Source organism: Microbacterium sp. NPDC056234, from assembly GCF_042267585.1.
Lineage (GTDB): Bacteria > Actinomycetota > Actinomycetes > Actinomycetales > Microbacteriaceae > Microbacterium.
This window is the reverse complement of sequence record NZ_JBHJTE010000003.1, coordinates 339653-420823: the sequence shown is the minus strand read 5'-3', so window position 1 is coordinate 420823 and position 81171 is coordinate 339653. Positions and strand designations below refer to the sequence as shown.

The following is an 81171-nucleotide window of genomic DNA, read 5'->3' as shown; positions in this document are numbered from 1 at the left end:
TTTGGCCCGCGGTGGGGGCTCAAAAACTGCTGGTTTTTGGGGGTCCCCGTCTAGGTCTTGGGTGGGGGGGCCCCGCGGGGCGCCCCCGCACCGGGGTCAAGCGGCGATCACCAGCCGTCGAGTCCGAGCTGCTGGGCCTGCTTCTTCACGTCTTCGTCGTAGAGCGCGGCGCCATCGTCGGCGGGGCGGATGCCGCTGCCGACCTCGACCGTGATGTTCTCGAGGTTCGGTCCCTTGATGGGCGACAGGAACTCGAGCGCCGGGTTGGTGTTTCCCTCGTCGAAGTACGGCTGCATGTCCGTGAGCAGGCCGGGAACATCATCCGGAAGCTCGCAGGCGCTGGTCGCGAACGGGCCACTGGGCACCATCGCGGTGGTCTGGACCTCGCAGCCCCCGGGAGAGTTGATGAACGCGATGAGCTTCTTCGCCGCCTCGAGCTTGTCGCCCTCCGTCGTCTTCGGGATGTACACGGCGTTCGGCAGCCACACCGTCAGTTTCGTGTCCTCGGCGCTCTGCGCCGGCAGCGGGAAGACGCCGATGTTCTCCAGCTCGTCCGGGAAGTTCTGCTGGAACGTCGAGACGATGCCGGTGAGGATCGGGTAGTGCGCGCCCTCTCCTGTGGCGACCATGCGGGCTCCGTCGTCGTACACGGCGGACGCGTAGTCCTCGTTCCACCAGCCGGCCTCGAAGCCGGCCTGCTGGTTGGCGAAACCCTGCAGAGCGGGCTCGTCCGCGTACTTCCGCTTGCCCGCGGTGTACTCGTCGGCCCAGTCCTCGTCCTGGGCGAGCACGTTCCCGAAGTCGCCGAGGATGAACAGCTGGCTCGTCCAGGTGTCGCCGTAGGTCTGGATGACCGGAGTGATGCCCGCGGCCTTGATCGCCTCGTTGTTCGCGGCGAACTCGTCCCAGCTGGTCGGGACCTCAAGACCGAGATCCGCGTAGACCTTCTTGTTGTAGACGACGGCTCCCGCCTGGGTCGCGCCGAACGGGGCGCCGTAGATGGCGTTTTCGGTCGAGACGACGGCGGTCATCGTGTCGATGAGGTCGCCGACCCACGGCTGGTCATCCAGCGGCACGAGGTTCTGATCCGGGTTGAGCGCCTGGAACAGCGAACCCGAGTTGTAGTAGAAGACGTCCTCCATCTCGCCGGTGGAGAGCTTGGTCTTCATGAGGTTGTCGCCCTCGGTGCCCGCCGGCTGGGACTCCAGCTTGACCGTGATGTCGGGGTTCTCGGCCTCGAACGCATCGATGAGCGCCTCGGCGATCTCGATGTTCGTCCCCGTGTTCTGCGTGAGGAACGAGATCTCGACCTTGCCGTCGGCGCTGCCGCCGCCACCGGTGCTGCAGGCGGCGAGCGGAACTGCGAGGGCTGCGACGCCGACTGCGGCGAGGAGAACCCTTCGGGTACGGGTGCTGTCCATCCTTCTACCTCCATGTAAAAGCTGACTCTGGGTTGCGGTCTCGACGTCGAGGCCGTCATGCTGTTGAATGGGATGCGTTGAAACCATTCAACTCCCCGTAAGGTACGACGATCCGAGGCGAGAGTCAACGGTCGTTTCCGAATTGAGTCGTGCGCGATGACGCGCACAGTGGAAGGACGAACGCCATGGCGGCCACCCCACCCCTCACGCAGTCCGACGCGTCTGCCCGCGTGGTCTCGCTGCGCTCGCAGCACGGCGCAGGTCTGCTCGGGATCCCGTCCCGAGGGCTGCGCCTGACCTGGCGCAGCGAGAGTTCCACTCCGGGCGCCGGCCAGCTCGCCTACCAGCTCGCGACGGGCCCTGCAGGTGGTGAGCGCACGCCGGGAGACGTGGTCGCCTCCGTCGATTCGGTGGCGATCCCGGTGGGCGACCTCGCATCGGGAGAGCGGCGCGGATACGCGGTGCGCATCGCGACCGCCGAGGGCTGGACACCCTGGAGCGACGAGCTCGTCGTCGAGGCAGGAGCGGACGTCGCCGACCTCGCCGCCGCCGTCATCGGCATCCCGAGCGAGGTCGAAGGTCCGGCCGCACTGCTTCGCACGACGTTCGTCGTGGACGCGATGCCGGAGCGCGCTCGACTCCGGCTGAGCGCGCTCGGACTCGTGGACGCCTGGATCAACGGCGAGCGAGCCGGCGACGCCAGGCTCACGCCAGGGTGGACCTCGTACGGCACGCGTGTGCTGATGGATACGATCGACGTCACCGGCCTGCTGCGCGAGGGCGACAACGTCATCGTGCTGGAGGTCGGTGACGGCTGGTACCGCGGGCGGATGGGGTTCGCGAACCGCACCGGGATCTACGGCGACCGCTCCGGCGCGATCGCGCAGATCGATACGGAGGACGGCGTGCTCGTCGCCACCGATGAGACGTGGCGCGGCGGTTTCGGCGCGGTGCGATCCGCGAGCATCTACGACGGAACGGTCACCGACCTGCGCCAGCGTGCAGAGGGCGTGCACGAGGCATCCTTCGACGACTCCGGCTGGACCGCGGCATCCGTGATCCCCACCGACCTGGCCCGGTTCGAACCGCGTTCCGCGCCGCCGATCCGCGTCGTGGCGGAGCGCGAGATGACGCGCACGGACCGCGACGGCGCCGTGCAGTTCGACAGCGGACAGAACGTGTCCGGCTGGGTGCGGCTGGTGGTGCGCGGCCGCGCGGGCGACGTCGTCACCGTCCGGCACGCCGAGATCCTCGAGCCGTCCGGCGACCTGCACACCGCCGCGCTGCGCAGTGCGAAGGCGACGGATTCCTACACGCTCGACCGCGACGGCGAGCACGTGCTGGAGCCGCAGTTCACGTTCCACGGCTTCCAGCACGCCGAGGTCACCGGGCCCGTCGAGGTGGTTTCGGCCACCGCCGTCGCGATCTCGAGCGACCTCCCGGCGCGTTCCGCATTCCGCTCGGCATCCGACGCGCTGGACCGATTCCACTCGAACGTGATCTGGTCGCAGCGCGACAACTTCGTGTCGGTTCCGACCGACTGCCCGCAGCGCGACGAGCGACTGGGTTGGACGGGCGACGCGCAGGCCTTCGCCGCGACGGCCAGCACCCTGATGGATGCCGAGGCCTTCTGGCGGAACTGGCTACTCGATCTCGAGGCGGACCAGACCGACGAGGGCGGCGTCGCCTCCGTGGTGCCCGACATCATCCGCTTCGAGGACATGCGCATGGGTGAGGGGCCGGTCGACAACATGGGCCGCGCCGGCTGGGCGGATGCCGCGACGATCGTCCCGCTCGCGGTCTACGAGGCCTCCGGCAGCGATGAGGTGCTCCGGCAGCAGCTGCGCAGTATGCGTCGGTGGGTCGACCACCTGCGGCGCAGGGCGGGCGAGGGCATCGTGCTGCCGACCGAGCCCTTCCAGTACGGCGACTGGCTCGATCCGGATGCCCCCGGCGAGCGTCCGTGGGAGGCGAAGGTCTCCAGCGACTACGTCGCGAATGCCTTCTACGTGCAGTCCGCGCGTCTTCTGGCCCGCGCCGAGCGGCTCGTCGGCGACACGACTCGCGGCGACGAGTACGACGCGCTGGCCGATCGTGTCGCTGCGGCGACGTGGAAGCGCTGGGGCGGCGAGGCCGTGACGACGCAGACCGGCGCGGCGCTCGCGCTCGAGTTCGCGATCGCACCGGACGCCGAGCGCGCCGCGGTCGCCGACGGCCTCGCCGCGAACGTCCGCGCCGAGAACGGACGCATCTCCACGGGCTTCCTCGGCACGCCTCTCGTGCTGTTCGCGCTGTCGAACAACGGGCATCTCGACGAGGCCTACCTCATGCTGCTGCGCCGCGAAGCGCCGAGCTGGCTCTACCAGGTCGACCGCGGAGCGACGACGGTGTGGGAGCGCTGGGATGCGATCCGGCCCGATGGGAGCATCCACTCCGGCGACATGGATGCCGGCTCGCATGATGAAGGCGGCAGCATGCTCTCGTTCAACCACTACGCGTACGGCGCCATGATCGACTGGGTCTACCGGACGGTCGCCGGACTGGCTCCGGCCGAGCCTGGCTATCGCCGCGCGCGGATCGCACCGCGTCCCGCCGTCGCGCTCGATCACGCCGCGGCGACCATCGACACCGCGTACGGCCGGCTCGCGATCGACTGGCGACTGGACGGCGACGAGCTCAGGGCGACGGTGGAGGTGCCGTTCGGCGTCACCGCTGAACTGGACCTTCCGGTGACCGCGGCGTCGAGGGTCACAGTCGACGGGGCAGCGGCATCCGGCGTCCTTGCCAGCGGAATCCACGAGATCACGGTGACGGCCCCGGCCGTCGCCGGAGGCGAGGGGCGATCATGAGCATCAGGATCGTACGCATCGACGTCGATGCACCGCACGGCAGCGACCTCGTCGCCACCCCCGGCCCCGCCATCGGGTGGGTCACCGAGGCGGATGCCGAGGGCTGGCATCAGGCGAGTGCCGAGCTCTCGCTGACCACGGCCGAGGGCACGCAGCAGCACGTCGTCGAGGGGCGCCGGTCCGTGCGGGTGGCGTGGCCGTTCCGTCCTCTGGCTCCTCGTGAAGAGGTGTCGCTGCGCGTGCGCGTCACCGGTGTCGACGGCGAGACATCGGAGTGGAGCGCTGCGCGCCGGATCGTCGCCGGGTTCCTCGCAGAGGAGGAATGGCGGGCCCGCACGATCGCGGCGGCCGCGCCCTCAGTGCCGGCGGAGCCCGCGGTGCTGCGCCGCGCGATCTCGGTCTCGTCCGACGTCCGTCGCGCGACGCTCTATGCGACCGCGGTCGGTGTGTACCAGGCGGCCGTCAACGGCACGGACGTCGATGACCAGGTGCTCAAGCCGGGATGGACGCCGTTCCAGGCCAGGACGGTGCACGAGACCACCGACGTGACGGCACTGCTGCGCTCGGGCGCGAACGAGATCACGGTGCGTCTTGCCGGCGCGTGGGCGACCGAGCGGTACGGATTCCGCGACAACGCCCGGCCGATGTACGCGGATCAGCCGCGCTTCGCGGCGCAGCTGCTGATCGAGTACTCCGACGGTCGCTCGGAGCTGGTCGTCACCGACGGCACCTGGGAGAGCGCCCCGGGCCCGATCACCGCCAGCGGACTGTACGCGGGTGAGGATCACGACGCCCGCCGGACGCCGCAGGAGTGGACGGCGGTCGCCGTCGTCGACGACCTGCCGGTCCCCGAAGCGCGCGTCTCGCCGTTCGTCCGACGGATCGAAGAACGACAGGCCGTCGAGGTCATCACGACGCCCGGTGGGAAGACCGTGCTGGACTTCGGTCAGAATCTCGTCGGTCGGCTGCGCATCCGCGTCGCCGGCCCCGCCGGCACCGTCGTGACGCTGCGGCACGCCGAGGTGCTCGAGCACGGCGAGCTGGGCACCCGGCCGCTTCGAGCCGCCGCGGCGACCGACACGTACACGCTGGCGGGTGCAGGGGACGAGGAGTGGGAGCCGGAGTTCACCTTCCACGGATTCCGGTACGCCGAGATCGACGGGTGGCCGGGCGAGTTCGACCCCGCCGATGTCACAGCCGTCGTGATCCACAGTGACATGGAGCGCACGGGATGGTTCGACACCTCCCACGCGCTCGTGCGGCAGCTGCACGAGAACGTCGTGTGGGGCCTGCGCGGCAACTTCCTCTCGGTCCCCACCGACTGCCCTCAGCGCGACGAGCGGCTCGGCTGGACCGGGGACATCCAGGTCTTCGCCCCGACGGCGAGCTTCCTGTACGACGTCCGAGGCTTCCTGGAATCGTGGCTGCGCGACCTCGAGATCGAGCAGATCGACGGCGTCGTGCCGTTCGTCGTGCCGAACGTGCTCGGTCCGGCGCGTCCGGCGGCCGCATGGGGAGACGCGGCGACGGTCGTGCCCTGGGTGCTGCACGAGCGCTTCGCCGATCTCGACACGCTCGAGCGCCAGTACGACAGCATGCGCTCATGGACCGATGCGATCGTCGCGCTCGCCGGAGAGCGGCGGCTCTGGGAGGGCATGTTCCAGTTCGGGGACTGGCTCGACCCCGACGCGCCGCCGAACCAGCCGGCCAAGGCGAAGACCTCGACCGACATCGTCGCGAGCGCCTACGTCTTCCGTTCTGCCGATCTGACAGCTCGATCGGCTGCGCTGCTGGGGCGGACATCGGATGCCGAGACGTACGCGCGCATCGCCGAGGAGGTGCGACAGGCGTTCCTCGCCGAGTACGTCACCACGGCGGGACGGATGATGTCGGACGCGCAGACGGCGTACGCCCTCGCGATCGTCTTCGACATCGTCGAGCCGGAGCGGCGCCAGGCGCTCGGCGACCGGCTGGCCGAGCTGACCAGACTCGGCGGCTACCGGATCGGAACGGGGTTCGTCGGCACACCGATCATTCAGGACGCACTCACCCGCACCGGGCACCTGGACGTGGCACGGCGCCTGCTGACGGCGACCGAGAATCCGTCCTGGCTGTACCCGGTCACGATGGGGGCGACCACGATCTGGGAGCGCTGGGATTCCATGCTCCCCGACGGCACGATCAACCCGGGCGAGATGACCTCGTTCAACCACTACGCTCTCGGCGCGATCGCGGACTGGCTGCACCGTTCGCTGGCCGGGCTCGCTCCCGCGGAACCGGGGTACGCGCGTCTGCACATCGAGCCGCGGCCGCTGCAGGGGTTCGACTTCGCCGAGGCGGCGCACCTCACGCCGTACGGACGAGCACGGGTGCGCTGGGATCGCGACGGCGACGACATCGTGGTGCAGCTGACCGTGCCGGCGAACACCGACGCCGATGTGGTGCTGCCCGACGGGCAGCGGCACACGGTCGGCTCGGGGACGCACCGGTTCTCCTGTGCCGCCCCGCCGGTCGTCGATGTGCCCTCAGCGGTGGGGCTCTCCTCGAGTCTCGCCGCGATCATCGATGACGCCGAAGCATACGAGGAGATCGTCGACGCTCTGACGCAGTGGCGTCCGTCCGCGGCGGAGGACTTCCGCAACGCGACGCAGTGGGGAGCCCGGCTCGCACTGGAGGACCGGCTCGCGCACCTCGCAGGTCCCGACGTGCGCGACACGATCGCGCGACGGCTGACGGAGCTCAGCACCCGGAGGATCGCCGGCGCATAAGCGGCGTTGCGGATGCCGTACACTCGCGGACAGCGCGACAGGAAGAGGCGGACAGTGGCAGTGAGTGTACGCGACGTGGCGGCGATCGCCGGGGTCTCGGTCGGCACCGTCTCGAACGTGCTCAATCGGCCGGACAAGGTCGCGGCCGGCACCGTGGAACGGGTGCAGGCCGCGATCGAGGAGCTCGGTTTCGTGCGCAACGACGCCGCTCGTCAACTGCGCGCCGGTCGCAGCCGGAGCATCGGTCTCGTCGTCCTCGATGCCGGCAACCCGTTCTTCTCCGACGTCGCACGCGGCGCGGAGGTGCGAGCTGAGGAGGACCGGCTCTCGGTGCTGCTGGGCAACAGCGACGAGGACGCGTCGCGCGAGGACGGCTATCTCGACCTGTTCCGTGAGCAGCGCGTCAACGGCGTGCTGATCACCCCGGCATCCGACGACGCGGCGAAGCTGCGCCGCCTGCAGGATTCCGGAACGCCGGTCGTCCTCGTCGATCACGAGATCCCGGGGAGCGGATTCAGCTCGGTGTCGGTCGACGACGTCGAGGGCGGCTACCTGGCGGCGAAGCACCTGCTGGAGGTCGGGCGGCGACGGCTGGTGTTCGTCGGCGGGCCGGCGACGATCGCGCAGGTCGCGCACCGCCTGACCGGCGCGCGGCGCGCGGTCGCGGAGGTCGCCGATGCCGCCCTCGAGGTCGTCGAGATGCCGGCGCTGACGGTGCTGCACGGACGCGACGCGGGGGAGGATCTCGTCCGTCGCAGCGCCGCCGATCGGCCGGACGCGATCTTCGCCGCGAATGACCTGCTGGCCGTCGGCGTCCTGCAGGCACTGACGATGTTCAGCGATGTGCGGGTGCCCTCGGACATCGCGCTGATCGGCTACGACGACATCGACTTCGCGGCCGCGACCGTCGTGCCGCTGAGCTCGATCCGCCAGCCGGCGCAGCTCATCGGTCATACCGCCGTCGACCTGCTGCTGCGCTCCATCGACGATCCGGACGGCGACTACGAGCGCAACGTGCGCTTCCGTCCCGAACTGGTCGTCCGCGCCTCGACCGTCGGCTGAGGTCCCCTCGTCGCGCGTCGGGCACCGGGCTCTCAGCGGACGAGCCGACCTCAGACCGCGCTGCGGCGGACGGCGATCAGGGCGATCCCGGCGGCGATGAGCAGGAATGCCGCCAGCGACACGAGCGGCGGTACTCCCTCGCCGCCGGTCTTCGGAAGCTCGCCGCTATCTCTGCCGCCGCTGTCTGCACCAGCGCCGCTATCGCTGTTCGCGCCCGTGTCACTGTCGGCGTCCGCGCCACTGTCGCTGTCGGCACCGCTGTCCGCGTCTGCACCGGTGTCACTGTCACCGTCCGGCACATCGGCGTGATTCACGACCGAGAAAGCGAGCGATTCGCCGCCGACCAGGTCGACGCTCGCCCAGCCGTCGGCATCCGTCGTCAGGGACTGGCCGTCGACCGCCCAGGTCGCGGCCTCCCAGGTCACGCCGTCGACCGCAGGCGGCGCGACCTCGCGGATCCTCAGCGACGCTCCGGCCGGGAGTTCCGTCACGGTGATGCTCTCCCCGGCGGCCAGGCTCGCGGTCTCGACCGCGCCGCCGTCGAGGGAGTATTCGATCGTGTAGACCGTGTCGTCCGGCACGCGGGAAGCGCCATCGCCGTCGACCGTCTTAACCACCGAGAACGCGGACGTCGGGGTGCTGTTCGCCGTGTTCGTCATCGTGAGCGCGATCGGATCGGGTGCGTCGCCACCGGCAAGGCGCAGGGTGACCGCGCCGCCGGGTGCGGTGACGAGCTCCTCACCGTTCGCACTCCAGCTGACCGGTCCCCAGCTGACCCCGTCGATCACGGGCAGTTCGCCCTCGCGCAGTTCGACGATGGTTCCGACCGGCAGGTAGGGCGACACGGCAGGCGCGTCGATAGCCGCTTCGAGCGGGGTCTGGACGTCGAGCCCCTCAGCCCACAGCACCGGGAACAGGGTGTCCGCGGGCACGAGATCCGCGGCATCCCCGACGATCTGCTTCTCGACCGAGAAGCGGGTCATCTCCACAGCCGTGTTCGTGACCTCAAGCTCGGACGTCCCGCCCCGGACGACGAAGGAGTCGGACGGACTCCAGATGGTGCCGCCCCAGACGTACTCGGGCGGCAGTGCTGAGGCATCGGGGGCGACCTCGGCCAGGTGCACGACCGTGCCGATCGGGAACACGACGGGCTGGCCCTGATCATCGACGGGCCCGGCCTGCGTGCCGTCCGCCGGCAGCGGGAAGCTGCCGGTCTCGACGGTGCCGAGGGGGAGGCGGGCTTCGTAGTCGACCGTGAACGAGTCGACCAGCAGATCCTCCGGCGCGATACCGGCCAGATCCTTACTGACGACGAACGTGCCCACGCGCACAGAGTGATAGTTGGTGATCGTGCCGGACACGGTGCCCTGATCATCCGTGCCGATCACGAGCTCACCGGCTGCGCTCCCGACCGGCGTCTCCCATCGGATCGACTCCGGCGTCGGCGCGCGCAGCTCGCCGTAGGTGATCACGGTCCCGTATGGGAACAGGAGCGGCTCGCCCGCGGCATCCACAGGCCCCACCGGCGTGCCGTCGCCGGGCAGGCGCAGGACGCCGTCGGTGGTGACGCCGCCGGGGGTCGTGGCGGTCCAGGACACGCTGAACTCCAGTCCCGACGGGAGATGGATGCCGGAGGCGAACTGCTTGTCCAGCTGGAAGGTGCCCTGCTTCATCTCGTTGACGACCTCGATGACGATGTCACCGGTGCCGGGCAGCGGGATCGAGGCGATCTCGTCGAAACCGCCGGGAGCGTACTCCTGGGTCTCGCCGTCGGCCGTCACGAGGAACACCGGATCCTGCCATTCGGCCGGATCCGTGGGGTCGCCGTCGAGCGTCGGGACGGCTTCCGCGAGATCGAGCGTCTCTGCGCCCGTCTCGATGTCGTCGAGCAGCTCGGGGTCGCCGAGCGGCAGCACCCGATCGGTGCGGGCCGGCGCCGGGACGGTGTTGTAGCTGACGGTGTACTCGTAGTCCGCGTCCGTTCCGACCGCGGATTTCACGATCGAGATCGTGCGTTCGGCGTCATCAGGCGCCAGTGTGTTGGTGAGGGCGACCGCGACCGTGGTGTCGTCGCCGATCAGGAACGTGCGGCCCGGATCCCACGACGAGCTCACCCAGCGGTAGCCGTCGGGGGGCGTGACGCCGGAGCGGTCCTCAGTGAGCACGATGCGCGTGCCGGTCGGGAAGTCCTGGCCGACCTCGATCGTCGTGCCGTCGAGCGGTGCGGCCAGCGTGCCGGAGCCGATCCGCTCACCGCCGTCGAACGCGGTCCAGTGCACGGGGACGGTTCCGGTCGGGCTCACCGTGCCGCCCTCAGGGTCGAGCACCTCGACGTTCTTCGTCACGCTGAACGTGCCCGTCTGTGCTGCGGCGACGTTCGTCACGACGACGTCGGCCGTGCCGGTGCCGATCGTGAGCTGCTCCGGCGTGATCGTCGCATCGGTCCACTCGTACCCGGGAACGGATTCCGGATCGATCTCTTCGAACGTGATCACCGTGCCGGTGGGGAATGATTCGCCCGCGGCGACCCAGCCGCCGTCGGCCGGAACCTCGAGGGTGCCCGTCGACGGCGTGCCGCCCGGCTCGGTCGCGGTGAAGTTCACGGTGAAGGTCGTGCCGGCGGGCAGCTGCTCGGGGTCGATGCCTTCGAGCTCCTTGTGGATGCGGAAGGTGCCGTTCTCGGCGTTGCAGGCGATCTGACCGGCGAACAGGTACGAGTGCACCTCGCCGCCGAGAAGAGTGACGTTGTCGCCGATCACCTGACCGTCCAGCGGAGAGGCATTGACGGACACGTCCGCGTCCGGAGCGTAGATCGAGCCGTCCATGCGACCGCCGCCGGCGTCGATCGAGACGTCGCCCGTGACGGCGGAGAGATCCCACAGCGTGTACGGCGAATACGCGCCCTGGGGGTCGATGCGCGCGCCGGTGACGGAGGTCGTGCCGGCCGGCACCTGAATCACCAGCGGGTTCTCGATTCCGGGGGTGGGGCCGTCCGAGAACTGGATCAGTGCGGTGCCGGCGATCTCGGCGTAGTCGACGACGTTCACCTGGTCGGGGCTGAGGGGTGCGAGAACGGCGCGGTCGCCGGTGTTCTCCTCCACGGAGACCTGGTGCGCGGACTCCGGCAGTCCGGCCAGACACGCCGCCGCATCGTCGTAGGAGGCCTCGGCGTTCGCCTCGACGTAGTCGGCGACCGCCGTCGCGGAGGTGTCGGCCGTGTAGATGCTGCTGTCGCCCGTCGTGGATGCCGGGGGCGCGGCGTCTTCCGGATACGTCTGCGCGGTGGCGTCGATGATCGGTGCCTGATCGGGCGACGACGCATTCAGATTGAGGCGCAGCCAGTCGGCACGAGCGGAGGCCTCCCAGGGGCCGTCGCGTTCGACCATCTTCAGGTCGCCCTGCAACGTCGGATCCGACGTGCCGGCACTGGTGATCGCCGTGATGCCGCCACTGGACGGCGAGTACGAGTCGACCAGCAGACGGGTCGGGTCGCCGTCGATCGACGGGATCGTGTAGTCCGCGGTGCCGGCCGCGACGTGGATGATCGCGTACTGCGAATCGCCGGGCTTCGTCGCGATGCCGCCGGCGGCGATGCTGCCCTCGGTCTCCTGGTTGCCGAGCGTGATGTCGTCGCGCGCGTATACCGTGAACCCGCCGGTCATCGCCAGCGGGTTGAACGTGTCCGGGTATGCGGCCTGTGCCGGGGCGGAGGCCGCGATCGGAGCGACGACGGCCGCGGTCAGGGCGAGGGCACCGACCGTGACGGCGGACACGAGGCGGCGAGCACGGCGAACGGTGTGGTGCGGCATCTGACTGGTCTCTCGATGTCTTCGGGTGCGCCCATTTCGGGTGATCGGCGTTGCTCCGAGCGTAACCGAACGTCGGCATTGGGACCGATTCCACGGTCAGCACGGTGAGATGGATCAGAACGTCCTGGACAGCGCAGGACGCCTCAAGTAGATTTGATTCAGAACCGAATGGATATGCAATGACGTCGATCGACCGGTACTGGGAGAGCACACGACCCGGGGAGGGACGCCGTGCGCCGCGCGCGGACGCCGTCACCGACGCGCCGGTGCTGGAGCTGAACGGCACGTGGCGCTTCCGGCTCAGCCCGACGGCAGCGGGCTCCGGTGCCGACTTCGTCCGCGAGGACTTCGACGACTCCGCCTGGGATCCGATGGCGGTGCCGTCGCACTGGGTGCTCGAGGAGTTCACCCCTCTCGCCGGCGGCCCGCGGCGGCGGATGCTCGGGACCGAAGAGGGACCCCTGTACACGAACACGGCATACCCCATCCCCCTCGACCCGCCACGGGTGTCGACCGAGAACCCGACCGGCGACTACCGTCTCGCGTTCGAGGTCCCCGCTGACTTCGGACCTGCCGTCCTCCGCTTCCAGGGCGTCGATTCGTGCGCCAAGGTCTGGCTGAACGGCGAGGAGCTCGGCTGGTCCACGGGCTCGCGGCTGCCGTTCGAGTTCGACGCCCCGGTCCGCGCCGGTCGCAACGTACTGGCAGTTCGCGTGCACCGCTGGTCGGCCGGTACGTACCTCGAGGATCAGGACATGTGGTGGCTGCCCGGCATCTTCCGTGACGTCGAGCTGATCGCGCGCCCGCAGGGAGCGATCGACGATCACTTCGTGCACGCCGATTACGACCACGCCACTGGTCTCGGGACCCTGCGCGTGGATGCCTCCGTGAACGCCGCGGTGGAGATCCCCGAGCTCGGCATCCTGATGTCCGCAGGCGAGACGGCCACCGTTCCGGTGGAGCCGTGGAGCGCAGAGAGTCCGCGGTTGTATCGCGGCATCCTGCGCTCGGCGGGGGAGCAGGCGGAGCTGGCCGTCGGGTTCCGTCGCGTCGAGATCATCGACGGCGTCTTCACGGTCAACGGGCGTCCGGTGACGTTCCGCGGCGTGAACCGGCACGAGCACCACCCCGACACAGGGCGGACGCTGGATCGCGACACGATGATCCGTGACATCGTGCTCATGAAGCAGGCGAACATCGACGCTGTTCGCACGAGTCACTATCCGCCCCATCCGGAGTTCGTGCGGCTGTGCGACGAATACGGGCTGTGGGTCGTCGTCGAGGTCGACCTGGAGACGCACGGCTTCATCTACGAGGGCTGGGAGCACAACCCGCCCGCGCTGCCGGAATGGCGCGACGCAGTCATGGATCGTCTGATGCGCACGGTCGAGCGCGACAAGAACCGGCCGAGCGTCGTCGTCTGGTCGCTCGCGAACGAGAGCATGACCGGCGACGGGTTCACCGAGATGCGCCGTTGGCTCGACGAGCGCGACCCGTCGCGCGCCGTGCTGTACGAGCGCGACCCCCGCTATCGCGACTCGGACTTCTACTCGCTGATGTATCCGTCCCTGGAACTGCTCGAGCAGATCGGACGGCGCGAGGAGCCGCGCGGCGGACGCCTGAGCATGCACGGGATGGTGTTCGACGCCGAGGGTGACGCGCCGGATGGGATCTCCGACGCCGACGACCAGCGCCGCCGCGGGCTGCCGTTCCTGCTGGTCGAGTACGCGCACGCGATGGGCAACGGTCCTGGCGGGCTGCAGGACTACTGGAAGGTCATCCGCGCGCACGACCGGCTGTGCGGTGCGTTCGTGTGGGAGTGGATCGACCACGGCTTCACCGCGCACACCGACGACGGCGCCGCATATACGATGCACGGCGACGACATCGACTACGAGCCGCGCGGGGGGCGGTTCAGCCTGCACGGTCTGGTGTTCAGCGATCGCACGCCGACGCCGGGTCTGGTCGAGCTCGCCAAGGCCCATGAGACGGTCCCGATCACGATCGGTGCGGGCCGGGTGGTGATCGCGAACGAGCGGCACAGCACCTCGACGGCGGACCTCGAATTCCGTTGGGCTGTCACGCGCGATGGCGAGCCGGTGGTCGACGGCGTGCTCGATGTGCCGACTCTGGAGCCGGGGGAGCAGTGCGAGATCGTCACGCCGGATGCCGCGGCCTCCGCGCTGCGGAGGGGGACACCGGGCGGCGACCTCGTCCTGACCATCGAGGCCGTGCTCGCCGTCGACACCGTCTGGGCGCAGGCGGGGCATGTGGTGTCGTGGGGACAGTGGGTGAACCGCGGGGAGGTTCCCCTGCCATCCGCGCTGTCGCCGCGCGCGGCGAAGACCACTGCCTCTGCGGCACGCGGGGCGGAAACTCCGTCCGCGGACGTGCACCGCGTCGGCCCCGGCGTCTTCGACGCACGCGACGGCCGGCTGCTGCGGATCGGCGATCTGGAGATCGACGGTCCCGTGCTCGACCTCTATCGCGCGCCGACCGAGAACGACCGCGGGCAGGGGGACACGAACAATCTCGCGGCCGTGTGGCGCAAGACGATGTTGAATCGCCTGCTTCACCGTGTGGATTCCATCGCGGCCGAGGGCGGCCGCCTCACGGTGCGCGGTCGCACTGCGCCGCGGACGCACCCTCATGGTGCCGCGTGGACGATGACGTGGACTGCCGACGGTGACGGGATCCGCCTGAACGCGGACGTCGATTTCGTCGGCCCCTGGACCGATACGCCCTACATGAACCGCGACATCCCTGTCCCGCGGTTGGGTCTGCTGTTCGGGCTGCCCGGTGCCGCTGAGCGCGTGACCTGGTTCGGTCGCGGTCCGGGCGAGACGTATGCGGATTCGTTCGAGGCGTCGCGCGTCGGCCGGTTCGCCGCCTCGATCGATGAGCTGCAGGTGCCGTACCCGGTGCCGCAGGAGAACGGTAACCACACGCAGACGCGCTGGCTCGAAGTCGGCGGCCGAGACCTGCCGACGCTCCGGGTCGAGGGTGAACTGGAGTTCGACTTCACCGCGCGCCGATGGACTTCGCACGATCTGGAGCGCGCCGAGAAGCCGCACGAGCTGGTCGATTCGGGACGCGTGTGGCTGAACATCGATCACGCGCAGCAGGGTCTCGGCTCCGCTTCGGTGGGACCGGCGCTTCCCGAGCGCTACCGGATACCGCGTGAGCGGACCGCGTGGAGCGTGCGGCTGTCGGCGGACTGACGGGATGATCCGCGTCCTGACCGGACGCGGATCATCGTCGCCTACCGAGCGGCGCTGAGGGCCGCGACGTCGACGAACAGGTCGTCGTCGCCGACCTGGCCGCCCTTCAGGAGCAGTTCGACGCCGTCGATCGCATCATCCGTGCTGTGCGCGCGCAGGATGACGACATTGCCCCACGGGTTCGCGACGATGGACAGGGACTCGACGCCGAGCAGCCGCGTCACGCGGCTGGATGTGTCCCCGCCGCACACGATGACGCGTCGCGTCGCGTGGGCGGCGACGGCCGTTGAGACGACGGATGCCGCGGCATCAGCGATCGCCTCGAGAACGGGACGGTCGATCACCGCTGCGGTGTCGGCATCATCCGAGGTGAGCACGACGTCGCGCCCGGCGTGCAGCGCGTCGATCACGTTCACGACGGCGGAGGCGTCGTCGTCGAGGGGCAGAGGCAGCACGAGCCAGCCCGCGGCGGCCGCGGCATCCGCCTGGCGGCGGGTCTGCGCGGAGCGGCTTCCCGAGACGACCAGGACGGGGCCGGTTTCAACGGTCTGCGAGGTCGGTGCGGGGGCGGTGCCGGCCGCTGCCGCGGCGATGCCGTGCGAGAGTCCGCCGGAGCCGATCGCGAACACGGGGGAGGTCAGTTCCTGCAGTGCCAGGCCGATCGCTTCGAGGTGCTCGTCCGTGAGCGCATCCAGCACCACGGCCGCCTCCGCGGCCTCGCGCAGGCGAGCGGGGAGCCGATCCATCTCGAGCAGTGAGGAGGCACCTATCGCGGCATCCGTCTGGTGAGAGATGTGCACGGCGAGGTCGGCCTCGGTCATCGGCGTCGACGGATGCCGGGACATCGTCGGCTGTCGATCGAGCCGGTGGATCGTGCCGCGTTCGGCGGCGAAGTGCTGACCGAACACGGTGTAGCGGCCGAAGTCGGGCTGGGCGAACAGCATCGGCACTGCGCGGTCGCCGAAGGCCTCCCGGCCGAGCTCGATCACCCGCCCGAGGCTTCCCACGGCAGCGGACGAGTCCGCAGTCGAGCATGCCTTGTACTGCACCAGTCGCGGATCCAGCCCGGCGAACGCGGCGAACACCGGTCGCAACTCGGCTGTCATGGCGGCGGGATCGAGCGAACGCGAGATGCCGGCCACGCCCACCACGTCGACTTCGGATGCGGCGCGACGCAGCGTCGCGGCATCCGGGAGCGCCGTGAAGAGGCGGCCCGTCCAGCCGCGCCGCGCGAACTGCAGCAGCGCGTCGACGCTGCCGGTGAAGTCGTCGCCGTAGAACGCGACGACCCCGCGTGAGGAGCTAGACACGGACGGGCCCGAACCGTTCGGCCGCGCGACGGATCGCGTCGGATGCCGAGAACGCATCGTCGGCGCTCTCGCCCCGCGCCGCGGATGCCCACGCCTCGCGCATGCTGGCGACGCCGGCCGCAGCCCCGTCCGGATGGCCGTGGATGCCTCCGCCGGCGAGCACCAGCAGATCGGTCGTGCCGACGGCCGCGTACGTCGCGTGGGCGAGCCCCGCCCACTGCCCGGAGGACAGCACCGGCACCGTCGGCGCGAGACTCAGGAGCGGTTCGCGCACCGCCGCGATGGAATCGAGCACCTGGTCGTCCGTCTCGTAGAACTTGTTGCTGATGCCGTTGGTGTGCAGGTGGTCGGCGCCGGCGAGCCGGGCCAGCTTCTGCCACGCCCGGAATCCTATCCCCACCTGATCCGAGCGCCCGAACGACCCGAACATCGCACGATGCCCGTGGATGGGGACCTCGCTGTGGCGACGCAGGAATTCGAGCCCCGGGATGCCGAGGAGATTGATGCAGGCCATGACGGCCGTGCCGCCGGCCGCGACGACCAGGTCGTGGTTCGCCTCGAGGCGACCGATGTCGTCTGTGATGTTGAAGGCGTACATCGGCTTGCGGCCGGTGCGGTCCGCGTACCGCTCCAGGACGGGCATGACAGCCCGTACCCGCTCGGCGAGCGGAGCGGACGGCCCGTTGCCCTGCAGCTCGTCGTCCTTGATGAAATCGATCCCCGCCTCGGCGAGCTGACCGACCACCTCGGCGAGATCGGCCGGCGACAGTCCGATGCTCGGCTTGACGATCGTGCCGATCATGGTGCCGTGCGGTCGGCCCATGAGGCGCCGTGTCCCCTCGATCCCGAAGGCGGGACCGGGATAGCGCTCGGCGAACGCGGAAGGCAGGTCGAGGTCGATGAGCCGGATGGCCGCGAGCTCCTTGATCTCGAACAGGTTGCCGGCCACGGCGGCGAGGAGGTTCGGCAGCGAGGGTCCGAAGTTGCCGAGCGGGAAGCGCAGCCGGAGGACGGCTCTCCGCCGCAGCGACGGATCGCCGATCGCCCCGGGCAGAGGGGCGGACCCCGTCAGCGGCACCTCCCGGATCGACTCGACCTGAGCGGCGAACCGTGCGCGCAGGTCGTCGGATTCGCGCTCCACCCGGACGAACGTCCCCGTCGACTGCTCGCCGGCGAGTACCTCGGCGGCGTGCTGAAGCGGCAGCGAGGTCTCGATGATGTACGTCGCGATGACGTGCTGTGGTTCCATGCGCGTCACCAGACCAGGGGGAGCCACACGGACATCTCGCCGGCGCCGCGGTTGCCCCACGCGTAATACGGCACGAGCCGCACGACGGCGGATGACGGCTCGACATCGGCGAGGTCGGCGTAGAGCGCATCCTCGTCGGTCGGCGGGAGCACGGCGATCTCGGTCTCCAGCGCCATGACCGTATGCCCGGCGATGTCGGCCTCGACAGGCGCGAACACGCCACCGCGTCGGAGTGCCGCCTGCTCGAGCGTCACTCCTGCCGGCAGGTCGGCGCTCTCCAGGCAGTACACGACGGGTCCGCGGCGCACCGCGACCTGGTTGGTCGTCTCCTCGGCGAGCCGGTGACCGCGCAGCACGCGCACCGGCATCGGGAGGGTCAGCTCGACCACGTCGCCGGTCGTCCATTCGCGCTCGATGCGCGTGTAGGACCCCGCGGCGGTGACGGCCACCGGCTCGCCGTTCACGGTGAGGACGGCATCCGATGACCAGCCGGGGATGCGCAGGTGCAGCGGGACTCGTCCTTCCGCTGCGGTCACCGTGAAGCGGACGGTCTCGCTCCACGGGTAGCCGCCGTCCTCGTGCAGGGCGAGCCGGCCGTGTTCGGTCGTGGCATCGATCGTGCTGCCGCCGTACAGGTGCACGAAGACACCGGCATCGCCGATCGATGCCGCGCGCTCATGGAACCTGGCCAGCGTGCGTGCGATGTTCGGCGGGCAGCAGAAGCAGCTGAGGTACGACTCCCGCAGTCGCTCGTCCGAGGGCGGCGGCGGAGGCGTCGGGTGCAGGGCGGTATCGCCCGGGCGGCGCAGCGGGAAGGGCAGGTCGCGCACCTGGCGCAGCGGGTTCGTGTAGAAGTACTCCGAGCCGGCCAGGCTGATGCTGGAGAGCAGGCTGTTGAACGCGACCTGCTCGATGACGTCCGCGTACTGCGCCTCGCCGGTGAGCGACAGCATCCGCTCCGCCCAGAAGATGAGGCCGATGTTGGCGCACGACTCGTTGTGGGCCGTCGTGTGCGGCAGCTGGTAGGCACGACCGTACGACTGGTGCACCCGGCTGATCTGCCCCTGCCACGGCGAGCCGTCGGGTGATGCGCCGTCGTACAGCGCTCCGGCGCCACCGGTGATGTAGAGCTTGGTGTCCACGACGTCGCGCCACAGCCGCGCGAGCACCGCCTGCAGCTCGGCGTCCCCGGTTTCGGCGACGAGGTCGGCCAGTCCGGCGTAGAGATAGTTCGCTCGGACGGCATGGCCGGCGACCACGGTCTGCTCGCGGACCGGGAGGCGGTCCTGGTTGTCGTCGCCGCCTTCGAAGTCGTCGCGGACGCGCACGAAAGCCTCGGACAGGCGCAGGTAGCGCTCCTCTCCGGTCGCACGGTACAGGTCGATCACGGCCATGTAGTGGGACGGGCAGATCGCGCTGCGGGCGAGTTCGACCGGCTTGTTCGTGGCGAGATCCTCCAGGAAGGATGCCGCCTTGCGCGCCGCATCCAGCAGCGTCGTCGAGCCGGTGACCTCGTAGTGCCTGACGCCGGCCGTGATGAGGTGGCCGAGGTTGTAGGTCTCGAAGTTGAAGCGGTCGGCGAGTTCGATCGCCTCCTGCCGATTACGGCTGGAGATGACCGTCGGGGTGTGCAGGTAGCCGTCGTCGCGCTGCACGGAGGCGATGAGCGAGGCGATCTCCTCGATGCGGGCGGCGAGCTCGGCATCCGGATCCGTCTCGAGGCGGGCGATCGCGGCCTCCAGCCACTTGTAGAAGTCGCCGTCCATGAAAGGCGGCCCGGAGTGCTCACCCTCTTCCAGTCCAGCGGCGATGCGGAAGTTCGTCAGTCCGGGGCTCACACTCGGATCGCTCAGCGAGGACCAGATCTGGGGGATGGTCACGTCGCGGGTGCGGTCGTGCACCTCGCCCCAGAAGCCGCTGGTCCAGCGTGCTCCGGTGGCGTCGAGCGGACGCAGACGAGCGTGTTCTCGCAGCGGAGTCGTCGCGGTCATTGGTGCCCCTTCCAGGTGGCGTTCACGTCACTGTAGTCATGATTCGATCACGAAGTGAATAGAATTTCAACCCTGACTGTTGACACACTTCGGATTTTTTCCTACTGTCATGGATGTACCTTTCGCACCCGTCAAGGAGGACGCCCCCATGGACTCACGCAGCAACCGTCGCCGGCTCGCGACGCTCGGCCTCGCACTCGCAGCGGTTGTCCCGCTCGCGGCGTGCGCCGGCGGCACCGGCGATACCGGATCCGAAGGCGGATCCGGCGCCGACCCCGAAACGTTCACCGTCATGACGGCGAACGAGAACCCCGTCCTGGAGGAGCAGCTCACCGCGCTCGCCGAGGGCGCATGCACCGCCGAGAACGAGGCGCTTCCGCTCGAGCACCAGAAGGTCGCACAGGCCGACACGGTGCAGAAGGTCACGCTGCTCGCGAGCCAGGACGCCCTGCCGACGCACACGATCGCCGGCACCGCTCTGATCCGCCCGGACGGCGACCTGGGCGCGGCAGGACTCGTCGGCGACCTCAAGGCCGCACTGGAAGAGGCCGGCACCTGGGACAACGTGCTCCCCGCCGCCGAATCCACGGTCGAGCAGGTCTACGGCGGCTTCGTCTCGATGCCGTATCAGTACAACATCGAGGGCATCTTCTACAACAAGCAGATCTTCGCCGACAACGGCGTCGAGGAACCGCAGACGTGGGACGACCTGCTCACGGCATCCGCGACCCTGCAGGACGCCGGCGTCGTCCCGATGACCGAGGCCGGCGCGAACGGCTGGCCGCTGACGCGCATCATGGGCCTGTACATCTACCGCAACGTCGGCCCAGAGGCCATGACCGCGATCCAGGACGGTTCGGCGAAGCTGACCGATCCGGAGTACGTCGCCGGGGCGCAGGCGCTGGCCGACTACGCGGATGCGGGATACTTCGGTGAGGGCTTCACCACCCGTGACGGCGACACGTCGTCGAACATGTTCCTCACCGGCAAGGCGGCGATGACCTACGACGGCACCTGGCTCCTCAGCGCCATCAACGACCCGGAGCGCAACCAGATCGGCGGTGAGAACGTCGGCTTCATGCCGTTCCCGGCCGTCGAGGGCGGCGAGGGCTCGATCGACCAGTACCCGGCCAACGCCGGTGCCCCGATGATCGTCAACGCCAAGCAGTTCGGACCGAAGGTCCAGGACTGGATCAGCTGCATCGCGGAGAACTACGGACAGCAGGCGCTGCAGGATGCCGGTGTCATCTCCGGCTTCGCGGTGAACGGCGAGGTCACCGACATCTCCGAGAACACCGCCGAGATCCAGGAGCGCATCGCCGGCATCGATGAGACCGTGCTGTGGTTCGAAGCGCTGTTCGACCCGAAGAGCAACTCGCTGGCTTCGACGAACGCGACGCTGCTGACCACGGGTCAGATGACGGCCGAGGACTACATGAAAGAGCTCCAGGCGAGCATCGACGCCAACAGCTGACCTTCGCCGACCTCCCGGAGACTCTCACCTCCGGGAGGTCGGTTCCTCCCCTGAGAGAAAGCAGTTTCGAGGATGAACTCGATCTTCGGAGATCGCAAGACGATCTTCATCCTGCTGGCCCCGGCACTCCTGCTGTACACGCTGCTCAAGATCGTACCGGTGCTCTGGTCGTTCGGTCTGTCCTTCTTCGAGGGGAACACGCTGCGCGGCTTCGAGTGGGTCGGCATCCAGAACTTCGCGACGTTCTTCACCGATGGCGCAGCTCTGCAGTCCATGTGGGTCAGCGTCTTCTTCGCGATCGTCGCGACGGTCGGGCAGGTCGCGCTGGGCTACGGCCTCGCTCTGCTCTACGTGTTCGTGCTGCGCAAGGGCTCGTCGTTCGTCCGCACCATCGTGTTCTTCCCCACCGTGCTGCCCACCGTCGCCGTCGCGCTGCTCTTCAAGAGCTTCGTGGCCGTCGGCGACAACCAGGGCCCGGTCAACGACATCATCAACTTCTTCGGCGGTGAGAGCGTCGAAGTGCTCGCGTCGACCGTCGGAACCATGTCGACCGCGATCGTCATGACGCTGTGGGGCTCGATGGGCTTCTACGCCGTGCTGCTGTACGCGGGCCTTCTCGACATCCCCGAGGAGGTCATCGAGTCGGCGCGTCTGGACGGCGCGAACGGACTGAAGCTCGTCCGCCACATCATCGTGCCGCTGTCGCTTCCGATCCTGATGTCCTCGATCATCTTCAGCCTCAACTCCACGCTCAAGGTCTTCGACAGCCTGCTCGCCCTGAACGGCGGCGGCCCAGGCACATCCACCGCGCCGCTCACGCTGTACATGTACCGCACGGCGTTCGAGTACGCGGAGTACGGCTACGGCTCGACGATCGCGATGGTGCTCACCCTGCTCTGCCTCGTGTTCACCCTGGCGATCTTCCGATCCTCTCGACGCAAGGCGGAGGCCTGACATGACGATCACTCACACGGACACCGCGGCGACCGTCGCCGTCCCCACGCGTCGCCGCCCCAGCCAGACCCGCCGCACGGCGGTGCGCCTGATCCGGCGCGTGCCGGTGTGGCTCATCGTGGCGCTGCTCATGATCGTGGTGCTCTACCCGCAGTTGTGGATGGTGCTCGGCTCGTTCAAGACGCAGGCCGAGTTCCTCTCGAACCCCGCACTGTCCCTGCCGGAGACCTGGCAGTTCGACAACTACATCCAGGCGCTCACGAACGGCAACGTCGGGCAGAACTACCTCAACAGCATCATCGTCACGATCCCGTCGGTGCTGCTGATCGTCTTCATCGGCGTCGCCGCCGGCTACGCGCTCGAGGTCATGATCTGGAAGGGTCGCGGCGGGGTGCTCCTGTACGTGCTCGCGGGCATCATGGTCCCTGGGCAGATGATCCTCGTTCCGCTGTTCATCGTGTACTTCCGGATGGGGATCACCGACACTCTGCTGCCGTTGATCATCACCTACACCGTGATGGGGCTTCCGTTGACGACGTTCCTCATGGCCACCTACTTCCGCTCGGTCCCGCGGGAGATCTTCGAGGCGGCCACGGTCGACGGCTCCGGGCCGCTGCGGTCGTTCTTCGTGATCGGCATCCCGATGATGAAGAACGCCATCCTCACGGTGGGTCTCGTGCAGTTCTTCAGCGTCTGGAACGACCTGCTCATCGCGCTGACGTTCACGACGCGTCCCGAGCTGGCGACGATCCAGGTGGGGCTGCTGAGCCTGAGCGACGAATACGGATCGACCCAGTACGGTCCGCTGTTCGCGGCGGTGAGCATCAACATCGTCGTCCTGCTGATCGTGTTCCTGGCGCTCAACAAGAAGATCATGGCCGGCATGTCCGGCGGCGCCCTCAAGGGCTGACAGTTGGGAGACTGGAAGACATGACCGCACCCCGCATCGCTTTTCTGCACACCGGAGCCGTGAACATCGCCCCGTTCGGCGCGCTCGCGGCCGAATTCCTCCCGGGCGCGACGGTCGTGAACTATCTCGACGACCGGATCGTGGCCGACCTCGGCGACGAGGCGAGGGCCGCCTCGGTGCCGGAGCGCATCGAGGATCTCGTGCGCGCAGCGGCCGCCGGTGGAGCGGATGCCGTGATGTTCACGTGCTCGTCGATCTCCGAGCTCGCAGCCCCCGCCGCTGCGGCTGCCGGCGTCAGTGTGCTGCGGGTCGACGAGGCCATGGCGGATGCCGCGGTCGCCGCCGGGCGCCGTATCCGCGTGCTGGCGACGCTGCCGACGACCTGTCGTCCGACGATCGGGCTGATCCAGGAGCGGGCGGTTCTCGCAGGCGCGGAGCCGGAACTGACCAGCGAGGTGATCGAGGGAGCTTTCGAGGCCATCGTCGGCGGCGATCGGGAGACGCACGACCGGCTGGTCGGCGCGGCGATCGAGCGCGGCGCTGCGGAGGCCGACGTGGTGGTGCTCGCGCAGGCCTCGATGGCGACCGCCGCGGAGGCCGTGTCCGTCGATGTGCCGGTGCTCACGAGTCCGCGTCTGGGCGTCGAGCGGCTGGCGGCTTCGCTGAGCGGGCACTGAGCGGACCGGCATTCCGCCCGGCTGCCGCAGCGTGCTGCTATGCCCGCAGCTGCTGGAGCGCGGCCGTCAGACGCTCGCCCATCAGCCGGTAGCCTGCGGCATCGGGATGGACGCCATCCGACAGCAGATGCGCCTCATCGAAGCCGAGGATGCTCGGACCGTCGATGAGATGCAGCAGGTCATCGTCCGTCCCTGAGACGACCTCGATGATGGCTTCGCGAACCCCGTCCAGCGTCATACCGACCGCATTCGGCGAGTGTTCCAGTCCCGGTGCGACGATCGGCGTGATCACGGCGATCGGCGCCGACGGGTGCGCGGCGCGCACCTGGTCGATCAGGCCTGCGACCTGCGGGGCGAAGGCGCGCGGCGACATCGACGCGTTGCCCATCACGTTGATCCCCAGGCACAGGCTGATGATGTCGGCCGGCACCGTTGCGATCGTGCGGGTCGAGACCGGGTCGAGATGGCACTGCCCGCCGAATCCGAGACAGGTCAGGTCCCAGTCGAGAGCACGCGCGACGAGCGCAGGCCACGTCTCGCTCGGCCCGCTGGCGGCGTTGCACTGCGAGATCGACGATCCGTAGGTCGTCCATCGGGTGGGTGCGGCCGCGCGGGGGGTGGCCGGCCCGCTCAGCTGCACCGAACGGATCCACGTCTCGCCGACCTGCGGCAGCCATGCCTGCACCCGATGCGTCCCCGCCGGGAGGGAGACGTCGAAAACGAACGCTCCGGCGACGAGGTCGATGCGGCGATGCAATTCGCCGTCGACGAGGACATCGATGCGCGCATCGCGCGGGATGTCGAGCAGAAGATCCCCGCCGAGTGCGATGCTCTCGGCGTCGGTGTCGACGTCCAGCCGGACCCCGACCGACTGGCGCGCGTTCGTGATCAGGTCCGGAGCGAACGCCCGATCCAGGAGGTCCGGGAGCAGCCGCCAGGAGCGCACCGCACCGTCGCGCTCTTCCCAGCCCACCGCTCCGCGCCAGGCGTCGGGTCTGATGTTCGGTCGAAGATCATGGGCCACGTCTGATGAGCGTAGTCGATGCGACACCGACTGAACAATCGTTATACGTACGGACTGGCCGATTGTTTCAGAACAGAGCTTCCGAAGGGGCGACTGAACGGTGAATCGTTTGTGCCGACGTCTGCTGGACCATTACGATCTGAGGATGGTTACTCTGCGGGATGTCGCCGGCCACGCCGGGGTCTCGGTGTCGGTGGTTTCGCGCGTGCTCAATTCCGATCCGTCCGTCAGGATCCGGCCGGAGACGCGGCAGCGCATCCTCGATTCCGCGCAATTGCTCAGGTACTCGCCGAACTCGGCAGGGCGAGCGCTGCGTCGCTCGCGCACCCACATGCTCGCCTTCGTGGTCCCGGATGTCACCAACGCCACTTTCACGGATCTCGTGAACGGCGTCGAATCGCGCGCGCTGGATCATGACTACTCGGTCGTGCTGGCGTCGAGCCCGAGGATGCAACCCGGCAGCGACGGGTTCGCCCGCCTGCTGAATGAGCGCCTGGTGGACGGGGTGCTGCTGCAGAAGGGCGATGAAGCGCCTCTCGACCTCGTCGCGCGAGCTCTCTCGCATCCGGAGCGGACCGTCCTGATCAACTCCGGCCCGGTCGACGGCGTGACCACCCTCGCGATCAACGACGTCACCGCCGGTGCGCTCGCCACGCGGCATCTGATCGAACTCGGACACACCCGTATCGGCTACGTCGGCGGCGTTGCGACCTCCGACACCAGTGACCGACGGCGCGCGGGGGTCGAGCAGGCGCTCACTGAGGCCGGACTGGCTCTGGCGCCCGAGCACACCACCACTCTGGGCTACACCTACCGATCGGCGCGGGATGCCGCGCGGCTGCTGCTCGGTCGTCCTCCCGCACCGACAGCCGTCGTCGTCGGAAACGTGAACGCCGGAATCGGTGTGCTGACCGAGGCGGCTCAGATGGGCATCCGCGTGCCGGACGACCTGTCCGTCGTCGCGATCCACGACATCTGGCCGGCGATCACCTGTGCGCCGGCATTGACCACCATCCGCCTGCCCATGGCGAACCTCGGAGCCGCCGCGGTGGACCTGCTGCTCGCCGGGCTCGAGAAAGCCGCGAGCCCAGCAGGACCGACCAGCGGAATCGTCGATGATCCCGCCCCGGAATTGGTGCTGCGCGCATCGACGGCGCCGCCGCCGACGGTGTGACACAGGGAGCCGGCATCAGGGCTCCGGAATCGGATGACCGCCGGATCGACTCGCCTCGTGCGCCGCTTCCAGCACGGCCATCGTGCGCAGCACGTCTTCCGCGGAGGTCGGCAGCGAACTCGATTCGCCGGTGACGTAGCGCTGAAGCGCGCCCATGGTCCCGATGAACGCGTCGGGGAACCATGTTCCCTCGACGGCGACGTCCCGCCAGCCGTCGCCGGTGCTGAGCTCGAGCCGATCCGCACCGCCGTGCGGGTAGTCCAGCAGCAGCCCCAGCTGGGCGCGGATGGCGCCGTCCGTGCCGTGCCAGAGGACGGCGGACTCCTGATGCTCCGGACCGAACGCGTGGTCGTGGTTGGTGCTGATCGTGACACGCAACGGCCGGTCGGCGTAGTGGAGCAGATACCCCGTCCGCGTGCTGGCCAGCGGTTTGCCGGGGTGGGCCACTGTGACAGCGCTGACCCCGCTCGGATCCCCGACGAAGGAGCGCACGAGGTCCACGTAGTGCACCGAATGCATCGGCATCTCCATGCGCTCGAGCCCGAACACGCGCGGGAACAGCTCCCACCGCGTCTCGACTCTCACCAGGACCTCGATGTCGATGAGCTCCCCGATGGTGCCCCCGGCGATCAGAGCGCGCGCCGCCGCGACGTGCGGAGCAAACCGCAGCTGCGTGTTCACCGAAGCCGTGAGCCTCTTGCGGCGGATGATCTCGACCAGGTCGCGCGCCTGCGCAAGCGTGTATCCCAGGGGCTTCTGCAGTTGCACGGCAGCGCCGTCGGGGAGCGCGTGCAGGATGGCGGCGAAGGCGTCGGGCATGACGGCCACGTCGTAGACGGCCTCCCTGCCGTGGGCCGTGACGGCAGCCGCGAGGTCCGCATGCGTGGTCGGCACGTCGAACGCGTCGGCGAGATCACGCGCACGGCCGGAATCGAGGTCCACGACCGCTGCGACCGGCAGACCTGCCTTCCGGTAGGCCGGAAGGTGCGCGTCACGGGCGATCCCGCCGGCGCCGATCAGGACGATCGGCAGCGGACGGCTGGGCGGTCCGGCAGCATAGGCCGCGTCGGGGGAGTGCTCGGGACGCATCACGGTGCCAACCCGTACACGCGGATGGCAGTCCGCTGCCGCAGCGCGTCCGCATGATCGGGGTCGAGGGCGTCGACAGCGGCGACGAGCGCGCTCAGCGCGGAATCGGTCCCGCCGGCGACGGTGCCCATGGGCCAATCGCTGCCGAGCATCAGCCGATCCGGTCCGAACGAGGCGAGCGCGATGGCCAGGATCGTCTGCAGTCGGTCGGCCGTGACGGAGGCATCCGTATCGGTCGGATAGATCCCGGAGATCTTCGCGACGACGTTCGGCAGCGAAGCGGCCTCTGCGAACCGGTCGGCCCAGCGGTCGTGATCGGCAGGAGACCCGACCGGCGGTTTGCCCAGGTGGTCGAGCACGATGGTCAGGTCAGGATGCCGGCTCGCGAGCATGCTCAGATTCTCAAGGTGGCGAGGCGCGACGGAGACGTAGTCGAGCGGAACCCCGGCGGCCGCGAGCTGATCGAGGCTGCGTCGCTGGTCAGCGCCGAGGATCCAATCCGGGTCTGGCCGATCGTGGGTGAGATTGCGCACGCCGATGAAGCCGGGGTCGGTCGTCAGCTGGGGGAGGAGGTGCGCGACGATCGACGGCTCCTCCAGCGGCAGATAGCAGACGGCGCCGGCGACGCGGGATTCGGAAGCGGTCAGCTCGAGTAGGAACCGCGTCTCCTCGAGCGTCTCGTCGGCCTGGACGAGCACGGCACGATCGAACCCGTGCGCGGCCACCGCCGCGAGGCCCTGCTCCAGGGGATGGTCGGTGCGCAGCGGTTCCGGCGCATCGTCGAGCCAGCGATACGACGAGCGAGCACGGACCCAGACGTGCAGATGCGTGTCGATCATCCGCCTTCACCTCGCTTGTTGACGACGTACAGATGCACGAGCGACAGGACGACCTCGCCGTGCTGGTTGGTGACCCTCACCTGCTCATCCACCCGGCCGAGCTCGGAACGGCGTGGATGATCGGCGATCGTGGTGATCTCCGCCTCCACGGTAATGGTGTCGCCGAGGAAGACCGGTTTGACGAACCGGATCCGGTCGTAGCCGTAGCTCATCGCCTGCGGATTCACGTCGCCGGCGGTCATCCCGACGGCGATCGCGATGACCAGCGTGCCGTGCGCGATGCGTCCGGCCAAACCGGCCTCGTTCACGCACCAGTTCTCATCCATGTGATGCGGGAAGAAGTCGCCGGTCTGCCCGGCGTGCAGGACGACATCGGTCTCGGTGATGGTGCGCCCGAGGGTGCGTCGGACCTCGCCGGTGGCGTAGTCCTCGAGGTATCGATCAATGACGAGCATGTACCGCTCCTGAGGATTCGAACAGCAGATCCAGATCCGCGAGCACGTCGGGTGCCGGTTCGCGAGTCAGCAGCCCTCGGTGCACCCGCTCGCACGCGGCATCCTGTACCGCCATGTAGTCGGGATGCTGCGGGCGCAGGCTCGCCAGCTCGAGGGTGCGGCGCGTGCCGGCGAAGAACCCTCCGGTCAGCTCGTCGAGCGCGGCATCCGTCCAGGCGGACACATGGCCCGGCTGCCCGCCGGCCCGCGCATACACTCCGCGCTGCACCTCCCCCGTGGCGACCCAGGAGGCGAACGCGATCGCCTCATCGCGGTGCGCCGTGCGGGCCGAGACGGCCAGGCCGGCACCGCCGAGCATCGAGCCGCGCGGCTGGCCGTCGATCTGTGGAATGTCGGTCCAGCGCAGCCGGTGCTCGCGGAAGCCCGCCCTCGCATAGTTGCTGTAGCCGTACAGCAACGGCGCATACGCCCAGCGGTTCGATGCGGCCAGACGGTCCGCGGTCTGGATCGGGTTCTCGTGGAGGCATTCGGCGGGGACGAGGTCGCGCAGCCGGCCGAGCAGTTCCCAGGCCTGCGTGAATGCGTCCGGGGCGGCGAACCCGCCCCGACCGGCATCCGCGTCCTGCAGGGCGGACGACAGTGTGAAGACGGACGCGAACGCGTCGATCGGCTTGGCCGGCCAGAGCACGCGACCGTCGCGCGCCAGGTCGAGGACGTCCGGCCACGTGCGCGGTGGCTCGGCAAGCAGATCGGGCCGGTACGCCGCCACCTGTGCTGCGGCGTCTATGGCGAGGGCGTACTGCGCGCCCTGCCAGCGGTAGCTCGCATCGGAGCGGCCGACGAAGGCGTCCGGGCCTTCGCCATCCGGAAGCGGAGCGAGCAGCCCGGCGTGCGCGGCCTGCGGGATGTGCGGGTGGTCGATGACGAGGAGGTCGTACGAGCGCGTCAGGGATTCCAGGTCCTGGTCGGCGAAGGCCTGCAGGGAACGCGCCTCCCACTCCACGTCGACGTCATGTCCGGCATCCGCGTAGGCGCGGGAGGCCGCGACGATGCTGTCCCGACCGCGCTCGTGGTCCCAGGTGATACCGCGCAATCGGACGGTCACGAGATGCCCCCGCCGACCGGCTCCCTCGCGGGGGCCAGTTCGGTGCGGACCCTCTCGGTGTCCGCACCGAGTACGGGGGCCGCGCCGGTGCCCCAGAGGCGCTCGCCGTCCAGACGGAACGGAAGGCGAGTCGTCGTCACCGTGGTGCGTGCGCCGTCGCTTTCCTCGCGTTCGAGCGTCTGGACCATGTCTATCGCTCGGAAGCCGTCGTGCTCGACCAGCTCGTCCACGGTGTGCAGGGGAGCGCACCAGATGTCGGCGGCGTCGAGCACGGTGAGCCAGCTCGCCGTGCTGCGCGTGCGGAGCCGGTCGGCGATCAACGTCTCGATGCGACTGCGCTGATCCCACCAGGTCGCGGGATCGGTGAGCTGCACGAGCTCGGGGATCTGCAGCAGAGCGCCCAGTCGCGGCACCGGGTTCATCGCGATCGACAGGTAGCCGTCCGCCGTCGGATAGACACCGTACGGCGCGGGCAGATACGTGTGCGCGCTGTGCGGGCCCCGCGGATGCTGCTTGCCGACGGCATCCGGTTCCGTGAGCCGGACCGAGAGCATCTCGAACTGCAGGTCGAGCATCGCCTCGAGGAGCGAGGTCTGCACCTGACCGCCGATGCCGGTGCGCAGCCGCCTCAGCAGCAGGGCCGTGATGCCGTGGGCGAGATGGCAGGAAGCGAGATGGTCGGCGATGGCGATTCCGACGGGACGGGGCTCGGGATCCGCCTGCACCCACGGCAGGGCGGCGATCGACTGCGCCAGAAGGTCCTGACCCGGGCGATCGCGCCACGGCCCATCGTCTCCGTATCCGGTGATCGAGCCGTAGACCACACCGGGATTGGTGGCCCTGACGGTGTCGTAGTCCAGCCCGAGCCGCTTCATCACCCCGGGGCGGAAGTTCTCCACGACCACGTCCGCCTGCTCGGCCAACCGACGAACGAACGCGAGGTCATCAGGGTCCTTGAGGTCGGCCGCCACGCTCTGCTTGCCCCGGTTCATGGCGTGGAAGGAGACCGTGTCCGCGCCCGCACGCGCGCCGGCGAACGCCAGTCCTCGACCGATGTCACCGATCAGCGGGCGCTCGATCTTGATCACGCGTGCGCCGAGGTCTGCGAGGCGCAGAGCCGCCACGGGGCCGGCGAGGAACTGGCTGAAGTCGAGGACCAGGAATCCGTCCAACGGACGGAGCGGCCCCTGCTGCGCGGTGGTCATGATGCGTGCTCCTGGGAGAAGTCGGCGATGGTGAGGCGCACGGGGCGCCCCGGAACGAGGTCGAGGACCCGCTCTCGGGAGCCGTGCACCACACGCACGCTCTCGACGCACCGGGGCAGTGGTGTGAACGTGACCTCCGTCAGCGCGCCAGCGCTCCATCGCAGATCCACGACGATCCCGCCGCGTGCACGCAGGCCTCGGACGTCGCCGTCCGCAAGCCCTGGCGGCAGGGCAGGCAGCAGCTCGATGCAGCCGGCGTGCGACTGCACGAGGCATTCGACGAGCGACGCCACGATGCCGAGGTTGCCGTCGATCTGGAATGGCGGATGGGCCGAGAACAGGTTGCGGTAGAGGCCCCCTCGCCAGCGCCCGCCACCGGGCCCGGGTTCGATCTCGATGTTGCGGCGGACGAACAGGTCGAGCAGGCGGCCCACGGCCGCCGGCTCGTGCAGGCGGGCGCGCATCGCCAGCTTCCAGGCGAGTGACCAGCCGGTGCCCTCGTCGCCGCGGGCATCCAGGCTTCGGCTCGCCGCTTCCGCCACGCGGGGTGATGGCGGGGCATCGGTCGGATGCACACCGACCAGGTGCGCGATGTGGCGATGGCGCGGATCGTGCATCCTGTCGAGGCCGTCCCATTCGCGCAGCAGCCCGTCGTCGTCGACGCCGATCTCGGGGATCAGCGGCAACGCGGCTTCCGCCTCCGCGCACAGCTCTGCGGATTCGGGACGCAGTCCGTAGTCGTCGGCGACCCGCAGCAGCGAACGCAGCAGATGGCGGGACAGCTCGAGGTCCATCGTGGAGTCCGCGGCCACGGACGAGATCGATCCATCCGGTGCCACGAACCTGTTCTCGGGCGACGTCGATGGCGAGGTGCCGAGCGAGCCGTCGGGGCGCGGTTCGAGCCAGTCCAGGACGAACCGGGCCGCGCCCGTCAGGATGGGCCAGAACCGGCGGGCGGCGTCCTCGTCGCGGGTGAAGGTGACCCGGTCGATCAGGTGGGAGCTCAGCCAGACGCCGGCGAAGGGCCAGAACGCCCACGCAGGGTCATGGGTTCCGTCGCCCATCGGATCCGCGAAGGCCCAGATGTCGCTCGCATGGTGCGCCACCCAGCCGGACGATCCGTAGATGCGCTCGGCAGGTTCGCGCCCGCGCTCGGACAGCGCCGCGACGAGATCGAACAGGGGCTCAGCGCACTCGGCCAGGCCAGTGGTCTCGGCGAGCCAGTAGTTCATCTCGAGGTTGATGTTCATCGTGAAGTCCGAGCTCCACGGCGGCTGCATCTGCTGGTTCCACAGGCCCTGCAGATTCGCAGGGGTTCCGCCCGGCCGCGAACTCGAGATCAGCAGATAACGACCGTAGTTGAACAGGAGGGCGACCAGTTCCGGCGCATCGGCGAACCCCGTGGCGGCCGCGTCGACGAGGGCGTCCGCGTCCGCTCCGATCGCGCCGCGCTCCCGCGCCGGCCCGAGCCGCAGTTCCGCGCGGTCGTAGAGCTCGGCGTGCGCGGCGGCGTGCTCGTCGCGCAGCCGCCCGATGCCGATGGCTGCGGCATCCCGGCACAGCCTTCTGGCACGGACGAGGGCGTCCGCGGCATCCGGTTCCGGGTCGTGCCCCAGCTGCGCGAACGTGGTCTGCACCGCGACGATCAGCGTCGTGTCGCCGTCGACCTCGACGACGACGCCCTCGGGGGTGGAGCGGGTGCGCACGGTGTCGCCGACCGCACGGATGACGACCGCTGCCTGCACTCCTCGGGGCTCAGCGGTCCACCGGACGGGATCGGGTACCCGCTGGTAGGCGGGCACGACGTCATCGGGCGCGCGGAGCACCGCCCACGCCTCCGACTCGGCGGCTTCGGCCTGCTCGACGCGCAGCGGGGAATCGAGCACGAAGGACACCGGACGCTGTGCCGCGGAGATCTCGATGACGAGGACCTGATGCGGATCGCTCACGAACGCCTGCTGGGTCACCTCGGAGCCGCGGGTCCAGGCGACCGCGGTGCGCAGATCCAGCCCTCGCGCGTAGTCGGTGGAGCGCTGGATCGGGTCGTGGGGTTCGAGCGGGCGATCGTTCTCGGGGACGACGTCGTCCTGAGGCGAAGGGTCGGGTGCCGGGGCCCCTGTCGTGCGGCGCAACCGGGCGAGCGGCTGGAACGACTGCGGGTACGAGTGCTGCAGCAGGCGCAGGGCGTCTTCTGCCGCCACGTGGTCGCCCGCGGCGATGGCCGCTCGCGATGTCGAGATCGCGGCTCGCGCGGTCTCGGAACTGACGGGGTGGGGATCTGGTCGCCGTCCAGGCCCCGACCAGACGGAGCCTTCGCTGAGCCAGATCAGCTCGTGCTCCTCGCGACCGTAGACCATGGCGCCCAGCCGGCCATTGCCGATGGGCAGCGCCTCGACCCACTCAGCGGCCGGGCTCGTGAACTCGAGCGCATGCATCGGGGATGACAACTCTGACAACATCCTCACCTCAGGTAATCGTTTTACTGATCAAGGACACCTTAGACGGTTGACCGGGAGATAGCGCAACATTTCGAGTGGCCGAGATTTTGCGGCATTGGTAATGAAGCGAACACGCGCCGAATATTTACTCGGGGTTGCATCCGCGTTGATTCGATGGCTAGGATCCAGACAATCGATTTTTCGGACGACGAGGTCTCAGCGCATCCCCGCTCCTGCGGCGGCATCGGTAGGCGCCATGGGCCGAGCTCATCGACAAGGAGTGTTCAGCGGTGGTGCAGATCGACGTCGAAGCGCCCAAGGCGCGTGTGCGAAAGGCGGAGGGGCCTGCGACGGCATCCTCGTCAGCCGGACGCGCCGGACGGAAGACGTCGCGGCGTCGGCCCGGAAGGCTGCGAAGGTCCATCCGGCGGCACTGGCAGCTGTACCTGCTCGTGATCCCGCCACTGCTGTACTTCGCGCTGTTCAAGTACGTGCCGATGGCGAACGCGGTCATCGCGTTCAAGGACTACAACGTCATCGAGGGCATCTGGGGCAGTGCCTGGGCCGGCTTCGAGCATTTCGAGCGGCTCTTCTCCAACCCGGCGTTCGGCACGATCGTCAGCAACACATTCCTGCTGAGTCTCTACGCCCTGATCGCGAGCCTTCCGATCCCGATCATCCTGGCGCTCGCATTGAACGAGGTCCGCGGACGCTTCTTCAAGCGCACGGTCCAGATGGTGACGTATGCGCCGTACTTCATCTCCACCGTGATCATCGTCTCGATGGCGATCCTCATCCTCTCGCCGCGGATCGGGATGCTGAGCACGGTCACCGGATTCTTCGGCCTGCCCGCGGTCGACTACCTGGCTCAGCCGGACTTCTTCCGGCACGTGTACGTGTGGAGCGAGGTCTGGCAGACCGCCGGTTACTCGGCCGTCATCTACATGGCGGCGCTCGCCGGCGTCGACCCGGCTCTCTACGAGGCGGCCAAGGTCGACGGAGCCAATCGGCTTCAGAAGATCTGGCACGTCGACCTGCCGAGCATCACGCCGACGATCGTCGTCGTGCTGATCCTGTCGGTCGGCAGCATCATGGTCGTCGGCTTCGAGAAGGCGTTCCTGCTGCAGAATCCTCTCAATCTCTCGCAGTCGGAGATCATCGCCACCTACACCTACAAGATCGGCATCCAGAACGCCGACTTCAGCCTCGGAACGGCCGTCGGGCTGTTCAACTCGGTGATCAATCTTGTGCTCCTGCTCGGGGTGAACGCCGTGTCCAAGCGTGTGACGGGGAACGGACTGTGGTGAACAACGCGAAGATGGCTCAACGCAACCTCGGTCGATCGACCAAGGTGCGCGAATCCACGGTGGACCGATTCTTCCTCGTCGGCGTCTACATCCTCCTCACGACCTTCCTGCTCGTCGTACTGCTGCCGTTGTGGTTCATCGTCGTGAGTTCGTTCAGCAGTCCTGCCGCGGTGTCGGCCGGAGAGGTGTTCCTCTGGCCGGTCGATTTCACGCTGCGCGGGTACGAGGTGGCGTTGAGCAGCCCGCAGATCCTCAAGGGCTTCGGCAACTCGCTGTATTACACGGTCGTCGGCACCGCCATCAGCGTCGCCCTCACCGTGATGATCGCCTATCCGCTCTCGCGGGTCGATTTCGTGGGGCGCAAGGTGCTCACCGGCGCCGTCGTGTTCACGATGCTCTTCGCCGGCGGGTTGATCCCGACCTATCTCGTGGTGCAGTCGATGGGGATGCTCGACACGCGATGGGCGATGCTGATCCCCAACGCGGTCGCCGTGTGGCCGACGATCCTCGCCATCACCTACTTCCGTACGGCGATCCCCGATGAGCTGCGGGAGGCTGCCGAGATCGATGGTGCGAGTGACCTCCGCACCCTCTGGAAGGTGGTCCTGCCGCTCTCGGGACCGATGATCGCCGTCATCGCGCTGATGTACGCGATCGTGCAGTGGAATTCCTACTTCGATGCTCTGATCTACCTCCGCGACGACAGTCTGTATCCGCTGCAGCTGGTGCTCCGCAACATTCTGATCCTCAACAACGACGCGGGTGGCGATGCGACCTCGGCGCTGGAGAGACAGCAACTGGCGAACCTTCTCAAGTACTCGCTCATCGTGGTCTCGACGGTCCCGATGATGCTCATCTATCCGTTCGTGGCGCGCTATTTCACCAAGGGACTGCTCCTGGGCGCCGTGAAGGGCTGATCCATACCCGGCCGCCAGGACGCCCGGTCCTGGCGGCTCCCACCTCACGATGAAGAGAGGCAACACATGAAACGCTTCACCCGAACCGTGGCGGCGATCGCCGCCGGCGGTCTCGCCCTGACGCTGGGCGCGTGCGCGCCGCAGGCGGAGAAGCCGGCCGACGACGGAGTGATCAAGATCTTCAGTCCGCAGGGCGCGGATTCGGATCTCAACACGAACGAGTTCACGCTCTTCCTCGAGGAGGAGTTCGACGTCGACCTGCAGTTCGAGACGACGACGTGGGACGCAGGGTCCGCATCCGAGGCCCGCCAGATCGCGCTGGCCAGCGGGAACTACCCCGATGCGTTCCTGATGATCCCGTGGGTCGATCAGTTCACCCAGGCGGAGCTGATCAAGTTCGGCAAACAGGGTGTGATCCAGCCGCTGAACGACCTTCTCGAGGAGAACGCTCCCAACCTGGTCAAGGCGTGGGAGGAGAACCCTGAATGGGAGCAGCTGGCCACCTCCCCGGACGGCAAGGTCTGGGGGCTGCCCCAGTGGAACGACTGCTTCCACTGCACATACCCGTCGAAGCTCTGGATGAACTCGGCGTGGCTGGATGCCGTGGGCATGGAGCAGCCGACGACACCCGACGAGCTCCGAGCGGTGCTGACCGCCTTCCGCGACCAGGATCCCAACGGCAACGGTCAGGCCGATGAGGTGCCGCTGTCCGGCACACCGGGAGCGAACTCGGTGCTGCCCTACCTGATGAACCCGTTCGTCTACGTGCCGGCGGCCACGACCGATGCCTCCATCCCCGCGTCCCTCGCCCTGGACGGCGACACCGTGACGCTGCAGCCGACCTCCGACGGATGGCGTGACGGGCTGCGCTTCGTGAACTCGCTCTATGAGGAGGGCCTCGTCGACGAGTCCGCGTTCACGCAGAATCAGGACGCGCTCCTCGCTCTCGGGGACGTCGCCGGCGCCCCGATTCTCGGGGCGGCGACGGTCGGGCATCCCGGTGTCTTCGTGACGATCGGGCAGGAGGATGGTCGTGACAAGCAGTACGATCCGGTCCCGCCGCTGACCGGACCGAACGGCTCGTCGGCTTCTGAGCTGCTCTCTTCGGTGCCGGGGGCATCGCTCGTCATCACGAACAACGCGAGCGACGAGGATGCCGCGAACCTCGTGAAGATCGTCGACTGGATGATCGACTACGACAACCACCTTCGTGCCGAATGGGGCGAGGAGGGCGTCGCGTGGGACCGGCCCGCCGCGGGGGATGTCGCGCTGGACGAGTCGCTCGAGCCCTTGTATCTGCGTCACCGGCTGAGTGGTGCCGAGGCGACGCAGAACGCCAACGTGGCCTGGGGGCCGCTGGCGCAGTACTACGGAAGCACGGAGTTCCGCGGCGCACAGGTGGTGTCGGAGGACATCTACGATCTCGCCGGGTACGAACGACGCCTGTTCGAGGCCACTGAGCCCTACGCGGCGAACAGCCCGACCGAGGCGTTCCCGTATTGGAATCTCTGGATCCCCGAGGCCGATTCCTCCGAGCTGTCGACCGTGCAGACGAACATCGAGTCCCTCGTGCAGCAGGCCAGTGCCGAGTTCGTGACCGGTGTGCGCGACATCGAGAGCGACGCCGACTGGCAGACGTTCCAGGACGCCCTCGTCTCGAACGGCAGCGACCGCTACCTCGAGATCTACCAGACGGCGTGGGACGCGTCGAAGTAGGAGTTCAACGGTGAAGGCCTCCCGTCGAGAAGTCAGACAGCTTCACGACGGGAGGCCTTCGCCATGTCACCGGGGCCGGGCCGTTCGAACCGGCCCTTCCCACATCAGCGCTCCGCGAGCGCCTCGGCCGTGCGCAGGTCGGTGACGAGGGTCGTCACCCAGTCGCCCGCCAGTGCTCCGTGGATCGCCTCGAGCTTGCGCTCCCCACCGGCGATGCCGACGCGGCGGGGGATGCGGAGCAGGTTCTCGACGGTGATCGCGATGATGCGGTCGTCGAGAGCGCCGAGGACGCGCGAGCCGTCGGAGCGGAAGATGCGGTGGCAGATGTCGCCGACGGCACCCTGCCCGAGCAGAACCTCTCGCTCCTCGGCGGCGAAGGCGTTGCCGCTCGTGGCGAGCACGTCCGACGGCTCGATGCTGCCGATCCCCATGATCGCCATCGTGAGCTCGTTCCAGTGCCGGCTGACCTCCTGCATGGAGGGATCCGACAGCAGGCTGTCGCGGATCCCGGCGTCGGCCACGACCCCCGGTGCCTGCACGTAGACGGGTTCCGCACCGAGGGTGCGAGCGAGCTCTCCGAGAATGCGGTTCGAGTGGCTCTGGGCTTCGGGTGCGCCGACGCCGCCGAGGAGTTGCACGACCTCGGTCGCACCTCGAACCGTGAAAGGGCGCATCCGGTCGACCATCGCGAGGATCGTCTGGCTCCACGAGGAGACGCCGATCCGGTCGGCGCCGGACAGCGTCGCCTCCAGATACGCCGCGGCTCCGGCGCCCAGCGAAGCGAGCAGCTCTCGCTCGTCCGCGTCGGGGGCGACATCGACGACGACCGCTTCGGAGAGGCCGTACCGCTCTTCGAGGCGCTCTTCGAGTTCGGCGTGAACGCCGGGAGCGACCGTCACGATCGTGCGGACGATGCCGACCGCCTCGGCTCGTTTCAGCAGCCGCGAGACCTTGGCCTGTGAGATATTGAGGGCGGTGGCGATGTCTGCCTGCCGGATGCCGCGTTCGTGGTACATCCGCGCGACCTTCGTGAGCAGGCGGACCTGGCCGTCGGCGGGGCGGGTGTAGCGGGGTAGGGACACGAGGACTCCGATCGTAGCGAGCCGATTGCGGATTCGCTAACGAAAGGATATTCACTCCGGCCACGCGGCGCCAGTGCCGACTCCTGCGCAGCCCGGGCCGACTCAGGCGACGACGATCGTGCGCATGTGCACACCCGCTCCGACGATCTCCTGCTCCGCGCCCGGCAGATCGATCACGGCATCCGCGCCGATCGGAACCCGCAGTTCGACGTGCAGCCGGCCCCCATCGATCCGCCAACCGACGGATGCCTCACCGTACGCCGTGATCTGACGGGCGGATGCCGAGGTGAGCCCGCCGCCGGGACGGGGCGCGAAACGGATGCGGCGGTAGCCGGGGGTCTCGGGCGCGAGACCGGCGATGACGCGATGCATCCAGTCGGCCACCGCACCCAGCGCATAGTGATTGAAGGATGTCATCTGCCCGGGGTTCACCGTGCCATCCGGCAGCAGCGAGTCCCAGCGCTCCCACACCGTCGTCGCGCCCTGTTCCACCTGGTAGAGCCAGGACGGGCACTCGCGCTCGAGCAGCAGATCGTATGCGGCATCCAGCTGGCCGCCGCCGCTGAGCGCGTCGGACACCAGGGGGGTGCCGACGAACCCGGTCGCGATGCGGTTGCCCGCCTCGTGCACGAGGTGAGCGAGGCGGGTCGCCGCGGCATCGCGAAGCGCGGGGTCGGTGATGAGGTCGAAGCGCAGCCCGAGCGCGTACGCGGTCTGCGCATCGCTGGTCATGGTGCCGTCGGCGGTGACATACGCTGCCGTGAACGCGTCGGTGACCTCGTCGGCGAGCGTGTCGTAGTGGACGCGCTCGGCTTCCAGCCCGAGCACATCCGCCATCCGTGCGACGGTGCGCGCCGACTTCGCGAAGTACGCCGTCGCGACGAGATGGCGATCGGTGAGGGCATCGGCGGGGTCCTCCGGAGGGGCAGCAGGATCGAGCCAGTCGCCGAGCTGGAAACCCGTGTCCCACAGCCGCGACGAACCGGCCAGGCGCTCGAGCAGGTCGACCCAGCGGTGAGCGCTGTCGAACTGCGCGCGCAGCACGCCGACGTCGCCGAATCGTTCGTAAAGCGTCCAGGGAAGAAGTGTCGCGACGTCGCCCCAGGCGGCGCCTGGTCGGATCGGCGTCCACTTGTCGACGGCGGGGATCACCGGCACGTACCAGGGCACGGTGCCATCGGGAAGCTGCTCGATCGCGACGTCCTCGAGCCAGCCCGAGAGCATCCCCGAGACGTCGAAGAGCGTCGCGGCTGTCGGCCCGAACACCTGGATGTCACCGGTCCAGCCGACGCGCTCGTCGCGCTGCGGGCAGTCCGTGGGGATGTCGACGAAATTGCCGCGCATTCCCCACACGACGTTCTCGTGCAGACGGTTCAGCGCCGGATCCGACGACTCGAACCAGCCTGTGCGCTCGAGGTCGGTGTGGTGGACGCGTGCGACGAGGGCGCCGGCCTCGGCATCCGCGTCCAGGTCGCCGGGCCAGCCCGTGACCTCGACATAGCGGAAACCGTGGAAGGTGAAGCGCGGTTCCCACTCCTCGACGTCTCGGCCGGCGAGGGTGTAGTTGTCGGTCGAGCGTGCCGCGCGCAACGGGCGGGTGTAGATCTCGCCGTCCTGCAGGACCTCTGCGGTGCGCAGGGCGACGGTCGCGCCGGCGTCGCCGGACACCCTGATCCGCACTCGGCCGACGAGGTTCTGACCGAAGTCGAGGATGCGGGATCCGCTCGGCCCCGTGAGCACCTCGATCGGCAGAAGCTCCTGCGTGGCCCGCACCGGTGGCGCCGTCGGGGCGACGAGGGTGGCGGGGTCGCGGTGGCGCTCCTGCACGCCTTCCCAGCCGGAATCGTCGAAACCGGGGGCGGACCAGCCGGCCTGCTCCTCGCGTGCGTCGTAGTCTTCGCCGTCGTACAGACCGCTGGCGATGATCGGGCTGGGCGCGCAGCGCCACGTGCCGTCGGTCGCCACGATCTCGCGCGAACCATCGGAGTAGGTGAGCTCGAGCTGGCCCAGGAACGACTGGTCCGTGCCGTAGACGTTGCGGAAGCCGCCGCGCCAACCCAGCCGGCCGCGATACCAGCCATCCCCGAGCCAGGCGCCGATCGCGTTCTCGCCGGGCGACAGCAGCGCGCCGACGTCATACGTGTAGTACCGCAGCCGGGTGCCGTACACCGTCCACCCGGGGGAGAGAGCGTCGTCGCCGACGCGGGCGCCGTTGATCTCCGCCTCGTACACCCCGTGCGCCGTCGCATAAAGACGCGCGCGAAGGAGGCCGTCGCGCACCCGGAATCCGGTGCGCACGAGCGAAGGACGCCGTTCGTCGGAGTGCGGGTTCTCGTTGCGCGTCGCGCCCACGGGGCGGGCCACCCAGTCCTCCGGCGCGAGCAGCCCTGTCTCCAGCGTCGTGGGTTCGGATGCCTCCGACCATGCGCCGTCCGCTCCGCGGACCGCCACCCGGACCGTCGCGATCTCGCGCGATCCGAGCTCTGGCGCCGGCCAGTCCACCAGCACCTGCTCGGCGCTGTCGACCTCGTATGAACGACGGGCGCCCTCGCGTACGAGGTCGACCCGGTACGCGGTCTGACGCCACCCGTCCGGTGCGGTGGTGATGCGCCAGGAGAGCCGCGGCATCCGCTCCCCGATGCCCAGCGGTGCGCGGTGGTGCTCGATGCGGGGTGCGTCGACGATGACGGCCATTCCGGTCCTCCAGAGGGTGCGTGTACAGTGAGTGTGGCATCCATTTCGAAACGTTTCAAGTCAGCGGGACGGAGCCATCACCAGAGAGGCACGGCATGCGGATCGGCGTCACGGGAAGCGGCGGCAAGCTCGGCAGGGCGACAGTCGAACGACTGCGCGCCGACGGGCACGATGTGGTCGGATTCGATCTCTCCGGCACAGCGGGGCCCGGATTCACCCGCGTGGATCTCAGCGACTTCGGGCAGGTGCTGGATGCGTTCGGATCGGTCACCGCCCGGCACGACGGACTCGACGCGCTCGTCCACCTGGCCGCGATCCCGGTGAACGGACTGGTGCCGGACGCGGCGACGTTCCAGAACAACATGACGGTGTCGTTCAACGCCCTCTTCGCCGCGCACCGTGTCGGCATCCGCCGGATCGTGCTGGCCTCGAGCATCACTGCGATGGGCTTTCCGTTCCACGAGTCCCCGCCGTCGCTTCCCGTCGAGGAGACGTACACGAGCGCGAACAACACGTACGGGTTGGCCAAAGTGGCGGAGGAGGCGATCGCCGCGCAGCTGGCCGGCTGGCATCCGGATGCCTCGATCACCGCCCTGCGCTTCACCAACGTGGTGGCCGAGGACGAGTACGCGACATTCGAACGCGCCGGCGAGGCGGGCTACCGTCGCGACCTGCTCGGTTCATGGATCGATGCGCGTGATGGCGCTCTCGCGGTGGCACTGGCGCTCGCGGCAGCGCAGCCCGGTTTCGAGGTCTACAACGTCGCCGCCCCGGAATCGGGATGCGCGACGCCGTCTCGTGAGCTGGCCGGACGCTGGTTCCCCGGCACGCCCGTCGCAGACGACCTCGGAGAGTTCGAGTCGCTCATGTCGACGCGCCGGATCCGGGAGCGGCTCGGATTCCGCGCCGCCTATGATTGGCGCTCATGACACCAGCGGGGATCCGAGAGGTCGCGGCGCACGCCGGTGTCTCCATCGGCACCATCTCGAACTTCCTGAACCACCCGGAGCGGCTGTCCGAGGCGATGGCGAAGCGCGTCGCCGAGGCCATCGACGCCGTCGGATTCGTGCCCAGCAATGCGGCTCGCCAGCTGCGCATGGGCGTCAGCTCGGTGATCGGCTACCTGGCATCCGACATCGGCAACCCGCACTTCGGCGAGATCGCCACCAGTGTGCAGGCGAGAGCGACCGAGCTCGGGCTGTCGGTCTTCATCGCCGACGCGCAGGAGGATCCGCGGCAGGAGGACGCCTACCTGGACGCCTTCGCCCAGCACCACGTCCGCGGCCTGCTGGTCGCCTCGCATCATCCGGTCGAGGAACGACTGGCGCTGCTGCGCAGACGGGGCACCCCGTCCGTCCTCGTCGGGCAGCGCGCGAGTTCGGCCGAGCAGCCCTCCGTCTCCGTCGACGAGTTCTCGGGCGGGCGTCAGGCCGTCGAACACCTCTGGGATGCCGGATGCCGCAGGATCGCTTTCGTCGGCGGTCCGGCCGGGATCGTGCAGGTGGCGGCTCGTCGGGCCGGAGCGGATGCCGTGGCGAACGCGCACGGCATCGGACTGCGCGAGGTCGTGGTGACCGAACGGTCGGTCGCAGCGGGCCGGAAGGCCGGTGCGATGATCGCCGCGATGTCCGCGGAGGAGCGGCCGGACGGCGTCTTCGCCGTCAATGACCTGCTGGCTCTCGGCATCCTCCAGGAACTGGTCGGACGCGGCGTCCGCGTCCCGGAGGACCTGGCCCTGATCGGATACGACGACAACGAGTTCGCCGAAGCATCCCTGATCCCCCTGACCAGCGTCAGCCGCCGACATCGTGATGTCGGTGAGATCGTGGTCGACGCGCTCTTCGAGACGATCCAGGAGCGTTCGCCGGCCGAGCTGCATCGCGAACTCGAGCCGATCCTCGTTCCGCGGAGAAGCACGCAGGGATTCCTGCGCGCCTGACTCCTCAACTGGTGAGCGGCGACCAGGCGAGTGCGATCCCGCGCATCTCACGGCGGAGATCCGCACCGATCTGCACGGGGTCGGCAAGCCGCTGCACGGCGCAGTAGTAGTGCTCCAGCCGGTCGGCGGTGCGGATGACGCCCGGTTTGTGTGCGTGCCAGTCGTCGATCGAGCCCGGTGCGCCCGGTTCGATCAGCGGGACGGGATCCTTGGTCCAGTGCAGGAGATCCGGTGAGGTGGCGACGAGGTCGACGGCGTGCCCGGCGGAGCGCAGTCCGAAGTAGAACATCGCCCAGCGCTCATCGTCGATCCGCAGCACGCACGGATCCGAGGCGAAGCGATCGTCCGGGGCGCCCGGGGCGCCGACCGGGAGCAGCGGGCCATCCGAGATCCTGGTCCACGTGACGAGGTCGTCCGAGACCGCGGCACCGGTCTGCTCGACCCACGCTCCCGTCGGCCTGTCCTTGGCGTTGTAGAACAGCCAGAACCGACCGTCGTGCTTCATCAGCCAGGACTTGTACAGCCCTCCGCGCTCCCACGAACCCCCGTCCTCGGGGCGCAGGAGGCCGCCGGTCTCCTCCCAATGCACGAGATCCCGGCTGCGGGCGAACCCGATCACGGCCGATCCCTCCTCATAACCCGCCTCGGGGTAGGCGTGGAAGGTGCCGTAGTACCAGCCGTCGATCTGCTGGAGCTCGCCCGTTCCGAAGAGCTCTGGATCGCGCAGCAGGCAGGTGAGCGCGGCGTTGTGCCGGCGGTGCGGTGAGTCGGGGTCGCGCCGGAAAATCAGCTCCGGCTCGGACCATCGCTCGCCGTCATGCCAGGCCAACCCGGTCTGGTACCCGCGACCGTCCCATCCGACGACGGTCATGCCGAGGCGGCCGTCCGCGCGGAACGGGAACGGACAGTCGACCCCGTGGCTGCGCCAGTCGCCGGGGTGCAGGGACGGCGCGAAGACGAGCTCGCTCTCCTTGACGGTGGGACGAAGACGGGCGAGAGGATCGGACGATGCGGTCATGGTCGTTCCACCGGCGCAACGACTCTCCCCGGGCGGGCGGGGAAGCCCTCGACGCGCATCCGCCATCCCTGGGGCAACTCGGCGTGAGGCCGCCCGTCGTCGTCGGACGCGAGCATCGCGACAGCCGCGAGCAGGCCGCCGTTTCCGGGGAGGTACAGCGGGAGCCGATTGGGGACCTGGAAGTTGTGTCCGTTCGACAGGTGGCGATTGCGCGGCAGCGGGCGCAGCAGGGAGTCGAAAGCGACGTCGAGACGGTCGAGCCGCGTTGCGCACATCGCGATCAGCGGGTAGTCCCAGCCCCAGGTCGCGTTCCAGTCCCACTCGTCGAGCACCATGTCGAGCGTGCGCGACATGGTCGCCGGGTCGACGAGCGGCGTCGGGGGCACGAAGCCGAAGGCGCCGAGGAGGGAGGGATGGTCGGCCAGCGCGGTCTCGCCGCGGACGGCCTCATAGCGGCCGTCCGCGGAGACCGGCAGCGGCGCGATCGCGTCGATGGCGCGCTGCCAGTGGGGCGGTACGTCCGCGCCCCGCCTGCGCCGCCACTCGGATGCCGTGGTGAGTCCCCACCACATGTATGCGAGTTCGAACGTCGGGTCCCATGTCGTCGCCGCATCGTAGCGTTCCTGGGCGGGCATGATCGGGGGAGCCAGGTGCGCCGTCCCGTCGTCCCACCAGAGCAGGGCGGCCAGGAACTCGGCCGTCTCGTCGACGAGTTCCGCGTACCGCTCGAGCACTCGAGGATCGTCGCCGTTGGCGCGGTAGACGAGCTCGGCGTAGGAGATCGGATGGGGTTGCTGCCAGGCCAGGAGCGGACCGATCTCGTTGGGGCTCTCGATCCCCTCCGGGCCGACGTGCTTGGGCCAGCGCGCTCCCGGGTAGCCCGATCGAGCGGCGTTCGCTCGGGCGGTGGGCAGGATCTCGCGGTACCACGCGAGGCTGCGCTCGAGCAGCGCGGGCCGCCCCCACAGGGCGAAGTGCGCGGCGTGCCACCAGTGCATCTCGAGATGGAAGGTCCCACCCCAGGAGTTGCACACGAGTCCGCTCTCCTGGGGAGGCACAGAGCCGGCGCACTGGATGGCCGTCAGGTACTGCGACAGGATGATGCGCCGCTCGAGTTCCGTGGCACGCGGGTCGGTCGATCCGTCGAGATCGATGAAGGCGCCGGCCGTCCAGTGCGATTCCCAGTGCGCGGCGGCGGCGTCGAAGACCTCCTGCGCTGACGGCAGCGGCGTGGTCGAGCGCGACGGGGTGAACTCGACGACGAGTTCGATCCGGTCGGTCTCGGGTACGAGCTCGACGACGTGCGGCTCCGGCGTCTCGACCCTGCAACCCCGGGCGCGCAGCCGCACCGAATAGGACGCGTCATCCACGCGCCGCGAGATCTCGATGGTGCCATCAGGGAGAACCGTGACCACGCTCTCATGCGCGTCCGGCCTCGACCAGTCCTCGTCCGCCTCCCAGGTGTCCTGGATGGTCGCGAAGGAGAGTCGCACCGTCGCGGCGCGAGCGGCGAAGAGCTCCGAACGCGCCGAGACGGCGAGCAGATCGCGAGTGGGGTGAACGGCGGTCGTGGTGCTGGTCCGTCTCCCGCCGACCGAGAAGGCGCTGTCGAGCGTGCCCGTCCACAGGTCGAGCACCTGCTCCGTGTCGGCCAGCTGCTCTGGGTCGTCCACGACGCGCCCCGTCGTCGGGTCCACGATCCGGAACGCGAGGCGGCCGAGATGCAGGCGCTGCGGGTTCACCCAGTAGTAATAGCCGGCGGGCTGCTGCGCCCGCGCTTCCGCCTCGGTCAGACGCCAGTCGTAGGCGGTCGGGTGCGTCACCGTCGTGCCGTCGGGGCGCACGAACGGCTCCATCGTGTCCTCGATGGTCACTCCGTCGGGGTTAGGCGCCCAGTGGAAGGCCCACTGGCTCTGCGTTCCGAGAGGAGTCGCGCTGCGATCGGCGGCGCGCGCTGCGGCCCGGCTGTGCCAGTCGGCGAAGGTCTGCAGGCCGGTCGCGTCCGCGGTGAAGGCGAACTCGCCGTTGCCGACGCTCAGCGGTGCTTCGGCATCGATCCCGGTGCGCCGGATGCGGTGGCGTGCGACGACCGCCCGGCGGTCGATGGCCTCTTCGATCTGCATGGCGTCCCATCCGTCAAACATGCATATGCATTCACTGAAACAAGATTATGCACAAGTTTGATAACGTTTCAACTGGTTGCTCGGTTTCACCTAGTGTCGGAGGATGACGACGATGTCCCATGAGCTGTATCTCCCTGTCGAGCTCGTCTTCGAGGGGAGCGAGGGGCTGCCCGTCGGCGATCGCCCGCCGCTCGGCGTCCGGTTCCGGCAGGTCGGTCGCGAGGATGTCACGGTTCCGGGATTCTGGGACGGCGGGACGACGTATCGCGCGCGTTTCGCGCCTCCGGCGGAAGGCGAGTGGACGTGGGAGGTCGTGGATGCCCGGACATCGGTGGACGTCGGCTCCGGCTCCTTCACCGTCACGCGCGGCGCCGCCCACGGGCCCGTCCGGGTGGCGCACCGCTTCCACTTCGCGCACGCGGACGGCACGCCGTTCCGCCCCGTCGGTGCGACGGCCTACAACTGGCTGCACCAGGAAGAACCGCTGTTCTCGCAGACGGTGGACGCGATCGCCGAAGCACGTTTCAACAAGTTCCGCTTCATGGTCTTCCCTCAGGGCGGGGGATACGTCGAGCACGAGCCGACACTGATGCCCTTCGAGAAGGCCGGCGGGCGCTGGGATGTCACGCGTCCCGTCCCGGAGTTCTTCCAGCGTCTCGATCGGGCCGTCGAAGTGCTCGGCGAGCGCGGCATCCAGGCCGACGTCCTGATCTACAACGCCTACGACCGGGGGCACTTCGGCCTCGACGCACTGACCGAGGAAGAGGACGCCGTCTATCTGCGGTATCTCGTCGCGCGCCTCGCCGCCCACCCGCACGTGTGGTGGTCGCTGTGCAACGAGTTCGACCAGCTCGAGCGCCCGGATGAGCGCTGGGACCGCACCGGCGAGCTGCTCGCCGAGATCGACCCCTACGATCACCTGCGCTCCATCCACAACTGGATCGAGCTGTACGACAACAGTCAGCCGTGGGTCACGCACGCGTCAGTGCAGAACGGCTCCGCCACGACCGACTTCGGTCGGGCGAACCTGTACCGCGACGTACGGGGCAAGCCGGTCGTCCTCGACGAGATCAAGTACGAGGGCGACATCCCGGAGCGGTGGGGGAACCTGGATGCGCGCGAACTGGTGGATCAGTTCTGGATCACCACGGTCGCGGGGTGCTATGCCTCGCACGGCGAGAGCTTCCTCACGGCATCCGGCAGTCTGCACATGGTCGAGGGCGGACGGCTGCAGGGGGAGTCGCCGGCGCGGCTGGCGTTCCTCCGCGGCATCCTCGAGGAGGTCGACGGCCCTGGGCTGGACCCGATCGACAAGTGGGACGATCCGGCGCATGTCGCCGGCGTGCCGCGCCAGGTGTACGTCCAGTACCTCGGACGATCCGCACCCGCCACGTGGGACTTCCGCCTGCCGATCGGTGTCCCCGGTGAGCGGCCCGAGGCCGGCGACGTCTTCGAGGTCGACCTGATCGACACCTGGAACATGACCGTCACCACGATCGACCGGCGCTTCACGCTCGACGACGTGCAGCGCAACGACGCCTACGATCGGGCATCCTCGCCGATCGCGCTGCCGGTCGGCGAAGCGATCGCACTGCGCATCCGACGGGTGGAGGTCTGATGGCCGCGGCGACCGACCGACTGCGAGCCTGGCGCGGCGGACCCCGGTTGGGGGTCGCGTACTACAACGAGTACCTTCCGGATCCGTCGCGCCTGGAGACGGACCTTCGTCTGATGGTGGATGCCGGGATCACCTGCATCCGCGTCGGAGAGTCCGTGTGGTCCACGTGGGAGCCGCGGGATGGCGAATTCGACCTGGATTGGATGACGCCCGTGCTGGACGGCGCGTCCGCGCACGGGATCGACGTGATCCTCGGAACCCCCACCTACGCGATTCCGCCGTGGTTGGCGCGAAAGCATCCTGAGCTCGCCGTGGTGCGCAAGGACGGTGCCCCGGTGCCGTGGGGCGGGCGGCAGGAGGTCGACCACACCTCCGAGGTGTTCCGGGGATACGCCGAGCGCGTCATCCGCGCGATCCTGGATCGCCACGGGCGGCACCCCGCGATCGTCGGGGTGCAGCTGGACAACGAGGCCGGGCTCCATCTCATCCACAACGACCACGTCGTCGAGCGGTTCCGCGTCTGGGTGGCGCAGCGCTACGGCGATGTCGAGAGCCTCAACCGCGAGTGGGGCCTGGCGTACTGGTCGCACCGCATCGCCGACTGGGATGAGCTGTGGGCACCGGGCGGCAACACGACGCCGGCGTACGACCTCGCGTGGCGTCGATTCCAGGCCGAACTCACCGCGGATTTCATCGGGTGGCAGGCCGGCATCGCGCGGGAGCTCGTCGCCGAGGACACCTTCCTGACGACCTGCATCGCCTATCAGCGCCCGGCGATGGACGATGTCGCCGTCGGCGCGCATCTGGACATCGCCAGCGGCAACGCCTACTACCTGGCACAGGATGCGCTGGATCTCTCCGTCGAGGGTGCGGGCGGGCAATGGTACGCCGACGACGTTCCGCAGCTCATCCTCATGGCCGACCGGATGCGGGCCACAGGATTCGACCGACCGGAGGCCCACGGCGGGTTCCTCGTCACCGAGACCGGTGCGGCGTCGATCGGCAACGCCTGGCTCACGCGCCCGCCGTACGACGGTCAGCTCGCGCAGGCGGCGTGGCTTCTCGCCGCGCGCGGTGCCAGGCTCGTGTCCTACTGGCACTGGCACACCCTGCACTCGGGGCATGAGGTGCACTGGGGCGGTGTGCTCGGTCACGATCTGGAGCCCGGCCGCATCCACGACGAGGTCGCCGGCATCGGAAGGCAGTTCGCGCAGGCAGCCGAATGGCTGGCGGATGCCGAGCCGGATGCCGACGTCGGCATCGTCTACGCGCACGACAGCGAGTGGATGATGGCGTTCGAGCCGCCGCTGGCTGTTGCGGGCACTGACGCTCCGGATCGGAAGGCGTACGCCCGGATCGTCGGAGTCTTCGGACGGGCGGCGATCGACGCGGGCCTCCAGGTCGGCTACGTGAACGAGCGGCAGCTGTCGTCGGCATCCGAGCTGCTCGACCGCTTTCCCGTGCTGATCGCAGCGGGACTCATCGCCGCATCCGATCGGACCCTGGAGACGCTCGCGGAGTACGCGCGTCTCGGCGGCCGCCTCATCGTGGGACCTCGCACCGGGTACGCGGACGCCCAGGGGCGCATGCGCCAGGAGTCGGCACCCGCGGTGCTCGGCGCGCTCGCCGGCGTGCGATACCGGGAGTTCGCGGCGCTGGCCGCGCCCGTCGTGGTCGAGGCGGCCGCGCCGCGTCTCCGTGCGATCTCGGGCCAGGCGCACGGCTGGATGGACGCGCTCGACGTCACGGATCCGGATGCCGAGGTGCTGCTGCGTTACCGGCATCCGCACTTCGGCAGATGGGCGGCCGCTGTGCATAGGTCGGTCGGAGAAGGGGCGATCACCGTCGTCGGCACGCTGCTGGATCGCGGCACCTTGAAGGCCCTGGTCGGCGAGATCGCCGGGCGATCGCACGTCGGGTCGCCGCTCGAGGAACGACAGGACACCGTCACGGCGCACTCGCTGGTGGGCGAGCGGGGCCGGGTCTGGATCGTGCACAATTGGTCTCCCGAGGCCCGGACCGTGCGGGTTGCAGGCTCCATGGCATCGCTTCTGGACGACGGTGAGTACGAGATCGGCGACGACGTCCTCCTGCGGGGATGGGGTGTGCAGGTCTGGCGTGAGGGGGCGCGAGCACCGCGGTAACGATCCGATCAAGCGCTTTCCTCCTTCGCGGTTCCCTGCTACGTTTTGGTCAACCGGTTGATGTATCTGCGGCGCCCGAGTCGCGGCATCCGGTTCTGACCTGCGAAGGAGCAGCCTATGAACGCGACGGCGCGTCGACCCAGGATCAAGGCCTGGATCCCGATCACCGTTGCCCTTCTGGCCGTGGCCGGCATCGGACTCGCCACGACGACGTACGTCTCGATCGAGGATGCCGAGGCGAGCGCGAGCGCAGGCAGCTTCGACCCGGTCACGTACGCCGATGAGCGGTTCGACAGCGAGATCGTCCCGCAGATCGAGGACGACGCCGTCGAGCTGGCGACGCTGCTCGCCGACCTCGAGGCCGGCGCCGACGAAGCCGACTTCGGCTACGCGCCAGGCGCGGGCAGCTCCTACAGCTTCCCGGTGAGCTTCACGGCGACGGCCGGTGCGCAGAACGGATCGATCCTGCCGGTCACGGTCGAGGGGGTTCCTGCCGAGACGACCGTCCAGGTGCAGGTCGGTCCCGCGATCAACGGCACGGCGCTGCGCGATGTCACCGGAACCGTCGCGTTCAACGACTTCACGAATCAGCTCGAGTTCCAGGAGGTCGCGACCGAGTTCAACAACCGCGTCCGCGACGGCATGCTCGCCGATGTCGGGGCGATCTCGGAGGGGCAGACGATCACGGTGACCGGCGCCTTCACCCGCGTCAATCCCGCCCTCGTCTCGGTCGTCCCCGTCGCGATCGAGGTCGGATGATGGGGGCGCTGATCGACGATGTCGTTCAGGACACGGTCGTCATGCGCGCCAGGGGGATCTCCAAGGTCTACGGTGCGACGCACGCGCTCAAGGGCGTCGACTTCGACATCCGCTCCGGTGCCGTCACCGTCCTGTTCGGGGAGAACGGCGCCGGCAAGTCGACACTGATGAAGATCCTCTCCGGTGTGGAGACGCCCACCGCCGGCGTTCTCGAGCTGCGTGGCGAGGAGATCGTCCTCGAGAACACCGTGGATGCCGCGCGGCGCGGCATCGCGATCATCCACCAGGAGCTGAGCCTGGCACCCAACCTCAGCATCAAGGACAACATCTTCATGGGCCGCGAATACACCCGCGGCGGCATCCTCGTCGATGACAAGGCCGAGACCGCGAAGACCCGAGAGCTCATGCGCCGTCTCGCCGAGGAGCTGGACCCGAAGACCCCGGTCGGCGATCTGCGACTCGGGCAGCAGCAGGTCGTCGAGATCGCCCGCGCACTGGCCGGCGAAGCGCGCGTGCTCATCATGGACGAGCCGACGTCCGCGCTCAGCGGCAGTGAGGTCGAGGTCCTGTTCTCCCTCATCCGGGAGCTGACGGACGAGGGCGTCGCGATCGTCTACATCTCTCACCATCTGGAAGAGGCGCTGGAGATCGCCGACCACGCCGTCGTCTTCCGCGACGGAGCGCTCGTCGCGACCGGCGACCGCGCCGAGATCGACCTGAACTGGGTCATCTCGAACATGGTCGGCCGTGCCGCCGATGACCTCGCGCCCGACCTGCTCGACGAGTTCGGCGCAGTCGCGCTGTCGCTCAAGGGCGTCACGGTCGCCGACCCGGCGAACCCGAGCCGGCTCGCGGTCGACGGGCTCGATCTGGAGGTGCGCGAGGGCGAGATCGTCTGCCTCTACGGCCTGATGGGCGCCGGGCGCACCGAGCTGCTCGAGGCCCTCGCCGGGCGGTCGCCGATCCAGCGCGGCGAGGTGCTGATCCACGGCGAGCCGCTCGCCTCGCAGACGATCGGCGACCGCATCGCGTCCGGTCTCGCGCTCGTCCCGGAGGATCGGCAGCGCGACGGGCTGGTGCAGACGATGTCGGTCGGTGAGAACACCGCACTGTCCAGCCTGCTCTCGTTCGCGTCGATGGGCTGGATCCGCGCGCGTCGACAGCGCGAGGCGGTGGCACGCAGCATGGCGGACGTACGGGTCAAGGCCTCCGGCCCGAACGCGTCGATCACGTCGCTGTCCGGGGGCAACCAGCAGAAGGTCGTGATCGGCAAGACGCTCATGACGGAGCCGCGCGTGATCCTGCTGGACGAGCCGTCCCGCGGCATCGACGTCGGCGCCAAGGCCGAGATCTTCGCGCTCATGGCACGCGAGGCGCGCCGCGGACTCGCGGTGCTCTTCGCGACGAGCGAGGTGGGCGAGGCGCTCGGCGTCTCCAACCGCGTGATCGTCATGTCGAAGGGCCGGATCGTCGGCGAATTCGATCCCCAGCACTCCACCCGCGAGGACCTCATGGTCGCCTCAGGGGAATCACACAACGACGAAGCCGCAGGGAGCGCGCAATGACCACCGAGAACACCGCCGTCAGGCGGAACCGCCTGCAGAACGTCGACATCGGCTCGCTGCTGCTCGAGGGCCGCGCGTTCATCGCGCTGATCGTGCTGATCATCATCTTCGCGCTGCTGTCGGACTCGTTCCTCACCTTCAGCAACCTCGTCACGATGACCAAGCACGTCGCGTACAACGGCATCCTGGCTCTCGGGATGCTGTTCGTGATCCTCAAGGGCGGCATCGACCTGTCCGTCGGGTCGACCGTCGGCCTGTCCGGCGTCGTGGCGGGAACGCTGCTGCAGGGCTGGCAGCTGACGGTGTTCGACATCGTCGCGTATCCGCAGGTCTGGTTCGTGGTGCTCGTCGCGCTCGCCGTCGGCACGTTCGTCGGCTTCATCAACGGCATCCTCGTGACGAAGTTCAACGTCGCGCCGTTCATCGCGACCCTCGGCATGCTCTACGTCGCTCGAGGGGCTGCCCTGCTCATCTCGAACGGGACGACGTATCCGAAGCTCGCCGGCACGGAGGAACTCGGCAATCAGGGATTCCTCCTGATCGGAGGCGGGCGCATCCTCGGCATCCCGACGGCGATCTGGATCATGGTCGTGTTCGCTCTGATCGCCTCGCTGGTGCTGCGAAAGACCCCGTTCGGGCGCTGGGTGTACGCCACCGGCGGCAACGAGCGGGCGGCAGAGCTCTCCGGGGTGCCGGTGAAGAAGGTCAAACTGCGCGTCTACATGATCAGCGGCTTCTGCGCGGCGACGACCGGGCTGATCATCTCTTCCGAGCTCACCAGCGCGGCGCCGCAGCTCGGTGAGACGTTCGAGCTCAACGCGATCGCGGCGGTCGTGATCGGCGGTGCGGCGCTGACCGGTGGGCGCGGCAACGTCCGCGGCGTGCTGATCGGAGCGTTCGTCATCGGCTTCCTCAGCGACGGCCTGGTCCTGGTCGGCGTCTCGACGTTCTGGCAGATCGCGATCAAGGGTGCCGTCATCATCCTCGCCGTGATGCTCGACCAGGCGCAGCAGCGGATCACCCGATCGAAGAACGCGGCGCTCGCCGCGGCGAACAAGCAGTCCTCACCTCCACAGACGACGCCGGCGACGGCGTGATCCCCGCTGCGACGTCAGCAGCACCACAGCACGATCGAAGGAGAATCATGCGACGCAGTATCCTCGCCGCAGCAGCGGCACTCACCCTCGTCTTCGGGCTCGCCGCGTGCAGCCCTGGCGCAGACGACGCCGGTTCGGGCGGCGACGGCGGCGACGGCGGCTCCGGTGATGCCGGCGGCCTCATCGCGATCATCACGCCCTCCCACGACAACCCGTTCTTCAAGGCCGAAGCGGATGCCGCGGCGGCCGAGGCCGAGAAGCTCGGCTACGAGACGTCCGTCGCCTCGCACGACGACGACCCGAACAAGCAGAGCGAGCTGATCGACGCGGCCATCAGCAAGGATGCCGTGGCGATCGTCCTCGACAACGCCGGCGCCGACGCGTCGATCGGTCCGGTGCAGAAGGCCAAGGATGCCGGCATCCCGGTGTTCCTCATCGACCGTGAGATCAACGAGACCGGCGTCGCCGCCGCGCAGATCGTCGCGAACAACGCGCAGGGCGCTGCGGCGGTCGCCGAGGAATGGGTCGCGGCCCTTCCCGACGGCGGCAAGTACATCGAGCTGACCGGCAAGGAGTCCGACACGAACGCAGGGGTGCGTTCGGAGGCGTATGCCAGCGTCATCTCGCAGTATCCGAACCTGGTCTCGGTCGCCAAGGAGACCGCGAACTGGAGCCAGGACGAGGCGTTCACGAAGATCGAGACGCTGCTGCAGCGCGACCCTGACATCCAGGGCATCATCGCGGGCAACGACACCATGGCGCTCGGTGCCGTCGCGGCGGTCGAGGCGGCGGGTCTCACGGGCAAGGTCGTCATCGCCGGGTTCGACGGCAGCCCGGACGCCGTCGAGGCCATCAAGGCCGGCACGCTGCTGGCGACAGGTCTGCAGCCGGCGGTTCTGATCTCGCAGCTCGCGGTGCAGCAGGCCGACAGCTTCGTGAAGACGGGGGAGACCGGCGAGGACGAGAAGCAGTCGATCGACTGCATCGTCATCAACGCCGAGAACGCGGAGAGCTACACGCTCTTCTCGTTGGAGTGATCGGTCGGGGGACCGGAGAGAGCGAGGGGCCGTCCTGCGGGACGGCCCCTCGTGGTGTCGGCGCCGTCAGTGGTGGAAGAGTCGCAGCCCGGCCTGCACGTGTCCGATGCCGTACTCGTGCGCAGCCGCTGCCACCTCCGGTGTCCTCGTCGATCCGCCGGGTTCGACGATGGTGCTCACGCCGAACTCTGCCGCGTGGTCGACGTTGTCGCGGAACGGCAGGAAGCCGTCCGAAACGAGCGTGATGTCGCCAGGGTCGCGCGCCCAGGCATCCCGCCACGACGGGTCGTCATACCGAGCCGCGGCATCCGCACCGAACAGGTGGGCGAAGTCCGCCGACTGGCCGCGCGTCATCTCGTGCCCCGCGAAGCGGATCTGCCAGTTCAGACGGTCCTGCCTCTTCACCCCTTCGATCCGCGGCAGGGCGTCGACGATCTCGTGTCGGCGCAGCCGCCAGATCCGTGCCTTCGCACCGGCGAGGCGCACGCAGTCGACCCGGTTCTGCTGGCCGGCGCCGATGCCGATCGCTGAGCCGTCCTTGACGAGCACGACGGAGTTCGACTGGGTGTAGCGCGCCGTCACCATGCCCAGCAGGGCGTCGGTGCGTGTCGCCGAGTCGAGACCGGGCGGAAGGGCGGCGGCGAGATCTGCCGTGTCGCGGTCCTGCTCCAGGGAGACACCGAGCACCTCCCGGCGCTCGCGTGCAGGAAGGGAAGCGTTCGGGTCCGCCTCGAGGACGAGGAAGCGGCCGGCTCGTTTCCGGCGGAGCAGATCGACCGCTCCGGGCTCGAATCCGGGAGCGATGAGGGCGTCGCAGATGACCGAGCTCAGAAATTCTGCCGTCTCGAGATCGACCGGACGCGACAGCGCGACGACGTCCCCGAACGACGACTTGGGGTCGGCATCCCTGGCGCGCACATACGCGGAGAGCGGGGAACCGGATGCCGCGATGGGGACGTTCCACGTGCCGGCGGCCGTCTCATCGATCTCGCCGGCGACGGCAGCGCCGGCAGGGGAGACATGTTTGAAGGATGCAGCCGCCGCGCGTCCCGTGTACAGGTCGGCCTCGCGCGCGAGCGCCGCGGCGTTCAGCGCGTCGAGATAGTTGATCATCGAGGGCTCGCCGTTCACGATCCGCGGACCGCGGCCGATCACCTCGGCCTTCTGGTGCGGGTTCATTCCGTAGCGCATGTGTATGGCCCATCTCGTCGAATCGATGGGCACCCAGGCGGACGATGCCGTTGTTGCGCTCCCTACCGGTGATCCGGCCACGCCAGTCGCGGTTTCAGCGTACCGTGACGCCAGAATGGAGCCATGACTGATCCCCAGCTCGCGCTCGATGCGCTGCCGCCCCTGTCCTGGGTTCCTGTTGAGGGCGAAGGGTCGGTCGATCCGACGACCGGGACGCTCACCCTGCGGAGCGCGGGCGGTGTCGATTGGACCAATGATGCGACCGGAGGCGAACAGCAGCACCGGGCGGCGAGTCTGGCGTTCGTGGCACCGCCCACGCCGTTCATGCTCTCGGCCAACGTCTTCGTCGACGGTGACCGTACGACGTTCGACGCCGGCGCCCTGTCGATCTGGTCGGACAGGGACCACTGGGCGAAGCTCTGCTTCGAGAACTCCCCGGACGGCGAACCGATGGTCGTCAGCGTCGTGACGAACACGTACTCGGACGATGTCAACTCGCGCCTCGTGGTGGATAGCAGTGTGTTTCTGCGCCTCGCCTTCCTGGGCGACGACGCCTGGGCATTCCACTCCTCGACAGACGGTGAGCGCTGGGACTTCGTCCGGCTCTTCCATCTCGCCGTGCCGGCCGGCACGCCGACCTACGTCGGCTTCCTCAGCCAGGCGCCCTGCGGTGACCGATGCGATGTCGTCTTCAGCGATGTCCGGATCCGTCATTCGCTGCTGAGTGACACCCGGAACGGCAGCTGACGTCCTTCGCCCTTCCTCTGCGGCAGTGGGTTTCAGGCCACCGGCAGCAGCTCGCGCTCGGCGAAGACCTTCTTGGCAGTGAATGTCGCGTTCAGCGCCCGAGGGAAACCGCAGTACACGGCGGAGTGAACGAAAGCCTCGACGATCTGCTGCGGTGTCAGTCCGACGTTGAGCGATGCGTTGATGTGGACCTCGAGCTGCGGCTCGGCACCGCCGAGCGCCGTCAGCATCCCGAGCGTGACGAGCTGCCGGTCGCGTGGCTCGAGGCCGGGGCGGGAGTAGATCTCGCCGAAGCCCCACGCGACGACCTGGTGGGCGAGCTCCGGCGACACCTCCGCGAGCGCATCGATCACGTTCGCGCCTGCGGCGCCGTCGACGGCATCGAGGACGTCTTTGCCTCGCGCGAAGCGTTGCTGTCGTTCTGGGGTCTCGGTCATCGTTCGGCTCCTCTCGGTCGTGCTGTCGTCATCTCCTGTTCGTAGGTCGCGATCTTCCTGGCCAGAGCCTGGTCGTGTTCGTGGAGACACGCGATCTGTTCGCGCAGGTTCTTGCGGTGCTCTTCGAGCAGATTCAGCCGCCGTTCGATCGAGGCCGGCCCTCGCCGTCGGAGTTCGGCGTATTCGCGCATCTGCGCGATCGGCATACCTGTTTCCCGAAGTCGCAGCAGGAATCGCACCCACTCGATGTCGGCATCCGAATAGCGGCGGCGATTCCCGGTTGTCCGCGCGATCGCATGGATCAGCCCGGCTCGCTCGTAGTAGCGAAGGGTGTGCGCTGACACCCCGGTGGCCGCGCTCATCTGCGCGATGGTGAGTGCTGTCTCCTCTGCAGGCATGTCAGAAGAGTAGGAGTTCGAGTGCGCTCGAAGTCAACATCCGCCCGGTTCTCATCTTGCTGGTTTCGAACATAGATACTAAACTGGAGTGATGGATGCAGCGGCGCATGAGTCCTCTTCTCCGGTGTGGGAGCCGGCGGAGGAGATCGGTGTGCTGCTCGCGGATGCGGAGTGCTCGCAGGTGGACGCGAACCGTCAGGCGGCGGTGCAGGCGACCCGGATGCTGCGGGTGATCCAGCACGCCCGCCGGCACCCGGAGCTGTATCTGGACGGGATCGAGGACGCCCGGGCGGTCGAGTATGCCGAGCGGGCCGCGGTGCTGGATCTCGCGTTGCGGATGACCATGACGGAGGAGCAGGTGCGCGGGCAGGTGTTCCTTGCCGAACGCGCCCAGACGCACCTGCCGGCGTTGTGGGAGCAGGCCGTGACCGGGTTCGCGTCGTTGTATCTGTTGGGGCGGGCCGTGCACGCCCTCGGCCTGGTCGCGGCGCCGGGCGATGCGACCGCGGCGGAGCGGACGGCGGAGCGCGCCGCGTTTCACGCGATCGATGCGGCATGCGCGGAATGGTCGGTGTCGTGCACCCCGGGCACGTTCAACCGGCGGCTCAAGCGCCTCACCGACCGGTTGTGTCCCCTCTCGCCCGAGGCGGGCCATGCCCGGGCGATGCGGGACCGGACCGTGTATGTCGAAGACGCCGCCGGGGGTATGGCGTGGTTTCACGCACTGATGCCCTCGCATGAGGCGCGGGCCGCGTTCCGACGCGCCACCTCCACCGCGAAGCACCTGACCAAAGACGCCCGTGAAGGACGCACCCGGGATCAGATCCGTGCGGACCTGTCCAGCGCCTGGCTGCGCGGTGTCGGCACCGACACCGCGGTGAAGACGAAAGTGTTCGTCACGATCCCCGTCCAACTGCTCACCGCCGCCCGTGACCGGGCACCGATCGACCCCGAAACCGCCCGGGTCCTCGCCGCGGAGCAGGCCGAGATCGTCGGCGGCGACAGCATCGACCCCGTCACCGCCGCGCAGATCTTCACCGACACCACCGCGTTCCACCGGGTCATCACCGACCCCATCCACGGGGTCATCCTGGACATGGACCGCCGCACCTACCGGCCCACGAAAGCACAACGCGACTGGCTCATCCTGAAACACCGCACCTGCGCCCGCGACGGCTGCAACCGCCTCGCCGCCGACGCCGACATCGATCACCGCCGCCCCTGGGCCACCGGCGGCACAACCAACACCACCAACCTCGCCCCCCTATGCCCCCGCGACCACACACACCACCACCGCACCCGAACCCGCTACCGATCCCGACCCAACGGCACCATCCAAACCACCACCCCCACCGGACACACCACCCGCCAAGAACCCCCACCCTTCTGACCCGCCCCGCGATGTGAGTCCCGATGCGCCGTGACGTGCTCGAACGAGACGTGCAGCGCTGACGAAGTGCGTTTCAGGCGGAGACTCGTCATTCATCGCCGCGTTGCAACTCGGCCCGTTCACTCGGCGAGAGCGAGCGCACTCAGCGTCCGACGCGTACCCACTCGCCGGCCCCGACCCTGACGTCGCCGAATCCCTCGATCGACACGCGTCGTTCCTCCGGGTCCAGGTTCGCGATGAGTGCGACCGCTCCGGCATCCGTCCTCGATCCGATCACCCAGACCAGCCCATCCGGCGCCATGCCCGTCAGCAGCGTGCCGCCGGCCAGGGCGACGAGCGCGTCGATCGCATCCGCGGCGGCCGTCCGACCGTTCGCCGAGACGAGACCCCGCGGACCCCAGGTCTCGAACCAGGACACCGAAGCGACTCCGGGAACGGCGAACGCCGCGGCGCTCGCGATCACCCAGGCGCCGAGCTCGGGTGCGTCCTGTCTCGAATCCACCGCACCCGTGAACTCGGCGCCATAGCCCTCGGACAGATCCGTGCGTCTCGGCGCGGGCTCGGGCGTCGTCGCGACGTTGTTGAAGCGCGGGCGCAGCGACACAGGACCGATGTGCACCGGCGCGCCATCGGCGATCGACACCGACTGCTCGGCGATCAGCCTCTGCATCGCGAGCGCCTCCACGAGCTGTTCGGTGTCGAGCGTGTGGAACAGGGGAGTCGTGTTCACGACGATCCCGGTCACCTCGTGCTCGATGCGCGCCTGCTCGCGGTTCAGTTCGGTGAAGTGCGACCGTGCTCCGGCCAGCACGGGCACGGACAACCCTGCTGATTCCAGCGCGGTCCGCAGCGCGACGACGACGCGCGGGTCGCTGATGTGCTCCGTCGCATCGAACGCCGTCACCTGGAGGATGCCGGGCTCATCGAGGTACCGCGCGAGCCTGCGCGCAGCCTCCGAGAGAGCGGGCTCCGATCCGTCGGTCACCAGTCGCACATCCAGAACCACGCGATCCGCGGCGGCCCGATCGAGCGCCGCGCGCCAGTTCGTCGTCGTCAGATCGAGTTCGACGACACGGAAGTCTCCGACGTCGGATGCCGGCACCGGATCCGGTGCAGTCGACGCCTCGACGCCGATAGCCGGAACCGTGCCTGCTTCGACGAGCGCCACGGGCTCGTCGGCGGTTGACGGTTCATGACCCGACCCGAGCACCCTGATCATGATCGACTGCCGCACGCGCTCCCCGGCGGCCAGGCGGTACGGATACGGCAGCTCCAACGGACGGCTGTACGTCTTGAACGACGCATCCGTCCAGTTGCGCTGGTCTTCCATCTCGAAGATGTCGCCGGCGAACTCCAGCTCGAATTCGTCGTCGACGCGCAGTGTGCGGATCCCGACGATCGGCTGATGGGGGCTGATCGCCTGCGGGAAGCGGACCTGCTCGGACGACCCGTCTGGATGCACGACCACTGCCGGTCGCCCCGCATCCGTCGCGGGGTGCAGCACGACGAGCCCCGTCCGGTTGGTGTCGAAGGCGTCCGAGTTCACGGCATCCCACTCGATGCGCAGCGAATCCGTGTCCGCCGTCACCACCAGCGTCGATTCCAGACGCGCCCCCAGACCCTCGTGCCGCAGGCCCAACGTCAGAGAGGACGCGTCCGATGACAGTGACAGCACGCGCACCGGAACCGTCAGCCAGCCGTGGTCGCGCACCGCGGAGCGCACCGCCCGCAACAGCATCCGCTCGCCGTATCGGATCTCGGCGAGCTCGTCACCGCGCACCTCGATGCTCCAGTCGTGCGCTCTCCACGCCACGGCATCCGTCCGCCACCAGGAACTCGTCATCGAAACCACGTCACAACCATAACCGGTTGACCAATTGCCCGATAGTCTCAGGCGAGGAAACACCCGAAGCACGAGACACACCGAGGAAGGCCGGCATGGCAGGCAATTGGGCGGGGACATACGACTACCGGGCGCCGCGGCACATCGTCGTCGCCGACGAGGACGAACTGCGCGCCGCGCTGGCCGGAACAGGCCCGGTGCATGCCCTCGGCACCCGGCATTCGTTCACCGACCTCCCCGACACCACCGGCACGCTCATCGAGATGGCGGCCTTCGACCACCCGGTCACGATCGACGAGACGTCACGCACCGTGCGCGTGACCGCCGGAACCCGCTACGGCGTGCTCGCCGCCCAACTGCACGAGGCCGGCTGGGCGCTGCACAACACCGGCTCGCTGCCGCACATCAGCGTCGGCGGCGCCACGTCGACCGGAACCCACGGCTCCGGCGACGGCAACGGCGTGCTCTCCAGCGCCGTGGCGGGGATCCGATTCCTGGATGCCGAGGGGGAGGCGCACGAGGTGCGCCGCGGCGACCCGGACTTCGATGCTCTCGTCGTCGGTGTCGGTGCGTTCGGCATCCTCACAGAGCTCACGCTCGACATCCAGCCCACCTACCTGGTCCGGCAGGATCTGTACGCCGGCGTCACCTGGGACACGCTGCTCGGCGACATCGACGCCGTCACCTCCGCGGGCGACAGCGTCTCCGTCTTCACCCGTTGGGGCGAGGATCTCGGCTGGGTGTGGGTCAAGCGCCGGGCGACGGATGCCGCGGCGACCGCCCCCGAGGAGTTGCTCGGAGGCCGGCTGTCCGCGACGCTCGAGCCTCTCGGGCTCGGCGACAACGTCACTCTGATCGGTGCCGCCGGCCCCTGGTACGAGCGTCTGCCGCACTTCCGGGCGGATGCCGAGCCGTCCCGCGGCGACGAGATCCAGACCGAGTACTTCATCGACCGCGCCGATGCCGCAGCCGCGCTGCGCGCTGTTCGAGAGGTCGTCGGTCCGTACACCGAGCACCTCATCTGGACCGAGCTGCGCACCGCGGCATCCGACGACCTGTGGCTGAGCGGTGCGTATCAGCGCGACGCCTTCATCATCCACTTCACGTGGGAGAACCACCCGGAAGAGGTCACCGAAGCGCTGACGCTCATCGAACCGGTCCTCGCGCCGTTCAACGCCCGCCCGCACTGGGGCAAGCGGCACCTGACGGAGCGTGCCGACATCGAGCGCGTCGTGCCGCGCCTCGCCGACGCCCGTGCCGTGTTCGAGCGACTCGACCCGACCGGCCGATTCGTCAACGAGCACCTCGTGCGCGTGGGGCTGCGCGAAGCGCGCTGACTCCGGTCAGATCCCGAGCGTGCTCTGGCGTGGTGTGAGCGGCACCGGGAGCACGACGCGCTCGTGCACGTGGCCCGGCTCCGCCTCGGCGTTCAGGAGCCGGATCGCTTCGGCACCCATCGCCTGCCCCGGCAGCTCGATCGACGTCAGCGTGATCCAGTCGAGCCCGTTGTCGTGGTGGTCGCCGTCGAGGCCCAGCACCGCGACATCGTCGGGAACTCTCAGTTCCGCGCGTCCGCGCAGGTGATTCAGCACGCCCGCTGCGAGATCGTCCGACAGGCCGAGGATGGCCGCCCGCTCCTGGCCTGCGTGCAGCGGGAGGGAGGCCGCCGCGGCTTCGCCGGCCGCCGAATCCAGACCGCTCGAAGTGATGTCGATCAGCTCGACTCCGCGAGCCGCCGCCCCCGCATGGGCTCCGCGCCGACGCTCGACGACCGGCTGGACGAGATCCGGGATCGAGACGAAGTACGCACGACGGATGCCGAGGTCGGCGATGTGCTCGACCGCGGAGCGCCCGACCTGCTCGTTGTCCATGAGGACCGTGCACCAGTCGGCATCCGGAACGTCGTAGTTGATCACGACGATCGGGCGCACGTGACTGCGGATGCGCGCGATGCCCGCTGTGGGGTCGCGCATGGACGCCACCAGCACGCCGTCGGTGCGCGCTTCGGCGAAGTACTCCAGATAGGAGTCCTGGAGATCGTTCTGCGCGTACCCCGCCGCAAGGTCGTGCGCGTTGAACAGGCTGTTGGCCATCACGAGGCGCTGCCCGCTCGCCGATGCCGTCGCCTGCGCGCCCCGCGCGATCCGTACGAACAGCTCGTTGACCAGGTCGGGCGTGATCAGCCCCAGGCTGTCCGAGCGATTCCGGATCAGCGTGCGACCTGCGGAGCTGCGGATGTAACCGATCCGTTCGATCGCGGCCTGCACGCGCCGCAGGGTCTCATCGGCGAGGCGCTCGGGGTTGTTGAGCGCGTTCGAGACCGTCCCGACGGACACGCCGGCCTCGCGCGCGACGGCGTTGATGTTCGGGTGGACCCGCCGGGTCGTCTTCGACACCTGCACCCCCTCGGCGGCATACGTTTCCCGCCATCGTACGGGAGTGCAGGTGTCTCAGATCACAGCGACGTCATGCCGCCGTCGACCTGGAAGATCGCACCCGTCGCGAAGGCGCCGTCATCGCTGGCGAGGTACACCATGATGCCTGCGACGTCGTCCGGGGTGCCTGCTCGCCCGATCGGGATGCGGCTGATGATCGCCGCCCGCGACTCCGGGTCCTCGCTGATCGCGGCGACCAGCGGCGTCTCGGTGTAGGCGGGCTGGACGGTGTTGACCCGGATGCCGCGGTCGGCGTACGCCGCGGCGACCGTGCGCCCGAGACCGTGGATGCCGGCCTTCGTCGTGCTGTAGGCGGTGAAGTCCCGGCCCTCGCCGTTCACCCCGGTGGGGCTGCCGGTCAGGATGATCGAGCCGCCGCCGCGCGGCAGCATGGAACGCACGGCGTGCTTGACGGTCAGGAACGTCCCCGTGAGGTTGATGTCGACCGTCTTGCGCCACACGTCGAGGTCGAGGTCGGCGGCCGGAGCATCCTGCCCGAACAGCTGCACGCCGGCATTCGCGACGACGACGTCGGGTGGCCAGCCGTCGGCCTCGACCTCGGCGAAGCCGGACGCGACGGCATCCTCATCCGAGATGTCCATCGTCACCGCTCGCGCGTTCTCGCCCAACGACGCTGCCGCTTCGGCCGCGCCGTCGCCGTTGCGATCCGCGAGGATCACGCGGGCGCCCTCACGGACGAATCGCGTCGCGACCGCCAGGCCGATTCCCAGCGCGGCTCCCGTGACGAGCGCGGTCCTGCCCTCGAGCTGTCCCATGTCAGCGCTCGATGCGGTCGAGGTGCAGCATGCGGGCGAGGTTCTTGTCGAGCTCGTCGTCGCGGAAGATCTTCTTCCAATCGTCCTTGATGATGCTCTCCCGGCCGTAGTCCATCGCGATCAGGCACGCGTCGGAGAACGGGTTGTCGCCGCGCAGGCCGTTGGCCAGCGCCACCTGCGTGTGCCCGTACAGGATGCTGCGGGCGGCCGCCTCCGGGACGCCCATCGTGTTGATGGTCTCCTGAAGAGCCTCGTTGAGGAGGTCGCCGATCATGCAGGCGACGGTTTCCACGAGGGTGGGCTCGAGCTGGGCGAGCTGCTTGATCGTCACCCAGTGCACGTCGATGACCGGGGCGTAGATGGCGCGGACGGTCTCCTCGACGATCGCCTGCTTGGCAGGGTCGTCGCTCTCGATCGCGGCGATCGCGTCCTGCGGGGCGGCGATGCCGCCGAACGTGTCGGCCCACTGCTCAGGAGTCTCGCGCTGCAGGAAGATCGACGGGTGGCACGGGTGCGCCACCGCCTGGATGACGTCCTCACGCGTGGTGAGCAGGCCCGCGTATGCCGCGGCGGGGTCGAGCGTCAGCACGATCGCCCCGGAACGGAGCTGGGGGACGAGGTCGGCCGTGACGGGGCCGAGGGCCAGGTCGGGAACCGCGAGGACGACGATGTCCGCGTCGGCGACGGCGACGGATGCCTCGCTGAGCTCTCGCCCTGCATCGATCGTGCGCTGCTGACCGGCCGTCGAGTTCTCCACGTACCAGACGGTGTGGTCCGTCTTCGCGAGATTGTCGGACACGCGCATGCCCATCTTCCCGCCCGCTCCGATGACGGCGATCTTGTGGCTCATGATGTGCTCCTCAGGTGTTCCAGGGTGATGCGGGTCCATTCCCGCTCGGTTCGGATGGTGGTCTGTGCATCGTCCTGCCAGGGCAGCCAGTGCTCGACGATCTCGTTGATGCCTCGCTCCCGCGGCCGCACGGTGGCGAGCAGGTGGGCATAGTCGTGCAGGCCCGTGCCCATCGCGGCGCCGGAGTACGTGAAACCGACCCATCCCGGCTGACGGGCGAACGCGAAGTCCTTGACGTGCACGTTCTTGGTGAGGGCCGAAGTCTGTTCGACGCACGCCTTCGGGCTCTCCAACTGCGCGACGACGTTCGCTGGGTCGAGGCAGATGCCCAGATGAGTGCTGCCGACCCGTTCGATGACGCCGATCAGATCCGCGGTCGGCACCTGTTCGTACGTCTCCAGGGCGAGCGTCACCCCTGCCGCCTCGAAATCGCGGATGCTGCTGCGCAACCACACCTGGGCCTCGATGAGACTCGGCCGGGAATCCGGTCCGGAGATCATGCTGCGGATCAGGCGTGCGTCGAAGATCGACGCGATCCGGAGGAAGCGCGACAGGTGCTCTGGAACGATCCCCTTGGTGCCCAGCTCGATGCGGATGCCGAGGTCTCGTGCCGCGCGGGCGGCGTCCTTCAGCTCCGGATCGGTCATGTGCTCCAGCGGTGCGTAGTCGCAGATCTGGAACAGGTCGACGTCCTGTGCGCGGGTGTCCTCGAGGGCGCCGATGAGGCTGAGCGGCTGCTCGACGCGATCCGAATGCTGCCAGAAATAGGCGTAGGTTCCGAGGCCGATCATGCGACGCTCACCGCCTCGTCGAGCACGCTCAACAGCGCGTCGGGGTCATGCGCGAAGCGACCGAGGAAGACGCCGTCGACCGCGTCGCCGAGGGCGGACAGCAGTCCGGGCCCCGCCGCGCCGCCATAGATCACGGCCGATCCTGCGCGCGCAGGGTCGGCGTCGAGCGCGGCACGCAGCGCCGCAGCGACGACGCGGATGTGGTCGTGCCCCGCAGGCTCCGGTGCTCCGATCGCCCACACCGGCTCGTACGCGACGATCACGGCGCCCGCCGGGGCATCCGCGAGAGATGCCGACAGCTGCGCGACCGCGGCCACCGCAGCATCCTCGGGGTCATGCTGCTCCGTCTCGCCGATGCAGAGCAGGGGAGTGAGTCCGGCATCCAGCGCCTGCCGCGTCTTGGCGGCCACGACCTCGTCCGTCTCGCCGTACAGGCGCCGACGCTCGGCGTGGCCGATCTCGGCGATGCTCGCGCCGACCTCGGCCAGCTCCGACGCCGAGACCTCGCCCGTGAAGGCTCCGGATGCCTCGGCCGCCACGTCCTGCCCGCCGATGCGCACCGGTGTGCCGGCGAACGCCTGAACGGCAGGGTCGATCTGCAGGAACGTCGGGGTGACGAAGAACTCGACGGCGCCGGAGGAGACACCATCGTGCCCGCGGACGCGCTCGGCCACCTCGGTCAACCAGGTGCGCGCCCGTTCATGCCCGAAGTACATCTTCAGGCTCACCCCGACGATCTTCTTCGGCATCAGCAGGTTCCGGTGCTCTCGTACTCGTCGATGACGGCGACCTTCTCGGCGGACGCACTGGTCGCATCGAAGCGGTAGGTGAGCCATTCGCGGACGTTGCGGCGTGCGAGTTCGATCCCGACCACGCGCTGTCCCATGCAGAGGACCTGCGCGTTGTTCGACAGCACTGCCCGCTCGACCGAGAAGGAATCGTGCGCCGTGACGGCGCGGATGCCGGCGACCTTGTTCGCCGCGATCGCGACGCCGAGGCCGGTGCCGCAGATCAGCAGCGCACGATCGGCCTCACCGCGGGCGACCCGTTCGGCAGCCTCGATCGCGATGCGCGGATAGGCGGTGTGCCCATCGGCATCCACACCCACGTCGACGACGGACGCGACGCCGGGGTCGTTCTCGAGATCCTTCTTCAGGATCTCCTTGTAGTCGAAACCGGCGTCGTCGCAGCCGATGACGATGCGGAGGGGCTCGGTCATGATGCGGTGTCCTTTCCTGCGGCGAGCAGTTCGCCGATGGCGGTGGCGATGAGCGCGAGGGAGACCGCGCCGGGATCCGGGGTGCCGATGGCGTGCTCGCCATGGCTGCGGGCGCGCCCCATGCGGGGGAGCAGATCGGCCGTTGCCACGGCAGCTCTGGTCGCGGCATCCGCTGCGGTCGTCCACGAGGCCGTCAGCGATGCGCCGCCGTCCGCCGCCGTGGTCAGCTCGCTCGAGAACGGCACGAGCGCGTCGACCATCGTCTTGTCGCCGACCTCGGCCTTGCCGTAGTCCTGCACGCCTCGGGCGCTGTCGGCGATGCCGGATGCCACGGCCTGCGCATCCGGTCGTCCGGTGTCGCCCAGTCGGACGGCGACCGTGTGGAGGATCACGCCCCACAGGGCGCCAGAGGTCCCGCCGGCTTTGTCGGCCCACGCGTCGGCCGCGCGCGCGAGAGTCGTCCTGGCACCGGCTCCCGCCTCCGCGGCGTGGATGCCGGCCGCGAGAGCCGCGTGCGACCCTCGCCGCATGCCGATCCCGTGGTCGCCGTCACCGGCGATCGCGTCGATCCGGCCGAGCTCGTCGGCGTGCTCGTCGATCGTGTCGACGATCGTCTGCAGTGCGGCGCGCACGAGCTGCGCGAGCTCCTGCGAGTCGGCGTCGCCGGGGGCGATGACGTCCTCGGTCGTCGCGACGTCGACCGCAGCGGCTGCCTGTGCGGCGGCCACGACCGACCCGCGACGATACGCCGGAGCGTCGACCGGCGTGTCCCAGAGCTGTTCGAGCTCGTCGTCCAGCCAGAACAGGGTCAATGAGGTGCCGGCCATGTCGAACGACGTGCAGTACTCGCCGACGTGCGGGTCGACGATGACGATTCCGGCATCCTCGAGCAGCTGTGCGATACGCCGGTAGACGACGAACATCTCCTCGTACTTGAGCGAACCGAGACCGTTGAGGATCGGGATGACTCGTGCGCCGCTGATCTCGACGCCGTCGGGGATCTCGGCGAGGAGCTTCTCGACGAGCAGAGCTGCCAGCTCATCCGCCGTCGGAATGTCGGTCTCGTCGATCCCCTGCTCGCCGTGGATGCCGAGACCCACGGCCATGCGGCCGGCCGGCACCGTGAACAGCGGCTCGGGTGCGCCGGGCAGCGTGCAGCCGCTGAACGCGACGCCGAAGGACCTGGTGCGCTCGTTGGCGCGAGCGGCGATCGCCGACACGGCGGCGAGATCGTCGCCGCGCTCGGCAGCCGCGGAGGCGGAGCGGAAGACGGTGAGATCGCCCGCGATGCCGCGGCGCTTGTGCTTCTCGGCGATGGAGGCGCTCGAGATGTCGTCCGTCACCGCCACCGTCGACGCCTCGATGCCCTCGGCGCGCAGCCGCTCCTGCGCCGCGTCGAAGTTCAGCACGTCGCCGGCGTAGTTGCCGTAGGAGAAGAACACGCCGGCCCCACGGTCGGCGGTCTTCGCGACGGCGTGGATCTGCTGCGCCGACGGCGACGCGAACAGGTTGCCCATCGCGGCGCCGTGCGCGAGTCCCTGGCCGACCATGCCGCCGAAAGCGGGGTAGTGGCCCGAGCCGCCGCCGATCACGACCGCGACCTGTCCCTCGGGGACGACGGTCGATCGGACCACGCCGCCGGTGACGCGACGCACGGAGCGGGCGTTCGCGGCGACGAAGCCGTCGATCATCTCGTCGGCGAAGTCCGCCGGGTCGTTCCACAACCGCGTCATCGGGTGGTCTCCCGCGCGGTGGTCGCGGCATCCGGGGCGCCGGCCGTGCGGATGCGACCGCTGCGGGCGAGCACGATCATCAGGATCGCCGAGACGAGCATGAATCCGCCGACGATGAACATCGGGACCTCGTAGCCGCCGGTCCAGTCGTGCACGGCGCCGGTGATGTACGGGGCGCTGAAGCCGGCGAGGTTGCCGATCGTGTTGATCAGGGCGACGCCGGCGGCCGCGGCCACGCCGGTGAGGAACTGCGTCGGCAGCGTCCAGAAGTTCGGCAGCGCGGCGAAGATCGCGCATGCCGTGATGGTGATCACGGCCATCGTCGCGACCGGTGAGCCGGCGAACAGGGCGAGCGGAATCGACACGGCGCCGGCGATCGCCGGCGCGGCGATGTGCCAGGTCTTCAAGCCGCGCTTTCCGGCGTCGCGCGACCAGAAGTACATCACGATCGCGGCCGGCAGGTACGGGACCGCCGTGATCAGGCCCTTCTGGAAGACGTCGTAGGTCACGCCGGACTGCTCCTGGAAGCCCTCGATGATGGTCGGCAGGAAGAACGCCAGGGCGTAGAGGCCGTAGATGAACCCGAAGTAGATGAACGACAGCATCCAGACCCGGCCGCTGCCGAAGGCGAAGCGGACCGAGACGTGCTTCTCGGTGGACTCGGTCTTCTTGCGTTCGGACTCGAGCGCATCCGTGAGCCAGACCTGCTCAGCGCTTGTGAGCCACTTCGCGTCTGCGGGCTTGTCCTTGAGGTAGAACCAGGCGATGATGCCGACCACGATGGCGGGGATCGCGACACCCATGAACATGAAGCGCCAGCCCTCGAGCCCGAAGAAGACGCCGTGCTGCTGGATGAGGGCGCCGGCCAGCGGGGCGCCGATCACGGTCGTGAGCGGCTGGGCCAGGTAGAAGAGCATGAGGATGCGACCGCGGTACTGCGCGGGCACCCAGAGGCTGAGGAAGAGGATGGCACCGGGGAAGAAGCCGGCCTCGGCGACACCGAGCAGGAATCGCAGTACGACGAGCTGCTCGAAGTTCTGCACCCAGGTGAACAGCAGCGCGACGATGCCCCAGCTCACCATGATGCGCGCCAGCCAGCGGCGGGCGCCGAACTTGTGCAGAGCGATGTTCGAGGGGACCTCGAGGATGATGTAGCCGATGAAGAAGACGCCGGACGCGAAGCCGAACTGAGCAGCGCTGAGCGCGAGATCGTCGTTCATGCCGTTCGGGGCGGCGAAGCCGATGGCCGTGCGGTCGAGGTAGTTGATGAAGAACATCAACGCCACGAAGGGCACGAGCCGCACGGAGACCTTCCGGATGGCGGATTTCGCGACCGAGCTCTCGGTCTGGGTGTTGTCCACGGTGACTCCTGGAATCGACGGTGATGCGCGGGTGCTGCTCGAGCCATTTTGGCAAACCGGTTGACCAATTGCAAGCCGATCCATGGAATCGGTGCCGGGCGGGCGGTCAGCCTCGCGTCAGCGTGCTGATCCGGTAGAGGCTCGTCGTCGCCGTGATGTACAGATCCGTGCCGTCCCGGCCGCCGAAGCAGAGGTTCGCGACCGGCTCCGGCACCGGGATGCGACCGAGCTCTGAGCCATCGGCCGAGAACACGATGACACCCGTCCCGCTGGAGGAGAAGAGCCGGTCCTGCTCATCGACGCGGATGCCGTCGGGGATGCCGTCCTCGGCATCCAGTACGGCGAACAGCCGCCCGTTCTTGCACCGCGCGCCGCCCTGCACGTCGTACACCCTGATGCCGCGGCGTTCGGAGGAGTCCGCGATGAAGAGTCGCGCACCGTCGCGGGAGAATGCGAGTCCGTTGGGCTGCTCGATGTCCGTGATGACCGCGTTGGTGCGCCCCGTCGCCGGATCGTGCCGGAAGACGAAGTGATCGCCGTACTCGCGCTCGCCCGGGTGCCCCTCGCGCGGTTGCGTGATGCCGTACGCGGGATCGGTGAACCAGATCGCGCCGGCGGAATCGACGACGATGTCGTTGGGGGAGTTGAGGCGTACCCCGTTCCAGGAGTCGACGATGCTCTCGACGACCCCGTCCCTGTCGCGCTCGACCCTGCGGCGCCCGTGCGAGCACTGCACCACGCTGCCGTCGTGATCGAGTGCTCGTCCGTTCGTGAACTCGACCCCCTGGGCGTAGACGCTCGCCTGGCCGGTGGCGGGGTCGTACTCGCGGATGCAGTCGTTCGGGATGTCGCTCCACCGGACACGACGTCGCGAGGGGACCCACAGTGGCCCCTCCGCCCAGATCGACCCGGTGTGCACGCGTTCGAGCACGGCATCCGGGGCGAGGATGCCGGCATCCACGAGAGGGGTCGTCATCGGTGCTCTCCTTGTCCGGCGCCACAACCGGTTGACCAAAATGCTCCCGAATGGCGCGCCTGCCCGGTAGGTTACTGCCATGCCCGCCTTTCCCGGAGACCCCGTCGACGACATCGCCGCTGCGCTCGGCGCCCTCCCGTCGGGAACCCCGGTGTCCGAGGTCGCGCGTCGCCTGCTCGACCTGTTCACCGGTGGATCGATCGCGCCCGGTACGCGCCTTCCCCCGGAGCGGCAGCTCGCGGCGACGCTCGGTGTCGGGCGGTCCGCGGTCCGCGAGGCGCTCGCCGCGCTCGAGATCCTCGGCATCGTCGACGTGCGACCCGGGTCGGGCACGTATCTGCGCGGCGCAGCCAGCGAGCTGCTGCCGCAGACGTTGCGCTGGGGTCTGCTGATCGGAGAGCGGAACACCGCCCAGCTGCTCGAGCTCCGCGAGGGGCTTGAGATCTTCGTCGCCCGGCTCGCCGCTGCGCGTGCGGATGCCGCGATCCTGGCGCGACTCGAGAAGGACGTCGCCAGGATGCACGCCACGATCGACGACCTCGCGGCGTTCGCCAAGGCCGACCTGGACTTCCATCACGCGCTGGCGGAGGCCGCGGGGAACGCCACCCTCACCGACCACCTGCATGTGATCCGCTCGCTTCTGCAGGTGTACGCCGACCGTGCGGTGCATGACACGGCGCACGCCGAGCGCGCCACGGCCGAGCACGAGGCCGTTCTCGCCGGGGTGAAGGCCGGCGACGGGGATGCTGCGGCATCCGCCATGGCTGTGCACATGGCCACCGCGACCGCCCGTCTGCTGGCCGAACGCGCCGGCTGAATCGAAAGAGACACATGATCAACGACGATCGCCGGACTCGGCGTGTCATCATCGACTCCGATGTGAAGAACGAGGCGGACGACCAGTTCGCGCTCGTGCACGCACTGCTGTCGCCGACGCTGGACATCCGCGGCATCATCCCGGCGCACTTCGGCACGCACCGCACGACGGAGTCGCTCGCCGAGTCGAGGGAGGAACTCGACCTGCTGCTGCGGCTGCTCGATCTCGGTCGCGATGTGCCGACCGCGGATGGTGCCCCGCACGCGCTGCCCGACGAGCGCACCCCCGTCGACAGCGCCGGTGCTCGGCTCATCATCGACGAAGCCCGGCGCACCGACGCCGGACCGCTGTACATCGCCTTCCTCGGGCCACTGACCGACATGGCCTCAGCGCTGCTGCTCGCGCCGGACATCGCCGACACCGACACGACGGTGATCTGGATCGGCGGGCCGCCCTACGGCGGCATCGTCTCGGTCGGGTCCTGGCCGGAGTTCAACCTCCGCAACGACATCGCCTCGGCCAACGTGGTGCTCGATTCCGGCATCCGGCTGTGGCAGGTGCCGTCGAACATCTACCGTCAGGTCAACGTCTCCTACGCGGAGCTCGAGGCGCGGATCGAGCCGCACGGCGAGCTCGGGCGCTACCTCGCGCAGCAGGTCGTCGACTTCAACAGCGCGCACCACGGTACGGCGATCGAGTCGCGCTCACTCGGTGACTCTCCGGCCATCGCGCTCATGCTCGAGCCCGGCTGCGCGACGATGCGTCGTCAGCGGCGGGTGCGGTTCACACCGGACGGGCACTACAAGCTGGCCGATCTGACGCGAGAGGTTCTCGTCGTCGAGAGCGTGGACGTCCGGTTCCTCCTGGAGGACATGTTCCACAAGATCGCGCGGCACGCGCGCTGACACACGTCAGAGGCGGAACACGCTTCGAGGGATGCTGTCGACGAGGTCGCGCGCGATCGTGTGCGCCTCCTCCTCACCGAGACGCCCGGTGACGACGAGCGTGGCCAGCCACCCGGCGTCCATGCGGCGGGACACATCGTGCCTGGCCGGGATCGACAGGTAGGCGCGCGTGTCGTCGATGAAGCCGCTGGTCTTGTAGAAGCCGGCCGAGTCGGTCACACCCTCGCGGAACCGGCGGATGCCGTCGGGGCTGTCAAGGAACCACCAGGGTGCGCCGGCGAACACCGAGGGGTAGAAGCCGGCGAGGGGTGCGATCTCGCGGGTGAACGAGGTCTCGTCGACCGTGAACAGCACCATCCGGAAGGTCTCGTGCGTGCCGAAGTCGCCCAGCAGCTCTCGCAGAGGCTCGGTGTAGCGCGTGAACAACGGCAGATCGTGGCCGGTATCCGCGCCGTAGCGGTCGGTCGTCGGCCGGTGATGGCCGCGGAGCACGCCGGGGTGCAGCTGCATCACCAGACCGTCCTCGCTCGACATCCGTGCCATCTCCCACAGCATGTGGCGGCGGTACGCCGTCGCATCCTCGGCGGTCGCCGCACCGGCGAGACCTGCGCCATGGATGCGCTCCAGCTCCGCCGCGGGAAGACGGGTGGCCCAGGCATCCACGACTCCCGTGTCGGTCGCCGTCGCCCCCAGCGAGCGGAAGTGCGCACGTCGGTCCTCGAGCGCCGCGATCAGACCCGATGCCGTGCCGGTGTCCATGCCGCTGGAGGCATGGAGCTGCTGCAGTGCACCGCGCCAGCCCGCCGACGAAGGGTCGAAGTGCCGATCGGGGCGGAACGTCGGCAGCACCCGTCCGATGAACGCGGGGTCATCGCGTAACGCGGCGTGGGCGTCGAGCGTATCGGCGGGGTCATCGGTCGTGGCAAGCACCTCGATCCCGAAGCGGTCGAACAGGGCGCGCGGGCGGGATCCGGCATGCCCGATCCATGCCGAGATCTGATCGAACTGAGCGTCCGCATTCGCTGCCGACGGATGCTCGTCCAACCCGATCACGGAATGCAGCGTGTCCTCGAACCAGGCCCGCACCGGCGTCCCGGCGAACACGTGCCAGTGCGCGGCGAAGCGGCGCCAGATCTCCCGCGGGTCGACGGGGGCGGCGCCCCGTCCGAGGTCGTCGAGTCCGATGCCGTGCGCATGCAGGAGCCGCAGCACATAGTGGTCGGGGACGATGAGGAGGTCCGCAGGGTCGGTGAACGCCTGATCCTCCTGCAGGAGGGACGCCTCGACGTGTCCGTGCGGCGACAGGATCGGCGCATCGTGGACGCTCTCGTACAGCGTCCGTGCGATCGCTCGCGTCGCCGGGTCTGCCGGCAGGAGCCGATCGGGGGAGGGGTCCAGTCTCACGGGGCATCCATTTCGTCGGCGGGCTCAGGTGCGGGACCGCTGCTCTCGCGGGTCCGCAGGTAGGTCGGCAGGACCGTTCGCAGTCGCGGGGTACCGCTCTGCGACAGTCGGCTCAGCAGCATGGTCACGGCGACCCTGCCTGCCTCCTCGATCGGGGCCGAGACGGTCGTCAGCGGCGGATGGCAGAAGTCCGACCCGAAGATGTCGTCCGTGCCCACGATCGACAGGTCTTCGGGGACGCGGATACCGCGCTGCGCCAGACGCTTCAGCATCCCGATCGCGAGCAGGTCGTTGAACACGATGCAGGCCGTGACGCGTCGGGACGCGACGCTGTCCGCCGCAGTCGCACCGGCGGCCGCGTTGGGCGCCCACGGGCCGAGGAAGGTCAGATCGACGTCGAGTTCTGCGGCGGCATCCTCGAGGGCCTCCCAGCGCCGGGCGCTCGACCAGGATCCGGTCGGGCCGGCCACGTAGGCGATCCGGCGATGACCCAGCGAATGCAAGTGCGTGAGGGCCTGACGGACACCGGTCGGCGTATCGATGAGCACGCTCGGCACGGCGGGCAGGTCGCGGTTGACGGTCACAAGGGGCTGCCGTGCGGCAGCGGCGACGAGTTGCTCCTCGTCGAGGCGGGAAGCCGCGAGGATCACTCCGTCGGCCGACTTGCGCATGATCTCGAGCGTGTCGGCCTCGACCTCTCGGGACTCCTCGGTGTCCACGAGCAGCTGGGTGTAGCCCGCGGCGCGCAGCTGGCGCTGGGACCCGCGGATCAGGTCGAAGTAGAAGGGGTTCGCGATGTCCGGCACGAGCAGTGCGACCGTGCCGGTTCGCCCTGACGCCAGCGACCGCGCCTGGGAACTGGGGACATAGGCGAGCTCCACTGCCGCCTCCTCGATGCGCTGGCGGGTGACCGCGTTCACGCGCGCCGGATTGCTCAGTGCCCGCGAGACGGTGGAGGCAGCGACACCGGCGAGGCGTGCGACGTCCGTGATCGTGGCGGCGCGACCAGGCCGGCTCGTGTCCGATCCTGCGGCGTCGTCGATGTCGGTCATGCGGCGAGCATATCTATTCAGAAGGCTTGTGGCAAAGAAGCGGCAAACGCTTGTCAAAATGTTGCCGCATCGCTACCGTGGTGAACGCCGACATGGACCAACGAAGGAATGTGATGTCACTGACGACCGCCCAGCCCACCTGGACGCTCTCCGGATTCGGAGACGAGATCCACCCGGACCCGCGGATCCAGTGCGCTGTTCTTCTCGCGCTCGGGGCTCGCCACATCGAGGTGCGCTCCGCGTGGGGCATCAACATCGTCGATCTCGACAAGGAGCGGCTCGGCGAGCTCTGGGCAGCCATCCGCGCCGAGGGAATGGGCGTCTCCGCCATCGGCTCGCCGATCGGCAAGAGCAATCTGAGCGATCCGATCGAGTTCGAACTCACGCGCCTGGACAACGCCCTGCGCGCGGCCGACGTGCTCGAGGCGCGCTACATCCGGATGTTCTCGTTCTGGCAGACCGAGGGCGTGCCTGTCGAGCAGATGCGCGACGAGGTGATGGATCGACTCGGTCGCCTCGCCGAGCGTGCGGCGTCCGCCGGGGTCGTCCTCGTGCACGAGAACGAGAAGCACATCTACGGCGACATCCCCGAGCGCGTGCTCGACATCGTCCGCACCGTCGACTCACCCGCCCTGCGACTGGCGTGGGACAACGCGAACTACGTGCAGTGCGGCGTACGCCCCGTCACCGACGGCTTCGCCCAGCTCGCCGAGTACGTCGAGTATCTGCAGGTCAAGGACGCCCGCCGCGAGACCGGCGAAGTCGTGCCGGCCGGCGAAGGCGACGGCGAGCTGGCCGAGACCATCACCGGGCTCCGAGACCGCGGGTTCGCGGGCTTCGCCTCTCTCGAACCGCATCTCGCCGACCAGAACGCCCTGGGAGGCTTCAGCGGCGCGCACCAGTTCGGTCGCGCCGCCCGCGCCTTCCGCACCCTCACCGACAACGCTGGAGTGACCCTCGCATGAGCAACCTGTCCACCGCCATCATCGGCTGCGGCGTCATCGGACGCACGCACGTCGAAGCCGTCCTGCAACTCGCCGACCGCCTCACTCTGACGGCGCTCGTCGACGTGTCCACCGAACGAGCCGAGGAGCTCGCCGACGTCGTGGAGGAGAGCACGGGCGCCCGCCCCGGCGTCTACGCCACAGTGCAGGAACTGGTCGCCTCCGATGCGCCGCAGCTCGTCGTCGTCGCGACCCCGTCCGGCCTCCACGTCGAGCAGGCCGTCGTCGCACTGGAAGCCGGCGCTCACGTCCTGATCGAGAAGCCGCTCGATGTCGATCTCGTCCGTGCACGCCGCCTGGCGGACGCCGCCGCAGCCGCCGCAGCGCGCGGTCAGGTGTGCAGCGTCATCAGCCAGCACCGCTTCGACCCGTCCAGTCAGATCGTGCACGCCGCGATCGCCGACGGTGGGTTCGGTCGGGTGACCTCCGGCGTCGCGACGGTGCCGTGGTGGCGCTCGCAGGACTACTACGACTCCGGCGACTGGCGCGGAACGTGGGCGCTCGACGGCGGCGGTGCGCTCATGAATCAGGGCGTGCACACCGTCGACCTGCTGCTGTGGTTCCTCGGCCGCCCGGTGACCGTCTCCGCCGAGATCGCTCTGCTCGCGCACGAGGGCGTCGAGGTCGAGGACACCGCCGTCGCCACCCTGACCTTCGACAGCGGCGCGCTCGCGGTGCTGCACGCGACGACCGCGGGGTACCCGGGGCTGTCCGTACGACTGCAGGTGCTCGGCTCCGACGGGTCGGCCGTCATCGACGGCGATGCCCTGCAGTACATCCACCTTCGCAAGGATGCGGATGCCGCGGCCGGCGCGTACGGCGGTGGGGGGAACCAGGCCGACCGGTACTCGGTCGAGCCGCCTGCCGGTGTCGATGCGACCCAGTTCAGCTTCGGGCACGTCCGCCAGTACTTCGACCTGCTCGACGCGATCGACGAGGGACGCGAACCGCTGCTGACGGTGGAGCAGGCGCTGCTCGCGCTCGCCGCAGTGCGGGCCGTCTACGTCTCGGCCGTGCTCGGTCGGAAGGTGCGCATCGACGACGTCATCGCCGGCGAGTACGACGACCTGGTCCTCGAAGTGCCGAGCATCGAGGTCCCCGCGGTATGACCGCAGTCGTCCGCGCGCCCGTCCGGATCGCCCACCTGGGCCTCGGGGCGTTCCATCGCGCGCACCAGGCCTGGTACACGGAACTCGTGAACAGGTCGGGTGCGGAGCAGTGGGGGATCGCCGCCTTCACCGGCAGGCGCCCCGACGCCGCGATGGCGCTGGCGGCGCAGGGTTGCGCGTACGATCTGGTCGTCCGTGGGCCGGAGTCCGACTCGGTCGAGCACATCTCGTCGATCGTCGCCGCCCACGACGGTGCGGATGCCGAGGCCTGGCGTGCGGCGATGACGACCGTCGCCGTGCTCACCGTCACGATCACGGAGGCCGGCTACCGGGCAGGCAGCACGGCGATCGAGCGCATCGTCGATGGTCTGCGCGCGCGGAGGGATGCCGAGGCGGGGCCGATCGCGATCGTCAGCTGCGACAACCTGGACGGCAACGGAGCGCTGCTCGGGTCGCTCGTGTCGCAGGCCGCAGACGCAGAGCTCGCGGCATGGATCGCCGACAACGTCTCGTTCGTGTCCTCCGTCGTCGACCGGATCACGCCCGCGGTCGCCGACGCCCTGCCGATCACGATCACCGATGACCCGTGCGCGCTCGTCACGGAGCCGGCGGCGTCCTGGATCCTGTGCGGCGGCTTCCCGGCGGGGCGACCGGCGTGGGAGCAGGCCGGTGCCGAGTTCGTCGACGACATCGAGCCGTATGAACGGCGCAAGCTCTGGCTCCTGAACGCTGGACACACGCTGCTCGCGAGCCTCGGGCAGCTGCGCGGCCATGCGACTGTCGCGGAAGCGATGACCGATGAGGTCTGCAGAACGGCGCTCGCCGACCTGTGGGACGACGCGGACGCGGTGCTGCCGTTCGACGCGACGAACCTCGCCGAGCACCGCGCCGTGATCGCGACCCGCTTCGAGAATGCGCGGATCCGGCATGCGCTGCGCCAGATCGCGACGGATGCCGAGATCAAACTGGCTCTCCGTGTGGTGCCGGTGATCCAGGCGCGGCTCGCCCGTGGGCTGGATGCCGGACGCGGTGAGATCCGCGCGCTGGCCGCCTGGGCGGCGCTGGAAGGCAGGGACGCGGATGCTGTCGCCGGCCGCTTCGACCTGGACGATGACGTCCGCCATGAACTGATCGGCGCGATCGCCGAGCTGAAAGGAGTGCACGCATGATCATCGACAGGGCAGAGGTGATCGTCACCAGTCCCGACCGGAACTTCGTGACGCTGAAGCTCACGACCGATGACGGCCTCACCGGTCTGGGCGATGCGACCCTGAACGGGCGCGAGCTCGCGGTGGTCGCGTACCTGACCGAGCACGTGGTCCCGCTGCTCGTCGGCCGTGATGCGCACCGCATCGAGGACACCTGGCAGTTCCTGTACCGCTCGGCGTACTGGCGCCGAGGGCCGGTGACGATGGCGGCGATCGCCGCGGTCGACATGGCGCTGTGGGACATCAAGGCCAAGGCCGCGGGCATGCCGCTGTACCAGCTGCTCGGCGGGGCCTCCCGCACCGGGCTGCTGGCCTACGGGCACGCCTCCGGCAAGGAGCTTCCCGAGCTGTTCGACTCCGTCCGGTCGCATCTCGAGCAGGGATACAAGGCCATCCGCATCCAGACCGGGGTGCCCGGACTCAAGGCGATCTACGGCATCGCCTCGCAGGCCGAGGACACGTTCGGCGGCGAGGCCAGGTACGACCACGAGCCGGCGCGACGCGGCGCGCGGCCCGTGGAGGAGGACTGGGACACGCGGGCCTACCTGCGGCACCTCCCCGGAGTCTTCGAGGCGGTGCGCAACGAGTTCGGACCAGAGATTCCGTTGCTGCACGACGGGCACCACCGGATGACGCCGATCCAAGCGGCACGCCTGGGCAAGGACCTCGAGCCGTACGACCTGTTCTGGCTCGAGGACTGCACGCCGGCGGAGAACCAGGAAGCGCTGCGACTTGTGCGTCAGCACACCACCACGCCGCTGGCGATCGGTGAGATCTTCAACACGGTGTGGGACTTCAAGGACCTCATCCGCGAGCAGCTCATCGACTACGTGCGCGGCGCCGTCACGCACATGGGCGGCATCACGGCTCTGCGCAAGACGCTGGAGTATGCGGCGCAGTACCAGATCAAGTCCGGCATGCACGGCCCGACCGACATCTCGCCGGTCGGCATGGCCGCCGCGATGCATCTCGGGCTGAGCATCCACAACTTCGGCATCCAGGAGTACATGCGCCACGGCGCCAAGACGGATGCCGTCTTCCAGCAGTCCTTCACCTGGCAGGACGGGCTGCTGCACCCGGGCGACGAGCCCGGCCTCGGTGTCGAAATCGATGTGGACGAAGCAGGCAAGTACCCCTACGAGCAGGCATATCTGCCGTACAACCGACTGGCCGACGGCACCGTCCACGACTGGTGACCGGCCGCCCACCCGAAAGGAACCCTCATGGCACGCATCGGTGTCCAGGCGATGATGCTCAAGAGCGCCGTCGCAGAGCTCGGCGCATTTGAAACGTTTCGACGGACGACGGGGATCGGCTACCGCGTCGCGGAACTGTCGCAGATCCCGTTGACGGCGGAGACGGTCGCCGAACTTCGGCGAGCCCGCGACGAACTCGGCGTCGAGTACTGCGCGCTGTCGGCGGCGCTGACTTCCGGCGGGATCAACGACTCCCTCGAGGAGGAGTTCGACAAGATCGTCGCGGACTGCCGCTCACTCGGCGCGGACATGGTCCGCATCGGCATGCTGCCCATTCCGGCGCTGCGCTCGCCCGATGCCGTGCTCGACTTCTGCCGCAGAGCGGATGCTGCGGCAGAGCGCCTGTCCGACGAGGGCATCGCCCTGTACTACCACAACCACCATGTCGAGTTCGCGAAGGTCGACGGGCGCTACCTGCTCGAGATCATCGCCGAGAACTCGCCGCACGTCGGGATCGAACTCGACGCCCACTGGATCGCCCGCGGCGGCCTCGACCCCGCCAGGGTGATCGGACAGTATGCCGGGCGAGTGCGCATGGTGCACCTGAAGGACTACCGGATCGCGATCCCGGATGCCGCGGCCATCGACGCCTTCGAGAGCGGCGACCACGCGGCCTGGGGTGCGGCCTGGACCGGTCTCGTGCAGTTCGCCGAGGTCGGCGAGGGCAACCTCGACTGGCCGGGGATCATCGATCAGAGCATCCGCTCCGGTGCGGAGTATCTGCTCGTGGAGCAGGACGAGCTGTACGGACGCACCGTCTGGGAAGCGCTCGAGATCTCGCACCGAAACCTCACGGAGTTCGGCTTCGCCGAACACTTCTGACGCACCGCAACCTCGCACCAACCACGTATCAAGGAGGATCACATGGCACATCGCAGGACACTCACCGCCGTTGCAGGATTCGTCGTCGCGGGGCTGGCTCTTGCCGGCTGCGCATCAGGGGACTCGGGGGCCTCGGAGGACTCGGGAGGCACGAACGACGGTCCCGTCGAGCTCGAATTCTGGGCGTGGGGCTCGAACGTCGACAAGCGCGTCGCCGAATGGAACGAACAGAACCCCGACATCCAGGTGAACATCTCCGCACCGGCCGGCGGCGCTGACTTCCCCGTGAAGGTCCTGTCGGCCGTGCGGGCGGGAGAAGGCCCGGACATGGCGCAGGCGGAGTTCACCCAGTTGCCCACGTACGTGTCGGCCGGCGTCGTGGCAGACGTCGAGTCCGTGCGCGACGAGATGGAGGCGGCGTTCTCCGAGACGACGCTGGACACCGTCACCTTCGACGACACGATCTTCGGAATCCCGCAGGACCTGGGGCCAGCGCTGTTCGTGTACCGCACCGATCTGTTCGGCCAGCTGGGCATCGAGCCTGCCGAGACGTGGGGCGACTTCCGCGCTCTCGCCGAGCAGGTGCGGTCGCTGCCCGGAGACCACTACCTCGCCAACTTCAGCGCGCTCGACGCCGATCTGTTCATGGGCCTCGCCCTGCAGAACGGCGCCCAGTGGTGGGAGTTCGCCGACGGCGAGTGGAAGGTCGACATCGACGACGACGCCAGCGCCGAGGTGCTCGAGTACTGGCAGGGTCTGATCGACGACGACCTCATCAGCACGTATCCCTCGGGCAGCCCCGAGTTCATCGAGGCGACGGCATCCGGGAAGGTGCTCGGCCAGATCGCCGGAGCATGGGCTCCAGGGCCGCTGCTGAACCAGTACCCCGACACGGTCGGCCTCTGGGCCGCGGCCCAGATCCCGCAGTGGGAAGCCGGCGAGCTGAAGACCTTCGCGCGCGGAGGATCGGCGGACATCATCCTCGCGGACAGTGAGCACTATGACGAGTCTGTGGAGTTCCTCACCTGGCTGAACGTCTCCGATGAGGGCGCCGAAGGCCTCGTCGGCATCAACAAGTTCACCGCAGCCCTGCACGGTCAGGAGATCGACCGCCCGGCACCCGACCTCATCCCCGAGGACGACACGTACTGGCCTACCGCTGCCGAATCGGCGTCCGGGCTGCAGTCCGTGCAGTGGGGGCCCAACACGCAGGTCGCCTTCACCGCGCTGAACGACGCGCTCGGAAACGCGATCGAGACCGGCGACTGGTCGACGGTGCTGTCGACCGTGCAGACCACCGTCGAGGGCGACCTGGACTGACATCATGACCGCACTCCTCCAAGAGAGTGCGCCTGCGGGCGGGGAGGCGACGCGCACCGTCGTCCTCCCGCCCCGGCGGGCGCGCCG

General features: G+C 68.9%; 63 protein-coding genes (1 of these 63 running past the window's edge). 32 read left to right on the top strand and 31 right to left on the bottom strand.

Annotated elements, in window-relative coordinates:
• Positions 1-107: 107 nt before the first annotated feature.
• Entirely contained in the window at positions 108-1421 is a 1314-nt protein-coding gene (locus ACFCYE_RS11345) for an ABC transporter substrate-binding protein (RefSeq protein ID WP_376178771.1), read from the bottom strand.
• Between the two features lie 185 nt (positions 1422-1606).
• Here ACFCYE_RS11345 and ACFCYE_RS11340 point away from each other — a divergent pair, with 185 nt between their 5' ends.
• The 3 genes from ACFCYE_RS11340 to ACFCYE_RS11330 are packed head-to-tail and all read left to right on the top strand — an operon-like array spanning position 1607 to position 8100.
• Positions 1607-4270: a family 78 glycoside hydrolase catalytic domain gene (locus ACFCYE_RS11340; RefSeq protein WP_376178769.1), complete on the top strand. Its 2664-nt coding sequence runs from the start codon at positions 1607-1609 to the stop codon at positions 4268-4270.
• On the top strand, positions 4267-7038 hold the full coding sequence (locus ACFCYE_RS11335) for a family 78 glycoside hydrolase catalytic domain (protein WP_376178767.1): 2772 nt from the start codon (positions 4267-4269) through the stop codon (positions 7036-7038). Before ACFCYE_RS11340 ends, ACFCYE_RS11335 begins: the two co-directional genes overlap by 4 nt.
• A 54-nt stretch (positions 7039-7092) precedes the next feature.
• Positions 7093-8100: a LacI family DNA-binding transcriptional regulator gene (locus ACFCYE_RS11330; protein WP_376178765.1), complete on the top strand. Its 1008-nt coding sequence runs from the start codon at positions 7093-7095 to the stop codon at positions 8098-8100.
• Positions 8101-8150: 50 nt separating this feature from the next.
• Here the strand turns inward: ACFCYE_RS11330 and ACFCYE_RS11325 are convergent, their stop codons facing one another.
• Positions 8151-11909: a DUF5979 domain-containing protein gene (locus ACFCYE_RS11325; protein WP_376178764.1), complete on the bottom strand. Its 3759-nt coding sequence runs from the start codon at positions 11907-11909 to the stop codon at positions 8151-8153.
• 179 nt (positions 11910-12088) lie between these two features.
• Between ACFCYE_RS11325 and ACFCYE_RS11320 the strand changes: the two genes are divergently transcribed.
• A complete protein-coding gene (locus ACFCYE_RS11320; RefSeq protein ID WP_376178762.1) occupies positions 12089-15130 on the top strand; it encodes a glycoside hydrolase family 2 TIM barrel-domain containing protein in 3042 nt (1013 codons plus the stop codon).
• Between the two features lie 41 nt (positions 15131-15171).
• On the opposite strand, the gene ACFCYE_RS11315 is transcribed toward ACFCYE_RS11320, so the two are convergent.
• From ACFCYE_RS11315 to ACFCYE_RS11305, 3 genes are read right to left on the bottom strand one after another with little or no spacing between them, the layout of a single operon-like run.
• The gene (locus ACFCYE_RS11315) at positions 15172-16440 is read right to left on the bottom strand and encodes a four-carbon acid sugar kinase family protein (protein ID WP_376178761.1); all 1269 of its coding nucleotides are present in this window, start codon (positions 16438-16440) and stop codon (positions 15172-15174) included.
• Positions 16433-17689 (bottom strand): RuBisCO large subunit C-terminal-like domain-containing protein, encoded by a 1257-nt coding sequence (locus tag ACFCYE_RS11310; protein WP_376178759.1) that lies wholly within the window; start codon positions 17687-17689, stop codon positions 16433-16435. The genes ACFCYE_RS11315 and ACFCYE_RS11310 overlap by 8 nt, the downstream gene beginning before the upstream one ends.
• Before the next feature lie 5 nt (positions 17690-17694).
• Positions 17695-19680, bottom strand: a complete 1986-nt coding sequence (locus ACFCYE_RS11305) for a glycoside hydrolase family 127 protein (RefSeq protein ID WP_376178757.1) — start codon at positions 19678-19680, stop codon at positions 17695-17697.
• A 148-nt stretch (positions 19681-19828) separates the two neighbouring features.
• Here ACFCYE_RS11305 and ACFCYE_RS11300 point away from each other — a divergent pair, with 148 nt between their 5' ends.
• From ACFCYE_RS11300 to ACFCYE_RS11285, 4 genes are all read left to right on the top strand, one after another.
• Positions 19829-21154 carry an ABC transporter substrate-binding protein gene (locus ACFCYE_RS11300; protein WP_376178755.1) on the top strand — a complete coding sequence of 442 codons (1326 nt, stop codon included), beginning with the start codon at positions 19829-19831 and terminating at the stop codon, positions 21152-21154.
• A gap of 72 nt (positions 21155-21226) precedes the next feature.
• Complete coding sequence (locus ACFCYE_RS11295; protein WP_376178754.1) at positions 21227-22108, top strand: carbohydrate ABC transporter permease; 882 nt, start codon at positions 21227-21229, stop codon at positions 22106-22108.
• A 1-nt stretch (position 22109) separates the two neighbouring features.
• Positions 22110-23018 (top strand): carbohydrate ABC transporter permease, encoded by a 909-nt coding sequence (locus ACFCYE_RS11290; RefSeq protein WP_376178752.1) that lies wholly within the window; start codon positions 22110-22112, stop codon positions 23016-23018.
• Between the two features lie 20 nt (positions 23019-23038).
• Positions 23039-23695, top strand: coding sequence for an aspartate/glutamate racemase family protein (locus ACFCYE_RS11285; protein WP_376178751.1), 657 nt, complete (start codon positions 23039-23041; stop codon positions 23693-23695).
• A 37-nt stretch (positions 23696-23732) separates the two neighbouring features.
• Here ACFCYE_RS11285 and ACFCYE_RS11280 read toward each other — a convergent pair whose 3' ends face one another.
• Positions 23733-24719, bottom strand: coding sequence for a GDSL-type esterase/lipase family protein (locus ACFCYE_RS11280; protein WP_376178750.1), 987 nt, complete (start codon positions 24717-24719; stop codon positions 23733-23735).
• Positions 24720-24864: 145 nt separating this feature from the next.
• On the opposite strand from ACFCYE_RS11280, the gene ACFCYE_RS11275 reads away from it, so the two are divergent.
• Positions 24865-25893 (top strand): LacI family DNA-binding transcriptional regulator, encoded by a 1029-nt coding sequence (locus tag ACFCYE_RS11275; RefSeq protein ID WP_376178748.1) that lies wholly within the window; start codon positions 24865-24867, stop codon positions 25891-25893.
• 15 nt (positions 25894-25908) lie between these two features.
• Here the strand turns inward: ACFCYE_RS11275 and ACFCYE_RS11270 are convergent, their stop codons facing one another.
• From ACFCYE_RS11270 to ACFCYE_RS11245, 6 genes are read right to left on the bottom strand one after another with little or no spacing between them, the layout of a single operon-like run.
• Complete coding sequence (locus tag ACFCYE_RS11270; RefSeq protein ID WP_376178998.1) at positions 25909-26982, bottom strand: Gfo/Idh/MocA family protein; 1074 nt, start codon at positions 26980-26982, stop codon at positions 25909-25911.
• On the bottom strand, positions 26982-27821 hold the full coding sequence (locus ACFCYE_RS11265) for an amidohydrolase family protein (protein ID WP_376178746.1): 840 nt from the start codon (positions 27819-27821) through the stop codon (positions 26982-26984). The genes ACFCYE_RS11270 and ACFCYE_RS11265 overlap by 1 nt, the downstream gene beginning before the upstream one ends.
• On the bottom strand, positions 27818-28276 hold the full coding sequence (locus ACFCYE_RS11260; RefSeq protein ID WP_376178745.1) for a MaoC family dehydratase: 459 nt from the start codon (positions 28274-28276) through the stop codon (positions 27818-27820). Before ACFCYE_RS11260 ends, ACFCYE_RS11265 begins: the two co-directional genes overlap by 4 nt.
• Positions 28263-29381, bottom strand: coding sequence for an extracellular solute-binding protein (locus ACFCYE_RS11255; protein ID WP_376178744.1), 1119 nt, complete (start codon positions 29379-29381; stop codon positions 28263-28265). Before ACFCYE_RS11255 ends, ACFCYE_RS11260 begins: the two co-directional genes overlap by 14 nt.
• On the bottom strand, positions 29378-30586 hold the full coding sequence (locus tag ACFCYE_RS11250; RefSeq protein ID WP_376178743.1) for a CaiB/BaiF CoA transferase family protein: 1209 nt from the start codon (positions 30584-30586) through the stop codon (positions 29378-29380). Before ACFCYE_RS11250 ends, ACFCYE_RS11255 begins: the two co-directional genes overlap by 4 nt.
• Entirely contained in the window at positions 30583-33021 is a 2439-nt protein-coding gene (locus ACFCYE_RS11245) for a glycoside hydrolase N-terminal domain-containing protein (RefSeq protein WP_376178742.1), read from the bottom strand. Before ACFCYE_RS11245 ends, ACFCYE_RS11250 begins: the two co-directional genes overlap by 4 nt.
• 293 nt (positions 33022-33314) lie before the next feature.
• Here ACFCYE_RS11245 and ACFCYE_RS11240 point away from each other — a divergent pair, with 293 nt between their 5' ends.
• From ACFCYE_RS11240 to ACFCYE_RS11230, 3 genes are all read left to right on the top strand, one after another.
• Positions 33315-34331 carry an ABC transporter permease gene (locus ACFCYE_RS11240; RefSeq protein ID WP_376178741.1) on the top strand — a complete coding sequence of 339 codons (1017 nt, stop codon included), beginning with the start codon at positions 33315-33317 and terminating at the stop codon, positions 34329-34331.
• An 11-nt stretch (positions 34332-34342) separates the two neighbouring features.
• Positions 34343-35248: a carbohydrate ABC transporter permease gene (locus tag ACFCYE_RS11235; RefSeq protein WP_376178740.1), complete on the top strand. Its 906-nt coding sequence runs from the start codon at positions 34343-34345 to the stop codon at positions 35246-35248.
• A 66-nt stretch (positions 35249-35314) separates the two neighbouring features.
• On the top strand, positions 35315-36964 hold the full coding sequence (locus ACFCYE_RS11230) for an extracellular solute-binding protein (RefSeq protein ID WP_376178739.1): 1650 nt from the start codon (positions 35315-35317) through the stop codon (positions 36962-36964).
• A gap of 104 nt (positions 36965-37068) precedes the next feature.
• Here the strand turns inward: ACFCYE_RS11230 and ACFCYE_RS11225 are convergent, their stop codons facing one another.
• Together ACFCYE_RS11225 and ACFCYE_RS11220 are read right to left on the bottom strand one after the other, a co-directional pair.
• Entirely contained in the window at positions 37069-38046 is a 978-nt protein-coding gene (locus ACFCYE_RS11225; RefSeq protein ID WP_376178738.1) for a sugar-binding transcriptional regulator, read from the bottom strand.
• 102 nt (positions 38047-38148) lie between these two features.
• The gene (locus ACFCYE_RS11220) at positions 38149-40740 is read right to left on the bottom strand and encodes a family 78 glycoside hydrolase catalytic domain (RefSeq protein WP_376178736.1); all 2592 of its coding nucleotides are present in this window, start codon (positions 40738-40740) and stop codon (positions 38149-38151) included.
• 95 nt (positions 40741-40835) lie between these two features.
• Here ACFCYE_RS11220 and ACFCYE_RS11215 point away from each other — a divergent pair, with 95 nt between their 5' ends.
• Entirely contained in the window at positions 40836-41669 is an 834-nt protein-coding gene (locus tag ACFCYE_RS11215; protein ID WP_376178734.1) for an NAD-dependent epimerase/dehydratase family protein, read from the top strand.
• Positions 41666-42679 carry a LacI family DNA-binding transcriptional regulator gene (locus ACFCYE_RS11210; protein WP_376178733.1) on the top strand — a complete coding sequence of 338 codons (1014 nt, stop codon included), beginning with the start codon at positions 41666-41668 and terminating at the stop codon, positions 42677-42679. Before ACFCYE_RS11215 ends, ACFCYE_RS11210 begins: the two co-directional genes overlap by 4 nt.
• 4 nt (positions 42680-42683) lie before the next feature.
• Here ACFCYE_RS11210 and ACFCYE_RS11205 read toward each other — a convergent pair whose 3' ends face one another.
• Positions 42684-43697, bottom strand: a complete 1014-nt coding sequence (locus ACFCYE_RS11205) for a hypothetical protein (RefSeq protein WP_376178731.1) — start codon at positions 43695-43697, stop codon at positions 42684-42686.
• On the bottom strand, positions 43694-45841 hold the full coding sequence (locus ACFCYE_RS11200; protein ID WP_376178729.1) for a hypothetical protein: 2148 nt from the start codon (positions 45839-45841) through the stop codon (positions 43694-43696). Before ACFCYE_RS11200 ends, ACFCYE_RS11205 begins: the two co-directional genes overlap by 4 nt.
• Positions 45842-45923: 82 nt before the next feature.
• On the opposite strand from ACFCYE_RS11200, the gene ACFCYE_RS11195 reads away from it, so the two are divergent.
• From ACFCYE_RS11195 to ACFCYE_RS11170, 6 genes are all read left to right on the top strand, one after another.
• Positions 45924-47438 carry a DUF4038 domain-containing protein gene (locus tag ACFCYE_RS11195; protein ID WP_376178728.1) on the top strand — a complete coding sequence of 505 codons (1515 nt, stop codon included), beginning with the start codon at positions 45924-45926 and terminating at the stop codon, positions 47436-47438.
• Entirely contained in the window at positions 47438-49582 is a 2145-nt protein-coding gene (locus tag ACFCYE_RS11190) for a beta-galactosidase (RefSeq protein ID WP_376178726.1), read from the top strand. Before ACFCYE_RS11195 ends, ACFCYE_RS11190 begins: the two co-directional genes overlap by 1 nt.
• A 117-nt stretch (positions 49583-49699) precedes the next feature.
• On the top strand, positions 49700-50341 hold the full coding sequence (locus ACFCYE_RS11185; protein ID WP_376178725.1) for a DUF2291 family protein: 642 nt from the start codon (positions 49700-49702) through the stop codon (positions 50339-50341).
• Entirely contained in the window at positions 50338-51906 is a 1569-nt protein-coding gene (locus ACFCYE_RS11180; RefSeq protein WP_376178723.1) for a sugar ABC transporter ATP-binding protein, read from the top strand. Before ACFCYE_RS11185 ends, ACFCYE_RS11180 begins: the two co-directional genes overlap by 4 nt.
• Positions 51903-53003 carry an ABC transporter permease gene (locus ACFCYE_RS11175; protein WP_376178722.1) on the top strand — a complete coding sequence of 367 codons (1101 nt, stop codon included), beginning with the start codon at positions 51903-51905 and terminating at the stop codon, positions 53001-53003. The genes ACFCYE_RS11180 and ACFCYE_RS11175 overlap by 4 nt, the downstream gene beginning before the upstream one ends.
• A 47-nt stretch (positions 53004-53050) precedes the next feature.
• Positions 53051-54040: a D-ribose ABC transporter substrate-binding protein gene (locus tag ACFCYE_RS11170; RefSeq protein ID WP_376178720.1), complete on the top strand. Its 990-nt coding sequence runs from the start codon at positions 53051-53053 to the stop codon at positions 54038-54040.
• Between the two features lie 66 nt (positions 54041-54106).
• Here ACFCYE_RS11170 and ACFCYE_RS11165 read toward each other — a convergent pair whose 3' ends face one another.
• Positions 54107-55231 carry a hypothetical protein gene (locus ACFCYE_RS11165; RefSeq protein WP_376178718.1) on the bottom strand — a complete coding sequence of 375 codons (1125 nt, stop codon included), beginning with the start codon at positions 55229-55231 and terminating at the stop codon, positions 54107-54109.
• A gap of 123 nt (positions 55232-55354) precedes the next feature.
• Between ACFCYE_RS11165 and ACFCYE_RS11160 the strand changes: the two genes are divergently transcribed.
• Positions 55355-55978, top strand: coding sequence for a DUF1349 domain-containing protein (locus tag ACFCYE_RS11160; protein WP_376178717.1), 624 nt, complete (start codon positions 55355-55357; stop codon positions 55976-55978).
• Positions 55979-56010: 32 nt separating this feature from the next.
• Here the strand turns inward: ACFCYE_RS11160 and ACFCYE_RS11155 are convergent, their stop codons facing one another.
• Both ACFCYE_RS11155 and ACFCYE_RS11150 read right to left on the bottom strand, forming a co-directional pair.
• Positions 56011-56415, bottom strand: a complete 405-nt coding sequence (locus ACFCYE_RS11155; protein ID WP_376178715.1) for a carboxymuconolactone decarboxylase family protein — start codon at positions 56413-56415, stop codon at positions 56011-56013.
• Positions 56412-56813, bottom strand: a complete 402-nt coding sequence (locus ACFCYE_RS11150) for a MerR family transcriptional regulator (RefSeq protein WP_376178713.1) — start codon at positions 56811-56813, stop codon at positions 56412-56414. Before ACFCYE_RS11150 ends, ACFCYE_RS11155 begins: the two co-directional genes overlap by 4 nt.
• Positions 56814-56904: 91 nt before the next feature.
• Between ACFCYE_RS11150 and ACFCYE_RS11145 the strand changes: the two genes are divergently transcribed.
• On the top strand, positions 56905-58203 hold the full coding sequence (locus ACFCYE_RS11145; protein ID WP_376178712.1) for an HNH endonuclease signature motif containing protein: 1299 nt from the start codon (positions 56905-56907) through the stop codon (positions 58201-58203).
• Between the two features lie 142 nt (positions 58204-58345).
• Here the strand turns inward: ACFCYE_RS11145 and ACFCYE_RS11140 are convergent, their stop codons facing one another.
• Positions 58346-60046, bottom strand: a complete 1701-nt coding sequence (locus ACFCYE_RS11140) for a hypothetical protein (RefSeq protein ID WP_376178710.1) — start codon at positions 60044-60046, stop codon at positions 58346-58348.
• 95 nt (positions 60047-60141) lie between these two features.
• Here ACFCYE_RS11140 and ACFCYE_RS11135 point away from each other — a divergent pair, with 95 nt between their 5' ends.
• A complete protein-coding gene (locus tag ACFCYE_RS11135; RefSeq protein WP_376178708.1) occupies positions 60142-61383 on the top strand; it encodes a D-arabinono-1,4-lactone oxidase in 1242 nt (413 codons plus the stop codon).
• 6 nt (positions 61384-61389) lie between these two features.
• Here ACFCYE_RS11135 and ACFCYE_RS11130 read toward each other — a convergent pair whose 3' ends face one another.
• The 9 genes from ACFCYE_RS11130 to ACFCYE_RS11090 form a co-directional block, all read right to left on the bottom strand.
• Complete coding sequence (locus ACFCYE_RS11130) at positions 61390-62442, bottom strand: LacI family DNA-binding transcriptional regulator (RefSeq protein ID WP_376178707.1); 1053 nt, start codon at positions 62440-62442, stop codon at positions 61390-61392.
• A 59-nt stretch (positions 62443-62501) separates the two neighbouring features.
• Positions 62502-63257 (bottom strand): SDR family NAD(P)-dependent oxidoreductase, encoded by a 756-nt coding sequence (locus ACFCYE_RS11125; RefSeq protein ID WP_376178706.1) that lies wholly within the window; start codon positions 63255-63257, stop codon positions 62502-62504.
• 1 nt (position 63258) lies between these two features.
• Positions 63259-64107 carry a phosphogluconate dehydrogenase C-terminal domain-containing protein gene (locus ACFCYE_RS11120; protein WP_376178704.1) on the bottom strand — a complete coding sequence of 283 codons (849 nt, stop codon included), beginning with the start codon at positions 64105-64107 and terminating at the stop codon, positions 63259-63261.
• Entirely contained in the window at positions 64104-64898 is a 795-nt protein-coding gene (locus ACFCYE_RS11115) for a sugar phosphate isomerase/epimerase family protein (RefSeq protein WP_376178703.1), read from the bottom strand. The genes ACFCYE_RS11120 and ACFCYE_RS11115 overlap by 4 nt, the downstream gene beginning before the upstream one ends.
• Positions 64895-65647: a triose-phosphate isomerase family protein gene (locus ACFCYE_RS11110; RefSeq protein WP_376178701.1), complete on the bottom strand. Its 753-nt coding sequence runs from the start codon at positions 65645-65647 to the stop codon at positions 64895-64897. Before ACFCYE_RS11110 ends, ACFCYE_RS11115 begins: the two co-directional genes overlap by 4 nt.
• Positions 65647-66117, bottom strand: a complete 471-nt coding sequence (locus ACFCYE_RS11105) for a ribose-5-phosphate isomerase (RefSeq protein ID WP_376178700.1) — start codon at positions 66115-66117, stop codon at positions 65647-65649. The genes ACFCYE_RS11110 and ACFCYE_RS11105 overlap by 1 nt, the downstream gene beginning before the upstream one ends.
• Positions 66114-67850 carry a dihydroxyacetone kinase family protein gene (locus ACFCYE_RS11100; protein WP_376178698.1) on the bottom strand — a complete coding sequence of 579 codons (1737 nt, stop codon included), beginning with the start codon at positions 67848-67850 and terminating at the stop codon, positions 66114-66116. Before ACFCYE_RS11100 ends, ACFCYE_RS11105 begins: the two co-directional genes overlap by 4 nt.
• Positions 67847-69211 (bottom strand): MFS transporter, encoded by a 1365-nt coding sequence (locus ACFCYE_RS11095; protein WP_376178697.1) that lies wholly within the window; start codon positions 69209-69211, stop codon positions 67847-67849. Before ACFCYE_RS11095 ends, ACFCYE_RS11100 begins: the two co-directional genes overlap by 4 nt.
• A 106-nt stretch (positions 69212-69317) precedes the next feature.
• On the bottom strand, positions 69318-70187 hold the full coding sequence (locus ACFCYE_RS11090) for an SMP-30/gluconolactonase/LRE family protein (protein ID WP_376178695.1): 870 nt from the start codon (positions 70185-70187) through the stop codon (positions 69318-69320).
• 79 nt (positions 70188-70266) lie between these two features.
• On the opposite strand from ACFCYE_RS11090, the gene ACFCYE_RS11085 reads away from it, so the two are divergent.
• Both ACFCYE_RS11085 and ACFCYE_RS11080 read left to right on the top strand, forming a co-directional pair.
• Complete coding sequence (locus tag ACFCYE_RS11085; protein WP_376178694.1) at positions 70267-71004, top strand: FadR/GntR family transcriptional regulator; 738 nt, start codon at positions 70267-70269, stop codon at positions 71002-71004.
• A 14-nt stretch (positions 71005-71018) separates the two neighbouring features.
• Positions 71019-71909 (top strand): nucleoside hydrolase, encoded by an 891-nt coding sequence (locus ACFCYE_RS11080; RefSeq protein ID WP_376178692.1) that lies wholly within the window; start codon positions 71019-71021, stop codon positions 71907-71909.
• Positions 71910-71915: 6 nt separating this feature from the next.
• Here the strand turns inward: ACFCYE_RS11080 and uxaC are convergent, their stop codons facing one another.
• Positions 71916-73313, bottom strand: coding sequence for a glucuronate isomerase (gene uxaC, locus ACFCYE_RS11075; protein ID WP_376178691.1), 1398 nt, complete (start codon positions 73311-73313; stop codon positions 71916-71918).
• Positions 73310-74365 (bottom strand): LacI family DNA-binding transcriptional regulator, encoded by a 1056-nt coding sequence (locus ACFCYE_RS11070; protein WP_376178689.1) that lies wholly within the window; start codon positions 74363-74365, stop codon positions 73310-73312. The genes uxaC and ACFCYE_RS11070 overlap by 4 nt, the downstream gene beginning before the upstream one ends.
• Before the next feature lie 113 nt (positions 74366-74478).
• Here ACFCYE_RS11070 and ACFCYE_RS11065 point away from each other — a divergent pair, with 113 nt between their 5' ends.
• The 7 genes in view from ACFCYE_RS11065 to ACFCYE_RS11035 are tightly spaced (at most 42 nt apart) and all read left to right on the top strand, a layout consistent with a single transcriptional unit that may run on beyond the window.
• Entirely contained in the window at positions 74479-75330 is an 852-nt protein-coding gene (locus ACFCYE_RS11065; RefSeq protein ID WP_376178688.1) for a sugar phosphate isomerase/epimerase family protein, read from the top strand.
• Positions 75327-76478 carry a Gfo/Idh/MocA family protein gene (locus ACFCYE_RS11060; RefSeq protein WP_376178686.1) on the top strand — a complete coding sequence of 384 codons (1152 nt, stop codon included), beginning with the start codon at positions 75327-75329 and terminating at the stop codon, positions 76476-76478. Before ACFCYE_RS11065 ends, ACFCYE_RS11060 begins: the two co-directional genes overlap by 4 nt.
• Positions 76475-77647, top strand: coding sequence for a mannitol dehydrogenase family protein (locus ACFCYE_RS11055; RefSeq protein WP_376178684.1), 1173 nt, complete (start codon positions 76475-76477; stop codon positions 77645-77647). Before ACFCYE_RS11060 ends, ACFCYE_RS11055 begins: the two co-directional genes overlap by 4 nt.
• The gene (gene manD / locus ACFCYE_RS11050) at positions 77644-78882 is read left to right on the top strand and encodes a D-mannonate dehydratase ManD (protein WP_376178683.1); all 1239 of its coding nucleotides are present in this window, start codon (positions 77644-77646) and stop codon (positions 78880-78882) included. The genes ACFCYE_RS11055 and manD overlap by 4 nt, the downstream gene beginning before the upstream one ends.
• Before the next feature lie 27 nt (positions 78883-78909).
• Positions 78910-79764 carry a sugar phosphate isomerase/epimerase family protein gene (locus ACFCYE_RS11045; RefSeq protein WP_376178682.1) on the top strand — a complete coding sequence of 285 codons (855 nt, stop codon included), beginning with the start codon at positions 78910-78912 and terminating at the stop codon, positions 79762-79764.
• A gap of 42 nt (positions 79765-79806) precedes the next feature.
• Positions 79807-81084, top strand: a complete 1278-nt coding sequence (locus ACFCYE_RS11040) for an ABC transporter substrate-binding protein (protein ID WP_376178680.1) — start codon at positions 79807-79809, stop codon at positions 81082-81084.
• A gap of 4 nt (positions 81085-81088) precedes the next feature.
• Positions 81089-81171: the 5' portion of a carbohydrate ABC transporter permease gene (locus ACFCYE_RS11035; RefSeq protein ID WP_376178678.1), read on the top strand. 904 nt of this gene lie beyond the right edge of the window; 83 of the gene's 987 nt are visible here — the first part of the coding sequence; its start codon is at positions 81089-81091; its stop codon lies off the right edge, out of view.

Excerpts from the sequence above, each read along its gene's own strand:
- ACFCYE_RS11345 (WP_376178771.1), bottom strand. The coding sequence starts at position 1,421 with ATGGACAGCACCCGTACCCGAAGGGTTCTCCTCGCCGCAGTCGGCGTC.
- ACFCYE_RS11340 (WP_376178769.1), top strand. The coding sequence starts at position 1,607 with ATGGCGGCCACCCCACCCCTCACGCAGTCCGACGCGTCTGCCCGCGTG.
- ACFCYE_RS11335 (WP_376178767.1), top strand. The coding sequence starts at position 4,267 with ATGAGCATCAGGATCGTACGCATCGACGTCGATGCACCGCACGGCAGC.
- ACFCYE_RS11325 (WP_376178764.1), bottom strand. The coding sequence starts at position 11,909 with ATGCCGCACCACACCGTTCGCCGTGCTCGCCGCCTCGTGTCCGCCGTC.
- ACFCYE_RS11320 (WP_376178762.1), top strand. The coding sequence starts at position 12,089 with ATGACGTCGATCGACCGGTACTGGGAGAGCACACGACCCGGGGAGGGA.
- ACFCYE_RS11310 (WP_376178759.1), bottom strand. The coding sequence starts at position 17,689 with ATGGAACCACAGCACGTCATCGCGACGTACATCATCGAGACCTCGCTG.
- ACFCYE_RS11305 (WP_376178757.1), bottom strand. The coding sequence starts at position 19,680 with ATGACCGCGACGACTCCGCTGCGAGAACACGCTCGTCTGCGTCCGCTC.
- ACFCYE_RS11300 (WP_376178755.1), top strand. The coding sequence starts at position 19,829 with ATGGACTCACGCAGCAACCGTCGCCGGCTCGCGACGCTCGGCCTCGCA.
- ACFCYE_RS11295 (WP_376178754.1), top strand. The coding sequence starts at position 21,227 with ATGAACTCGATCTTCGGAGATCGCAAGACGATCTTCATCCTGCTGGCC.
- ACFCYE_RS11290 (WP_376178752.1), top strand. The coding sequence starts at position 22,110 with ATGACGATCACTCACACGGACACCGCGGCGACCGTCGCCGTCCCCACG.
- ACFCYE_RS11285 (WP_376178751.1), top strand. The coding sequence starts at position 23,039 with ATGACCGCACCCCGCATCGCTTTTCTGCACACCGGAGCCGTGAACATC.
- ACFCYE_RS11275 (WP_376178748.1), top strand. The coding sequence starts at position 24,865 with ATGGTTACTCTGCGGGATGTCGCCGGCCACGCCGGGGTCTCGGTGTCG.
- ACFCYE_RS11270 (WP_376178998.1), bottom strand. The coding sequence starts at position 26,982 with ATGCGTCCCGAGCACTCCCCCGACGCGGCCTATGCTGCCGGACCGCCC.
- ACFCYE_RS11265 (WP_376178746.1), bottom strand. The coding sequence starts at position 27,821 with ATGATCGACACGCATCTGCACGTCTGGGTCCGTGCTCGCTCGTCGTAT.
- ACFCYE_RS11260 (WP_376178745.1), bottom strand. The coding sequence starts at position 28,276 with ATGCTCGTCATTGATCGATACCTCGAGGACTACGCCACCGGCGAGGTC.
- ACFCYE_RS11250 (WP_376178743.1), bottom strand. The coding sequence starts at position 30,586 with ATGACCACCGCGCAGCAGGGGCCGCTCCGTCCGTTGGACGGATTCCTG.
- ACFCYE_RS11245 (WP_376178742.1), bottom strand. The coding sequence starts at position 33,021 with ATGCATGCGCTCGAGTTCACGAGCCCGGCCGCTGAGTGGGTCGAGGCG.
- ACFCYE_RS11235 (WP_376178740.1), top strand. The coding sequence starts at position 34,343 with ATGGCTCAACGCAACCTCGGTCGATCGACCAAGGTGCGCGAATCCACG.
- ACFCYE_RS11230 (WP_376178739.1), top strand. The coding sequence starts at position 35,315 with ATGAAACGCTTCACCCGAACCGTGGCGGCGATCGCCGCCGGCGGTCTC.
- ACFCYE_RS11220 (WP_376178736.1), bottom strand. The coding sequence starts at position 40,740 with ATGGCCGTCATCGTCGACGCACCCCGCATCGAGCACCACCGCGCACCG.
- ACFCYE_RS11215 (WP_376178734.1), top strand. The coding sequence starts at position 40,836 with ATGCGGATCGGCGTCACGGGAAGCGGCGGCAAGCTCGGCAGGGCGACA.
- ACFCYE_RS11210 (WP_376178733.1), top strand. The coding sequence starts at position 41,666 with ATGACACCAGCGGGGATCCGAGAGGTCGCGGCGCACGCCGGTGTCTCC.
- ACFCYE_RS11205 (WP_376178731.1), bottom strand. The coding sequence starts at position 43,697 with ATGACCGCATCGTCCGATCCTCTCGCCCGTCTTCGTCCCACCGTCAAG.
- ACFCYE_RS11200 (WP_376178729.1), bottom strand. The coding sequence starts at position 45,841 with ATGTTTGACGGATGGGACGCCATGCAGATCGAAGAGGCCATCGACCGC.
- ACFCYE_RS11195 (WP_376178728.1), top strand. The coding sequence starts at position 45,924 with ATGACGACGATGTCCCATGAGCTGTATCTCCCTGTCGAGCTCGTCTTC.
- ACFCYE_RS11190 (WP_376178726.1), top strand. The coding sequence starts at position 47,438 with ATGGCCGCGGCGACCGACCGACTGCGAGCCTGGCGCGGCGGACCCCGG.
- ACFCYE_RS11185 (WP_376178725.1), top strand. The coding sequence starts at position 49,700 with ATGAACGCGACGGCGCGTCGACCCAGGATCAAGGCCTGGATCCCGATC.
- ACFCYE_RS11180 (WP_376178723.1), top strand. The coding sequence starts at position 50,338 with ATGATGGGGGCGCTGATCGACGATGTCGTTCAGGACACGGTCGTCATG.
- ACFCYE_RS11175 (WP_376178722.1), top strand. The coding sequence starts at position 51,903 with ATGACCACCGAGAACACCGCCGTCAGGCGGAACCGCCTGCAGAACGTC.
- ACFCYE_RS11170 (WP_376178720.1), top strand. The coding sequence starts at position 53,051 with ATGCGACGCAGTATCCTCGCCGCAGCAGCGGCACTCACCCTCGTCTTC.
- ACFCYE_RS11165 (WP_376178718.1), bottom strand. The coding sequence starts at position 55,231 with ATGCGCTACGGAATGAACCCGCACCAGAAGGCCGAGGTGATCGGCCGC.
- ACFCYE_RS11160 (WP_376178717.1), top strand. The coding sequence starts at position 55,355 with ATGACTGATCCCCAGCTCGCGCTCGATGCGCTGCCGCCCCTGTCCTGG.
- ACFCYE_RS11155 (WP_376178715.1), bottom strand. The coding sequence starts at position 56,415 with ATGACCGAGACCCCAGAACGACAGCAACGCTTCGCGCGAGGCAAAGAC.
- ACFCYE_RS11150 (WP_376178713.1), bottom strand. The coding sequence starts at position 56,813 with ATGCCTGCAGAGGAGACAGCACTCACCATCGCGCAGATGAGCGCGGCC.
- ACFCYE_RS11145 (WP_376178712.1), top strand. The coding sequence starts at position 56,905 with ATGGATGCAGCGGCGCATGAGTCCTCTTCTCCGGTGTGGGAGCCGGCG.
- ACFCYE_RS11140 (WP_376178710.1), bottom strand. The coding sequence starts at position 60,046 with ATGACGAGTTCCTGGTGGCGGACGGATGCCGTGGCGTGGAGAGCGCAC.
- ACFCYE_RS11135 (WP_376178708.1), top strand. The coding sequence starts at position 60,142 with ATGGCAGGCAATTGGGCGGGGACATACGACTACCGGGCGCCGCGGCAC.
- ACFCYE_RS11125 (WP_376178706.1), bottom strand. The coding sequence starts at position 63,257 with ATGGGACAGCTCGAGGGCAGGACCGCGCTCGTCACGGGAGCCGCGCTG.
- ACFCYE_RS11120 (WP_376178704.1), bottom strand. The coding sequence starts at position 64,107 with ATGAGCCACAAGATCGCCGTCATCGGAGCGGGCGGGAAGATGGGCATG.
- ACFCYE_RS11115 (WP_376178703.1), bottom strand. The coding sequence starts at position 64,898 with ATGATCGGCCTCGGAACCTACGCCTATTTCTGGCAGCATTCGGATCGC.
- ACFCYE_RS11110 (WP_376178701.1), bottom strand. The coding sequence starts at position 65,647 with ATGCCGAAGAAGATCGTCGGGGTGAGCCTGAAGATGTACTTCGGGCAT.
- ACFCYE_RS11105 (WP_376178700.1), bottom strand. The coding sequence starts at position 66,117 with ATGACCGAGCCCCTCCGCATCGTCATCGGCTGCGACGACGCCGGTTTC.
- ACFCYE_RS11100 (WP_376178698.1), bottom strand. The coding sequence starts at position 67,850 with ATGACGCGGTTGTGGAACGACCCGGCGGACTTCGCCGACGAGATGATC.
- ACFCYE_RS11090 (WP_376178695.1), bottom strand. The coding sequence starts at position 70,187 with ATGACGACCCCTCTCGTGGATGCCGGCATCCTCGCCCCGGATGCCGTG.
- ACFCYE_RS11085 (WP_376178694.1), top strand. The coding sequence starts at position 70,267 with ATGCCCGCCTTTCCCGGAGACCCCGTCGACGACATCGCCGCTGCGCTC.
- ACFCYE_RS11080 (WP_376178692.1), top strand. The coding sequence starts at position 71,019 with ATGATCAACGACGATCGCCGGACTCGGCGTGTCATCATCGACTCCGAT.
- ACFCYE_RS11070 (WP_376178689.1), bottom strand. The coding sequence starts at position 74,365 with ATGACCGACATCGACGACGCCGCAGGATCGGACACGAGCCGGCCTGGT.
- ACFCYE_RS11065 (WP_376178688.1), top strand. The coding sequence starts at position 74,479 with ATGTCACTGACGACCGCCCAGCCCACCTGGACGCTCTCCGGATTCGGA.
- ACFCYE_RS11060 (WP_376178686.1), top strand. The coding sequence starts at position 75,327 with ATGAGCAACCTGTCCACCGCCATCATCGGCTGCGGCGTCATCGGACGC.
- ACFCYE_RS11055 (WP_376178684.1), top strand. The coding sequence starts at position 76,475 with ATGACCGCAGTCGTCCGCGCGCCCGTCCGGATCGCCCACCTGGGCCTC.
- manD (WP_376178683.1), top strand. The coding sequence starts at position 77,644 with ATGATCATCGACAGGGCAGAGGTGATCGTCACCAGTCCCGACCGGAAC.
- ACFCYE_RS11045 (WP_376178682.1), top strand. The coding sequence starts at position 78,910 with ATGGCACGCATCGGTGTCCAGGCGATGATGCTCAAGAGCGCCGTCGCA.
- ACFCYE_RS11040 (WP_376178680.1), top strand. The coding sequence starts at position 79,807 with ATGGCACATCGCAGGACACTCACCGCCGTTGCAGGATTCGTCGTCGCG.